94 protein-coding genes, 2 tRNA genes and 2 pseudogenes (1 of these 98 cut by a window edge) are annotated in these 103,137 nt (G+C 75.0%); 41 read left to right on the top strand and 57 right to left on the bottom strand.

Annotated features, from left to right (window positions below; translation table 11 throughout):
- Positions 1-195: 195 nt before the first annotated feature.
- Positions 196-1,671 carry a CCA tRNA nucleotidyltransferase gene (locus HH311_RS10855; protein WP_169183680.1) on the bottom strand — a complete coding sequence of 492 codons (1,476 nt, stop codon included), beginning with the start codon at positions 1,669-1,671 and terminating at the stop codon, positions 196-198.
- Positions 1,672-1,798: 127 nt separating this feature from the next.
- Between HH311_RS10855 and HH311_RS10850 the strand changes: the two genes are divergently transcribed.
- From HH311_RS10850 to HH311_RS10810, 9 genes are all read left to right on the top strand, one after another.
- Entirely contained in the window at positions 1,799-2,284 is a 486-nt protein-coding gene (locus HH311_RS10850) for an NUDIX hydrolase (protein WP_169183634.1), read from the top strand.
- On the top strand, positions 2,281-4,656 hold the full coding sequence (locus tag HH311_RS10845) for a hypothetical protein (RefSeq protein WP_169183633.1): 2,376 nt from the start codon (positions 2,281-2,283) through the stop codon (positions 4,654-4,656). Before HH311_RS10850 ends, HH311_RS10845 begins: the two co-directional genes overlap by 4 nt.
- Before the next feature lie 485 nt (positions 4,657-5,141).
- Positions 5,142-7,064, top strand: coding sequence for a murein biosynthesis integral membrane protein MurJ (gene murJ, locus HH311_RS10840; RefSeq protein ID WP_169183632.1), 1,923 nt, complete (start codon positions 5,142-5,144; stop codon positions 7,062-7,064).
- 167 nt (positions 7,065-7,231) lie between these two features.
- On the top strand, positions 7,232-9,184 hold the full coding sequence (locus HH311_RS10835; RefSeq protein WP_169183631.1) for a protein kinase family protein: 1,953 nt from the start codon (positions 7,232-7,234) through the stop codon (positions 9,182-9,184).
- A 60-nt stretch (positions 9,185-9,244) separates the two neighbouring features.
- Positions 9,245-9,862, top strand: a complete 618-nt coding sequence (sigM, locus tag HH311_RS10830; protein ID WP_169183630.1) for an RNA polymerase sigma factor SigM — start codon at positions 9,245-9,247, stop codon at positions 9,860-9,862.
- Positions 9,859-10,698: a hypothetical protein gene (locus HH311_RS10825; protein WP_169183629.1), complete on the top strand. Its 840-nt coding sequence runs from the start codon at positions 9,859-9,861 to the stop codon at positions 10,696-10,698. Before sigM ends, HH311_RS10825 begins: the two co-directional genes overlap by 4 nt.
- A gap of 58 nt (positions 10,699-10,756) precedes the next feature.
- A complete protein-coding gene (gene trxB, locus HH311_RS10820) occupies positions 10,757-11,779 on the top strand; it encodes a thioredoxin-disulfide reductase (RefSeq protein WP_169183628.1) in 1,023 nt (340 codons plus the stop codon).
- A 95-nt stretch (positions 11,780-11,874) separates the two neighbouring features.
- Positions 11,875-12,201 carry a thioredoxin gene (gene trxA / locus HH311_RS10815; RefSeq protein ID WP_169183627.1) on the top strand — a complete coding sequence of 109 codons (327 nt, stop codon included), beginning with the start codon at positions 11,875-11,877 and terminating at the stop codon, positions 12,199-12,201.
- Positions 12,202-12,461: 260 nt separating this feature from the next.
- The gene (locus HH311_RS10810) at positions 12,462-13,622 is read left to right on the top strand and encodes an N-acetylmuramoyl-L-alanine amidase (RefSeq protein WP_169183626.1); all 1,161 of its coding nucleotides are present in this window, start codon (positions 12,462-12,464) and stop codon (positions 13,620-13,622) included.
- A gap of 147 nt (positions 13,623-13,769) precedes the next feature.
- Here the strand turns inward: HH311_RS10810 and HH311_RS10805 are convergent, their stop codons facing one another.
- Positions 13,770-14,444, bottom strand: a complete 675-nt coding sequence (locus HH311_RS10805) for a GNAT family N-acetyltransferase (RefSeq protein WP_169183625.1) — start codon at positions 14,442-14,444, stop codon at positions 13,770-13,772.
- A 183-nt stretch (positions 14,445-14,627) separates the two neighbouring features.
- On the opposite strand from HH311_RS10805, the gene HH311_RS10800 reads away from it, so the two are divergent.
- Both HH311_RS10800 and HH311_RS10795 read left to right on the top strand, forming a co-directional pair.
- A complete protein-coding gene (locus tag HH311_RS10800; RefSeq protein ID WP_169183624.1) occupies positions 14,628-16,031 on the top strand; it encodes a PLP-dependent aminotransferase family protein in 1,404 nt (467 codons plus the stop codon).
- Between the two features lie 51 nt (positions 16,032-16,082).
- Positions 16,083-17,054, top strand: a complete 972-nt coding sequence (locus HH311_RS10795) for a D-alanine--D-alanine ligase (RefSeq protein ID WP_312030075.1) — start codon at positions 16,083-16,085, stop codon at positions 17,052-17,054.
- Between the two features lie 55 nt (positions 17,055-17,109).
- Here the strand turns inward: HH311_RS10795 and HH311_RS10790 are convergent, their stop codons facing one another.
- From HH311_RS10790 to rpmH, 8 genes are all read right to left on the bottom strand, one after another.
- On the bottom strand, positions 17,110-18,168 hold the full coding sequence (locus tag HH311_RS10790; protein WP_169183623.1) for a ParB/RepB/Spo0J family partition protein: 1,059 nt from the start codon (positions 18,166-18,168) through the stop codon (positions 17,110-17,112).
- On the bottom strand, positions 18,165-19,073 hold the full coding sequence (locus HH311_RS10785) for a ParA family protein (protein ID WP_169183678.1): 909 nt from the start codon (positions 19,071-19,073) through the stop codon (positions 18,165-18,167). The genes HH311_RS10790 and HH311_RS10785 overlap by 4 nt, the downstream gene beginning before the upstream one ends.
- 152 nt (positions 19,074-19,225) lie before the next feature.
- Positions 19,226-19,888 (bottom strand): 16S rRNA (guanine(527)-N(7))-methyltransferase RsmG, encoded by a 663-nt coding sequence (rsmG, locus tag HH311_RS10780; protein ID WP_169183677.1) that lies wholly within the window; start codon positions 19,886-19,888, stop codon positions 19,226-19,228.
- A gap of 249 nt (positions 19,889-20,137) precedes the next feature.
- The gene (locus HH311_RS10775) at positions 20,138-20,674 is read right to left on the bottom strand and encodes a R3H domain-containing nucleic acid-binding protein (protein ID WP_169183622.1); all 537 of its coding nucleotides are present in this window, start codon (positions 20,672-20,674) and stop codon (positions 20,138-20,140) included.
- 156 nt (positions 20,675-20,830) lie between these two features.
- On the bottom strand, positions 20,831-21,994 hold the full coding sequence (gene yidC / locus HH311_RS10770) for a membrane protein insertase YidC (RefSeq protein ID WP_169183621.1): 1,164 nt from the start codon (positions 21,992-21,994) through the stop codon (positions 20,831-20,833).
- On the bottom strand, positions 21,988-22,380 hold the full coding sequence (gene yidD / locus HH311_RS31590; protein WP_169183676.1) for a membrane protein insertion efficiency factor YidD: 393 nt from the start codon (positions 22,378-22,380) through the stop codon (positions 21,988-21,990). The genes yidC and yidD overlap by 7 nt, the downstream gene beginning before the upstream one ends.
- Positions 22,381-22,558: 178 nt before the next feature.
- On the bottom strand, positions 22,559-22,945 hold the full coding sequence (gene rnpA / locus HH311_RS10760; RefSeq protein WP_169183620.1) for a ribonuclease P protein component: 387 nt from the start codon (positions 22,943-22,945) through the stop codon (positions 22,559-22,561).
- A gap of 34 nt (positions 22,946-22,979) precedes the next feature.
- Positions 22,980-23,123: a 50S ribosomal protein L34 gene (gene rpmH / locus HH311_RS10755; protein ID WP_169183619.1), complete on the bottom strand. Its 144-nt coding sequence runs from the start codon at positions 23,121-23,123 to the stop codon at positions 22,980-22,982.
- Between the two features lie 542 nt (positions 23,124-23,665).
- Between rpmH and dnaA the strand changes: the two genes are divergently transcribed.
- From dnaA to HH311_RS10705, 10 genes and pseudogenes are all read left to right on the top strand, one after another.
- A complete protein-coding gene (dnaA, locus tag HH311_RS10750; protein ID WP_169183618.1) occupies positions 23,666-25,387 on the top strand; it encodes a chromosomal replication initiator protein DnaA in 1,722 nt (573 codons plus the stop codon).
- Between the two features lie 771 nt (positions 25,388-26,158).
- Positions 26,159-27,400 (top strand): DNA polymerase III subunit beta, encoded by a 1,242-nt coding sequence (gene dnaN, locus HH311_RS10745; RefSeq protein WP_169183617.1) that lies wholly within the window; start codon positions 26,159-26,161, stop codon positions 27,398-27,400.
- Positions 27,401-27,512: 112 nt separating this feature from the next.
- Positions 27,513-28,424, top strand: a complete 912-nt coding sequence (gene gnd, locus HH311_RS10740) for a phosphogluconate dehydrogenase (NAD(+)-dependent, decarboxylating) (RefSeq protein WP_312030074.1) — start codon at positions 27,513-27,515, stop codon at positions 28,422-28,424.
- Positions 28,425-28,432: 8 nt separating this feature from the next.
- Entirely contained in the window at positions 28,433-29,620 is a 1,188-nt protein-coding gene (gene recF, locus HH311_RS10735; protein WP_169183616.1) for a DNA replication/repair protein RecF, read from the top strand.
- 169 nt (positions 29,621-29,789) lie between these two features.
- Complete coding sequence (locus HH311_RS10730) at positions 29,790-30,509, top strand: DciA family protein (protein ID WP_169183615.1); 720 nt, start codon at positions 29,790-29,792, stop codon at positions 30,507-30,509.
- Positions 30,510-30,726: 217 nt separating this feature from the next.
- On the top strand, positions 30,727-32,733 hold the full coding sequence (gene gyrB, locus HH311_RS10725) for a DNA topoisomerase (ATP-hydrolyzing) subunit B (RefSeq protein WP_169183614.1): 2,007 nt from the start codon (positions 30,727-30,729) through the stop codon (positions 32,731-32,733).
- A 697-nt stretch (positions 32,734-33,430) separates the two neighbouring features.
- On the top strand, positions 33,431-34,177 hold the full coding sequence (locus HH311_RS10720) for an FkbM family methyltransferase (RefSeq protein WP_312030073.1): 747 nt from the start codon (positions 33,431-33,433) through the stop codon (positions 34,175-34,177).
- A 254-nt stretch (positions 34,178-34,431) separates the two neighbouring features.
- Positions 34,432-36,945, top strand: a complete 2,514-nt coding sequence (gene gyrA / locus HH311_RS10715) for a DNA gyrase subunit A (protein ID WP_169183613.1) — start codon at positions 34,432-34,434, stop codon at positions 36,943-36,945.
- A gap of 649 nt (positions 36,946-37,594) precedes the next feature.
- Positions 37,595-37,984 (top strand): annotated as a pseudogene (locus HH311_RS30950) (DUF3566 domain-containing protein); the annotation flags it as partial.
- Between the two features lie 74 nt (positions 37,985-38,058).
- Positions 38,059-38,132: transfer RNA gene (locus tag HH311_RS10705), tRNA-Ile, on the top strand.
- 74 nt (positions 38,133-38,206) lie between these two features.
- On the opposite strand, the gene HH311_RS10700 is transcribed toward HH311_RS10705, so the two are convergent.
- The 3 genes from HH311_RS10700 to HH311_RS10690 form a co-directional block, all read right to left on the bottom strand.
- Positions 38,207-38,614 carry an Lsr2 family protein gene (locus HH311_RS10700; RefSeq protein ID WP_169183611.1) on the bottom strand — a complete coding sequence of 136 codons (408 nt, stop codon included), beginning with the start codon at positions 38,612-38,614 and terminating at the stop codon, positions 38,207-38,209.
- A 168-nt stretch (positions 38,615-38,782) separates the two neighbouring features.
- Positions 38,783-39,649, bottom strand: a complete 867-nt coding sequence (locus HH311_RS10695; protein ID WP_211190069.1) for a phosphoenolpyruvate hydrolase family protein — start codon at positions 39,647-39,649, stop codon at positions 38,783-38,785.
- 27 nt (positions 39,650-39,676) lie between these two features.
- A complete protein-coding gene (locus HH311_RS10690; RefSeq protein ID WP_169183610.1) occupies positions 39,677-40,855 on the bottom strand; it encodes a Tm-1-like ATP-binding domain-containing protein in 1,179 nt (392 codons plus the stop codon).
- Between the two features lie 124 nt (positions 40,856-40,979).
- On the opposite strand from HH311_RS10690, the gene HH311_RS10685 reads away from it, so the two are divergent.
- From HH311_RS10685 to HH311_RS10680, 3 genes are all read left to right on the top strand, one after another.
- Entirely contained in the window at positions 40,980-41,831 is an 852-nt protein-coding gene (locus tag HH311_RS10685) for an alpha/beta fold hydrolase (protein WP_169183609.1), read from the top strand.
- A complete protein-coding gene (locus HH311_RS30945) occupies positions 41,828-41,941 on the top strand; it encodes a DLW-39 family protein (RefSeq protein WP_211190068.1) in 114 nt (37 codons plus the stop codon). Before HH311_RS10685 ends, HH311_RS30945 begins: the two co-directional genes overlap by 4 nt.
- Positions 41,942-41,951: 10 nt before the next feature.
- Positions 41,952-42,027, top strand: a tRNA-Ala gene (locus tag HH311_RS10680).
- 83 nt (positions 42,028-42,110) lie between these two features.
- On the opposite strand, the gene HH311_RS10675 is transcribed toward HH311_RS10680, so the two are convergent.
- The 6 genes and pseudogenes from HH311_RS10675 to HH311_RS10650 all read right to left on the bottom strand — a co-directional run.
- Complete coding sequence (locus tag HH311_RS10675; RefSeq protein ID WP_169183608.1) at positions 42,111-43,337, bottom strand: MFS transporter; 1,227 nt, start codon at positions 43,335-43,337, stop codon at positions 42,111-42,113.
- A gap of 11 nt (positions 43,338-43,348) precedes the next feature.
- Positions 43,349-44,296 carry a M56 family metallopeptidase gene (locus HH311_RS10670; protein WP_169183607.1) on the bottom strand — a complete coding sequence of 316 codons (948 nt, stop codon included), beginning with the start codon at positions 44,294-44,296 and terminating at the stop codon, positions 43,349-43,351.
- Positions 44,297-44,305: 9 nt separating this feature from the next.
- Positions 44,306-44,707, bottom strand: a complete 402-nt coding sequence (locus HH311_RS10665) for a BlaI/MecI/CopY family transcriptional regulator (protein ID WP_169183606.1) — start codon at positions 44,705-44,707, stop codon at positions 44,306-44,308.
- Between the two features lie 36 nt (positions 44,708-44,743).
- Positions 44,744-45,022, bottom strand: coding sequence for a hypothetical protein (locus HH311_RS10660; protein ID WP_169183605.1), 279 nt, complete (start codon positions 45,020-45,022; stop codon positions 44,744-44,746).
- A 52-nt stretch (positions 45,023-45,074) separates the two neighbouring features.
- On the bottom strand, positions 45,075-47,642 hold the full coding sequence (locus HH311_RS10655) for an FtsX-like permease family protein (RefSeq protein ID WP_169183604.1): 2,568 nt from the start codon (positions 47,640-47,642) through the stop codon (positions 45,075-45,077).
- 185 nt (positions 47,643-47,827) lie between these two features.
- Positions 47,828-48,517 (bottom strand): annotated as a pseudogene (locus HH311_RS10650) (ABC transporter ATP-binding protein); the annotation flags it as partial.
- Between the two features lie 210 nt (positions 48,518-48,727).
- Between HH311_RS10650 and HH311_RS10645 the strand changes: the two are divergent.
- Together HH311_RS10645 and HH311_RS10640 are read left to right on the top strand one after the other, a co-directional pair.
- Complete coding sequence (locus tag HH311_RS10645; RefSeq protein ID WP_169183603.1) at positions 48,728-49,405, top strand: DedA family protein; 678 nt, start codon at positions 48,728-48,730, stop codon at positions 49,403-49,405.
- Positions 49,406-50,280: 875 nt separating this feature from the next.
- Entirely contained in the window at positions 50,281-50,775 is a 495-nt protein-coding gene (locus HH311_RS10640) for a DUF305 domain-containing protein (RefSeq protein WP_312030072.1), read from the top strand.
- 121 nt (positions 50,776-50,896) lie between these two features.
- On the opposite strand, the gene HH311_RS10635 is transcribed toward HH311_RS10640, so the two are convergent.
- Complete coding sequence (locus tag HH311_RS10635) at positions 50,897-51,805, bottom strand: ZIP family metal transporter (protein ID WP_248292388.1); 909 nt, start codon at positions 51,803-51,805, stop codon at positions 50,897-50,899.
- Positions 51,806-52,291: 486 nt separating this feature from the next.
- Here HH311_RS10635 and HH311_RS10630 point away from each other — a divergent pair, with 486 nt between their 5' ends.
- Complete coding sequence (locus HH311_RS10630; protein ID WP_169183601.1) at positions 52,292-52,489, top strand: hypothetical protein; 198 nt, start codon at positions 52,292-52,294, stop codon at positions 52,487-52,489.
- 68 nt (positions 52,490-52,557) lie between these two features.
- Here the strand turns inward: HH311_RS10630 and HH311_RS10625 are convergent, their stop codons facing one another.
- The 4 genes from HH311_RS10625 to HH311_RS10610 all read right to left on the bottom strand — a co-directional run bounded on the left by HH311_RS10625 (position 52,558) and on the right by HH311_RS10610 (position 55,250).
- Positions 52,558-53,190, bottom strand: coding sequence for a maleylpyruvate isomerase family mycothiol-dependent enzyme (locus HH311_RS10625; protein ID WP_312030071.1), 633 nt, complete (start codon positions 53,188-53,190; stop codon positions 52,558-52,560).
- Positions 53,187-53,672 carry an SRPBCC family protein gene (locus HH311_RS10620; RefSeq protein ID WP_169183600.1) on the bottom strand — a complete coding sequence of 162 codons (486 nt, stop codon included), beginning with the start codon at positions 53,670-53,672 and terminating at the stop codon, positions 53,187-53,189. Before HH311_RS10620 ends, HH311_RS10625 begins: the two co-directional genes overlap by 4 nt.
- Positions 53,669-54,016: a helix-turn-helix transcriptional regulator gene (locus HH311_RS10615; RefSeq protein WP_169183599.1), complete on the bottom strand. Its 348-nt coding sequence runs from the start codon at positions 54,014-54,016 to the stop codon at positions 53,669-53,671. Before HH311_RS10615 ends, HH311_RS10620 begins: the two co-directional genes overlap by 4 nt.
- 70 nt (positions 54,017-54,086) lie before the next feature.
- Positions 54,087-55,250, bottom strand: a complete 1,164-nt coding sequence (locus tag HH311_RS10610; protein WP_169183598.1) for an MFS transporter — start codon at positions 55,248-55,250, stop codon at positions 54,087-54,089.
- Between the two features lie 137 nt (positions 55,251-55,387).
- Here HH311_RS10610 and HH311_RS33210 point away from each other — a divergent pair, with 137 nt between their 5' ends.
- Entirely contained in the window at positions 55,388-56,383 is a 996-nt protein-coding gene (locus tag HH311_RS33210; protein WP_312030070.1) for a helix-turn-helix domain-containing protein, read from the top strand.
- A 3-nt stretch (positions 56,384-56,386) separates the two neighbouring features.
- Here HH311_RS33210 and paaI read toward each other — a convergent pair whose 3' ends face one another.
- Genes paaI through paaA form a run of 7 tightly spaced genes read right to left on the bottom strand, consistent with a single transcriptional unit; the run spans position 56,387 to position 62,667 of the window.
- Positions 56,387-56,764, bottom strand: a complete 378-nt coding sequence (gene paaI / locus HH311_RS10600) for a hydroxyphenylacetyl-CoA thioesterase PaaI (protein WP_169183669.1) — start codon at positions 56,762-56,764, stop codon at positions 56,387-56,389.
- Between the two features lie 29 nt (positions 56,765-56,793).
- Entirely contained in the window at positions 56,794-58,824 is a 2,031-nt protein-coding gene (gene paaZ / locus HH311_RS10595) for a phenylacetic acid degradation bifunctional protein PaaZ (RefSeq protein ID WP_169183668.1), read from the bottom strand.
- Between the two features lie 10 nt (positions 58,825-58,834).
- Positions 58,835-59,938, bottom strand: a complete 1,104-nt coding sequence (gene paaE, locus HH311_RS10590) for a 1,2-phenylacetyl-CoA epoxidase subunit PaaE (protein ID WP_169183597.1) — start codon at positions 59,936-59,938, stop codon at positions 58,835-58,837.
- Positions 59,938-60,447: a 1,2-phenylacetyl-CoA epoxidase subunit PaaD gene (gene paaD / locus HH311_RS10585; protein ID WP_169183596.1), complete on the bottom strand. Its 510-nt coding sequence runs from the start codon at positions 60,445-60,447 to the stop codon at positions 59,938-59,940. The genes paaE and paaD overlap by 1 nt, the downstream gene beginning before the upstream one ends.
- The gene (gene paaC, locus HH311_RS10580) at positions 60,444-61,373 is read right to left on the bottom strand and encodes a 1,2-phenylacetyl-CoA epoxidase subunit PaaC (protein WP_396027433.1); all 930 of its coding nucleotides are present in this window, start codon (positions 61,371-61,373) and stop codon (positions 60,444-60,446) included. Before paaC ends, paaD begins: the two co-directional genes overlap by 4 nt.
- Positions 61,370-61,723, bottom strand: a complete 354-nt coding sequence (gene paaB, locus HH311_RS10575; RefSeq protein WP_211190067.1) for a 1,2-phenylacetyl-CoA epoxidase subunit PaaB — start codon at positions 61,721-61,723, stop codon at positions 61,370-61,372. Before paaB ends, paaC begins: the two co-directional genes overlap by 4 nt.
- Positions 61,720-62,667 carry a 1,2-phenylacetyl-CoA epoxidase subunit PaaA gene (gene paaA / locus HH311_RS10570; protein ID WP_169183666.1) on the bottom strand — a complete coding sequence of 316 codons (948 nt, stop codon included), beginning with the start codon at positions 62,665-62,667 and terminating at the stop codon, positions 61,720-61,722. Before paaA ends, paaB begins: the two co-directional genes overlap by 4 nt.
- Before the next feature lie 822 nt (positions 62,668-63,489).
- Between paaA and HH311_RS10565 the strand changes: the two genes are divergently transcribed.
- A complete protein-coding gene (locus HH311_RS10565) occupies positions 63,490-64,344 on the top strand; it encodes a 3-hydroxyacyl-CoA dehydrogenase family protein (RefSeq protein ID WP_169183595.1) in 855 nt (284 codons plus the stop codon).
- A 6-nt stretch (positions 64,345-64,350) separates the two neighbouring features.
- Here HH311_RS10565 and HH311_RS10560 read toward each other — a convergent pair whose 3' ends face one another.
- The 3 genes from HH311_RS10560 to HH311_RS10550 form a co-directional block, all read right to left on the bottom strand.
- Positions 64,351-64,761, bottom strand: coding sequence for a VOC family protein (locus HH311_RS10560; protein ID WP_169183594.1), 411 nt, complete (start codon positions 64,759-64,761; stop codon positions 64,351-64,353).
- A gap of 111 nt (positions 64,762-64,872) precedes the next feature.
- The gene (locus HH311_RS10555) at positions 64,873-65,229 is read right to left on the bottom strand and encodes a VOC family protein (RefSeq protein ID WP_211190066.1); all 357 of its coding nucleotides are present in this window, start codon (positions 65,227-65,229) and stop codon (positions 64,873-64,875) included.
- Positions 65,230-65,279: 50 nt separating this feature from the next.
- Positions 65,280-66,113: an AraC family transcriptional regulator gene (locus HH311_RS10550; RefSeq protein WP_169183592.1), complete on the bottom strand. Its 834-nt coding sequence runs from the start codon at positions 66,111-66,113 to the stop codon at positions 65,280-65,282.
- A gap of 31 nt (positions 66,114-66,144) precedes the next feature.
- Between HH311_RS10550 and HH311_RS10545 the strand changes: the two genes are divergently transcribed.
- Positions 66,145-67,461, top strand: a complete 1,317-nt coding sequence (locus tag HH311_RS10545) for an amidase (RefSeq protein WP_169183591.1) — start codon at positions 66,145-66,147, stop codon at positions 67,459-67,461.
- A gap of 35 nt (positions 67,462-67,496) precedes the next feature.
- Here HH311_RS10545 and HH311_RS10540 read toward each other — a convergent pair whose 3' ends face one another.
- Positions 67,497-67,877, bottom strand: coding sequence for a thiol-disulfide oxidoreductase DCC family protein (locus HH311_RS10540; RefSeq protein ID WP_169183590.1), 381 nt, complete (start codon positions 67,875-67,877; stop codon positions 67,497-67,499).
- Positions 67,878-67,934: 57 nt separating this feature from the next.
- On the opposite strand from HH311_RS10540, the gene HH311_RS10535 reads away from it, so the two are divergent.
- Positions 67,935-69,389: an NAD(P)/FAD-dependent oxidoreductase gene (locus tag HH311_RS10535; protein ID WP_312030069.1), complete on the top strand. Its 1,455-nt coding sequence runs from the start codon at positions 67,935-67,937 to the stop codon at positions 69,387-69,389.
- Positions 69,390-69,460: 71 nt separating this feature from the next.
- On the opposite strand, the gene HH311_RS10530 is transcribed toward HH311_RS10535, so the two are convergent.
- The gene (locus HH311_RS10530) at positions 69,461-70,231 is read right to left on the bottom strand and encodes an SDR family NAD(P)-dependent oxidoreductase (RefSeq protein WP_169183588.1); all 771 of its coding nucleotides are present in this window, start codon (positions 70,229-70,231) and stop codon (positions 69,461-69,463) included.
- A gap of 213 nt (positions 70,232-70,444) precedes the next feature.
- Here HH311_RS10530 and map point away from each other — a divergent pair, with 213 nt between their 5' ends.
- From map to HH311_RS10515, 3 genes are read left to right on the top strand one after another with little or no spacing between them, the layout of a single operon-like run.
- Positions 70,445-71,227 carry a type I methionyl aminopeptidase gene (map, locus tag HH311_RS10525; protein WP_312030068.1) on the top strand — a complete coding sequence of 261 codons (783 nt, stop codon included), beginning with the start codon at positions 70,445-70,447 and terminating at the stop codon, positions 71,225-71,227.
- Complete coding sequence (locus HH311_RS10520) at positions 71,228-72,124, top strand: MBL fold metallo-hydrolase (protein ID WP_169183587.1); 897 nt, start codon at positions 71,228-71,230, stop codon at positions 72,122-72,124.
- A 43-nt stretch (positions 72,125-72,167) separates the two neighbouring features.
- On the top strand, positions 72,168-72,689 hold the full coding sequence (locus HH311_RS10515; protein WP_169183586.1) for an ester cyclase: 522 nt from the start codon (positions 72,168-72,170) through the stop codon (positions 72,687-72,689).
- Between the two features lie 18 nt (positions 72,690-72,707).
- Here the strand turns inward: HH311_RS10515 and HH311_RS10510 are convergent, their stop codons facing one another.
- The 3 genes from HH311_RS10510 to HH311_RS10500 all read right to left on the bottom strand — a co-directional run bounded on the left by HH311_RS10510 (position 72,708) and on the right by HH311_RS10500 (position 74,654).
- The gene (locus tag HH311_RS10510; protein ID WP_169183585.1) at positions 72,708-72,935 is read right to left on the bottom strand and encodes a helix-turn-helix domain-containing protein; all 228 of its coding nucleotides are present in this window, start codon (positions 72,933-72,935) and stop codon (positions 72,708-72,710) included.
- A 121-nt stretch (positions 72,936-73,056) separates the two neighbouring features.
- Complete coding sequence (locus HH311_RS10505; RefSeq protein ID WP_169183584.1) at positions 73,057-73,776, bottom strand: MT-A70 family methyltransferase; 720 nt, start codon at positions 73,774-73,776, stop codon at positions 73,057-73,059.
- A gap of 83 nt (positions 73,777-73,859) precedes the next feature.
- Positions 73,860-74,654 (bottom strand): BglII/BstYI family type II restriction endonuclease, encoded by a 795-nt coding sequence (locus HH311_RS10500; RefSeq protein ID WP_169183583.1) that lies wholly within the window; start codon positions 74,652-74,654, stop codon positions 73,860-73,862.
- Positions 74,655-74,766: 112 nt separating this feature from the next.
- Between HH311_RS10500 and HH311_RS10495 the strand changes: the two genes are divergently transcribed.
- Positions 74,767-76,320, top strand: a complete 1,554-nt coding sequence (locus HH311_RS10495) for a glycosyltransferase family 39 protein (protein WP_169183582.1) — start codon at positions 74,767-74,769, stop codon at positions 76,318-76,320.
- A 47-nt stretch (positions 76,321-76,367) separates the two neighbouring features.
- Positions 76,368-77,879: an alpha/beta hydrolase gene (locus HH311_RS10490; protein WP_312030067.1), complete on the top strand. Its 1,512-nt coding sequence runs from the start codon at positions 76,368-76,370 to the stop codon at positions 77,877-77,879.
- A 32-nt stretch (positions 77,880-77,911) separates the two neighbouring features.
- Here the strand turns inward: HH311_RS10490 and HH311_RS10485 are convergent, their stop codons facing one another.
- Positions 77,912-79,333 (bottom strand): FAD-dependent oxidoreductase, encoded by a 1,422-nt coding sequence (locus HH311_RS10485; protein ID WP_169183581.1) that lies wholly within the window; start codon positions 79,331-79,333, stop codon positions 77,912-77,914.
- A gap of 65 nt (positions 79,334-79,398) precedes the next feature.
- Between HH311_RS10485 and HH311_RS10480 the strand changes: the two genes are divergently transcribed.
- Complete coding sequence (locus HH311_RS10480; protein WP_169183580.1) at positions 79,399-80,004, top strand: TetR family transcriptional regulator; 606 nt, start codon at positions 79,399-79,401, stop codon at positions 80,002-80,004.
- On the opposite strand, the gene HH311_RS10475 is transcribed toward HH311_RS10480, so the two are convergent.
- The 7 genes from HH311_RS10475 to HH311_RS10445 form a co-directional block, all read right to left on the bottom strand.
- Complete coding sequence (locus tag HH311_RS10475; protein ID WP_169183579.1) at positions 79,992-80,315, bottom strand: DUF5313 family protein; 324 nt, start codon at positions 80,313-80,315, stop codon at positions 79,992-79,994. The genes HH311_RS10480 and HH311_RS10475 overlap by 13 nt on opposite strands.
- Positions 80,312-83,287, bottom strand: coding sequence for an FAD-binding and (Fe-S)-binding domain-containing protein (locus HH311_RS10470; protein WP_169183578.1), 2,976 nt, complete (start codon positions 83,285-83,287; stop codon positions 80,312-80,314). The genes HH311_RS10475 and HH311_RS10470 overlap by 4 nt, the downstream gene beginning before the upstream one ends.
- A 20-nt stretch (positions 83,288-83,307) precedes the next feature.
- Positions 83,308-84,543: an amidohydrolase family protein gene (locus HH311_RS10465; protein WP_211190065.1), complete on the bottom strand. Its 1,236-nt coding sequence runs from the start codon at positions 84,541-84,543 to the stop codon at positions 83,308-83,310.
- Positions 84,519-85,220 (bottom strand): dipeptidase PepE, encoded by a 702-nt coding sequence (pepE, locus tag HH311_RS10460; protein ID WP_169183577.1) that lies wholly within the window; start codon positions 85,218-85,220, stop codon positions 84,519-84,521. The genes HH311_RS10465 and pepE overlap by 25 nt, the downstream gene beginning before the upstream one ends.
- Before the next feature lie 331 nt (positions 85,221-85,551).
- Entirely contained in the window at positions 85,552-87,300 is a 1,749-nt protein-coding gene (locus tag HH311_RS10455; protein ID WP_169183576.1) for a GMC oxidoreductase, read from the bottom strand.
- Between the two features lie 53 nt (positions 87,301-87,353).
- Positions 87,354-87,896 (bottom strand): hypothetical protein, encoded by a 543-nt coding sequence (locus HH311_RS10450; RefSeq protein ID WP_169183575.1) that lies wholly within the window; start codon positions 87,894-87,896, stop codon positions 87,354-87,356.
- A 34-nt stretch (positions 87,897-87,930) separates the two neighbouring features.
- Positions 87,931-89,787 carry a YhjD/YihY/BrkB family envelope integrity protein gene (locus HH311_RS10445; protein ID WP_169183574.1) on the bottom strand — a complete coding sequence of 619 codons (1,857 nt, stop codon included), beginning with the start codon at positions 89,785-89,787 and terminating at the stop codon, positions 87,931-87,933.
- Positions 89,788-89,838: 51 nt separating this feature from the next.
- Between HH311_RS10445 and HH311_RS10440 the strand changes: the two genes are divergently transcribed.
- Entirely contained in the window at positions 89,839-90,540 is a 702-nt protein-coding gene (locus HH311_RS10440; protein ID WP_169183573.1) for a CDP-alcohol phosphatidyltransferase family protein, read from the top strand.
- Here HH311_RS10440 and HH311_RS10435 read toward each other — a convergent pair.
- The gene (locus tag HH311_RS10435; RefSeq protein WP_169183572.1) at positions 90,425-91,993 is read right to left on the bottom strand and encodes an NAD(P)/FAD-dependent oxidoreductase; all 1,569 of its coding nucleotides are present in this window, start codon (positions 91,991-91,993) and stop codon (positions 90,425-90,427) included. The genes HH311_RS10440 and HH311_RS10435 overlap by 116 nt on opposite strands.
- The gene (locus tag HH311_RS10430) at positions 91,990-93,120 is read right to left on the bottom strand and encodes a glycosyltransferase family A protein (protein ID WP_312030066.1); all 1,131 of its coding nucleotides are present in this window, start codon (positions 93,118-93,120) and stop codon (positions 91,990-91,992) included. The genes HH311_RS10435 and HH311_RS10430 overlap by 4 nt, the downstream gene beginning before the upstream one ends.
- Before the next feature lie 91 nt (positions 93,121-93,211).
- Here HH311_RS10430 and HH311_RS10425 point away from each other — a divergent pair, with 91 nt between their 5' ends.
- Positions 93,212-93,979: a carotenoid biosynthesis protein gene (locus HH311_RS10425; RefSeq protein WP_169183570.1), complete on the top strand. Its 768-nt coding sequence runs from the start codon at positions 93,212-93,214 to the stop codon at positions 93,977-93,979.
- 53 nt (positions 93,980-94,032) lie between these two features.
- Here the strand turns inward: HH311_RS10425 and HH311_RS10420 are convergent, their stop codons facing one another.
- The 7 genes from HH311_RS10420 to mug form a co-directional block, all read right to left on the bottom strand.
- Positions 94,033-94,881 carry an SCO6745 family protein gene (locus HH311_RS10420; RefSeq protein ID WP_169183569.1) on the bottom strand — a complete coding sequence of 283 codons (849 nt, stop codon included), beginning with the start codon at positions 94,879-94,881 and terminating at the stop codon, positions 94,033-94,035.
- Between the two features lie 29 nt (positions 94,882-94,910).
- The gene (locus HH311_RS10415; RefSeq protein WP_169183568.1) at positions 94,911-95,822 is read right to left on the bottom strand and encodes an SCO6745 family protein; all 912 of its coding nucleotides are present in this window, start codon (positions 95,820-95,822) and stop codon (positions 94,911-94,913) included.
- Positions 95,823-95,828: 6 nt separating this feature from the next.
- Positions 95,829-97,301 (bottom strand): aldehyde dehydrogenase, encoded by a 1,473-nt coding sequence (locus tag HH311_RS10410; protein ID WP_312030065.1) that lies wholly within the window; start codon positions 97,299-97,301, stop codon positions 95,829-95,831.
- On the bottom strand, positions 97,298-97,747 hold the full coding sequence (locus HH311_RS10405) for an FmdB family zinc ribbon protein (RefSeq protein ID WP_169183567.1): 450 nt from the start codon (positions 97,745-97,747) through the stop codon (positions 97,298-97,300). Before HH311_RS10405 ends, HH311_RS10410 begins: the two co-directional genes overlap by 4 nt.
- Positions 97,748-97,816: 69 nt before the next feature.
- Complete coding sequence (locus HH311_RS10400; RefSeq protein ID WP_169183566.1) at positions 97,817-99,109, bottom strand: hydroxyacid-oxoacid transhydrogenase; 1,293 nt, start codon at positions 99,107-99,109, stop codon at positions 97,817-97,819.
- Positions 99,106-99,924, bottom strand: coding sequence for an N-acyl homoserine lactonase family protein (locus HH311_RS10395; protein ID WP_312030064.1), 819 nt, complete (start codon positions 99,922-99,924; stop codon positions 99,106-99,108). The genes HH311_RS10400 and HH311_RS10395 overlap by 4 nt, the downstream gene beginning before the upstream one ends.
- A 79-nt stretch (positions 99,925-100,003) precedes the next feature.
- The gene (gene mug / locus HH311_RS10390; protein ID WP_312030063.1) at positions 100,004-100,636 is read right to left on the bottom strand and encodes a G/U mismatch-specific DNA glycosylase; all 633 of its coding nucleotides are present in this window, start codon (positions 100,634-100,636) and stop codon (positions 100,004-100,006) included.
- A 360-nt stretch (positions 100,637-100,996) separates the two neighbouring features.
- On the opposite strand from mug, the gene HH311_RS10385 reads away from it, so the two are divergent.
- A complete protein-coding gene (locus HH311_RS10385) occupies positions 100,997-101,296 on the top strand; it encodes a hypothetical protein (protein WP_169183565.1) in 300 nt (99 codons plus the stop codon).
- Positions 101,293-102,672, top strand: a complete 1,380-nt coding sequence (locus tag HH311_RS10380) for an alpha/beta hydrolase (protein ID WP_169183564.1) — start codon at positions 101,293-101,295, stop codon at positions 102,670-102,672. The genes HH311_RS10385 and HH311_RS10380 overlap by 4 nt, the downstream gene beginning before the upstream one ends.
- 86 nt (positions 102,673-102,758) lie before the next feature.
- Here HH311_RS10380 and HH311_RS10375 read toward each other — a convergent pair whose 3' ends face one another.
- Positions 102,759-103,137: the 3' portion of a hypothetical protein gene (locus HH311_RS10375; RefSeq protein ID WP_169183563.1), read on the bottom strand. The gene runs 602 nt beyond the window's last position; 379 of the gene's 981 nt are visible here — the last part of the coding sequence; the start codon falls outside the window, past its right edge; the stop codon is at positions 102,759-102,761.

The raw sequence follows: 103,137 nt of genomic DNA, 5'->3' as shown, positions 1-103,137 counted from the left end.
GGCCGCCGGACCTGCGCCCCGTGCTCGTGATCACCGCAGGTCGGAGCCGCCCCCGACGAGGGGCACGTCACGCCGACTCCGGGGCCCCGGTGCTCCTGACCAGCCCGTGGGCCCGGGCGCCCCATGTCAGGACGGCTCCATCCTGACGTCAGGTGTCAGCATCCCCTCGACGCCGATCGGGGACCACCGCTGGTCTCACTCCGCCGGCAGGATCCCCTCGGCCCGCGCCCACGCCAGGAGCTCCGCCTCGGCCTCGTCGCGGTCCAGCGGGCCGCGCTCGAGCCGGACGTCCTTGAGGTGGCGCCACGCCCGCCCGACGACGGGTCCGGGCTCGACCCCGAGCAGTTCCATGATCGCGTTGCCGTCGAGGTCGGGGCGCACCCGCGCGAGGTCCTCCTGTTCGGAAATCCTCGCGATCCTGTTCTCGAGGTCGTCGTAGGTCCGCTGCAGCGCCGCCGCCCGGCGCTTGTTGCGGGTCGTGGAGTCCGAGCGGACGAGCTTGTGCAGCCGGTCGAGCAGCGGGCCCGCGTCGGTGACGTAGCGGCGCACGGCCGAGTCGGTCCACTCGCCCTTGCCGTAGCCGTGGAAGCGCAGGTGCAGGAACACCAGCTGCGAGACGTCGTCGACCAGCTGCTTCGGGTAGCGCAGCTCGCGCAGCCGCTTGCGGGCCATCTTCGCCCCGACCACCTCGTGGTGGTGGAAGCTCACGCGGTTGCCGGGCTCCACCTTGCGGGTGGCCGGCTTGCCGATGTCGTGCAGCAGCGCGGCGAGGCGCAGCGTCAGGTCGGGGCCGTCGGTCTCGCGGTCGATGGCCTGCTCCATGACCGTGAGCGAGTGCTCGTAGACGTCCTTGTGCTGGGCGTGCTCGTCGATCTCGAGGCGCATCGCGGGCACCTCGGGCAGCACGACGTCGGCCAGCCCGGTGTCGACCATGAGCTCGATGCCCCGGCGGGGGTGCGCGCCGAGCAGCAGCTTGGTCAGCTCGGCCTGCACGCGCTCGGGGGTGATGCGGGCGAGCTCGCCCGCCATCGCGGTCATGGCGTCGCGGACCCGGGGGGCCACGTCGAAGCCGAGCTGGGAGACGAACCGGGCGGCGCGCAGCAGCCGCAGCGGGTCGTCGCCGAAGGAGCGCTCCGGCTCCACCGGGGTGTCGAGCACCCCGCGGGCCAGCGCGGCCAGCCCGCCGCAGGGGTCGACGAAGGTGCGGTCGGGCAGCGACACCGCCATGGCGTTGGCGGTGAAGTCGCGCCGCACCAGGTCGCCCTCGACGGTGTCGCCGAACGCGACCACCGGGTTGCGGGAGACCCCGTCGTAGGTGTCGGCGCGGAACGTCGTGACCTCGAGGGTCACCCCGTGGCGGGCGAGGCCGACGGTGCCGAACTCGATCCCGGTCTCCCAAATGGCCTCGGCCCAGCCCGACACGATCTTCTTGATCTCCGGCGGACGGGCGTCGGTGGTGAAGTCCAGGTCCGCGGAGAGCCGGCCGAGCAGGGCGTCCCGCACGCTGCCGCCCACGAGGTAGAGCCGGTGCCCGGCCTCGGCGAAGCGGCGCCCGAGCTCGTCGGCGACGGGGGAGTACCGCAGGAGCTCCACGACCGCAGTCTGACCGGCGTCGGGGGTCCCGCGCTGGCCATTCCCGGGCGTGGCGGGCGCCGACGACGACGTCGGCAGGGCGGTCTGGGCGGCTCCGGGCACGGCGGGACAGCCTAACCCGGGCACGGCGGACACCCGCCCCACCGCCCCGCCCACCACCGCGTGACACCCCCCGTGCACCGGGCGTGCGCCGTACGATCGCGGAATGCCCCCGTCGTCCCGTCGCTCCGCCGACCGCCGTCGGCGTGGCCCGCGGCGGCGGATGCGCACGGTCGACGAGTACTCCGCGGGAGGGCTCGTCGTCGACGCCGCGCACGGGTGCGCCGCGCTGATCGGGCGCCTCGACCGGCGCGGGCGGCTCCTGTGGTCGTTGCCCAAGGGCCACATCGAGGAGGGCGAGACCGCGGAGCAGGCGGCGGTGCGGGAGGTCGAGGAGGAGACCGGCATCATCGCGACCGTGCAGGCCCCGCTCGGCAGCATCAACTACTGGTTCGTGGCCGAGGACCGGCGCGTCCACAAGACGGTGCAGCACTTCCTGCTCTCGGCGGTCGGCGGGGAGCTCTCCGACGCCGACGTCGAGGTCACCGAGGTCGCGTGGGTCCCGCTCGCCGAGCTGTCGTCCCGGCTGGCCTACGCCGACGAACGGCGACTGGTGCGGCTGGCCGCGGAGATCCTGGAGGAGTCCGCGTGACCCCGCGGGGACCCGCGGCGTCCGGCCGGGTCCTCGCTCGGAGCCGGGCCACCGCCCTCGCCGCGGTGGCGGTGCTCGTCGGTCTCGCGGCGGCCCTGCTCGGGCTGCCCGGCACGGCGACCGCCCAGACGGCGTCGACCGGCGTGACCCTGTCCCTCGACACCGCGAACCCCCGGGTCGTGACCTCGGACGGTCCGCCGGAGCTGCTGGTCACGGGCCACGTCGCGAACCACGGCACGGTGCCGGTCCGCGACGTCGGGGTGCGGGTCCAGCGGGGCGCCGCGGTCGCCACCGACGGCGACGTCGGCCAGGCGCTCGACGGCTCGGTGTCCCCGGACTCCTCGGGCGGCACGGCCGCGCCCGGCTTCACGCCCGTCGCCGGGACCCTCGACCCCGGCACGGACGTGCCGTTCACCGTCCGGGTGCCGCTGCGCGGACCCGCCGACTCGTCGCTCGCCCTCACGACGCCGGGCGTCTACCCGCTCGTCGTCGACGTGAACGGGACGCCGGGCACCGCGGCCGCGCCGGCCCGCCTCACCGCGAGCCGGCTGCTGCTGCCGGTCACCGGGGTGCCGGGCGGCCCGCCCGGCTCCGCGGCCCCCGTGCCGGCCGCGGGCCGGGTCCCGGCGGTGTCGGTGCTGTGGCCCCTCGCCGACCGCCCGCGGCGCCTCCCGGTCGCGCCCGGCGCCCCGGCCCTGCTGGCCGACGACAGCCTCGCCACGTCCTTCGCCCCCGGCGGTCGCCTCGCCGGGCTCGTCGACGCCCTCGACCGCGCCGCCCCGATCGGCAGCCCGGCCGCCGCGTCGGTGTGCCTGGCGGTCGACGCCGACCTGCTCGAGACGGCCGCCGACATGAGCGGCGGCTACCAGGTGCACACCGCGACCGGTGACCACCCGGGCGCGGGCGCCCAGGCGGCGGGCGCCTGGCTCGCCTCGGTGCGCGACGCGGCCCGCGGGCGCTGCGTGCTCGCCCTGCCCTACGCCGACGCCGACCTGCTCGCCACGTCCCGCGGGAACATGAGCGACCTCACGACGGCGGCCCGGACCCTCGGCGAGCAGCGGACCGCGGCCCTGCTCGGCGTCGCGCCGGTGCCAGGCGCCACCGTGCCCGCCGGCGGGCTGGTCGACGAGCGCAGCCTCGCCGACCTCGCCGGCGGCGGCGCCCGGTCCCTCGTCGTCGACGGCGCCACGCTCGCGGGCGGGGTACCGGCGGGCGCCGTCGGGCGTTTCGCCGGCGAGGGCGGCACGGCCCCGCTCGCGGTGGCCACCGACCCGCTCGCCGGGCAGGCCCTGGCCCCGCGGCCGACGGCCTCGGACGGCTCGACCAGCCCGGCGGGCACCGCCGGCGGGCTCGCGACGCAGGACGCCCTCGGCGTCGTGACCCTGCGGGCCCTGGCCGCCGGCCCCCCGACGACGACCGTGCTGGCCCCGCCGGTCGACTGGGCCGCCTCCCAGCCCGAGGCCGAGGCCCTGCTGGCGGGGATCTCCGACCTCGCCGGGCGGGGCCTGGTCAGCCCGGTGGACGCCGGGACCCTCCTCGCGACGGGGGCGGCCCGCGGCACGACGCTGCCCCAGGTGGCGCTGGGGTCCGGGGACCGGTCGGCCGCCTCGGACCAGAGCCCGGCCCTCCTGGACCAGATCCGCGGGGTCCGGGACGAGCAGCGCGACCTGCTCGCGGCCAGCCGCCAGGACCACACCGGCGCGCCGACCCCGGCCGAGTTCGTCGAGCCGCTCACCGGCGCGCTGCTGCGCAGCCTCTCGGCGGCCGGGCGCGGCGACCCGGCGCTGCAGCGGGCCGCCGCCGACGACGTCGCCGCTCAGATGCGCACTCTCCGGGGGATGGTGCACGTCGTCCAGCCCGCGGGCAGCTACTCGCTGGGCTCGAGCGAGGCGCCGCTCCTGCTCACCGTGGAGAACCAGCTGCCCGTGGCGGTCGACGTCACCGTCGCCCTCGAGCCGACGCCGGGGGTGCGCGTGTCACCCGTCCCGGTGCGCCGCGTGCCCGCGTTCGGCAGCGTGCAGTTCCAGGTCGCCCTCGACGTGGGCCGGTCGGGCCAGTTCACCGTGGACGCCACGGCGCGCACGCCCGGGGGCGACACGCTCGGCCCGACGAGTCGTCTGCTGCTGCGATCGACCGCCTACGGCACCATCACCGTGTGGTTGACCGCGTCCGCAGCCGTCGTGCTGGTGAGCCTGGCGAGCCTGCGGGTGGCGCGCCGGGTTCGCCGGGCACGGCAGGACCGGCGGTCCCGACCCAGGCCGCGCCACGCGACCGGCCCGATCCCGACGGTCGACCGGGACGGCCCGACGACCGGCCGGGAGGACGGGGGCTCGTCGACGGGCGGCCCGGACCGCGAGCTGCAGAACCGATGACGGCGCGCCCCGGTCACGGCGCGCCCCGGGAGGTGCGCCCGGACGAGGCCGACCGTCCCGATCCGCGGTCCCGCGAGCCCGAGGAGCGGGTCGAGCCCGCGCCGCACCCGGTCGTCCCGCCGCCGCCCCCGCCGGCCGACGGCATCGTGCCACCCCCGCCCGCGCCCGAGGCGCCGGTGACCCGCGCGCCCGGCCCCGGCCGCCCGCCCGGTCCCCCCGGACCGCCCGGACCGCCGCCCGCCGGCGCCCGCCCCGGACCCCCGCCGCCCGGGGGCCCGCCCCAGCCAGGACCGGCCCAGCCAGGACCGGCCCAGCCAGGACCGGCCCAGCCGGGCCCGCCCCGGCGGGAGCCGCCGATGGGCGGCGCCGCGCCCGGACCACCTCCGCACCCGCCACCTCTCCCGCCGCCCGGGCCGCACGGCGCCGCGCCCCGCGGTCCCGGTGCGCCGCCCGGACCGGCCGTCGACCCGCGGGCACCCGGGCCGGTGCCCGGGCCGCACCGGGGCGCGCCCCCGGCGGACCCGACGCGTCCCCTGGCCGCCTCGGCCGCCGACGCGCTCACCGCGCCCGCCCGCGCGGTACCCGGCACCCCCGATCCCGGCACCGACGCGACCACCGAGACCGACCTCGTCCCCGCCCGGGTCGAGGAGGCCACCGCCCGGATGACCGCCCTGGCCGGGCGCAGCGGCACCGACCGCTCGGCGCCGCTGGCGTCGTGGACCGTCGGGAACTCCACCGACGAGACCGTCCTGCTCCCGCGGCCCCCGCTCGAGCAGGACGCCCCCGCGGTCCCCGCACCGCGCACCCCGAGCGACGACCGGAACGACTCGTCGCTGGTCAAGGCCTCCAGCGGGATGGCGGTCGCGACGCTCGTCAGCCGCCTGACCGGGTTCCTCCGCACCCTCGCCCTGGCCGCGACGATCGGGCTGGGGCTGGTCGGCAGCTCGTTCAACATCGCGAACACGCTGCCCAACATCATCTTCGAGCTGCTGCTCGGCGGCGTGCTCACCAGCGTCGTGATCCCGGTGCTGGTGCGCGCGGCCAAGGAGGACGGCGACGACGGCGACGGGTTCGCCCAGAAGCTCCTCACCGGCGCCGCGGTGGTGCTCTTCGTCGCCACCGTGCTCGCGGTGGTGGCCTCACCCCTGCTCGTGCAGCCCTACATCGAGAACGAGGCCAACCGGCCCCTGGCCACCGACTTCGCCTACCTGCTGCTGCCCCAGATCTTCTTCTACGGCCTGGGGGCGCTCTTCGGCGCGATCCTCAACGCGCGGGCGGTGTTCGGGCCCGCCGCGTGGGCGCCGGTGCTCAACAACGTCGTCGTGCTCGTCTCGCTCGTCGTCTACTGGCTGCTGCCCGCCCCCACCGACGGCAGCCCGATCAGCACCACGCAGCTCCTGGTGGTGGGCGTCGGCAGCACCCTCGGGATCGTGCTGCAGGCCGCGGTGATGCTGCCGGCGATGCGGCGCACCGGGTTCCGCTGGCGCTGGCGGTGGGGCTGGGACCCGCGGCTCTCGTCGTTCGGCGGGCTCGCCGCCTGGGTCATCGGCTACGTCGTGGTGAGCCAGATCGGCCTCACCGTGATCCTGCGGGTGGCCTTCTCCGCGAGCGACGGCGGCCCGTCGATCTACTCGAACTCCTGGCTGCTCATCCAGGTGCCCTACGGCGTGCTCGGGGTCTCGCTGCTGACCGCGCTCATGCCCCGGATGAGCGCCGCGGCCGCCAATGGCCGGCTCGACCAGGTGGTCGAGGACCTCTCGCTCGGCTCGCGGCTCTCGACGGTCACGCTGCTGCCGGTCAGCGTCATCCTCACCGTGTTCGGCTCGCAGCTCGGCGTCGCGATGTTCTCGGTGGGCCGCGCGGGCGGGGCCTCGGCGGAGGCGCTCGGCGCCGCGCTGGCGTCCTCGGCGTTCGGGCTGCTGCCGATGGCGGTGGTCATGCTGCAGCTGCGGGTCTTCTACGCGATGGCCGACGCCCGCACGCCCACGCTCATCATGGTGATCATGACGGCGGTCAAGGTGCCGCTGGCCTACCTGTGCCCCGTCCTGCTCGCGCCCGACCAGGTGGTGCTCGGCCTGGCGGCCGTGAACGCGTTCGGCTTCGTCGTCGGCCTCGTCGTGGGCGACATCTGGCTGCGCCACCGGATCGGGCGCCTCGATACGAAACGGGTCCTGCGCACCGTGCTGCTCACCGGCATCGCCTCGGTGGCCGCCGTGCTGACGGCCGTCGTCGTCGTGACCCTGCTCGAACGCCTGCTGGGCGGCGCCGGCGCGGTCGCCAAGGCGTGGGTCACGATCGGCGTCGGCGGGATCGTCTCGCTCGTCGTCGTCGCCGTCGCGATGCGGCTGCTCAAGGTCCCGGAGCTCGACCCGGTGGTGTCCCGGCTGCGCCGGCTCGTCGCGCGGTGATCGACACGGCGCGGACGCCGGGGTTGCGCCGCCGTGACGGGTGTCGCCGCCCGCCGCCGGGTCCACGACGGGCGGCGCGGTGTCCCGTAGGCTCGCCCCCGAACGGGGCGCGCGGCCCGAGGGACCGGTCCGCGCGGGGGGTGTGGCGAGCGCGCCGGAGGTGAGGGGTGGACGACGCGATGGCCGGCCGCCGCGCGCCCGGAGCACCGCGAGGCGCCGTCGCCGAGTCGTCCGGCCCCGTCGAGAGCCGCACCGACCACGCGGACGACGACGTCGAGGCCACGGCCGCCGTCGACGCCGAGGACCCCCTCGTGGACCCGGCGGACGGCCCGGAGGAACCCGGCGCCGACCACGACGCCCCGCCCGCCGAGGACGCGCCGACCACCGCGGTGCCGCCCGTCGAGGGCGGCGCCGACACGGGCTCGGGATCCCGCATCGACGGCCCGACCACCTTCCTGCCCGGAGGGACACGCCGCGGCGGCACCGGGTCGCGCTCGCCGCGTCGCGGGGAACGCGACGGGGGCGGACGCCGGCCGGCGGCGCCCTGGGGCCCGCGGGCGCCCGCCTCGGGGCCGATCGCCGTCGGGCGCGACGGCGCGATCGTGCCGGGCACCGTCATCGTCGACCGCTACCGGCTCGTCGCCGAGGTCGGGCGCGACCGGTCCGCCGACGCCGTGCTCTGGAAAGCGCGGGACACCACCCTCGAGCGCGACGTCGCGATCACGCTGCTCGTCGGCGGCTGGCAGGCCGACGTCCGGGCCGCGCAGGCGCTCTCCCGCGCCACCCGCTCGGCACACTTCTCCCACCGCCACGCCGCCCGGGTGCTCGACGTCGTGCAGCCCGGGTCGTCGCGGCTGCCCGCCGGCGTGCTGGGCGCCGCGGTCGCCGAGTGGACCCCCGGCCGCGACCTCGCCGAGCTCGTGGCCGGCGGCCCCCTGAGCCCGAGCGCGGCGCTGCGGGTCGTGGAGCCGCTCGCCCAGGCCGTCGCGGACGCGCACCGCGCGGGCCTCGTGCTCGGCATCGACCACCCGCAGCGGGTCCGGGTGACGGCCCGGGCCAACGCCCGGCTCGCCTTCCCGATGCCGCGCGGGGACGCCGAGGTCGACGACGACGTCCGCGGGCTCGGCGCCACCCTCTACCTGCTGCTGACCGGACGCTGGCCCTCCACCGACGGGACCACCCCCGCCGGGCTCAAGGCGGCCGCCCGGACGGCGTCCGGCGCTCCCGTGCCGATCCGCGACCTGCGGCCCGGCCTCCCGGTCGGGCTCGCGGCTCTCGTCGACCGGACCCTCGACGCCACCGGCGGGATCCGCACCGCCGCAGCGGTGCACGGGCTGGTGCGCCAGCTGCGCGAGGGCGCCGAGGACGACGGCGTGCTGCTCCCGCTCACCGAGGACGGCGTCCAGTTCGAGGACGAGCCCGGCACCGTCTGGCACCCGGACGACGACGAGACCCCCGAGCAGCACGACGCCGCGACCCGCCGCAAGCTGCGGATCGGGGTGACCCTGCTGGTGGTGGCCGTCCTCGCGATCGTCGCGTTCGTGGCGTTCCAGGCGGTGTCGCTGGTCGGGGGCGGCCCCTCGTCGGGGCCGCCGCTGGTCATCCCCACCTCCGCCGCGCCGGCGCCCGCCTCCGGGCAGGCCGCGGCGCCCGCCGCGCCCGCGGTCCCGGCCGCCCCCACCGGTCCCGTGCAGCTCGCGAGCATCGCGGTGTACGACCCGTCGGGCGACCCGGACAACCCCGGTCGGGTGGGGCGGGCCGCGGACAACGACCCGTCGTCGAGCTGGTCCACCTCCGACTACGACCAGCAGTTCCCCGCGCTCAAGCCGGGGATCGGGCTGATGACCACGTTCCGGGCGCCCTCGAAGGTGTCCCAGGTGGTCGTGCGCTCGCCGAGTCCCGGCACGACGATCGAGATCCGGTCGGCCGCGGCCCCCGACGTCCCGCTGGCCCAGACCCAGGTGGTGGGCACCGGGACGGTGTCGGGGGACACCACGACGATCCCGGTCCAGCTCGCCGCCCCGACGAGCAACCTGCTCGTGTGGATCACCGCGCTCGGCCAGTCGGACGACCAGTACCAGAGCCAGATCGCCGAGGTCACGGTGATCGGCGGGAGCTGAGCGGGCGGGTTTCCCCGAACCGCACCCCGCCGCGGGGGGCCGCGTCTAGCGTCCGCTCCCGTGGCCGACCCACGCTCCGACCAGGAGCTCATGGCCGCCCACGTGGCGGGCGACCCCCGCGCGTTCGACGAGATCGTCCGGCGCCACACCGACCGGCTGTGGGCCTTCGCGGTCCGCACGCTCGGGGACTCCCACGAGGCCTCGGACGCCCTCCAGGAGGCGTTGTTGTCCGCCTTCCGCGCCGCGGACCGCTGGCGCGGCGAGGCCTCGGTGTCCACCTGGCTGCACCGGATCGTCTACCACGCCTGCCTCGACCGGGTGCGCCACCGCCGGACCCACCGGGCCGACCCCCTCGACGACGGCACCGACGTGCCGGTGCCCCGCGACGCGATGGCCGACCGGATGACCGTCCTGGCCGTCGACGAGGCCCTGGCCCGGCTGCCCGAGGCCCAGCGCGCGGCGGTCGTGCTCGTGGACATGGAGGGCCTGTCGATCGCGGAGGCCGCGGCCGCCCTGGGGGTGCGGGAGGGCACGGTGAAGAGCCGCGCGGCCCGGGGTCGCTACCGGCTCGCGGTGCTCCTCGGGCACCTGCGCCCCGGCGGGGGGAACGACGGGGGCCTCGCGGGCGTCGAAGCCCCGGGAGGCGACGTGTCGAGCCCCGCGGGAGGTGAGCGATGAGCCGGGACGAGTCGCACGACGACGCCGAGCGGGCGGCGGAGCAGGCCGAGGACGCCGTCCTGCGCCACGCCGAGGGTCAGCCGCCGCGGGCCGGGGAGGAGCAGCTCTTCGCGGCGCTGGACCGCACCCGCGCCGACCTCGCGGCGGCGCCGGTGCCTCCGGTGCCCCCCGGGTTCGCCGCCCGCCTGCAGGAGCGGCTCGCGGCCGAACGGGCCGCCGCGCCGTCCGGAGGGGATCCCGACGACGCCGATCACGTCGACGACGGGCGCGCGTCGGGGCGGCCGCCGGCGCCGTCCCGGCCGCCGTCCCAGCTGCCGTCCAGTCCGCCGTCCCGGTCGTCGTCCCGGCCGCCGTCCAGTCCGCCGTCCCCGGGGCCGGCCGGGCGCGGCCCCCGCGGCCCGCTCCGCCGCCGCACCCTGGCCGCCGCGCTCGGGGCCCTCGCCGTCGTGGCGGCCGTCGTGGTGGGCGTCCTGGCCGGGACCACCCCGGCACCGCCGACGGCACCGACCGCCGCGCCGCCCGTGCCCGGGCCGCCGGCGCCCGGGCCCGCGCCGGTGTCGGCCGCGGACCCCGTGCGGGCGCTGCGGGCCGGGCTGGGCGCCGCCGACCCGGGACCGCTCGGCGATCCGGCCCGCCGGGCCGCCTGCCTCGTCGCGCACGGGCTGCCCGCCGGCACCGTCCCCCTCGGGACCAGGCAGGTCCTGCTCGACGGCCGGCCCGGCACGCTGCTGGTGCTCACCACCGGGAGGGCCGCGCGCTTCCGGCTGCTCGTCGTCGGCCCGGGCTGCACCGCCGACCGCCCGGACACGCTCGCCGACCTGACGGTGGGCGGGTGAGTGAGGCGGGCGACGCCTCGTGGGGAATCCTGGACCCGTGGCGGACGTTGCAGCGGACGTGAGTGAGCAGACCATCCACGACGTGATCATCGTGGGTTCCGGACCTGCCGGGTACACCGCGGCGACCTACTCGGCACGGGCACAGCTCGACGTCGTGGTCTTCGAGGGCAGCCAGTTCGGCGGGGCGCTCATGACCACGACCGAGGTCGAGAACTACCCCGGGTTCGCCGAGGGCATCCAGGGTCCCGAGCTGATGGACCAGATGCGGCGCCAGGCCGAGCGCTTCGGCGCGCAGCTGCGCCCCGAGGACGTCGACTCCCTGGACCTCACCGGCGACGTGAAGAGCGTGACAGTCGGCGGCGAGACCCACCACGCCCGGTCGGTGATCCTGGCCATGGGCGCGGCACCGCGCTACCTGGACGTCCCCGGCGAGGAGCGGCTCCTCGGGCACGGCGTGAGCGCCTGTGCGACCTGTGACGGCTTCTTCTTCCGCGACCACGACATCGTCGTGGTGGGCGGCGGCGACTCCGCCATGGAGGAGGCCACGTTCCTGACGCGCTTCGCCCGATCGGTCACGATCGTGCACCGCCGCGACGAGTTCCGGGCATCCGGGATCATGCTGGAGCGCGCGCGGAACGACGAGAAGATCACGTTCCGGACGAACGCCGTGGTCACCGAGGTCCTCGGGGAGAACGCGGTGTCGGGCGTGCGCGTGCGCGACGTCGTCACCGGCGAGGAGGACACCCTGGAGGTCACCGGGATGTTCGTCGCCATCGGCCACGACCCCCGCTCGACGCTCGTCGCCGGGCAGGTCGACACCGACGACGAGGGCTACGTGCGGGTCGACACGCCGAGCACGTACACGAATCTCCCAGGCGTCTTCGCCTGTGGCGACCTCATCGACAAGACCTACCAGCAGGCGGTCACGGCCGCCGGCAGCGGCTGCACGGCGTCCATCGACGCCGAGCGCTGGCTCGCCGAGCTCCAGGCGCACAGCCCCGGCTCGGCGGCCCCCGAGACGTCACCGAAGCCGACCGTGGACTCCGAGGTCACCCCGGAGCTCGACGCCGTCGCCGGCTGACCGCGCCGGGCCGCCCGTCCGAAGGCCCGAGCCCGACACCGAACCACCCGACCGAGCATCCCGCTCGACAGGAAGATCTACAGGAGGATCCCCCGATGGGCAGCCCCGTCACCGTCACCGACTCCACCTTCTCCGACGAGGTGCTGAGCAGCGACAAGCCCGTCCTGGTGGACTTCTGGGCCACCTGGTGCGGCCCGTGCAAGATGGTCGCCCCGGTCCTCGAGGAGATCGCCCAGGAGCACGGCGACAAGCTCACCGTCGCGAAGCTGGACATCGACCAGAACCAGGCCACCGCCCGTGACTACCAGGTCATGTCGATCCCGACGATGATCGTGTTCCAGGGCGGCAAGCCGGTGAAGCAGATCGTCGGCGCCAAGCCGAAGGCCGCGCTGCTCAACGACCTGTCCGACGTCCTCGGCTGAGCACCCCGCCACCGCGCCACGCCGGGTCCGGACCCCGTCCGGGCCCGGCGTCGTCGTGTCCGGGCCCGGACCTCGCCACGGGCGGTGATCCCGAACCGTGACCGTGCGGCACGGGCCCGATGCGGGGTGCGAGCGGGCCCACAGGGCACAATGAGACCCCGGTGAACCGAGGCGGTCCCGCCGCCCGGCCACGCCCGCGGGGGCACCCGGGCGCGTGGCGGTGCACCGCGTCAGGGTCCGACAGCGACGGGAGCGACGGAATGCAGCTGCTGAGCCGCGGCGACACCGGTCCGGCCGTCGCCGAGGTCCGCGCAGCACTCCAGGCGCTGGGGCTTGTCGAGCCACCGGCTCCGGGCGGTCCCACTCCCGAGCCCGGCCGCTTCGACGGGGCCCTCGAGGACGCCGTCCGCGCGTTCCAGCAGAACCGGGGCCTGATCACCGATGGTGTCGTCGGCCCCTCGACCTACCGCGCCCTGCGGGACGCCCGCTGGTCGCTCGGGGACCGCATGCTCTGCCTGCAGGCCTCGAACACCATGACCGGCGACGACGTCTTCGCCCTCCAGGAGCGCCTCCTCGAGCTGGGGTACGACTCCGGGCGCGCCGACGGCGTGTTCGGCAGGCAGACCGAGCAGGCGCTCCGGAGCTTCCAGCGCGACTACGGCATGGCGCCGGACGGCATCTGCGGGCCGCGCACCCTGCGTCACCTCGGCTACCTCGGCCGGAAGGTGACCGGCGGGCGCCCCGGCCTGCTCCGCGAGCAGGAGCGGCTCCACCGCGCCGGCCCGCGCCTCTCGGGCAAGCGCATCGTGATCGATCCAGGGCACGGCGGGCAGGACCCGGGCGTGGCCGTCGGCGGGGTCACCGAGGCCGGGCTGGTGTCCGACATCGCCCGGCGGCTCGAGGGCCGCATGTCCGCGGCCGGCATGGAGGCGCTGCTCTCCCACGGGCCGCACGACTGCCCCTCCGACGCCGAGCGGGCCGGGTTCGCGAACACGGCGGGCGCCGACGTGGTGCTCTCGCTGCACGTCGACGCCAACCACAGCCCGGCCGCCAACGGGCTCGCCGCGTTCCACTTCGGGACCGGCACCGGGGCGACGTCGACCGTCGGGGAGGCGCTCGCGGGCTACATCCACCGCGAGCTGCTCGCCCGCACCCGGATGCTCGACTGCGGGGTCCACCCGCGCCCCTGGGAGCTGCTGCGGCTCACCCGCATGCCGGCGGTCCGCGTCGAGATCGGCTACCTCACCAACGAGCACGACCGGTCGGCCCTGCTCGACCCCGCCTTCCGCGACGTCGTCGCCGAGGGGATCCTCGTCGCCGTCAAGCGGCTCTACCTGCTCGGGCAGAACGACAAGCCGACCGGGACGTTCACCTTCTCCGACATCCTCCAGCGCGAGGAAGGCAGCCCGATAGGCGCCTAGGCCTCCGGCCATGTGAACGATTTTGGTCGCTGGGAGACCCGAAATCGTTCACACACATGGGGCCTGTCGGTCCGAGCCGTACCGACCGCTGGTATGTGAACGATTTTGGGTCTCCCAGCGACCAAAATCGTTCACATGCGCGCAGCGCTATCGAGGCGCCGGAGCCCCCACCGGGGCGGCCGGCGCCGTCGTCACCGTCACCGAGCCGAGGAGCTGGGCGATCGCCGCCTCGACGTCCTCCTTCCAGGAGAACCCGGTGCGCAGCTCGAGGCGCAGCCGCGGCCAGCGGTGGTGGTGCGCGACGGTCTTGAACCCCACGGCGCGCAGGAAGGCGGCCGGGAGCACGCAGCTCGGCGTGTCCTCGGCGGTGCGGGCGTGCGCCTCGCCCCGGGGCCGGTCGGCGGTGTCGCCGAACGCCTCGAGGGCCTTCACCCCGCGGCGGGAGAGATCGCGGACGACGTCCTGGACGAGCATCCGCCCGACGCCGGCGCCGCTGAAGTCGGGCACGACGTGCAGGCCGCAGAGCAGGACGGCGTCGGCCCCGACCGGGGAGGTCGGGAACGCCGCGGCGCGGGGCACGGCCGCGGGCGGGGCGTAGAACGCGTAGCCCGCCGGGACGCCCTCGACGTGGGCGATCCGCCCGCACGAGCCCCACTCGAGCAGGACGCCGGAGACCCAGGCCTCCTTCTCCAGCTCCAGGGTGCCGAACTCCTCGGCCTGCGAACCCAGGTGCGGGGGGAGCTCCCAGTACACGCACCGACGGCAGCCCTTCGGCAGCTCGTCGATGTTGTCCAGGGTGACCCCGACACACTCTCGCGACACCGACACTCCCGTCCTGGCCCTGGCTCGTCCACCGGGAGGCATGCGTACCCCTCCGCGTCCGTGTCGACAATACGGGCGCCACCGATCGTGGCGTCGGTGACGCCGAGGTCGCGCCGATCGTGGTGACCGACCGCGTAGACTCGCTCGGCGATCCACTGCTGTCCTGTGACGAAAGGGTCGCCGATGACCGCGATGCCTCCCGCCCACCGCACCACCGGGTCCTCCGGGCCGGCCGCGGCGGCGGGGGCGGCGGCAGCACGGGCGGCCACGAGCGACCTCGGCGACGCCGGTGACCCCCACCTGGAGCGCTACGCGGCCCGCACGGCGGGGATGACCGCCTCCGAGATCCGGGCCCTGTTCGCCGTCGCGAGCCGCCCGGAGGTCGTCTCGCTGGCCGGCGGGATGCCGAACCTCGCCGCGCTGCCGCTGGAGTCGCTCTCCGTCGAGGTCGCGGGGCTCGTCGCCGCCGAGGGCCAGAGCGCGCTGCAGTACGGCTCCGCCCAGGGCGTGCCGGTGCTGCGCGAGCAGATCGGCGAGGTCATGGCGTTCGAGGCGGGCAGCCTCGCGGCCACCGGCGGGTTCGCCGCGGACGACGTCGTGGTGACCGTCGGGTCCCAGTCGGCGCTGGACATGCTGACCCGGCTCTTCGTGGACCCGGGCGACGTCGTCCTCGCCGAGTCGCCCTCCTACGTGGGCGCCCTCGGGTCGTTCGCCGCCTACCAGGCGGACGTCCGCCACGTCGCGATGGACGACGACGGGCTCGTCCCGGCCGCGCTCGACGAGGCGCTCCAGCAGCTGGCCCGCGAGGGCAGGCGCGCCAAGTTCCTCTACACGGTGCCGAACTTCCACAACCCGGTCGGCGTGAGCCTCGCGGCAGACCGGCGGCCGGCGATCGTCGAGCTCTGCCGCCGCCACGGCGTGCTGATCGTGGAGGACAACCCCTACGGGCTCCTCGGCTTCGACGGCCAGACCTACCCGTCGCTGCGCTCGATGGACCCGGAGAACGTCGTCTACCTCGGCTCGTTCTCCAAGATCTTCGCGTCGGGCCTGCGCGTGGGCTGGGCGCTCGCGCCCCACGGCATCCGCGACAAGCTCGTCCTCGCCGCCGAGTCGGCCACGCTCTGCCCGCCGGCGTTCACCCAGCTCGTCGTCTCGCGCTACCTCGCGACGCACGACTGGCGCAGCCTGGTGAAGTCGTTCCGGGAGATGTACCGGGAGCGGTGCGAGGCCATGCTCACGGCGCTGGAGACCCACCTGCCCGACGGGTGCCGCTGGACGCGCCCGCAGGGCGGGTTCTTCGTGTGGGCCACCGTGCCCGAGGGCGTGGACACCCGCGCGATGCTGCCGCGGGCGGTCACCGCGCGCGTGGCGTACGCCTCGGGCACCGGCTTCCACGCCGACGGCTCCGGCACCCGGCACATGCGCCTGTCGTTCTGCTACCCGCCGCCGGAGCGGATCACCGAGGGCGTCCGGCGGCTGGCCGGCGTCCTCGACGGCGAGCTCGACCTGCTGCGGACCTTCGGCGTGGCGGGTCCCCGGACCGCGACGTCGGGCGGGCCCCAGGCGCCGTCGGCCGACACCGCCTGAGCCGGGCCCTCGGCCGGGGCGACCCGCGGGCGGCCCACTAGGGTCCCCGAAGTGATCGCCCCGGCCCGGACAGAGTTCAGCGTCGCCGTCCTCGCCGGAGGGCTCTCCCACGAACGGGACGTCTCGCTGCGCTCGGGCCGCCGGATCGCCTCGACCCTCCGCGCCGCCGGCGCGACCGTCGACGAGTGGGACACCGACGCGGCCCTGCTGGGCCGGCTGACCACCTCCCGGCCCGACGCGGTCGTCGTCGCGCTGCACGGCGGGGAGGGCGAGAACGGGGCCGTCCAGAGCGTCCTGGAGCTGCTCGGCGTGCCCTACGTCGGCACCCGGGCGCCGGACTGCCGGCGCGCCCACGACAAGCCGACCGCGAAGGCCGAGCTCGCCCGGGCGGGGCTGGACACCCCGGAGTGGGTCGCCCTGCCGCAGTCGACGTTCCGCGAGCTCGGCGCGGCGGGGGTGCTCGACGCCCTCGTGGCCCGGCTCGGGCTGCCGCTCATGCTCAAGCCCGACCAGGGCGGGTCGGCGCTCGGCGCCCAGGTCGTCCGCGACCCGGCCGAGCTCCCGGCGGCGATGGTCGGGGCGCTGGCCTACGGCGACACCGTGCTGGTCGAGCGGTTCGTGGCGGGCGTCGAGGTGGCCGCCTCGGTGGTCGACACCGGCGACGGACCCGTGGCGCTGCCGGCGGTGGAGGTCGAGCCCGCCCACGGCGTCTACGACTACACCGCCCGCTACACGGCCGGCCTCACCCGCTTCCACTGCCCGGCCCGCCTCCCCGACGACGTCGCGCGCCGCGTGGCCGAGGCAGCGGTCGCCGCGCACCGGGTCCTCGGGCTGCGGGACCTCTCGCGCACCGACGCCGTCGTCGACGCCGAGGGCCAGGTGCAGGTGCTCGAGGTCAACGTGTCGCCCGGGCTGACCGAGAACTCGCTGCTGCCCCGCGCGGTCTCGGCGGCCGGCCGCGACCTCGGGGAGGTCTTCACGTCCCTGGTGGAACGGGCGGTCTCCCGCGGCCCCGTCGCCTGACGAGCGCAGCGGCGATCTCAGGCCGCCCTGAGATCGTCGCTGACGGCCTCGTGGATCATCCCTGGGGTGATGGGCCCGACGTGCCCTCCGGACCCATCAGACGCGCGATGCGCTCCAGATCCTCGACCGAGCCGAACTCGACGACGATCCGGCCCTTGCGCTGGCCCAGCTCGACCTTCACCCGCGTGTCGTAGGCGTCGGACAGCCGCTCCGCGAGGTCCTGGAGGCCGGGTGCGTGCAGCGGCCGACGGGCGGGGGAGCGGCGCTTCGCCGCCGACGGCTCCTTCTCGCCGCGGGCGAGCGTGACGGCCTCTTCCGCGGCGCGCACCGACATGCCCTCGGCGACGATGCGGGCGGCCAGCTCCTCCTGCGCGCCGGTGTCCTCGATCCCGAGGAGCGCGCGGGCGTGCCCGGCGGACAGGACGCCCGCGGCCACGCGACGCTGGACCGCGACGGGCAGGCGCAGCAGCCGGATGGTGTTCGTGATCGCCGGCCGGCTGCGGCCGATGCGGTCGGCGAGCTGCTCGTGCGTCACGTCGAACTCGGTGAGCAGCTGCTGGTAGGCCGCCGCCTCCTCGAGCGGGTTGAGCTGGACCCGGTGGATGTTCTCGAGCAGGGCGTCGCGCAGCAGGTCGTCGTCGGCGGTCCGGCGCACGATCGCGGGGATGTGCGTGAGGCCCGCCCGCTGGGCCGCACGCCAGCGGCGCTCGCCCATGACGAGCTCGTGGGTGGTGTCGGCGGCGCCGTCGCCCGGGATCGGCTCGTCGAGCTCGCGCACCACGATCGGCTGCAGCAGCCCGAACTCGCGCACGGAGTGCTCGAGCTCCGCGAGCGCCTCCTCGTCGAAGACGGTCCGCGGCTGGCGCGGGTTCGCGCGGATCCCGTCCACGCGGACCTCGCGGTAGACCGCGCCCGCCACCGCCCCCGCGTCGGAGGCGTCGGCCCCCGTCGGGGCGGGCCCGGGCACCGTCGGGGGCGTGCGCTGCCCGATGACGACGTCGGCGGCGCGGCTGCCCACGCCCGGGCGGGCGTGGGCGGTCTCCGCGGTCTCGGGCGGGCCGGTCGGGATCAGCGCGGCGAGCCCGCGGCCGAGGCCGCCTCGACGTTCGGTCATCCGTGGTCCCCCGTGGTGCTCGCAGCGGCCGACTCGGTGCGTCGCTCGGCGACGGCGGCCCGCATGGCGAACTCGCGGGCCGCGTCGAGGTAGCTCATCGCGCCGCGCGAGCCCGGGTCGTACGTGAGCACCGTCTGGCCGAAGCCCGGTGCCTCGCTGACCTTCACGCTGCGGGGGATGACGGTGCGCAGCACGAGGTCGCCGAAGTGGTTGCGGACCTCGTGCGTGACCTGGTCCGCGAGCTTGGTGCGACCGTCGTACATCGTGAGCAGGATCGTCGAGACGTGCAGCGACGGGTTGAGGTGGGACTGCACGAGCCCGATGTTGCTGAGCAGCTGGGAGAGCCCCTCCAGCGCGTAGTACTCGCACTGGATCGGGATCAGCACCTCGGGCGCGGCGACCATCGCGTTCAACGTGAGCAGCCCGAGCGAGGGCGGGCAGTCCACGAGGACGTAGTCGACGTCGAGCCGGTCCAGCGCCTCGGTCGAGAGCGCCTGCCGCAGCCGCGACTCCCGGTTCATCATCGACACGAGCTCGATCTCCGCCCCCGCCAGGTCGATCGTGGCGGGGACGCAGAGCAGGTCCTGCGAGCGGTCGCATACCTGGGCGGCCTGGTCGAGGGTGAGCTCGCCGATCAGCACCTCGTAGATGGACGGGACCCCGCTGCGGTGGTCGACGCCGAGCGCGGTGCTCGCGTTGCCCTGCGGGTCCAGGTCGACGACGAGGACCCGGGCGCCGTGCAGCGCGAGGGCCGCGGCGAGGTTGACCGTGCTCGTCGTCTTGCCGACGCCGCCCTTCTGGTTGGCGACCGTGATGACCCGCCGCCGGGCCGGCCGCGGCATGCGGTGGTCCTCGGGGTGGAGCACCCGGGCCGCACGGGCGGCCTCCTCCGCGATGGGCGTCATCCCGCCGCCGTCGCCGTAGATGACCTCGCCGGCCCCCAGCACGCCGGCCCCCACCGTCGACACGGCCTCGCTGACGGCCTCGCGCACCTTCTCCGCGCTCGGTCGGTCGGCGCCGCGCCGCGTTTCACGTGGAACGCCGTCATGTCCTTCGGTCACGAGGATCGATCCTTCCTCCCACGACCACGGCGGCCCGCGCCGGGGCCCGAGCCGGTCGCGCTCCGTCGCTCCGTTCGATGTACCACCACGATGTGCGTCGTGGCGTCTCCCGCGCCGCACTCCACGACCTCGATGTCGGCCGCTCCGGCGGCGTGCAGATCGTCCGCGTCGCGCCGCACCTCGTCGTGCGCGCTCGCGCCCTTGAGCGCGGCGAGTCTCCCACCCGGCCGAACGAGGGGCATCGCCCAGGCCGCCAGCCGCCCGATCGGCGCCACCGCGCGCGCCGTCACCACGTCGGACTCGCCGCAGGCGCGGCGTGTCTCGCGCTCCTCGGCCCGGCCCCGCCGGACGGTGACGTCGAGGTCGAGCGCCGCCACCACCTCCTCGAGCCACGCGACCCGCCGGGCCATCGGCTCCAGGAGCACCACCCGGAGGTCCGGGCGGGACAGGGCCAGGGGGATGCCGGGCAGGCCGGCGCCCGACCCGACGTCCAGCACCGAGGAGCCCGGCGGGACCACCCGGCCCACGTAGGCGGAGTTGACGAGGTGGCGGTCCCAGAGGCGGGGGATCTCGCGCGGCCCGATCACGCCCTGCTCGCGGCCGGGGCCGGCCAGCAGCTCGGCGAAGCGGCGGGCGCGGGGGAGCGCGTCCCCGAACAGCTCCTCCGCCTCGAGGGTGGGCTCGGCGACGGCGACCTCGGCCGTCCCGGTCCCGTCCGGCTCGCCCGGCGCGGCACCCGCCGACGTGGAGCCCGTCGACCCGGACCCGTTGCCGGGCCGGTCGTCGGTGGGGACACGGTCACGCCCACCCACGGTCACGCGTACCGCCCCCGTCGTCGGGCGCCACGGCTGGCGCCGGTCCGTGTTCCACGTGGAACACCGACCGGCGCCGTCGTCGCGGGGCTCATCTCAGTGCCCGGGGAGGACGACCACACGACGGCGCGGCTCCTCGCCCTCGCTCTCGCTGTGCACCCCGTCCACGCCGGCGACCGCGTCGTGGACGATCTTGCGCTCGAACGGGGTCATGGGGCGCAGCTTCTGGCTCTCCCCGCTCTCCTTGACCTCCTCGGCCGCCCGCCGGCCGAGGTCGGTCAGCTCCGAGCGCCGGTTCGAGCGCCAGCCCGCGATGTCGAGCATCAGGCGGTTCCGGGTGCCGGTGGTCTGCTGCACCGCCAGGCGCGTCAGCTCCTGGAGCGCCTCCAGGACGTCGCCGCGCTGCCCGACGAGCTTCTCGAGGTCCTTGCCGCCGTCGATGCTCACCACGGCGCGTCCCGCCTCGACGTCGAGGTCGATGTCGCCGTCGAAGTCGAGGATGTCGAGGAGCCGCTCGAGGTAGTCCCCGGCGATGTCCCCCTCGCGCACCAGGATGTCCTGGCCGGTGCCCTCGGCGTCCTCCGTGGGCGCGGCGTCCTCCGCGCGACCGTCGGACTGCAGGGTCTCGGACACGGCATGTCTCCTCTCGCCGGGCCGCGGGGCGGCCCTCCGGGTCCCGCACCACCGATCCTCGACGGTCGAGGGACGACGGTCCGGGCGGCTGGGGTTGGGGACGCACACGTCCCCGGGCCGGTCACGCCTCCGGGCGAGGCGTGGCCGGCCGCGGTCTCACCGTCGCTTCTTCGACTTCTTGCCGCCGCCGGGCCGACCCGACGAGGCCAGCTGCTGGCCGGAGCGCGCGCCGTTCTTGCCGCCCGAGCCGGACTTCGCCGTCGGCGACCCGACCTTCCCGGGTGCGGCGCGTCCGCTGCTCTTGCCCGACGTCGGGCGCGCCCCCGGCTTCGGCTTCGTCCCGGGCGCCGCGCCGTTCTGGCCGGTCGCGCCGTTCCCCGGCGTCGTGCCGTTGGCCGGCGCCGGCGCGTCCTGCGGCTCCTCGGCGACCGGCTCGGTCTCGCCGGCGCGGAGCTCCTCGGGGCGCTTCGGCTTCTGGCCCGGCTTCGGGGCCAGGTGGTCACGCTGCTCGGCGGCCTGCGCGCGGCGGGTCTCCTCCTCGCGGGCGATCCGGCCGTACACGTACCACTGCTGGGTCAGCGTCCAGGAGTTGTTGGACAGCCAGTAGAGCAGGATCGCGATCGGGAAGAAGGCGCCGAAGACGAGGACACCGAGCGGGAAGAGCCACATCGTCAGCTTCTGCATGATCGCGGCCTGCGGGTTGGCCGCGGACGCCGGCGACTGGTGCTGGGCCGAGATGCGGGCCGTGAAGTGGGTCGCGACGCTGGCGATGATCATGAGCGGCAGCGCGACCGGGACGACCGACGGGTTGAAGCTCGAGAAGTCCAGCGAGAAGTGGCCGAGCTCCTGGGCACCGCCGAAGATCGCCTGGGAGAGCTTGACGCCGAGGATGCTGGCGTTGTTGAACGAGACGACGTCGGCGCGGTCGAAGACGTAGTTGTAGGGGTAGTTCGGCTGGAAGCCCCGCAGCACGTGGAAGAGGCCGATGAAGACCGGCAGCTGCACGAGGACCGGCAGGCAGCCGCCCAGCGGGTTGACGCCGTGCTCCTTCTGGAGCTTCTGCATCTCCTCCGCGAGCTTCTGCTTGTCGTTCTTGTACTTCTCCTGCAGCTTCTTGATCTGCGGCTGGAACTCCTGCATCTTCCGCATGGAGCGGACCTGGCTGACGAACGGCTTGAACAGCAGCGCGCGCAGCGTGAAGACCAGGAAGATGACCGACAGCGCCCAGGCGAACCCGTTGTCGGCGCCCAGCGCGAAGCCGAACACCTTGTGCCAGAACCACAGGATGGCCGACACCGGGTAGTAGATGAAGTTCAGCACGACGCTTGCTCCTCGCTGGTGGGGGCTGCGGCTCCCCGGGGGGCGATGCGGTCTTCTCGGTCGGCGGGCGGGCCACCCGCCGGGTGGGGCTCGGGCCCGGAGGCGGCGACGTCGTCCGGGGCGCGCGGACGGCGAGGTGGCACCGGATCCAGACCGCCAGGGTGCCAGGGGGCGCACTTGAGCAGGCGCACCAGGGCGAGCGCGGTCCCGCGCAGCACGCCGTGCACGCTCACCGCCTCGACCGCGTAGGCGCTGCAGCTCGGGTGGAAGCGGCAGTGCGGCAGGAACATCGGCGAGATCCAGCGCCGGTAGAACCCGAGGAGCGCGAGCACGACCCGCGCCGCGGCACCGGGCCGCGGCCCGGGCGCCACCGCCGATGTCCCCATGCCCACGCTGCCCACTCCCGTCGGTTTCCCGTGAAACCGGCGCGCCGCGTCGGCGCACCGGTGTCCACCGGTGACCGGTTCTCCCGACCATGGTGCCCGTGCCGGGGCGGGAGGGCGAACGTCCGCGGTCGGCGGCGGGGGGCCGGTCGGGGGCGCGGTGGTCGCGTGCACCCCGGGCCTACCCGCTCCGGGCCACGGTGGGGCCGACCGGCTCCCCGGCGTGCGGGCCCGGGAGGACGCCCAGTCGCCGCAGGGCGGCGTCGAGGTCCGCGGCCAGGGCCGCGCTCGTCGCGGTCGCGGCGGCGGGGTGCGCCCGCACCACGAGGGCGGTGCCCTCCGGCAGCGCGTCAAGCCGGGCCGCCACGAGGTGTCGCAGCCGGCGGGTCACCCGGTGCCGCTCGACCGAGCCGCCCACCGACCTGCCCACGACGAAGCCCGCGCGCCGGCCGCCGTCGTCGCCGGCGAGGGCGTGGACCGACAGCAGCCGCCGGCCGGCCTTCCGGCCGCGACGGAGGATGCGTCGGAAGTCGTCGGGACGGCGGACCCGGTGCGGGCGCGGCAGCACGGTCGCGACGCCGGCGGGACGGGCGCGCGGCCCGTCAGGCGCTCAGGGAGGCGCGGCCCTTGCGGCGGCGGTTCGCCAGCACCGCGCGACCGGCGCGCGTGCTCATCCGCAGCCGGAAGCCGTGGGTCTTCGACCGACGACGGTTGTTCGGCTGGAACGTGCGCTTGCCCTTGGCCACGACTGAGAACTCCTGCGTCGGCTCGCCCCGGGATCGTGGGGGAGCGCGGTGTGCCCGGCGCACGCCGAGACGCCCAGGGATGGTCCTGGGCGCCGGGCGGGCCCGGATCCGGTCTCCACCAGCGTAGCCGACCCCTCCGACACCCCCCGACGTCGGCCCGACCCCGGCCCCTCGTGGTGATCGGTGCGGTGGTCGGTCGGACGCCCACCGCGGCACCGGGTCCGGGTCGCGAGAGCTTGTGGCCCGGCGCGCGACCTTGTTAGCGTCCTGCACCCCGTCGACGCGCCGGCGGAACCGCTGGGTGCGTCGGTCGTTCCCGGTACGGGACTCCTGGCCGACACCGGCGTCACGGGGCGCGGATGCAGAGGGGACCGCCGCAACACGGGACAGTCGGTACGGACCTCGGGGGTGGGGGCCGCGCCGAGGTCACTCGTGCGCATCGTGCACAGTTGTGGACAACCCTGTGGATCTGCGCGCCCACGGGCGTCGGGCGCACGGGCCACGTGGTCCGCGCACAGGGGGTCGGACGGAGGGAGGTCGGCATGTCGGACCAGCTCTCCGACCTCGACGAGACCTGGACCCGCGTGGTCTCCGAGCTCACGGCCGGGTCCGACGGCGGCCCGGCCCTCTCCGCGCAGCAGCGGGCCTGGGTCCGCGTCACCCGCCCGCTCGGTCTGCTCGACGACACCGCACTGCTCGCGGCCCCGAGCGAGTTCGCCAAGGAGGCGATCGAGCGGGCGCTGCGCGACCCGATCGTCGACGCGCTCTCGCGACACATCGGCCGCCCGGTCCAGCTCGCCGTCCGGGTGGACCACAGCGCCCGCACCGCGACCGACCCCGGGGCGGTGGTCGGGCCCGAGACCTCCCCGCTGCCGCGGCTGCCCGGCTCGGGGGGCGGGCCGGTGCTGGCCGCCGCGGGCGACGGCTACGCGGCGCCCGCGTTCGACGGCCGGACCTACGACGACGGCGGCCCCGACACCGGCTACCTGACGGGTGCCGTGTCCGACCACCAGCGCTCGCACCGCGCCGACGCGATCGCGGCCGCCGCGGGCGTCGGGCAGGTCACCCGCAACCCGGACCGCGCCCACCCGGAGGAGGAGGTCGACGAGGTCCGCGAGGGCCTCGCCGCCGTCCACGAGATCTGGAGCCCACCCGGCCGCAGCGCCCCGGCCGCCCGCCCCGACGCCGACCAGCCCTCCGGCGGCGACCCGCGGGGCGCCCCCCGCTCCCAGACGCGGCTGAACGAGAAGTACCTCTTCGACACCTTCGTCATCGGCGCCTCCAACCGCTTCGCGCACGCCGCCGCGGTGGCGGTCGCCGAGGCGCCGGCGCGGGCGTACAACCCGTTGTTCGTCTGGGGCGACTCCGGACTGGGCAAGACGCACCTGCTCCACGCCGTCGGGCACTACGCGCAGCGCCTCTTCTCCGGGATGCGCGTGCGCTACGTGTCCACCGAGGAGTTCACGAACGACTTCATCAACTCGCTGCGCGACGACCGGAAGATCGCCTTCCAGCGGCGCTACCGCGACGTCGACGTGCTGCTCGTGGACGACATCCAGTTCCTGGAGGGCAAGGAGGGGACCCAGGAGGAGTTCTTCCACACCTTCAACACCCTCCACAACGCGAACAAGCAGATCGTCGTCTCCTCCGACCGGCCGCCCAAGCGACTCGAGACCCTCGAGGACAGGCTGCGCACCCGGTTCGAGTGGGGCCTGATCACCGACATCCAGCCGCCCGAGCTCGAGACCCGCATCGCGATCCTGCGCAAGAAGGCGGCCGGTGAGCGCATGGCGGCCCCGCCCGAGGTGCTCGAGTTCATCGCGGACCGCATCGAGCGCAACATCCGGGAGCTCGAGGGCGCGCTGATCCGGGTCACGGCGTTCGCCTCGCTCAACCGGCAGCCGATCGACCTGCAGCTCGCCGAGATCGTCCTGCGCGACCTCATCCCCGACTCGCGGCAGTCGGAGATCACCGCCCCGACGATCATGGCGGTCACCGCCGAGTTCTACGGCGTCTCCATCGACGACCTCACCGGTCCGGGCAAGACGAAGGCGCTGGCCCTCGCGCGGCAGATCGCGATGTACCTCTGCCGCGAGCTGACCGACCTCTCCCTGCCGCGGATCGGGCAGACCTTCGGCAACCGCGACCACACCACGGTCATGCACGCGGACAAGAAGATCCGCAAGGAGATGGCCGAGCGGCGCCGGACCTACGAGCAGGTCCAGGAGCTCACCGCCCGGATCAAGCAGCGCGCCCGGGGCTGAGCCCCGGCGGGGGTTCCCGACGGCGAGGCCTCGTCCGGGCCGCGCGGGTGGCACCCCCCGGGAGGTGCCCCGTGGGCTGCCGTGGCGGGCACCGGGCACGTCGACGCCCGTCGCGGCGAGCGAGGAGCACGGTCGCCCGGGCGACGGCACGTCGCACGGCCCGGCGCGCCTCGTGGGCCCCGGGGCGTCGACGTGGCAGCGTTCGTCGCGCTCCGAGCGCCGCCCGGTGACGGTGGGTGCCGATCATCGGCAGAATCTGCACGCACCGTCACGATTGCGGCCTCACGCGCGCCACACGGACGTCGGCACACCCCGATCGGCAGGACCGCCGGCCCGGTCCCCGCCCCGGAGGACCCGCCCACCGCGGCCCCATCGCGCTCCGCAGTCGTTCGACTCCCGATCGACCCACAGCTGGGGACAAGTCTGTGGACACCTGGGCACGGCCTGGTGGACGGAGCCGGGACGGAGGCGGGTTCCCGACCGTTGTCCACCCCACACGCCGATCGGTCCCCGGATCCGGGGACGGCCCGCCCGGTCCGCTCCACACCGCTCCGGGCCCGCCGACCTGCGCGGACGCCACTGCTCCACAGCGCCCACAGGACCTACTGTCACTGCTGTTCTTCTTCTCTTCGGAGAACTACAGAAGACCAGGGTTGGGGACCGCCGGGGCCGCCCGATCTGCACAGGGCCGGAGTGTCGGACCCCCCTGTCACGCTCTACCGTGACCACCTGCTGCGGTGCGCACGGCCCGACATCTCCTGGAGGACAGCGATGAAGTTCCGCGTGGAGCGCGACGCCTTCGCCGACGCGGTGGCCTTCGTCGCGCGCAGCCTGCCCAGCCGGGCCCCGGTGCCGGTGCTCGGCGGCGTCCTGCTCGACGCGGCCGACGAGGGCACGCTGACGGTCTCGGGCTTCGACTACGAGGTGTCCGCCCGGGTCGAGGTCCCGGCGATGATCGGCGACGGCGGGCGGGCGCTGGTCTCGGGCCGCCTGCTCGCGGACATCACCCGGTCCCTGCCGCCGCACCCGGTCGACCTCACCGTCGAGGGCCCGCGCGCCTCCCTCACCTGCGGGAACGCCCGGTTCACCCTGCCCACCATGTCCGCCGAGGACTACCCGCAGCTCCCCGAGATGCCGCCGGTGGTCGGCGAGCTCGCCCCCGAGGTCTTCGCCCGGGCGGTCTCGCAGGTGGCCGTGGCGGCCGGGCGGGACGACACGCTGCCGATGCTGACCGGGATCCGGGTCGAGATCGACGGGCCCTCGCTGACGATGGCCGCGACCGACCGGTTCCGCCTGGCCGTGCGGGAGTTCACCTGGGAGCCCGGCGAGGGCGGCCCCGCGGCAGGCGAGGGCGAGCCCACCGCCATCCTCGCGCCGGCCCGCACCCTCTCCGACGCCGCCAAGACGCTCACCTCGGGCGGATCGAAGATCGAGCTCGCGCTCGGGCGCGGCGACGGCCTGCTCGGGCTCTCCGGCGGCGGGCGCCGGTCCACCACCCGGCTCCTCGACGCCGAGTTCCCGCGCTACCGCCAGCTGCTGCCCAAGGAGCACACCTCGGCGGCGGTCGTGGACATCGCCCCGCTGGTCGAGGCGATCAAGCGTGTCTCCCTCGTGGCCGAGCGCGGCACGCAGGTGCGCCTCGAGTTCGAGGAGGGCTCGCTGCGGCTCACCGCCGGCGGCGACGACGAGGGCAGCGCCGAGGAGCAGCTGCCGTGCTCGTTCGCCGGCGAGCCGCTCACCATCGCCTTCAACCCGGGCTACCTCCTCGACGGCCTCGGCGCGCTCGGCTCCGAGGCCGCCCACCTGTCGTTCACCACCCCGAGCCGCCCGGCGCTGCTGCGCCCGGCCGCGGCGCCCGGGGAGGACGCGACCGGCACGCCCGAGGGCGAGGTCGACGCCGAGGACGCCTCGACCACCGCGGTGGAGCCGGGGCCCGGCGGCGGCGGGGAGGAGCTGCCGGAGCCGCGGCCGGGCTACCTCTACCTGCTCATGCCGGTCCGCCTGCCGGGCTGAGCGCGCCGCGACGGCCACCCGTGACCGCGGGGGCCCGCAGCGGGTACGAACGGAGCAGCCCGGGCCGACCGGCCGGGGAGCAGACACCCCTGGGGACGAGGGAGCGATCGCGGTGCAGCTGGGGATGGTCGGACTCGGTCGGATGGGCGGCAACATGGCCGAGCGGCTCCGCGCCGCGGGCCACGAGGTCGTCGGGTACGCCAACGACGGATCGGGGGACGTGCAGTCGCTCGACGAGCTCGTGAAGGCGCTCGCCGCGCCCCGCACGGTGTGGCTGATGGTGCCCTCGGGCGACCCGACGAGGTCGACGGTCGAGAGCCTCGCCGGGCTCCTCGAGGCGGGTGACCTGGTGGTCGACGGCGGCAACAGCCGCTTCACCGACGACACCGTCAACGCCACGCTCCTCGACGGGCACGGGGTCCGGTACGTCGACTGCGGCGTGTCCGGCGGTGTGTGGGGCCGGACCGAGGGCTACGGCCTGATGGCCGGCGGGGACGAGGCCGACATCGAACGCCTGCTGCCGGTGTTCGACGCGCTGCGGCCCGAGGGCCCGCGCGAGGAGGGCTTCGTGCACGCCGGCCCGGTCGGCGCCGGCCACTACGCCAAGATGGTCCACAACGGTGTCGAGTACGGCCTGATGCAGGCCTACGCCGAGGGCTACGAGCTGCTCAGCGCGGGTGGCCCGGTCACCAACGTCGGTGCGGTCATGAAGGCCTGGAGCCGGGGCACCGTCGTGCGCAGCTGGCTGCTCGACCTGATGGTCCGCGCCCTCGAGGCCGACCCGCACCTCGACCAGATCACGGGCTACGCGGAGGACTCCGGCGAGGGCCGGTGGACCGTCGACGAGGCGATCGTGCACGCGGTGCCGCTGCCGGTGATCTCGGCGGCGCTCTTCGCCCGGTTCGCCTCGCGCCAGGTCGACTCGCCCGCCATGAAGGCGGTCGCCGCGCTGCGGGCCCAGTTCGGCGGGCACGCCACGCACAAGGCCGGCGACGCGGCCAACGAGCCGCCGACGGGCGGCTAGATGATCCCGTGTACGTGAGGGAACTGTCGGTCACCGACTTCCGGTCGTGGCCGCAGGCCGACCTGCGGCTCACCCCGGGCGTGACGGTGCTCGTCGGCGCCAACGGGCAGGGCAAGACCAACCTGGTCGAGGCCGTCGGGTACCTCGCGACGCTCTCGTCGCACCGGGTCTCCTCCGACGCACCGCTGGTGCGGCGGGGGGCCTCGGTCGCCGTCGTGCGGGCCACCGCCGTGAACGAGGGCCGGGAGCTCACCGTCCAGGTCGAGATCCAGCCCGGGAAGGCGAACCGGGCCCGGGTCAACCGCTCGCCGGTGCCCCGCCCGCGGGAGATCCTCGGGATCGTCCGGACCGTGGTGTTCGCGCCCGAGGACCTCGCGCTGGTGCGGGGCGACCCCGGCGAGCGCCGCGGCTTCCTCGACGACCTCCTCGTCGCCCGTGCCCCGCGCTGGTCGGGGGTGCGCAGCGAGTACGACAAGGTGCTCCGGCAGCGCTCGGCGCTGCTGAAGTCGGCGCGGTCCGCCCGGGGAGCGCGGGAGGCCGGGACGCTCGAGGTGTGGGACGCGCACCTCGCCCGCACCGGGGCGTCCCTCGTCGCCGCCCGGATCCTCCTCACCCGGGCCCTCGCCCCGCACGTCACCGCGGCGTACGCCGACGTCGCGCCCGAGTCGGTGCCGGTCGGGGCCCGCTACCGCTCGAAGGTGGAGGCGGTCGAGGCGCTGGCCGGCCCGGACGGTGCCGAGGTCGCCGGGGCCGACGACGTGACCGGGGGCCCCGGCCACGCCGCGCTCGCCGGGCAGGTGGAGGAGGAGCTGCTCGCCGAGATCGGCCGCCGGCGCGACCAGGAGATCGACCGGGGGGTGTGCCTGGTGGGCCCCCACCGCGACGACCTGGAGCTCACCCTCGGCGACGGCCCGGCCAAGGGCTACGCGAGCCACGGGGAGTCCTGGGCGCTGGCCCTCGCCCTGCGCCTCGGTGGCTTCGAGCTGCTGCGCTCCGAGGGCAGCGAGCCGGTCCTGATCCTCGACGACGTCTTCGCCGAGCTCGACGCCCGCCGTCGGGACGCCCTCGCCCGGACGGCCGCGCGGGCCGAGCAGGTCCTCGTGACGGCCGCGGTGGACGACGACGTCCCCGAGATCCTCCAGGGCACACGCTATGTGATCGAGGACGGCACGGTGCGTGACCAGGTGGCCTCGTGACGGATGATCGGGGGGCACGCTGGTGATCCGAAACGGTGAAGAACGCCCAGGATCTGGGGACAAGCCTGTGGATGCTGTGGACAACCATCGCCGCGACGGTGGCCGCGCCCGTCCGACCGGCCCGGATCCGGGGGCTGACCTGCGACGTACCCCCGACGAGGCCGTCCACATGCCGGGCACGGACCGCGACGCGGTGGTCCTGCCGCCCGCGCGCCTCGGCCCGCGGAGTCCCACGGACGGCCGCCGAGCGGCCACCGACCGTCCCGGGCGCGACCCGGTGGAGGCCACCTCGACCGGGTCGGCGGCCGCCGCCGACGGCCCGTCCGAGGCCGCCGACAACCCGTCCGAGGCCGACGACGCCGCGGCCGCGGTCCACGGCGCGGACATCGCCCGGGCCGCGCTCGAGGCGGCCCGGGCCCGCCGGGCCGAGCGGGGGGCCACCACGCCCGGCACCGCGCGCCGCGGCGTCCGCCGGGGGTCGTCCGACGGGGTGCGCCGTCGCCGTCGCAGCTGGTCGGGCGCGGGCGCCGACGACCGCGACCCGCAGACCCTCGGCCGTCTCGCCTCGCGGCTGTCCACCCAGCGGGGCTGGGCGCCGCGGCTGGCGAACGGCTCGGTGTTCGGCCGGTGGGCCGAGCTCGTCGGCCCCGAGGTCGCCGAGCACGCCACCCCGACCACGCTGCGCGACGGAGAGCTGACCGTGCAGGCCGACTCCACCGCGTGGGCCACCCAGCTCCGGCTGCTCCAGCGCCAGCTCCTCGCCCGCATCGCAGCCGGTCTCGGCGACGGCGTCGTCGTGAGGATGCGCATCCACGGCCCGTCGGCGCCGAGCTGGCGTCGGGGCCCGCGACACGTCTCCGGACGCGGTCCGCGCGACACGTACGGCTGAGCGCCCGCTGTCCGGGCCCAGGACGCCGGTGGCACCCATCTCGGGCGGTCGGACCCTCCCGCGGTCGTCCCAGGCGCTCTGCGACGCGCTCAACAGGCGGACCGGCCCATTCTGGCGGAGGTCGACCAGTAGAATGGAGGTGTAGTGCGACACGGTCGGCGCCGAGCGCGCCGGCGGGGGCCGCACCGACCGCTCAGGTAGGGAGACATACACGCCCGTGGCTGCCGCGAAGAACAACAACGACTACAGCGCGTCGTCCATCACCGTCCTCGAGGGCCTCGAGGCGGTCCGCAAGCGGCCCGGGATGTACATCGGGTCCACCGGTGAGCGCGGTCTGCACCACCTGATCTGGGAGGTCGTGGACAACGCCGTCGACGAGGCGATGGCGGGCTACGCCACCTCGGTCACGGTGACGCTGCAGGCCGACGGCGGCATCTCGGTCGTCGACGACGGCCGCGGCATCCCGGTGGACACGCACCCGGTGGAGAAGAAGCCCGCCGTCGAGATGGTCCTGACGATGCTGCACGCGGGCGGCAAGTTCGACGACAAGTCCTACGCGGTCTCCGGCGGTCTGCACGGCGTCGGCGTCTCGGTGGTCAACGCGCTGTCGACGGCGCTGGACGTCGAGGTGCACACCAAGGGCAAGATCTGGACGCAGCACTACGAGCACGCCCGCCCGGGCAAGCTCATCGAGGTCGGCCCGACGAAGAAGACCGGGACGACGATCACCTTCTGGGCCGACCCGGCGATCTTCGAGACCACCACCTACAACCTGGAGACGATCTCGCGCCGTCTTCAGGAGATGGCCTTCCTCAACAAGGGCCTGACGATCACGCTGCGGGACGAGCGCAAGCCCGAGGGCGCCGACGGCGAGGCCGGCGAGGAGGTCGACGACGTCCCGGACGCCGAGGGCTACGTCGCGAAGGTCAAGGAGCGGACCTTCCACTACCCGGGCGGTCTCGAGGACTTCGTCGCGCACATCAACCACGCGAAGGACCCGATCCACAAGAAGCCGGTGGCCTTCGAGGCGGAGGGCACCGGCCACCAGGTCGAGGTCGCGATGCAGTGGAACTCCGGCTACTCGGAGTCGGTCTACACGTTCTGCAACACGATCAACACCACCGAGGGCGGCACCCACGAGGAGGGCTTCCGCTCGGCGCTGACCACCACGGTCAACCGCTACGCCCGCGACAAGAAGCTCATCAAGGACAAGGACCCGGCGCTGACCGGCGACGACATCCGCGAGGGCCTCGCCGCGATCGTCGCGGTCAAGGTCGCCGAGCCGCAGTTCGAGGGCCAGACGAAGACCAAGCTCGGCAACACCGAGGTGAAGTCGTTCGTCCAGCGCGTCTGCAACGAGTGGCTCTCGGACTGGTTCGAGCGCAACCCCAACGAGGCCAAGACGATCATCAACAAGGCCGTGGGCTCGGCGCAGGCGCGGATGGCCGCCCGCAAGGCCCGCGAGCTGGTGCGGCGCAAGACCGCGGGCGACATCGGCGGCCTGCCGGGCAAGCTCGCGGACTGCCGGTCGAACGACCCGTCGCGCAGCGAGGTCTACATCGTCGAGGGCGACTCGGCGGGCGGCTCGGCGAAGTCCGGCCGCGACTCGATGTTCCAGGCGATCCTGCCGATCCGCGGTAAGATCATCAACGTCGAGAAGGCCCGCATCGACCGCGTCCTCAAGAACAACGAGGTCCAGTCGATCATCACGGCGCTCGGCACCGGCATCCACGACGAGTTCGACCTGTCGAAGCTGCGCTACCACAAGATCGTGCTGATGGCCGACGCCGACGTCGACGGCCAGCACATCCGGACCCTGCTCCTGACGCTGCTCTTCCGCTTCATGCGCCCGCTCGTGGAGAACGGGCACGTCTTCCTGGCGATGCCGCCGCTGTACAAGATCAAGTGGAGCGGTCGCAACGCCGAGCCGGAGTTCGCCTACTCGGACCGGGAGCGCGATGCGCTGCTCGAGGCCGGGCGCGCGGCCGGGAAGAAGATCAACAAGGACGACGGCGTCCAGCGCTACAAGGGTCTCGGCGAGATGAACGCCAAGGAGCTGTGGGAGACCACGATGGACCCCGAGACGCGCCTGATGATGCAGGTGACGCTCGACGACGCCGCCACGGCCGACGAGCTGTTCAGCGTGCTCATGGGCGAGGACGTCGAGTCCCGCCGGTCGTTCATCACCCGGAACGCCAAGGACGTCCGCTTCCTCGACGTCTGACGGACGGCCACGCCGAACGGGCCTGCCCCCTCCCCGACACCGGGGGTCCGTGGGGCAGGTCCGGCGGCCGGTCAGGGGGCGTGGCGTGCCCCGGTCAGGGCGAGGGGTGCACGAGGCAGGTCCGCGAGCGTGCTGGCCTGCGTGGTGTGCCCGTCGCGGGCGGGGCTGCGCGCCTGCTCGAGCGCCCGGTCAGCGAGGGGTACGTGGGGCAGGCCAGTGGGCGTGCTGGCCTGCGTGGTGTGCCCGTCGCGAAGTGGGGCTGCGCGCTGGCTTCGCCGGCCGGCCGGCGAGGGGTACGTGGGGCACGTCCGCGGCCCGCGCAGCCTGCGTGGTGTGCCCGTCGTGGGCCGGGCTGATGCAGTGCTTCGTTGGCCGCCGGCGAGGGGTACGTGGGGCAGGCCAGTGGGCGTGCTGGCCTGCGCAATGTGCCCCTCGGAGCTCGGGTCTTCCGGAGGTCGTGCCGAGGAGCACGTGGGGCATGTCCGTGGCCCGCGCAACCTGCCTGATGTGCCCGTCGAGGGTGCCCACGCTGATCGCCCGACGATGAGGCGCACACGGGGCAGCCCCCAGCCCCGGTCCGTTCCACGGGAAACCACGCCCCACGTCGGGCCCACGGCGCAGCCCACTACTCTCCCCGGCGGCACGCCTGGTACCCCTCCGGGCGGCGTGGCGAGGGGCAGCGCCGGTGGATCAGGTGGTGGACGACGCACGGGCCGGCTCACCGGCCGGACCGCTGAGCCGGGTGCTACGGGCGGCGGCGCCCCACGCCTGGTTCCTCGAGGACGAGGTCGCGGGCCTCGCCGAGCACGTCCGGCCCGGGGCGGTGTGCCTCGACGTCGGGGCCGAGTACGGGCTCTACACGTGGACGCTGGCGGGGCTCGTCGGGCCCACCGGACACGTCCACGCCGTCGAGCCGCAGCCCGGGCCGTCGTCGTTCGTGGACGCGACCCGGCGGTTCCTGCGGGCCGGCAACGTCACCGTGCACCGGACCGCCCTCGGCGCCGCCTCCGGGGGCGGGGTGCTCGCCCTGCCCCGCCGTCGGCTGCTGCCGGTGCACGGGCGCGCGTTCCTGACGACGGGTGCCGACGGGCTCGGCTCGAACGCCGAGTTCGCCCACCACGAGGACGTGCCGGTGGCCGTGACCACGCTCGACGAGCTCGTCGTCGGGCTCGGCCTGGAGCGCCTGGACCTCGTCAAGGTCGACATCGAGGGCGCCGAGGCCCGCCTGCTGCAGGGCGCGGGCGCCACCCTGGCCCGGTTCCGCCCGGCCCTGATGCTGGAGCTCGAGGACCGCCACCTGGCCCGGTTCGGCACCACCGTGGCGCGGGTCGTCGGCGAGCTCGAGGCCGCCGGCCACACGGCCCACAGCTGGGACCGCGACCAGGGCTGGGTGCCGCGCCGCCCCGACGACGGACGGCGCAACGTGCTCTTCCTGCCACGCTGACCCCGCCCCGCTCACGGCTCGGCCCCACGACCCGCCCCACCACCCGCCGGACCTGGCCTGACTTGGGCGAACACCCGCGGGGGAGCCACCGTGATCGTCGGTGTCCCCGGTAGAATCGGTGGCTGGACCGGTGCCCGGCGTCGTCGTCGGGGCCCGGCGGGACGGGCACACCCCCGACGTGTTCGACGCGGCGACCGCCGCGGCCCGGGGGCGCCCCAGAAGTGGAGTGGACCCAGAGTGGAGCTGATCCGAGCGTGACCGAGACGACGCTGCCTCCGGGGTCCGGCGACCGCATCGAGCCGGTCGACATCCAGCAGGAGATGCAGCGCTCCTACATCGACTACGCGATGAGCGTGATCGTGGGGCGCGCCCTGCCGCTGGTGGAGGACGGCCTCAAGCCGGTGCACCGCCGGGTCCTCTACTCGATGTACGACTCCGGCTTCCGGCCGGACCGCAGCTACGTCAAGTGCGCCCGCGTCGTCGGCGACGTCATGGGCAACTACCACCCCCACGGCGACTCGGCGATCTACGACGCCCTGGTGCGGCTGGCCCAGCCCTGGTCGATGCGCTACCCGCTGATCGACGGGCAGGGCAACTTCGGCTCCCCGGGCAACGACCCGGCGGCGGCCATGCGCTACACCGAGTGCCGCCTGACCCCGCTCGCGATGTCGATGCTCGCCGACATCGACGAGGAGACCGTCGACTTCGTCGACAACTACGACGGCCGCACCCAGGAGCCGGCCGTCCTGCCCGGCCGGGTGCCGAACCTGCTCATCAACGGCAGCGCCGGCATCGCGGTCGGCATGGCGACCAACATCCCGCCGCACAACCTGCGCGAGGTCGCCGAGGGCGCCACCTGGGCGCTCGACCACCCCGAGGCCTCGGAGGAGGAGACCCTCACCGCGCTCATGGAGCGCATCAAGGGCCCCGACTTCCCGACGTCGGGCCTGGTCGTCGGGAACGACGGCATCGAGTCCGCCTACCGCACCGGCCGCGGGTCGATCCGCATGCGCGCGGTGGTCGAGGTCGAGGAGGACACGAAGGGCCGCACCACCCTCGTCGTCACCGAGCTGCCCTACCAGGTCAACCCGGACCACCTCATCGAGTCGATCGCGACGATGGTCCGCGAGGGCCGGCTGCACGGCATCTCGGAGATCAACGACGAGTCCAGCGACCGGGTCGGCCGCCGCATCGTCATCACCCTGCGCCGCGACGCCGTGGCCAAGGTGGTGCTGAACAACCTCTACAAGCACACGCAGCTGCAGTACGGCTTCGGCGTCAACATGCTGACGATCGTCGACGGCGTGCCGCGGACGCTGCGGCTGGACCAGCTGATCCGGCACTGGATCCGCCACCAGATCGAGGTCATCGTCCGCCGGACCCGGTACCGGCTGCGCAAGGCCGAGGAGCGGGCCCACATCCTGCGCGGTCTGGTCAAGGCGCTCGACGCGCTCGACGAGGTCATCGCCCTGATCCGTGCGTCGGAGACGGTCGACGTGGCTCGGACGGGCCTGCAGGAGCTCCTCGAGATCGACGACATCCAGGCCCAGGCGATCCTGGACATGCAGCTGCGTCGTCTGGCCGCCCTGGAGCGCCAGAAGATCATCGACGAGCTGGCCGAGATCGAGGACACGATCCGCGACCTGCAGGACATCCTCGACCGGCCGGAGCGCCAGCGGCAGATCGTCCGCGACGAGCTGGCCGACATCGTCGAGAAGTACGGGGACGACCGGCGGACCCGCCTCGTCGGCTACGACGGCGAGGTCGCGGACGCCGACCTCATCGCGGTCGAGGACGTCGTCGTCACGATCACCCGCACCGGCTACGCGAAGCGCACCAAGACCGACCTCTACCGCGCCCAGAAGCGCGGCGGGCGCGGGGTGCAGGGCGCGACGCTGAAGCAGGACGACATCGTCGCCCACTTCTTCGTCTGCTCCACGCACGACTGGCTGCTCTTCTTCACGAACAAGGGCCGCGTGTACCGCGCCAAGGCCTACGAACTGCCCGAGGCCACCCGCAACGCCCGCGGGCAGCACGTGGCGAACCTCCTCGCGTTCCAGCCGGACGAGGAGATCGCGCAGGTCATGCAGATCCAGGACTACACGGCGGCGCCGTACCTCGTGCTCGCCACCCGCAGCGGCCTGGTGAAGAAGTCGCGGCTGACCGACTTCGACTCCAACCGCTCCGGCGGCCTCATCGGGATCAACCTGCGCGAGGGCGACGAGCTCGTCGGCGCGGTGCTCTGCTCCGGCGACGACGACCTGCTGCTCGTCTCCGCCGAGGGCCAGTCGATCCGCTTCTCCGCCACCGACGAGGCGCTGCGCCCGATGGGCCGCGCCACCTCCGGCGTGACGGGAATGCGGTTCAACTCCGGTGACCAGCTGCTCTCGCTCGGCGTGGTCCGCGACGGGACGTTCCTGTTGGTGGCGACCAGCGGCGGGTACGCCAAGCGCACACCGATCGAGGACTACCCGGTGCAGGGCCGGGGCGGGAAGGGCGTCCTGACGCTGCAGTACGACCGGCGGCGCGGGGCCCTCGTCGGCGCCCTCATCGTCGAGCTGGAGGACGAGCTGTACGCGATCACGGCCAGCGGCGGGGTCATCCGCACGACGGCGAGGGAGGTCCGCAAGGCCGGTCGGCAGACCAAGGGCGTGCGGCTGATGAACCTCGGCGATGATGGCACCCTGCTCGCGGTGGCCCGCAACGCCGAGAGCTCGGCCGACCCGGACGCCGGCGGTTCGGACCAGGCGCCCGACACGCTCCTGTGACCGGTGCCCCGGGGGAGACCCCGGGGCACCCGTACCCGACGACGAGACGAGCACCGTGAGCACTGCGACACCGGACGAGAACGACGCCCGCGACGGCGGGCCCGGCGCCGACGCCGGGAAGGGCGCGGGCGACACCGCCGCGGACACGGTGGTGACCACGCCCGCGACGTCGGAGGACGGGTCGGCCCGGGGGTCGGACCACGGCGCCCGGGACCAGGGCACCACCCGCGACCAGGGGGCCGCGGGCGGGCCCCCGCCACCCTGGCAGCGGGCCGGTTCCCGCAGCGAGTCCGGTGAGCGTCCGGGGTCCGGTGCCCGGCCGGCCGAGGGTGAGAAGGCCCCGAGCCCGCGGCCGGGCCCCGGTGCCGACCAGCGGCCGCCGACGCCGGCCGCCGGAACGCCCCGTCCGGGGCCGCAGGGTCCGGGACCGTCGGCGCCGCCGGGTCCGCCCAGCGGCCCCGTCCCGGCCGGCGGGCAGCGCCCCGGGTCCCCGCCCAGCGGGCCGATGCCCGCCCAGGGGCAGCAGCGTCGGTCGAACACCGCCCTGATCGACGCGCCGACCAACCAGCTCTCGCCCGAGCAGCTGGGGATGCGCGTGGGTGAGCGGTCGGAGCCCGAGCCCGACCTCGACGACCTCGACGACGACCTCCCGACGGCGCGGCCGTCGCCGCGGGGCAAGGTGCCGCGCCGCGCGAGCCTGCAGGTGAAGCGCTTCGACCCGTGGTCGGTGCTCAAGCTCGCCCTGGTGCTCGGCGTCGCGCTGTTCTTCGTGTGGATGTTCGCCGTCGGGGTGCTCTACGCCGTGCTCGACGGCATGGGTGTGTGGGCGCAGCTGAACGGCACCTACCAGGACCTCACCTCGGACGCCGGCGGCGGTGGGCAGCTCATCACCGCGGGCGGGGTGTTCGGGGTCGCCGCGATCGTCGGGGTGGTCAACACCATCCTGTTCACGGCGCTGGCGAGCGTCTCGGCGTTCATCTACAACATCTCCGCGGACGTCGCCGGTGGCATCGAGGTGACCCTCTCGGAGCGGGACTGAGCCGACGCTGATCACCACCCCGGTGGCGGGGCGGCCGGACACCCTCCGGTAATCTGGACGCCGCCACCGCGCGGGGGCCCATAGCTCAGTTGGTTAGAGCGCGTCGCTGATAACGACGAGGTCGCTGGTTCAAATCCAGCTGGGCCCACCGGTCACGGACCCCACACGACGAACGGCCCCGGAGCTCGACGCTCCGGGGCCGTCGTCGTGAGTGGGGTCGGCTCAGCCCGAGAACGTGGCGGCCGCGGCCCCGTTCTTGCCGCGGGACTCCCAGGCCTCCACGACGTTGTTGGGCACCCGGCCCCGGTCGGAGACCTCGAAGCCCTCGGTGCGGGCCCACTCGCGGATCTGCTTGGAGGTCTCGCGGTCGTACCCGCCGGGCGAGGTCGCCCGCGGCGTGCCCGTGCCGGCACCGCCGGAACGACGGCGGCCGGACGACGCGCGACGCCCCCCGGTGCGCCGGGCCGCCGCCACGTACTGCGCGAGCTGGTCACGCAGTTCTGCGCTGTTCTTCTCGTCGAGGTCGATCTCGTAGGTCACACCGTCGAGCGCGAACTCGACGGTCGTGATGTCCTCGGACTCCTCACCAGTCAGGTCGTCCACCAGCGTGACGACGGTCTTCTGGGCCATCCGGCGTACTCCTCGGTTCGCGGGGGGAATTGCGCCCGGATTCACATCCGGGTGCCTTTCACGTTATCAGTGATTCCGCAGAACGCGAGCACGGGGCCCGACATCACTCGACGGTGGCGCAGGAATGGCTCTCGAGACCAGTCGGTCTCGTGCTGAGGAACATGTACTTCACGTCTCCTTCGCGGCGGCGTTCCACCGGATCTGCGTGAACTGGCGGGTCCGGGCGGTCAGTGCCTCCTCGGTGGGGAGTCGTTCCATGCTGCTGGCGCCGTAGAAGCCGTGACAGGACTGCGCGCGGTCCAGGACGTGGGCGGCGTCGGCCGGGGCGGAGACGGGACCGCCGTGCACGAGCACGAGGACGTCGTCGCGGACCTCGCGCGCCGCGGCGGACCATTCGTCGACCAGCGCGACGCAGTCGTCCAGCGACTTCGCGGTCTCGGCGCCGATCGACCCGCCCGTCGTCAGGCCCATGTGGCACACGACGACGTCGGCGCCCGCCTCGGTCATCGCGCGGGCGTCCTGCGCGGAGAACACGTACGGCGTCGTCAGCAGGTCGGCCTCCCGCGCGGCCGCGACGAGCTCGACCTCGTGGGCGAACCCCATCCCGGTCTCCTCGAGATTCGCCCGGAAGACTCCGTCGATGAGTCCGACGGTCGGGAAGTTCTGGATGCCGGCGAAGCCGAGGTCACGAAGCTCGCGCAGGAATCGGTCGCGCAACAGGAACGGGTCGGTGCCGTTGACCCCCGCGAGCACGGGAGTGTGGCGGACCACCGGGAGGACCTCACGGGCCATCTCGACGACGATGTCGTTGGCGTTGCCGTAGGCGAGCAGTCCCGCCAGCGACCCCCGGCCCGCCATCCGATAGCGCCCCGAGTTGTAGATGACGATGAGATCGATGCCGCCCGCCTCTTCACAGCGGGCCGACAATCCGGTGCCCGCGCCGCCACCCACGATCGGTTCGCCGCGCGCGACCTTCTCGCGGAGTCGGGCCACGATCTCGGCACGATCCGGCGCGGCCGCTCTCTCGGTCCCCATCGACGCTCCTCTCGGGTGGTGCTCGTGTCACTCGCTGACGGCCCGCAGTTCCGCGACGAGGCGCGCCGCGAACTCCGGGTCGTTCACGTGCAGGTCGGTCTCGACGAGCCGCCGCCGATCGGTCTGCCGCAGCTCGGCGCGCAGCGTCTCGACGAGGGCCTCGGTGGCGGCCGGGTCGGCGAACGGGCCACCCTCGACGTCGAGCGCCGAGACGCCGCGCAGCGGCAGCACGAGGCGGACCGGGCCCTCGCAGGCGTTGAGGCCTCGCGCGAGGAACTCCGCGGCCGCCCGGCACTCGTCGGGGGTGGTCCGCATCAGCGTCACCTGGGGGTTGTGCTCGTAGAAGAGCCGGTCGCGGTAGCGCTCCGGCACGGTGTCGGGCGCTCCGAAGTTGACCATGTCGAGCGCGCCGACGCTGCCGACCCACGGCACCCGTCGTCGGGCGATCGCCCCGAGCCGGTCCTCGGTGGCCGCCATGACACCGCCGGCGACGAGGTCGGCGATCTCGGTGGTGGACACGTCGCACACCGCCGAGACCAGGCCGTCGTCGACGAGCTTCTCCATCGCGCGCCCGCCGGTGCCGGTGGCGTGGAAGACGAGGCAGTCGAACTCGTCGTCGAGCGCCTCGGTGACCGCGGTGACGCACGGCGTCGTCACCCCGAACATCGTCAGCCCGAGCGCGGGCCTGTCCTGGCCCGGGTCGACCGGGGGACCACTGAGCGCCCCGGCGAGGGCGCGGGCGGCGTTGGCGAGCACCACCCGGCTGATGCGGTTGAGCCCGGCGACGTCGGTGACCGAGTACATGAGCGCGATGTCGCTGGACCCGACGTAGGGCGCGACGTCGCCCGAGGCCACCGTCGAGACGACGACCTTCGGGATCCCGACGGGGAGGCGCTGCAGCGCGGGGGTGACGAGCGCGGTGCCGCCCGAGCCGCCGAGCGCGATCACGCCGTCGAGGTCGTCGCGGGCGGGCAGCCACCGCTCCAGTGCCGCGGCCATGGCGGCGACCGAGGTGCCGCGGTCCCCGGTGAACGCCTCGGGGCCGGCGACGTCGGCCGCGGCGACGTCCGCGCGGCGCTCCCCGGCGTCGGAGGTCCCGACGTCGACCGTGGTCACCTCGTGGCCCGCGTCCCGGATCAGTCCGGCGACGTAGCGCAGCTCGTCGCCCTTCGTGTCGAACGTGCCCACCACGTAGGCGTGCGCCATGGGTTCTCCCCCCGCCGGACGTCGTCGTCGATCCCGAGTCCTATCGCAAGCGGAGCGTCGTTGCTTGCATCCAGTGGCAGAAAAGCCCCGTCGTCGATCGGTCACCCGGCCCTACGGTGGAGCCGTGACGAGCGTCGAGGACGTCGCGGTGCCCGGGGCGCGGCTGCACACCGAGGTCCGGGGCTCCGGGCCGCTGCTGGTGTGCGTGGTGGGCGGGAACGGCGACCCGACGGTGTTCGGCCCGCTCGCCGACCTGCTCGCGCCGCGCTGGACGGTGCTCACCTACGTCCGCCGTGGATTCGTGCGCAGCCCGGTTGACGGCGAGGTGGGCCCCGACAAACTGGGTGACGACGTCGAGGACCTGGCCCGGCTCATCGAGCGCCACGGCGGGCCGGCGGTGGTCCTCGGCAGCAGCTCCGGTGCGATCGTGACGCTCGAGCTGCTGGTGCGCCGGCCGGACCTCGTCCGCGTGGCGGTCGCGCACGAACCCCCGCTGGTGGGGCTGCTCGAGGACGGGGACGCGCTCGTCGCGCGGTTCGACGCGGTGCTCGCCACCTACCGCCGCGAGGGCGCCCAGGCCGCGATGGCCGAGTTCGGCGAGCTCACCGGCGTCGTCGGTGCGCGCCGCCCGCCGGCGGGCGAGGAGCCCGCGGCGGTCCCACCGGAGTTCGTCGCCATGCGGGAGCGGTGGCCGGCCAACAACGCCTTCTGGTTCTCCCACGAGTACGGGCCCTACCCGGTGCACCCGCTCGACGTGGCGGCGCTGCGCGAGCACGCCGACCGGCTCGTCCTCGCGGTCGGCGCGCAGTCCCGGGCGGAGGCCCAGCTGGCGAGCCGCCCGAACCTCGTCCTCGCCGACGAGCTCGGCCTCACGCCGCTGGAGGTTCCCGGCGGTCACCTCGGGTACCTCGAGGACCCGGCGGGCTTCGCGGCCGCGCTCGACGGTGCGGTGCGGCTGCTAGCGTGGGAGTCGTGACGAAGCTGGTCGTGCTGGTGGCGGCGGCGTTCGGGGTGGCCCACCTCGTGCGGCGGCGGCAGGAACGCCCGACCGCGGAGGTCTGGCGCGAGGCGACCCGCCCCGCCTAGACCCCCAAGCGGGGACGTAGCTCAATTGGCAGAGCACCGCCTTTGCAAGGCGGGGGTTGAGGGTTCGATTCCCTTCGTCTCCACCACGTCTGACCTGCGACAACGCGTTCCACGTGGAACATCGATCGGCTGGACGACCGTGACGACAGCCGCGGTGTGCCGCCGCTGATCACGCGGGCGGGGTCGGCCCCAGAGGGGTGTCCGAGTCCTCGGACGGGCTCGCGGTGCTCGCGGGGGTACGGACGGCGGCGGCGCTGCCGGCGGTGACGGTGACGGCGGCGGCCACGGCGAGGAAACCGGTGCCGAGTCCGGCGAGGGCGGCCACGGCGCCGACGAGCAGGGGTCCCCCCGCCTCACCCGCTTCGCGCCCGAGTTCGGCGCTGCCCATGGTCTGTCCGAGTCGTGCGGGTGGGCTGCCGGCGGCGAGCAGGGCGAACCCCACGGGAGTGATCAGGCCGGTGCCGAGCCCGACGAGCAGGGCGGCAGCGAGCAGTCCGGCGAGGTCGGGCAGGACGGCGGGCGCGGCGAGTCCGGCGGCGGTGACGAGCGTCCCGGCGGTCAGGGCGGTGCGGTCGCCCAGGCGGCCACGGTCACGGAGGCGGCCGACGATCGGTTGGACGACCGCGGTACTCACTGCGAGGACGGAGATCACGGCGCCGGTGACGATCGGGCTCAGCCCCGCGCGCAGGCCCACGACGGGGAGGAACCCGACCGCGCACGACAGTGCGGCGGCGCTGGAGGCCAGGGCGATGGTGGGCGGCAGGAACTCGCGGTCGGTCAGCCGGCGGGCGAGGTCGGCGAGGGTCTGACGCTTCCTCGGCAGCGGGGCAGGGCCGGGCACGGTGACCGCCGCCCAGGCCAGCACGAGCACGGCGAGCGCCGCGAGGACGCCGAACAGCCAGGGGTAGCCGCCGAGGGCGACGAGGGCGCCGCCGAGGAGCGGTCCCGCGGTGTAGCCGAGGCTCTTCCAGGCGCCGTAGGTGCCGAAGGCGCGCCCGCTGCGTCGGGGTCCGACGCGGGCGATGAGCGCCCCGGCCGACGGGGAGAACGCCGACGCGGCGGCGCCCTGGGCGAAGCGGGCCATTCCAAGGAGGGCGGGGTCGTCGACGAGGACGAACACGGTCGAGGCGATGGCGAACGCGGCGAGTCCGCCGAGGAGCACCGGGCGGAGCCCGACGCGGTCGGCGAGCGCGCCGAAGACCGGTTTGAGCAGGACTTCGGCGCCGTCGTAGAGCGCGAGCAGCACCCCGAGGGTGAGGAGCCGGTCCTCCAGGTCGCCCGGTCCGGCGCCCAGGTTGGCCGCGACACCGTGGGAGCCGAAGGCGGTGACGAACCCGGCCGCGAACAGTGGCCACAGCACCCGGGAGCTCGGGGTGGGCGGGGTGGGCTCGGCCATCGGGTCGGCGCTCAGCGGGTCACGGCGTGGCGGGCGAGTTCGAGGAGCGCCTCGAAGTCCTGCTGGGCCTCGAGCGTGCCGAGCGCGGCGAGCAGGACGACACCGACCGCGACGAGCAGCCACCCGCGACGCACGGTGAGGAGGGGGGTGGTCAGCAGCGCGGCGACCCGGCGGGGCACGTCGCCGGCGTGGCGAGGCAGCGCCGGGGTGATGCCCAGACCCAGGGCGGGCCGGGCGCTCGGCGCCGCGGTGGCGCGGCCGGCCAGGGCGGCCCGTCCGACGGCGTGCGCGACGACCGGTCGATCGCCCACGGCGAGGGCGGCGTCCTCGTCGGCCCAGCGCTCCACGGTGTAGCCGACCGTCCGGGCGACCGGGATCAGCACGGGGTTGAGCGCGGCGGCGAGGTGGACCGCGGCGAGGAAGCGGTAGTGGTGGTGGGCCAGGTGGGAGCGTTCGTGCGCGATCAGCGCGTCCTGCTCGGCGGGGGACAGCGCGTCCAGCATGGCGGTGGAGACGACGATGCGGCCCGGGCGGCCAGGCGCGGCGTAGGCCTCCGGCGCGGGGTCGGGCACGACGACGAGCTCGTCGCTGCCGGGGAGGGCCCGGGTGTGGCGATGCGTGGCGAACACGGCGCGGGCGCGGCGGGTCGCGACCCGGCCGACGGCGAGGGTTGCGGCGGTGAGCAGGGTTCCGGCGGCGAGGGCGACCCAGATCGAGGCGGGGTCGTCGCGGGCGACGACGGACAGCGAGTAGCGCTCGAGGTCGGCCAGCAGCGGGATGCGCAGCGCCGCGGTCCCGGCCAGGAGGGCCAGGGCCACGGTGCTGCACCCGGCGAGCACCGCGGCGGCGGCGGTGAGCAGCCAGGTCGCCAGTCGCGGCGGCACCCGGTGCGCCAGGGGGGTGGCACCCCAGGCGGCCAGCAGGGGCAGCAGCAGGGGCAGGAAGACCGCGATGCGCATGCTCGCCGTTCAGCCGTTCCCGCCGAGCAGGCGGCGCAGCAGTGCCTCGTCGGTGTCGGAGAGGTCGGAGACGAAGCTCGCGAGCACCGCCGCGTGGTCCCCCTCGCCGGCCAGGGCCTGGTGCATCCGCGACGCGGCCATCCCCTCGGGGGTGCTGGCGGGGGCGTAGCGGTGGGCGCGCCCGTCGAGGGTGCGGGTCAGCAGACCCTTCGCGTAGAGCCGCCCGAGGATGGTGACCACGGTGGTGTAGGCCAACGGCGGACCCTGCGCGTTGAGCTGGTCACGGACCTCGCCGGTGGTCAGGGGTCGCTCGGCGGCCAGGAGCACGCTCCAGACTTGCTTCTCGAGGGCACCCGGGGCGCGGCGGTCGCCACGGTCGGGAGTCGAGGGTTCCTCGGGGGGTGAGCTCATGACCGGCCGCCGCCTCCTGCTGTCTCGTCCGCGACTCTACAGCCCTGTAGAACATCCAGGGTCCCTCGGGGGACGGCGGGCCCGCAGCCGCCGTCCGAGCAGCAGGCTGGACCCGGCGAGGAGCCCCAGCAGGCCGAGCCCGACCAGGGCCCCGACGGCCGGTCCCCGGATCAGCTCGGAGACCCCGAGCGCCCCCGCGCCGAGGCCGATCGCGGTGTCGATCAGTGCCTCGGTGAACTCGGCCTGCGGGCGCAGCGCCCTCACGACCCCGGTGATCAGGAACAGCGCCGCCATCAGCAGTGCGACCCAGGTCATGGTGGCTCCTCAGGCGGCGCGACGTCGCCCGGACCGCGCGCCAGGTGCGGTCTCAGGTGGCGGCCAGGCCGGCGAGAATGTCCGCGCGGGCGGCGCGGCGAGCCGGCGCGATAGCGGCGACGAGCCCGACCAGCACGCCCCCGACTGCGAGGGCGGCGACGGTGGCCCACGGCACGGAGAGCGTGGTGACGCCGTAGCCGGTGAGGAGTCGCTGCCCGGCGGCCCCCCAGGCGAACCCGAGCGCGACCCCGAGGACGGTGCCGTACAGCGACACCGCGAGCGCTTCGAGCCGAATCAGTGAGCGAATCTGGGCGCGTGTGGCTCCGACCGCGCGCAGCAGCCCGATCTCGCGGCGGCGCTCGATGACCGAGAGCGCCAGAGTGTTGACCACCCCCAGCACGGCCACCACGACGGCGAGCGCGAGCAGCCCGTACAGCAGCTCGAGTACAAGGTCGACCTGGCCGCGCAGGGCGTTCTGCTGGTCGGCCCGGTTCTGGATGCTGACCTGGGGATCGCTCGCGAGGGCCTGGTGCAGAGCGGGTCCCAGAGCGGCGGCGGCGCCGGGTGCAGCGATCACCGAGAGGCTGAAGTCCCGGGCGAGTGGCTGGTAGCGGCTCAGGGTGTCCAGCGAGACCTGGAAGGTCGAGCCGTCCTTGCCGCCGCCGGGTGGGGGCTTGCTGATCGCCCCTACGGTCAGGTCGGCCGGGGTGCCGTCGACGAAGGTCAGGTGCACCGGCGAGCCGATCGCCAGCCCGTCGGCGGCGGCGCTCGCTTGGTCGACGTCGAGCTGGCCGCGCGCCACTGCGCCGGTGTCGCCGGCGACGTACTGCGGTGCGGTCGCGGCGTCCAGGGTGGCGGTGTCGACCCCGGAGAGCGAGACCTGCGCCCCACGGAAGCCGGCGGGGGCATAGCGCTGCCGGGTGATCGACGCGACCCCCGGCACGGCGCGCACCGCGTCGGTGACCTGCGGGGCAAGGGGTTGCCCTCCGCGCCCGGAGAGCACGTAGTCCGCGCCGAGGCTGCTCGAGGTCTCCGCGATGATCGAGGTGTCCAAGGACGAGGCGAGGATGCCCAGCCCGGTGACCAGCGCGACCCCGACAGTCAGCGCGGCGGCGGTTGTCGCGGTCCGCCGCGGCGCCCGGGCGGCATTGTCCCGGGCGAGCCGCCCCACCGCGCCGAACAGGCGGGGATAGGCGGCGGCGAGACCGGAGACCACCCGCCGCGCGAGCGCCGGCCCGATCAGCACCAGGCCGGCCAGGCTCGCGGCTGCGCCGAGGGCGAACAGCCCGCCGCCGAGGGTCAGGTCCCCGGTGCGCGGGGTGAGCAGCGCGGCGCCCAGCAACGACGCGGCGGCGAGGAGCAGCACCGCGGTACCGGCGAGGACCCGGCCGCGGCCGGTGCCGGTCTCGGTGGGCGCGGCGGACTCGCGCAGGACCTCGGTCGGTGCGGCGCGCCCGGCCCGGCGCGCAGGCAGGTACGCCGCGGCGACGGTCACCCCGATCCCGAGCACATAGGCGGCGGGGACGGTGACGCCGGGGACGACCAGCCCCACCGAGGAGAGGTCGATCCCGAACCCGCGCAGCGCGGCCTCCAGGCCGGCGCAGAGCCCGATGCCGGCGCCGAGCCCGACGGTGGCCCCGACCAGCCCGACGAGCACGGCCTCGCCGAGCACCATCGCGGTGACCTGGCCGCGGCGGGCGCCGACCGCGCGCAGCAGCCCCAGCTCCCGCATCCGCCCGGCGACGAGCATCGTGAACGTGTTGACGATCAGGAAGCTGCCCACCAGCAGCGCGACCGCCGCGATGCCGAGGAGCGCGTAGGTCACGGTGGACAGGAAGGCGCCGACGCGCGCCGCCGCAGAGGAGGCCTGCTGCTCGCGGGTGGCCACGCTGACCGTCGCACCGAGGGCGTGCTGGACCGCGGGGGCGAGCGCGGCGTCGGTGGTGCCGGGGGCGGCGTCGGCGGTGACCGCGGTGAACCGGCCGGGCTGGCCGAGCAGCGCCGACTGCGCGGTCGGGGTGTCGAGGAAGACCAGCCCGACCCCCGGGTTCGCGCTCCCGGGGTCAGCGAGCCCGACCAGCGTGGCCGGCGTGGTCGCCGCGGGGCTGATCAGGCGGACCGGGGCGCCGAGCGTGAGGTGCGCGGCGGCCGCGCTGGGGGCGTCGAGCACGACCTGCCCGGCCCCGTCCGGAGCGTGCCCGGCGGTGAGCGAGGCGATCGGGTGGGCGCGGGGGTACCAGTTGTAGCCCAGCGTCGGCGCGCCGCTGGCCGGCCCGACCGGGTGCCCGGCGGCGTCGACCACGGTCACGTCCTGGGTCGCGACTTCGCCGTGGGCCGCGGCCACCCCGGGGGTTCGGGCGACGGCGTCGACCGCGGCGGCGGGCAAGGTCGGGACCGACCCGGAGATGGCCTGGTCCTCGACCTCCACGGCGAACGCCGCCCGCGGGCTCGCGGTGACATCGGCGGCGCCGGAGGTGAACAGGCCGGTGAACGCGGCGTTGATCGTCGCGGAGAGCACCAGGGTGGCGACCACGAACCCGACCCCGAGCGCCACCACCACGACCGAGAGCGCCATCCGGGCCTTCGACGCGGCCACCGAGCGGGCCGCGACCCGCAGCATCGTCCTCACTGCCCGGCCCCCGACCGACCGGACGCGTGGTCGCCGGTCAGCGCCTCGACCTCGGCGATGAACACGCCGAGCTGATCGTGGAGCCGTCGGGCCGTCCGGGCCACCTCGTCCGCCCCGGCCGGGGACGTCCGGTCGGGACGGCCCGCCGCCGGGCCCGGGGCGGCGGCACCCGACTCCAGTCCGGCCATCGTCTCGAGCACCTCCGCGGCGCTCGGGGAGCGCAGCTCGGTGACCACGCGGCCATCGAGCAGGAACAGCACCCGGTCGGCGTGCGCGGCGGCGGTCGGGTCGTGGGTGATCAGGGCGATCGTCTGGCCGAGGTCGTCGACGCTGCGGCGCAGGAGGCCGAGCACCTCGCCTGCAGACCGCGAGTCGAGGTTCCCGGTCGGCTCGTCGGCCAGGATCAGCTCCGGTCGGCCCACCAGGGCACGGGCGCACGCGACCCGCTGCTGCTGGCCGCCGGAGAGCTCGCCGGGCCGGTGGGCCAGGCGGGGGCGGAGCCCGAGGGTGTCGACGACCTGCTCGACCCACTCGGCGTCCAGCTGCCGGCCGGCGAGGTCGGCGGGCAGCGTGATGTTCTCCCGCGCGTTCAGCGTGGGCAGCAGGTTGAACGCCTGGAACACGAACCCGACCCGGTCGCGGCGCAGCTCGGTGAGCGCCCGTTCCGAGAGCCCGGTCAGCTCCTGCTCGCCGATCCACACCCGGCCGGCCGACACGCGGTCGAGCCCGGCCACGCACTGCATGAGGGTCGACTTGCCGGAGCCCGAGGGACCCATGACGGCGGTCAGCTCGCCGCGCACGAACCCGGCGTCGACCCCGTCGAGCGCCGTCACGCGCGTCTCTCCCGAGCCGTAGACCTTGCTCACCGCCTCGGCCCGCGCCGCCCAGCTCGGCGCCGAGCGCGCCGTCCGCGGGGCGGCGTCGGGACGCCGTCGGGTCTCGATGCTCACGTGTGGTCCTCCTCCGTCGCCGGGCACACTGGCTTCTACAGACTCGTAGACATCCAGGTAGGTTCTACACGTGAGTAGAAGTCACGGCGACGGCGGGGTCGCCCGCACCACCCCCGCCGCGCCGCGGTGACGCCCCCGCTGCCCGGGGTGTTCGCGGCGTTCGCTCCGGTGCTGGACCACTACGGCTACCTCGCGCTCGCCGTCCTGCTCTTCCTCGAGGACTTCGGGGTCCCGGCGCCCGGGGAGACCGTGCTGATCGCGGCCGCCGTGTACGCGGGCGCGGGTCGGCTGTCCCTGCCGGTGGTGGTCATCGTCGGCGTGCTCGCCGCGATCGCCGGGGACAACGTGGGCTTCGCCATCGGTCGCTTCGGGGGGCGCCGCCTCGTCGCGCGTTACGGCCGTTACGTCGGCCTGACCGCGGCCCGCGTCGAGGCCGCCGAGCACTTCTTCGCCCGGCACGGCGGCAAGGTCATCGTCGTCGCACGGTTCGTCGAGGGGCTCCGGCAGGCCAACGGGATCATCGCCGGGCTCTCCGGGATGCGCTGGAGCCGGTTCCTGGGCTTCAACACTCTGGGCGCGGTCCTCTGGGTCGGGCTCTGGACCGCCCTCGGTGACCTGGCCGGGTCCCACATCGACGCGATCTACACCACCGTGCGGCGCTACGAACCGTGGTTCCTCGGTGCGCTGGCGGCCCTGGCGCTCGCCGCCATCTTCCGTCGGGTCTACCGAAGGCGGGGTCGGGGGTCCGCGCCGCACTCCGCGGTGGGCGATAGTGGGTCGTCGACGACCGACGACGAGGCCTAGGCCGATCGCTCGTGACGGATGAGACGAGCACGGCCGGTCATCCGACGGCCGCGCTTGTGCGGAGTCGGGCGGTTCGTAGGGTGTTGGGCGTGAGTCCCGCGAGTCTGTGCGCTGGTATCAGGCGCAACAGCAGGGCTCGAACCGCGTTGCCTCGCGGTCGGAGGCAGCGCGATGAGGTCGGCGTAGTAGCGCGCCTAGCTCTACTCGGGGCGTTGATCGTCGGGCTCGTCGCGATGCATCAGTTGCCGACCGGCGACGCCTGTTGCGGTACCGCCCCAACGCCGAGCACGACCTTGTCGGCGGCTGCTGCGACAGGCCATGGCGACGTTCACGTTGTCGCCGCGCCGTCGGCGGCGTCCCAACGCGAACCCGAGCTCGGCCAGCCGCTCCAGCTGATGGGTGCGACGAGCCACGGTGGCGTGGGGGAGCACGGGCTAGCCACCGACATGCTCGGGATGTGCTTGGCGATGCTGGTCGCCGCGGTGGCGCTTCTGATGGTCTCGCTGCGCAAGCTGGCCCGAGGGCGGTCTGGTCACGAGGGGCTGAGCCCCTCCGACCTGTTGTCCTCCGCGCCACCGCGTGGTCCTCCAGTGCCACGTCGTCTGGCTCAACTGCAGGTCTTGCGGCTCTAGACCGGCCCACCGCCCGGCTCCATCAGGTTCCGGGCGGCGCCCGCTCTCACGAGTCGTCTCCTCCGCGCGCCACGGTGCTCGCGCGCGGTTCCACCTTCGTCGAAGGAGACCTGCACCATGTCTTGTCGTGTCCTCGGCGGCCTCGTGGTCGCCGTCCTCGCCGGCGCTCTGACCCTCGCCGGCTGTTCGAGCACTTCTCCCGCGCCCGTCCCGGCGAGCCCCTCGAGTCCCACGGCCGCGCCGGTGGCGGCGGAGCACAACGCCGCCGACGTCACGTTCGCGCAGTCGATGATCCCGCACCACGCCCAGGCCATCGCAATGGCGAGCCAAGCCACCACTCGGGCTGCCTCGGCACAGGTCAATGACCTGGCCAGCCGCATCGAGGGGGCTCAGGGGCCCGAGATCGAACAGATGAACACCATGCTCGCCGCGTGGGGGGCGCCGACCGTGTCGCCGAGCGCCACCGCCATGCCGGGGATACCCGGGATGGCGGCCGGGGCCGGCATGCCCGGGATGATGGACGACGCGCAGATGTCCGGGCTGGCCGGCACGACCGGCCCGGCGTTCGACCAGGCGTTCCTGCAGATGATGATCCAGCACCACTCGGGCGCGATCACCATGGCGCGCACCGAGCTCGCCCAGGGGCTCAACCCCCAGGCCAAGGCCCTGGCCAACTCGATCATCGCTGACCAGCAGCGCGAGATCGGCGAGATGCAGTCCCTGCTCAAGCAGGGCTGAGCCGGCGTCGGTAGCACCGGCCGGGTAGCGGGGGACCGCGCCCGGCCGGTGGCGGCGACAAGGGCTCATAGCTTGGCCGGGCGAAGCGCACCGTCGGCAGGTGTGCAGGTCGCGACGTTGGTCAGGCGCCGCCTGCGGTCACGATCATGTCGGTGACGAATCCGATCGCCAGGCCGGCGAACACCCCCAGATAGAGGGCGTTGCGGTGGCCGCCGCGGCTGGTCAACCCGATCAGCTGCAGCACCACGTAGAGGATCGACCCGGCGGCGAGGGTCAGGAAGAGGACGCTCAGGGTGTCGCTGGTGAACTGGTGCCCCACGATGGTGCCCAGCACCGTGGGGCCGCCCCCGATGAGGCCCATGAGCAGGAGGAACCCCCACCCGGGTCGATCTTCGGCGGCTGCCAGTGGGGCAACGATGCCGAAGCCTTCGGTGCCGTTGTGCAGCGCGAAGCCGATGACCAGCAGCACGGCCAGCCCGATCTCGCCGGTGGCGGCGCTGCCGCCGATCGCGAGGCCTTCTCCGAAGTTATGCAGCCCGATCCCGACTGCGATCAGCAGCGCGAGCCGTCGCGCCGGGGACCATGGCGTGGCCCGGGTCGGCGTGTCGGTGGCGGCCATCGCCCCCGGGCCGCCCCCGCGTCTCGCCGGACGGGCTGCACCATGATCGCCTTCTCCGGACACACCGCTGTCGGCGCGGCCCAGCCAGTGTTCGTAGGCGATCAGCGACCCGAACCCCACCGCCAGACCCAGCAGGAACAGCACCCCGTACCCGAAGACCGGACCGAGCCCACCTGAACCGTCGTGCACAGCGCCGAGGGCAGTGTCTACCGGCTCGAACGCGTGGCTCAGCACGTCCCAGAGCAGGAAGATCAAGATCCCTACCGCGACAGCGTTGAGGCCGACGCGGGTGCCTGGAGCCGGCGAGCGGAGCCTCCCGAGTGGCAGGCCCAGCAGGATCGTCGCCCCCGCGATGATGCCCGGCAGCACCGTTTGTCCCTCGCCCATACGCCCTTTCTCTCCCAACGCCATGGGCATCCTCGCCCGAGTATGGGCAGGCTCACCTAATCAACGGTGAGTGTCAACGGCGCATGAGGGAGACGAGAGTCCCTTCAGGGCGCTTAGCGTCGAAGGGGCGTCGGCCGGCCTCGTGCGCGAGCCTGCGACAGGTGCACGGTCTCGCTGCGCTGCTGCTCCTGTTCGGAGCGGTCGTGCTCTCGGTGTTCAAGCCCCGCGGGCTGACCAAGTACAGCGCCAGGAGGCGAGGCATCCGCCGCCAACGGCCCCCAAGGAGAGCACCTGTCAAGGTCCTGAGGGCGCTGACCCCGGAGTACTGCCCGACGCGGGTCCTCGGCAATGAACTCGGCATCCTGTCCCGAGGAGCTGCTACTCGCACCCACGGGATGCCGCGGCTGTCTAGCCACGCGGTTGCACCATCGGGCCCCTCGACCTCCGCGACCCGCAACAGCTCACAGGCCCGCTCCGAGCACGCCAACCAGTCCCACGAGGCGGCAGGAAGTGCCACCCCACATCGACGCGATCTACACGACCGTGCGCCGCTACGAGCCGTGGTTCCTCGGTGCGCTGGCGGCCCTGGTGGTCGCAGCCATCCTCCGTCGGGTCCACCGCACGCGGGTCCGGAAGCCCGCGCCGCACTCCGCGGAAGGCGATGGCGGGTCGACGACCGACGACGAGGCCGAGTCCGACCGCCCGTGACCGTCCAGCAGCGCGCGATCGGCGAGATGCCGTCCCTGCTCCGGCGGGGCCGACTCAGCCCGCCGCGGTCATCCGATCAGACGCTCGGTCAGCGTGGCCCTGCCCGGACCCGAGAGCTCGTCGAGCGCGTGCGCCCGACCGGCCATGGCCATCAGCAGGGGTTCGGCCGGGCCCTCGACGGTCGGGCCGCTCCCGGAGCTCCAGTCGAGGTCGGTGGCGACGAGCCGCAGCCCGCGGACCCGGGAGAAGGCGCGGATCGGCGGCGCGACGCGCGCGAACGGCAGCGTCGCGGCGAGGCGGTCGGCGGGCACCGTCCGGGGGAGGCCGAGGGCCCGGCGGATGTCCTGGTGGTGGATGAGGCCGTCGACCAGCCCGATGCGTCCGCCGAAGCCGGCCGTGAGCCCGGCGGGCCGCACGCGGGCCCTGAACGTCGCGAGCAGCTCGTCGGTGGAGAGCGTCGCGCAGTCCCGCACGCCGACCTCGTTGACCTGGTCGGGGACGAACCAGCCCCGGGCGAACCGGCCGACCAGTCCGACCGGTCCGAGGTGGTCGAAGCTGACGATGTGGGCGACCACGTCGCGGACCCGCCACTTCGTGCAGAGGGTGGGCGCGTGCCACTGCTCGGGGGTGAGCCCGGCGAGCAGGTCGGCCAGGTCGGTGCGCTCGTCCTGGGCGAGACGGATCGCGTCGGTGTCGCTCACGGCCGGCTCTGCCCGGCTACGAGCTGGGCGTAGGCCGCCAGCAGGGCGACCCAGCCACCGCCGCCGTGCTCGATGGCGCCGTACACGTCCTCGCCGGCGACGAGGCGCTCGAAGTGGCGCTGCTCGACCTCGATGGTGGTCTGCTCGGGACCGTCGGCGTGGAACCGGACCTCGATCTCGGCGGCGTGCGCGGGGTCCGGGTCGAACTGCCAGTCGCCGCCGATCTGCCAGGTGAACAGCACCCGCTCGGGCGGTTCCCAGCTCAGGACGCGGCCCCAGTCGCACTCGGTGCCGTCGACGCCGCGCTCGAACCAGCGCCCGCCCTCGTGGGGTTCGAGGACGATGTCGGCGACCTCGGCGGCACCGATGTGGTACTGCCGCGGCCACCAGGAGCCGATCGACGCGGTGAACAGCTCGAAGGCGCGGTCACGGCTGACGTCGACGGTGGTCTTGCCCTCGATCGGCGGGATCGGCGTGGTCATGGCGGCTCCTCGTCCGGGTCGGTGCCGATCTCGTCGGCGACGGTCTGCTCGGCGAACTTGTGGAAGCTCGTCAGCGCGTGCTCCCACACGCCGTCGAGCCAGGCCCGCAGCGCCGAGACCCCCTGCGGGTCCAGGCGGTACACGCGGCGGTTGCCCTCGGCCCGCGACACCACCAGCCCGCCGTCCTTGAGGACCTTGAGGTGCTGGGACACCGCGGGCCGGCTGATCGGGAGCTGCGCGGCGATCTCGCCCACCGCGCTCGGGCGCCGGGCGAGCAGCTCGAAGATGGCGCGCCGGTTCGGGTCGCCCAGCAACCCGATCGCGCCATCTATGTTCGCTCGCACGAACGGTAAGCCTAGATGGACATAGCTCGGCCGACCAGAGCCGTCGATAGTCGGTCGCTCGGCGCCTCGGTCACGGTCGCCCCGTCGACCCGCCGGACCTCCCGTACGCGACGACGCCGCCCCACGCGAGCGCCGCCACGACGAGGAAGGCCCGGTACGCCCCGTCGAGGCCGATCCCGACGGCGAGGGCCGCGGCACCGACCGGCGCGACCAGTCCCGCGAGCCCCCAGCCGGTGAACACGAGCCCGTAGGTGGTGCCGAAGCGCTCCCCGGGGACCACGTCCGCCGTCGCGGCCGGGACGAGGGTCGAGAGCGCCCCGTACTGGAGGCCGAGCACCAGCAGCGCGACGAGGGCGGCCGGCCCGGCCGCGCCGAGGGCGAACGGGACGCAGGCGGCGACGAGCAGGGCTGCGTCGGCGTGCAGCGCGGCGGGCCGTCCGAGCCGGTCGGACAGCGGGCCGACGACGAGCCGCCCGGCGAAGTTGCCGACGTTGAGCAGCGCCACCGCGAGCGCGACGGCGCCCGGGGTGGCGGCGAGGGCTCCGGCCTGCGCGAACGCCGCGAGGGCCGGCGCACTGCCCAGCCCGAAGGCCGCCCACAGCGCGACGACGGCGCCGCTCGGGCGAGCCCGGGTGCTCCGCGTGGTCCTCGGCGCCGCGGTCGGTCGGGTCCCGGGGACGAGGACGGCGGCGAGCAGGAGGATCCCGCCGAGCGCCCCGGCCAGGACCACGAACGTCCCGCCGCGACCCAGCAGCGCGAGCAGCGCCGAGGCGGTGGGCGCCAGCGCCGCGGTGCCGACGGCGTAGGCGCTGACGACGACGCCGAGCGCGAGACCGCGCCGGGCGGCCACGGTCCCGGCGACCCGCACCGCGGTGGCGTAGCCGAGCCCGGTGGACCCGCCCACGAGGACGCCGAAGGCCACCACCAGCACGCCGGCCGAGGGCGCAGCACCGGTGCCGAGGAGCCCGAGGACGGTGCCGGCCAGCGCGACCAGCGCGAGCCGCCGCGGCGGGGCCGCGTCGGCGGCCCGCCCGCCGAGCAGCACCCCCGCCATGAAGGCGACCAGGCCGACCGAGAAGACCCCCGCGAGCAGGGCGTCGGAGACGCCGAGGTCCCGGCGCAACGAGTCGGTGAAGACGTCCCAGGCGAACAACGGGCTGACGGCGAGGTCCAGCAGGACGGCCCCGGCCAGCGCGCGCGTCCGGCCGACCGGCGCGACACCCGGGACGCTCACCCCCCGGATGGTGACCGCGGTGGTGGTTCCCGCCCAGGGTCCTCGGACCGGTTCGGCGGGGGACACGGGCCCGGTCGTCCGGGAGACTCACCGCATGGTGACGAACCGGCACCCGGTCGGCGGCGGGACCCGCTGACGTGGCGGCGACGGTCGAGCCGGAGCGCGGCACGTTCCGCAGCGGGTTCTCCACCACCGATCCGGAGGAGGCCGCCCAGGTCGTCCGGGACGGCTACCGGCTGACCGGCGACGTCCGGATCTCCGGGGACACGGACGGCTTCGTCTTCCACCACCAGGCGTTCGTCATGGACGGGCTCGCCGTCACGCGCTGGCGGTCCAGCGCGACGATCAGCTGGGACGGTCCGCTCGGGGACCTGCTGTGCGTCGAGCACGTCCACGCGGGTCGTCGGACGTTCGAGACCGCCCGCGGCGAGCTGCGCGCCCGGACCGGCGACCTCTGTCTCGTGCCGCCCCACGACCTCCGGCGCGCCACCGGCGAGGACGTCGACCTCGGCCTGCTCGTCCTCGACCGGGACCGCGTGGTGGCGCACGCGGCCGCGATGAGCGGGATCGCGCCGGAGGCCCTGGTCTTCACCGGGCTGCGGCCCGTCTCCGACGCGGCCGTCCGCTACTGGAACGCGGCCGTCGCCCACGTCCGTGACGACGTCCTGGCCGACCCCGAGGTCGCCGCGGCGTCGCTGGTCCGCGCGGAGGCGTTCCGCCTGCTGGCGACCGGTCTGCTGGCGATGTTCCCCAACACCGCGCTGGACGCGTCGACCGATCCGAGGCCGGTGGTGGCCGCGGGCGCGGAACCGGCCGCGGTGCGGCGGGCGGCGGAGTTCGTCGACGCCCACGCCCACGAACCCATCGGGCTCGCCGACATCGCGGGCGCGGCCCGCATCGGGGCCCGCGCCCTCCAGCACTCCTTCCGCACCCACCGGGGCGTCAGCCCGCTCGGCTACCTCAAGCAGGTGCGGATGGACCGGGCTCACCGCGACCTGCGCGCGGCCGACCCCACGCGGGGGGACACGGTGTCCGCCGTGGCCGCCCGCTGGGACTTCGCCCACGCCGGCCGGTTCTCGGTGGACTACCGGGCCGCCTTCGGCTGCTCGCCCAGCCGGACCCTGCGGTCGTGAGCCTCACGAGCGCTGGATCGTGCGGCTCCTCCCGCGGAACTCGGCGATGACCTGGTCGTCGACGGGGCGGCGGACGGTGACGTCGTACACGCCGCTGCGGCCGTGGCGGCTGCGCTCGGTCGCCACGGCCTCGAGCCGGTCGCCCTCCCGCGCCGAGGTCACGAAGACGACGTCGGCGCCGGCGGCCACCGTCACCGGGCCCGGGCTGTTGCAGGCGCACGCGAACGCCGAGTCGGCGAGCAGGAACAGGTAGCCGCCGTGGCATATGCCGTGCCCGTTGACCATGTCCGAGGTGACGGTCATGGTCAGCCGCGCGGCGCCGTCGGACGCCGCGTGGAGCTCCATCCCGAGCTTGCGGGAGGCCGCGTCGTCGTCCCACATCCGGCGCACGGACGTGGCGATCGCCTCGGTCACGGGGCCTCCTTGGCGACGAGCGTGAGGACGTCGTAGCGGGCGACGGAGTCACCGGACTGGTTCGTGACGTCGGCGTCCCACCGGACCTCGCCGTAGGCGGCGGTGTCGCGGGGGGTGATCTGCTTGGCGGTCAGCGTGATCGTCAGCTCGTCGCCGAACTTCACGGGGGTGAGGAACCGAAGCGAGTCGACGCCGAAGTTGGCGAGCACCGGGCCCGGCGCCGGGTCGACGAACAGGCCCGCTGCGAAGGACACCACCAGGTAGCCGTGGGCGACGCGCTCGCCGAAGAACGGGTTCTGCGCCGCGGCGGCACCGTCCATGTGCGCGTAGAAGGTGTCGCCGGTGAACTCCGCGAAGTGCTCGACGTCGTCCTGGGTCACCGTGCGGGGCCCGCCGACGACGGTGTCGCCGACCCGCAGCGCCTCGAGGTGCTTGCGGAACGGGTGCTCCTCGGTCGTCGTGCGCGCCGAGCCCGGCGTCCACCGCCCGGTGATCGCGGTGAGCATGTCGGGGGAGCCCTGGACCGCGGTGCGCTGCATGTGGTGGGTGATCCCGCGCACGCCGCCCATCTCCTCGCCGCCGCCGGCCCGGCCGGGGCCGCCGTGGACGAGCTGGGGCATCGGCGAGCCGTGCCCGGTGGAGCTCTTCGCGTCGGCCTGGTCGAGCACCAGCAGCCGGCCGTGCCACGGCGCGACGCCCAGGACGACCTCGCGCGCGAACTCCGGGTCCCCGGTGACGACGGACCCGACGAGCGAGCCCTGGCCGCGGGCGGCGAGGTCGACCACCTGCGCCGTGGACGAGTAGGGCACCAGGGTGGACACCGGCCCGAACGCCTCGACCTCGTGCACCGCGGCGGTGTTGGGGTCGGCGCGCAGCAGGACCGGGGAGAGGAACGCGCCCCGCTCGGCGTCGGCGTCGACCACCTCGACGGTGTCGGGGGAGCCGAACAGCACCTGGGCGGAGTCGGTGAGCGCCTTGAGCGAGCGCCGGACCTCCTCGCGCTGCTCGAGCCCGGCCAGGGCGCCCATGCGGACGTCCGGGTTCGACGGGTTCCCGACGGTGACGCGGCCGAGGCCCTCGATCACGGCCTCCGCCACCGCGTCGAGGTGCTCGCCCGGCACGAACGCGCGGCGGATGGCGGTGCACTTCTGCCCGGCCTTCACGGTCATCTCGGTGACCAGCTGGCGGACGTAGAGGTCGAACTCGGGCGTGCCCGGCCCGGCGTCGGGACCGAGGACCGAGCAGTTCAGCGAGTCGGCCTCGGCGGTGAAGCGGACCGCGCGGGCGGTGAGCACCGGGTGGGTGCGCAGCTGCTGGGCCGTCGACGCGGAGCCGGTGAACGAGACGAGGTCCTGCTCGGTGAGGTGGTCGAACAGGTCGCCCACCGAGCCCGCCAGGAACTGCACCGAGCCCTCCGGCAGCAGGCCCGACCCGACGACGAGCTCCACGAGCTCCGCCGTCAGGAACGCCGTCGGGGTGGCGGGCTTGATGATCGAGGGGACGCCCGCGAGGAAGGCCGGCGCGAGTTTCTCCAGCGGGCCCCACACCGGGAAGTTGTAGGCGTTGACCTGCACCGCGACGCCCCGCAGCGGCGTCATGACGTGCTGGGCGAGGAAGGAGCCGTCCTTCGAGAGCGGCTCGACGTCACCGTCGAGCAGCACCGACCCGGCGGGCAGCTCGCGCTTGCCCTTCGAGGCGTAGGCAGCCAGGACCCCGACGCCGCCGTCGACGTCGAACTTCGAGTCACCGAGGGTCGCGCCGGTGCGCGCGGAGACCGCGTACAGCTCGTCGCGGTGCTCGCGCAGGTGTCCGGCGAGCGCCTTGAGCAGCGAGGCCCGCTGGTGGAACGACAGGTCGCGCAGCGCCGGCCCGCCGACGGTCCGGGCGTACGACGCGGCCCCGGCGAGGTCGAGCCCGCTGGTCGACAGGCGGCCGACCTCCTCGCCGGTGACGGCGTCGAACATCGCCCGGCCGTCGCCCGATCCTTCCTGCCACGCGCCGGCCAGGTAGCTGGGAACCACCACGATGGGCTCTCCTCTAGACGTCGTAGTCGATGACGAGCTCGTCGGAGACGGGCACCGACTGGCAGGTCAGCACGAACCCGGCCTCGATCTCCTCGGGCTCGAGGGCGAAGTTGCGCTGCAGGTCGACCCGGCCGGAGACGACCTTCGCCCGGCAGGTGCCGCACACCCCGCCCTTGCAGGCGAACGGCAGGTCGGAGCGCACCTTCTGGGCGGCGTCGAGCACGAACCGGTCGCGCGGCAGGGTCGCGGTGACCGACCGGCCGTGCAGCACGATCGTCGCCTCCGCCCCCTCGGCGTCCGCGTCGACGTCCTCGTGGCGCACCGGCCGCGGCGGCGGGGTGTCGACGTAGAACAGTTCGGCGTGGACGCGCTCGCGCCCGATCCCGAGCTCGGCGAGCAGGTCCCGGGCGCCGGTCACCATCTCCAGCGGGCCGCAGAGCCACCAGTGGTCGACCTGCGGGGTCGGGACCAGGGACGTCAGGAGGGTGTGCAGCTTCTCGCGGTCGAGCCGCCCGGCGAAGATCTCCGCTTCGACCGGCTCGCGGGAGAGCACGTGCCCGAGCTGCAGCCGGGCGGGGTAGCGGTCCTTGAGGTCGGCCAGCTCCTCGGCGAACATCACGGTGTCCGTGCGGCGGTTGCCGTAGAGCAGGGTCACGTGGGTGTCCGGGTGCGCGGCGAGCACGGTCGCGGCGATCGAGAGGACCGGGGTGATCCCGGACCCGGCCGCGACGAGGGTGTGGTGCTCGCCAGGCCGCGGGTCGGGGGTGAAGCGGCCCTCGGGCGGTCCGACCTCGAGCTCGTCGCCGGCGGTGAGCCGGTCGACGAGCCACTCGGAGAACAGCCCGGTCTCCACCCGCCGGACCCCGATCCGCGGGGCGGCCCCCTCCGGAGCGCAGATCGAGTACGAGCGGCGCTCCTCGCCGTCGGGCGTCGGCAGGCGCAGCGTGAGGTACTGCCCGGCGCGGAACGCGAAGGTCTCCGCGAGCTCGCCGGGGACGTCGAACGTGACCGCGACGGCGTCGTCGGTGAGCCGGTCGACGTCGGCGACCCGCAGCCGGTGGAAGCCTGCGGGCGCGTCGTCGGCACCGGTCGACGGCTCGGTGGTCGGCGCGCTCATCAGATGTCCTTCATGTGCTCGAAGGGCTCCCGGCAGGCCCGGCAGCGGCGCAGCGCCGTGCAGGCCGTGGGCCCGAACCGGGAGAGCACCTCGGTGTCGGCGCTCCCGCACCGCGGGCAGGCGACGCGCGCGGCCGGCGGGGCCAGGGTCAACGGGACCGGCCCGATCGACCGCGGCCCGACGTGCGCCGGCGGCGCCACGCCCGCCTCGGCCAGCTTCCGTCGCCCCTCGTCGGTGAGGAAGTCGGTGGTCCACGGCGGGCTCAGCGTGGTCCGCACCTCGACGTCGTGGTGGCCGGCCTCGGCGAGCCGCGCCCGGAGGTCGTCGCGCATCGCCTCGAGCGCCGGGCACCCCGCGTAGGTGGGGGTGATCGTGACGACCACGGACCCGTCGTCGTGCGCCTCGACGCCGCGCAGCACCCCGAGGTCGGCCAGCGTGAGCATCGGCATCTCGGGGTCGGTGACCTCGGCGGCGACGTCCCACACCGAGCCCCGGGCGACCGCGCTCACCACGTCGCGTCCGGGTGCGCGCGGGCGAGCGACTGCATGACGGCGAGCACCCGTCCCAGCGCCTCGGTGTGCACCCCGTCGCGGCCGCCCCGGCCACCGACGAGCCCCACCGCGGGGCGCTCGGGGCGGGTCAGCGTCGCCGCGGGCAGGACCTGCGCGAGGTCGGAGTCGACGTCGGCACGCAACGCCGCCGGGTCCACGGCGACCCCGGCCGCGACGAGCCGCGCCTCGACCGGGTGGGTCAGGAACAGCTCCTCGACGAACGGCCAGACGTCCTCGAGGCCGGCCTGCGCCCGCGCGTGGGAGAGCTCGGTGCCGTCGCCGAGGCGCAGCAGCCAGCCGGCCGCGTACTCGCGCTGGTAGGACAGCTCGGGGACGGCCTTCGCCGCCACCGCCGCGAGCACCGGGTCGGCCGAGCCGCGCAGCCGCGTCATGAGCGCGAGGCGCCACGACGAGTACACGAGCATCCACGCGGTCGTGCGACCGAAGTCCCCGAGGTCGGTCTCGGCCAGGGTGACGTTGCGGAAGAACCGGTCGTCGCGGAAGTAGGCGAGCACGTCCTCGTCGGCCAGCTGCGTGGCCGTGGTGGGAGTCCGGAACCGCGCCGCCGCCCCGAGGTGCCCCGCACGGGAGAGCAGGACCCGGGCCTGCCCGAGCAGGTCGAGCGCGATGTTCGCGAGCGCGACCTCCTCTTCGAGCTCGGGGGCGTGCGTCGCCCACTCGGAGAGACGGTGGGAGGCGACCAGGGCGTCGTCGGCGAGCATCAGGCAGTAGGTCGCCAGGTCCCCGACGTCGACCCCTTCCGGGGCCGGGGCGGTGACCTCGACGACGGTCTCGTCGAAGCCCGCGCCGTGGGCCCAGCGGCCGTCGTGGTCGGCGGCGGCCAGGGCGTCGTAGACGTTGTCCTCGGTGTCCACGGCGTTCACAGGTGCGGGACGTCGTCGGGTATGGAGTAGAAGGTCGGGTGCCGGTAGACCTTGTCGCCCGAGGGCGCGAAGAACGGGTCCTTCTCCTCGGGGCTCGACGCGGTGATCGCGTCCGCCCGGACCACCCAGATGCTCACGCCCTCGTTGCGCCGCGTGTAGAGGTTGCGGGCGTTGTGCAGGGCCATGCGGTCGTCGGGAGCGTGCAGCGACCCGACGTGGACGTGGTTGAGCCCGCGCTTGCCGCGCACGAAGACCTCGTAGAGCGGCCAGGTGGCCTGCGGGGTGCCGGTGCCGAGGTCCGTCGCCGGGTCGCCCTCGACGTGCGCGGTGGTGTCGTCGGACATGCTCATGCGACCTGCTCCCCGGCCTCGCGGCGGGCCTGCTTGGCGGCGTACGCGCTCGCCGCGTCCCGGACCCACTGCCCGCCCTCGTGCGCCGCCCGGCGGTGGGCCAGCCGCTGGGCGTTGCACGGGCCCGCTCCCTTGACCACGGCCGTGAACTCGGTCCAGTCGATGTCGCCGAAGTCGTGCGCCTGCCGCTCGTCGTTCCAGCGCAGCTCGGGGTCGGGCAGCGTCACGCCGAGCGCCGCGGCCTGCGGCACCGTCATGTCGACGAAGCGCTGGCGCAGCTCGTCGTTGGTGTGGCGCTTGATCCGCCAGGCCATCGACTGCCGGGTGTTGGGGGAGTCGCCGTCGGCCGGACCGAACATCATCAGCGAAGGCCACCACCAGCGGTCCACCGCGTCCTGGACCATCTCGCGCTGCGCCTCGGTGCCGGCCATGAGTGTCATCAGCAGCTCGAAGCCCTGCCGCTGGTGGAAGGACTCCTCCTTGCAGATGCGCACCATCGCCCGGGCGTACGGCCCGTAGCTCGACCGGCACAGCGGGACCTGATTGCAGATCGCGGCGCCGTCGACCAGCCAGCCGATGACGCCGATGTCGGCGAACGTCAGCGTCGGGTAGTTGAAGATCGACGAGTACTTCTGCTTCGAGTCGATCAGCTTCTCGGTCAGCTCGGCCCGGTCGACGCCGAGAGTCTCGGTGGCCGAGTACAGGTAGAGCCCGTGGCCGGCCTCGTCCTGCACCTTGGCCAGCAGGATCGCCTTTCGACGCAGGCTGGGCGCCCGGAGGATCCAGTTGCCCTCCGGCTGCATCCCGATGATCTCGGAGTGGGCGTGCTGGGCGATCTGGCGGATCAGCGTCTTCCGGTAGCCCTCGGGCATCCAGTCCCGGGGCTCGACGCGGCCCTCACCGGCCACCGTGGCCTCGAAGGCGTCCTCCAGTTCGCGCTCCAGCCCTGCCGGCGCATCGGAGGCGCCGTCCGGCGTCGAGGCCGTCGCGAGCCTCGTCGTCTCGTCGGACACGGACACCGTGACCACCTTCCGCCCGAATGTTCGTTCGGTAGACGATGGTGCCGCACCGCGCGGGGTGGCGCAACCGCCCCGTGCGGAGTTGCTGTCGGGGGCGAGCGGGGACCTGCGCGTGGCGCACACACTCGAGCGACGATGCGGGTCGTTCCTGCGGGGACCTGCGCGGGGCGCACACTCTCGAGCGGTCCCGTCGACCGGGTACGAGCTCGGCCACCGCCATCGAGTGGGCCCTCACGGCTGCCGCGGCGACCACCGGGGTCCACTCGACCGGCCCGTGTTCGGCCACCGTCGCCGAGTGGGCCCTCACGGCTGCCGCGGCGACCACCGGGGTCCACTCGACCGGCCCGTGTTCGGCCACCGTCGCCGAGTGGGCCCTCACGGCTGGCGCGGCGACCACCGGGGTCCACTCGGCCAGCACCGCAATGGGCCACCGTCGCCGAGTGGGCCCTCACGGCTGCTGCGCCGACCACCGGGGTCCACTCGGCCGGCACCGCGATCGGCCACCGACGCCGAGTGGGCCACCACGGCTGCCCGGCCAGCCGCCACGGTCCACTCGGCGGGCCGGCCGGCCGAGTTCACGAGGCGCTCCCACGTGCTCCGCGCCGCCGGCAGCGGACGCTCGACCGACGTGGCGCGCGCAGGTGTGGCCGGGACGTTGGTCGTGGCGGCCCGGAGTGTGTGCGCCGCGCGCAGGGCAGCCGCCAGGCGGGTACTCGTGGCGAAACACACGACCGAGGAGGAGCGCCGATGGGGAGTCTGCCCAGCCGCGTGGGAGTGATCGGCGGCGGGACGATGGGCGCCGGCATCGCCCACGTGTTCCTGACGGCGGGTGCGGCGGTGACCGTCGTCGAGAGCGACGACGACCGGGCCGCAGCCGCGCGCCGCGCCCTCCAGCAGTCGCTGCAGGGCGCCGCGGACCGCGGGAAGCTCCCGGAGGGCACCGACGTCGAGGGCCTCGTCGACGCCACCACGATCGTCGTCGGGGTCGATCACCTCCCGCCCGACACCGGCCTGGTCGTCGAGGCCGTCCCCGAGCGCGTCGACCTCAAGCAGGAGATCCTCGGGGCCGCGGCGCGGCGCTGCCCGGACGCCGTGCTCGCGACCAACACCTCCTCGCTCTCGGTCGGCGGCATCGGTCGGGAACTGCCACATGGCCGGCTCGTCGGGATGCACTTCTTCAACCCCGTGCCGGCGCAGAAGCTCGTGGAGCTGATCCGCCCGTCCGGGCTGGACGACGACGTCGTCGAGCAGGCCCGCGGGTGGGTCGAGGCCCTCGGCAAGACCGCGATCGTGGTCGACGACGCCCCGGGCTTCGCCACCTCACGGCTCGGCGTGGCCGTCGGGCTCGAGGCGATCCGGATGCTCGAGGAGGGCGTGGCGAGCGCGGCGGACATCGACACCGGGATGCGGCTGGGCTACCGGTGGCCCGTCGGGCCGCTGGAGCTGACCGACATCGTCGGGCTCGACGTCCGCCTGGCGATCGCCGAGCACCTCGCCGAGGAGCTCGGCGACCGCTTCGCGCCGCCGCAGCTGCTGCGGGACAAGGTCGCGCGGGGAGAGCTCGGCCGGAAGTCCGGCCAGGGCTTCCACCGCTGGGACTGAGACGCGTCAGGCGGCCGAGCCCGCGATGTTGACCAGCCAGTCGACACCGAAGCGGTCGGTACAGGCGCCGAACTCGTCGCCCCACATCTGCTTCTCGAGCGCCATGGTCACCGTGCCGCTCTCCGACAGGCCCTTCCAGTAGCCGCGCAGCTCCTCGGCCTGGTCGCCCGACAGACTCACCGAGATGCCGGCGCCGGTGGGCCGGCTCATGCCCTCCGGCGTGTCGGAGGCCATGAGGACGAAGCCGCTGGGGGTCTCGAGCTGGGCGTGCATGACCTTGGCGGCCTCCGGGCCCTGCGTGCCCATGTCGCCGAAGGTCATGACGTTCAGCGTGCCGCCGAAGACGTCGCGGTAGAACTCCATCGCGGCCCGGGCGGTGTCGGTGAAGTGCAGGTACGGGTTGAGGTTGGTGCCCACGGGGTGCCCCTCGGTGTGCGTCGGCGTCGGATCGGAGCGGCCATGGTGGGGCAGGTCGGCGCGCCGGGGAAGCCTCCGTACGCCGCGTGCCCGCACGGTGACGCCGGGCGCTCAGCGACCCGGGGGCACCGGTCGGTAGGTGCCGAACGACCACCGGTTGCCCTCGCCGTCGACGACGGCGAACTCGCGGGACCCGTACGACTGGTCGGTGAGCCCCATGACGACCTCGCCGCCGGCGGCGGCGACGCGGTCGTGGTGGGCGTCGGGGTCCTCGAGGACGAGGTAGGTCACCGCCCGCCCGGTGTCCCAGGGGTCGTCCGGGCGCCGGGGGCCGAGCAGGACCGCGCCGTCGCCCCAGAAGAGCTCGGCGTGGCCCTCGGAGAGGTGGCCGGGGACGAGCCCCAGGACGTCGGTGAGGAAGCGGGCGTGGGCGAGGACGTCGTCGCTGCGCAGGGTGGTCACGATCACGACGCCCATCGTCCGGACCGCGGGTGCGGGTGTCTTGGACGTCGGGGACCTCAGCCGTGCACGACCTCGCGCGGGTCGACGCCCGCCGTCGCCCACCCCGCCACGTAGTCCTGCGGGGTGCAGCCCGCGAGGGCGCGGAACTCGCGGTCGAGGTGGGCGTGGTCGGCGTAACCGGCGGTCTGCGCGACGTCGGCGATGCGGCGGGCGGGTCCGGCGGGCTCGCCCGGACGGGGCACGAGCAGGTCCGCGGCGCACCGGAACCGCAGCACGCGGGCCGTCGTCGTCGGGGCGAGCCCGACCTGGGCGGCGAAGCGGCGGGAGAGGTGACGGCGGCTCCAGCCGACCTCGGCGGCGAGTGCGGGCAGGGGGACCCGTCCGCCGGCGTGCTCGAGCCGACGCCAGGCGTGGGCGACCTCGGGGTCGGGCGCCGCGACGGAGTCGGCGAGGAGGTCGGTGAGCGTGGCGGTGACGAGCGCGAGGCGGGCGCCCGGGTCGGGGAGCTCGCCGAGCCGCGCGGGGAGGGCGGCGAGCGCGGCGCCGGCGGGCGAGAGGGCGGCGAGGTCGTCGGCGACGACGGGGGCGCCGGTCACCTCGCGGCCGGGCGCGCCGAGCAGGCGGAGCAGGCCGAGCGGCGCGAGGTCGACCTGCACCCCGGCCTGGTGGCCGCGGAACTCGGTGACCGCGGCCGCGTCGGACAGGCCGTCGAGGAAGGAGCCCAGCGCGCGGCCGTCGACCCGCAGCGGCTCGCCGAGCCCGAGGACGAGCGTGCACGTCGGGGTCGGTGCCTGGCGTCGGCGCAGCGGTTCCGTACTCGTCTCGTCGTAGGCCACGAGCCGGCGCACCACGCCCCGCAGCGGCGGTGGGACGGTGGCGAGCAGGAACACCCCGCCGATGATGCCGCTAGGTTGCGCCGCTGTGGAGCAGCTGACCTCGGTGGAGGCGACCCGGGAGGTGCAGCCAGCACTCCGGGCCTTCGTCGAGATCGACGACGGCGAGGACTCCGCGGCGCTCGCCGCCGCCCGGGACGCCGACCGCCGTCGCGCCGCGGGCGAGGAGTCACCGCTGCTCGGGCTGCCGATCGCCGTGAAGGACGACGTCGACTCCGCCGGGCACGTCACCGGGTGGGGCGGCCGGGCCTTCGACCGGCCGGCGCCCGCGGACGGGGAGCTGGTCGCGGCGCTGCACCGGGCGGGGCTGGTGCCGATCGGGCGCACCGCGCTGCCCGAGCTCGCGGCGTTCGGGGTCACCGACTCGGCGCGGTACGGCGTCACCCGCAACCCGCTGGCGCTCGGCCGGACCCCCGGCGGGTCGTCGGGCGGGTCGGCGGCCGCGGTGGCGGCGGGGGTGGTGCCGATCGCGACCGCGAGCGACGGGGCCGGGTCGATCCGCATCCCGGCGGCGTGCTGCGGGCTGCCCGGGTTCAAGCCGACGCACGGGACGATGCCGTCGAGCGGCGGCTGGTGGGGCCTGTCCACTCAGGGCTGCCTGACGCGGGACCTCGGGCTGGCCGCGGACTACCTCGACGCGATCGGCGACTTCCCGTCCTCGTTACGGGGCGCGCTCCGGTCCGGACCGGGCCTGCTGCGCGTCGGGGTGGCGGTCGACCCGCTGCCGCTCGCCCCGCCGCTGCCGCTCGAGGAGCACGTGGCGGGCGCGGTGCGCCTGGTCGCGGACGCGCTGGCCGCGGCCGGGCACCGGGTGCGGCCGGTCCGGATCCGTCCCGACCGCGCCCAGGCCGCCGCGCTCGGCGTCACCACCCGGATCCTTCGCGGGCTGCACGACGCCGCGGCCACCGCCGACCACCCCGAGCTGCTCGAGGACCGGCTGCGCGACCTCGCGCGCGCCGGCTCGCTCGTGCCGCCGGCGGCGGCGCGGGCGGCGGTGCGCCACGGCCGGCGGTGGGGGGCACGGCTGCTCGACGAGCTCGGCGTCGACGTCCTGCTGACCCCGACGATGCGGGGCCCGGCGCCGCGGGTGGACCGCTGGGGCGGGCCGGCGCACGGCACCCGCCGGAACGGGGTGGCGACGCTGACCTCGATGGGCCGCTTCTACGCGCACACGCCGCTGTTCAACCACACCGGGCAGCCCGCGGTGACGCTGCCGGTCGACACCGGCGCGGGGCTCCCGCGGGCCGTGCAGCTCGTGGCGGCGCGGGAGCAGGACGCGCTGCTGATGTCGTTGGCGGGGCAGGTGACGGCGGCGCTGGGGACGTCAGCGGTGTCGCATCGCTGACATCCAGTGTCTGCGATGGTTCACCGCTGACGTGATCACCGGGCGCAGGACCCCGGGTGCGACTGGCAGTACGGCGTCATCCCGGGGAAGCGTGACCGGTGGTCGGCGACCCACCGGTAGACCCGCTCCTGCAGCCCGGCGGTGGCGCGGTAGACCGTCGAGGGGACGCGCGTGCCGGTCACGGTGTCGAGCACGGCGTTGACCGCGGCCGCCCCGGCGAGGCGGTGCCCGTCGGGCCCCCGCCACTGGACGGCCTCGGCGCACGTGGCGGTGTCCGTCCCGACCGCCTCCGGCGCGCCCGGCTCCTGGTAGGGCCGGACCTCGATCCGGCCGTGCCGGTCCAGGGCGCGGACCCAGCCGACGCTGCGGGTGCAGAACCCGCAGTCACCGTCGAACACCAGTACTCGTTCAGCCACGAGATCAGGATGCCCTTAGGTTCCGGGTCACGACACGGGGAGACGGAGGCTCGACCAGTGGCTAGACGCGTGGTGATCATCGGTGCGGGGTTCGGTGGCATCGGGGCCGCCATCGAGCTCCGAGCTCACGGCTACACCGACGTCGTGATCCTCGACGCCGCCTCGGGCATCGGCGGGACGTGGTTGGCGAACTCCTACCCGGGCGCGGCGTGCGACGTGCCCAGCCACCTGTACTCGTACTCGTACGCCCAGCGCCGGAACTGGTCGCGGCTGTGCTCCCCGCAGTCGGAGATCCTCGACTACCTGCGCACCGTCGCGGCCGAGCACGGCGTCGCCGAGCTCGTCGTGCCGAACACCCGGGTGAGCGAGTGCCGGTGGGACGACGAGGCGCGGCACTGGCGGATCGAGGCCGAGACCGACGGCGAGGCGCGGACCTGGACCGCGGACGCCGTCGTCGTCGCCACCGGGCAGCTCGCGCAGCCCTCGATCCCGAACATCGCGGGCCGCGAGGACTTCGCCGGGCACACCTTCCACTCCGCGGAGTGGGACCACGACCACGACCTCACCGGCCGCCGCGTCGCCGTCATCGGCACCGGGGCGAGCGCGGTGCAGTTCGTGCCGGAGATCGCCCCGGAGGTCGGCCGGCTCTCGGTGTTCCAGCGCAGCGGCAACTGGTTCCTGCCGCGGCGCAACGTGCCCTACCCCCGCCCGGTGCGGGCGCTGCTCACGCTCCCCTACCTGCAGCGCATCCGGCGGTGGGGGCTGAAGAACATCTACCTCGAGTCGCTCACGGCGGCGATCCGCACGCCGCGGTCGTTCGGGTGGCTGATCTCGTTCCGTTCGAAGTGGTTCATGCGCCGGCAGCTGCGCGACCCCGAGGTGCGCCGCAAGGTGTGGCCGGACTACACGTTCGGGTGCAAGCGGGTGCTGTTCAGCTCGTACTGGCTGCCGGCCCTGCAGCGCGACAACGTCGAGGTGATCACCGACTCGGTCGAGCGGATCGAGGCCGACGGCGTGCGGACCGCCGACGGCGCGCTGCACCGCGTCGACACGATCATCTGGGGGACCGGGTTCCGGACGACCCAGTTCATGTTCCCGATGGAGATCCACGGGCGGGGTGGGACGTCGCTGCGGGACGCCTGGTCCGACGGGCCGCACGCCCACCTGGGCATGACGGTGCCCGGGTTCCCGTCGCTGTTCGTGCTGTACGGCCCGAACACCAACACGTCGGGCGGCTCGATCATCGTCTACCTCGAGGCGCAGGCCCGGTACGTGCGGACGGCGCTCGAGGAGGCCGACGAGCGCGGGGCCGCGGCCGTGGACGTGCGGGCGGACGTCGAGGCGGAGTACGACCGCGACGTCCAGCAGCGCTTCCGCGGCACGGCCTGGCTCGCGTGCGACTCCTGGTACCGCGACGAGTCCGGCCGCATCGTCACCAACTGGCCCGGCTACATGGTCGAGTACGAGAAGGCGACGCAGCGGTTGGACCCGTCGGAGTACGAGTTCCTGTAGGTGCGCTGGCGCGCTTGTGAGCACTTTCTGTCGCTATAGCACCAGAAAGTGCTCACAAGGCCGGAGGCCACCTACATCCTGGGCTGGCCGTTCGAGGCGCCCAGGCCGCCGTCGACCGGCACGTGCGCGCCGTTGACGAACCGGGCGTCGTCGCTGGCCAGGAAGGCGATGACGTCGCCGACCTCGGCGGGCTCCGCGGGCCGGCCCATCGGGATCCGGTCGCGGAACTTCGCGACGGTGTCCTCGTCCTCGCGGATGCCCGCGCTCATGTCGGTCACCGTGAGGCTGGGGTGCACGGCGTTGACGCGGACGCCGTCGCCGCCGTGGTCGAGGGCCATCGCGTTGGTCAGATTGACCACGGCCCCCTTGGCGGCGTTGTAGGCGGCCATCCCCCAGTCGCCGCCGAGGCCGGACACCGACCCGACGTTGACGATGCTGCCCTTCGTCGCGGTGAGGTGCGGCAGCGCGGCCTTGGAGGCGAAGAAGACGCCGTTCACGTCGATCGCCATGACCCGGGCCCAGCTGTCGGCATCGAGATCGGTGACGGTGCCCGGCTCGGCGACGGCGGCGTTGTTGACCAGCGTGTCGAGCCGGCCGTGCTCGCGGGCGACCTCGTCGACGAGGTGCGTGATCGCCTGCTCGTCGGAGGTGTCGGCCGGCTTCGCGACGACGGTGGAGCCGGCGGGCGCGTCGGCGACGGTCTTCTCGAGCTTGTCGGCCGACCGGCCGGTGATGACGACCGTGGCGCCGTCGGCGGCGAAGCGGTGCGCCGTCGCGGCGCCGATGCCGGAGCCGCCGCCGCTGACGACGACGACCTTTCCGCTGAAGCGGCCTGCGGTCACGGGGGTACTCCTCGGGGGTGCGGGGGTGGCGGTCCCCGGCGGATACCCCCGGCCCGGGACGCCCACGGGACGATCCGGCTCACAGGTCCGTCGCGAGTTGTCCACAGGGACTGTCCACAGTGGGGATGAACTACAGCGGTGTCATTCACGGCCCGGACGCCGTGCGTCCGCACCCTCGACACCCGCCCCCGTCGTCGGGCTAGTGTCGCGGCGGTGAGGCGCCACGTGACCATCGAGCTCAAGTCCCCCGGCGAGATCGACGCGATGCGCGAGGCGGGGCGGGTCGTCGCCCGCTGCCTCGACGCGGTCCGCGCCGCCAGCGCCCCCGGCGTGACGCTCAAGGAGCTCGACACCGCAGCACACGACGTGATGCGCGCGCACGGCGCCACGCCGGCCTTCCTCGACTATCACCCGCACTTCGCACCGTCCCCCTACCCGGGCGTGATCTGCTCGAGCGTGAACGACGCCGTCGTCCACGCCATCCCCGGCGACGTCGCCCTCGCCGAGGGCGACCTGGTGAGCATCGACATCGGCGCCTTCCTCGACGGCTGGTGCGGCGACGCCGCGATCAGCTACGTGGTCGGGGACGCCGACCCGGCCGACCTCGCGCTGATCGAGACCACCGAGCGCGCCCTGTACGCGGGCATCGCCGCGGCCCGGCCGGGCAACACGCTCGGCGACATCGGGGCCGCCGTCGCCGGGGTCGCCCGGCCCGCCGGCTACGGGATGCTCGCCGACCACGGCGGCCACGGCGTCGGGCGCGCGATGCACGAGCAGCCGCACGTCCCCAACGAGGGCCGCCCCGGCAAGGGCCTCAAGCTCCGGCCCGGCCTCGTCATCGCGATCGAGCCGATGCTGCACGCGGGGGGCGGCGACGACTACCGCCACGACCCCGACGGCTGGACGCTGCGCACCGCCGACGGCAGCCGCGCCGCCCACGCCGAGCACACCATCGCGATCACCCCCGACGGGCCCCGCATCCTCACCGAGGCCTGAGTGGCGCGGCCGTGGCTCCACGTCCGGCCGGTCTCGCCCGGGGTGTGGCTGGTCGCGGAGCCGACCCACGTCAACGGCTGGCTCGTCGCCGGGCGGGACCGCGCGGTGCTGCTCGACACCGGACTCGGGATCGCGCCGGTCCGGCCGGTGGTCGAGGCGGCCGCGGGCCTGCCGGTCGAGGCGGTCAACACCCACCACCACTTCGACCACACCGGCGGGAACGCCGAGTTCGACACCGTCGCGATCCACGCCCTCGGTGTGCCGCTGCTCGAGGCCGGGACCACGCCGGCCGAGCGGGCGTCCTACCTCGCGTACACCCGCGCCCTGCTCGACGCCGCCGGACCCTACCGCGACCTCGACCGGCGCTTCTTCCACCTGCTCGGCGACGACTCCGACCCCCGCGAGCTGCCGGAGGGGTTCGACGCCGAGGCCTGGGTGCGTCCCGGTCCGCCCCGCGGCCCGGCCCCGGTCGCGCTGCACGACGGCGACGTCGTCGACCTCGGCGGCCGCACCCTGACCGTGCTGCACACCCCGGGCCACAGCCCGGACTCGATCTGCCTGCTCGACGACCGCGACGGGCTGCTCTTCGGCGGTGACACGATCAACACCGGCCCGATCTACGCCCAGGCCGACGAGTCTGACCTGGCGGCCTTCGCCCGCTCCACGGCCCGCCTGGCCGCGCTCGAGCCCGACGTCTCGCTGGTCTGCATGGGCCACTTCGGGCGCGGGATCGCCGAACCGCGCCACCTGCGCGAGGTCGCCGACGCGTTCGACCGGCTCGTCTCCGGCGACCCCGACGTCGAGCTCCGGGTCCAGTACGACTGCGACGACGACGAGGTCCGCGAGGCGGTGTTCGGGCAGTGCTCGATCCTGCTGCCCGCCGACCCCCGCGGCTGAGCGTGGCCCTGCCTTCCCACGATCACGCCACTACGCTCGCCCCATGCCGACCCGCACGTCCGCCGGCCCGCCCGCGCCCACGCCGCCCGGGACGGACGCGTCGCCCACCGAGGTCGTCCGCTGGGTCTTCGACATCGTCAACACCCACCGGTCGGCGCCGCTGCGCGACGTCCTCACGGCGGACGTGCGCCTGCGCCTGCCGGACGCCACGTACCGGGGCGTCGACGCGGTCCTCGGCTTCTGGGAGGGGCTGTTCGCCGCGGTCCCCGACCTCACGGTGACGATGCAGGCCGTGGCCGAGCAGGACGGGACGGTCTTCGTCCGCTGGACGCTCACCGGCACGCACTCGGGCGCCGAGTGGGCCGGCATCGGCCCGACCGGCGCCCACCTCGACCTCGACGGGATCGACCACGTCACGGTCTCCGGGGGCCGGATCCACGCGGACTTCGTGGTGTTCGACCAGTTGCAGGTCGCGCGGCAGCTCGGTCTGGCGCCCGCCGAGGGCTCGCGCCTCGACGTCGCCCTGCGCCGTGGCCGGGGGATCCTCGCCCGCCTGCGGCACTGACCCCGGAGGGCCCGCGGGTCACTCGACCTTCTTGCGGGCTCTCCCGTGTGTGCCGCCGCGCCCGCGGAACTCGACTCCCGCGTCGACGAGGAGTCGCCGGACGCGGCCGATGCTGTAACCGGTCTCCGCGCAGATCTCACGGATGCTCTGGCCCCGCTGGTAGCGCTTGAGGAGCTCGCCGGAGAGCTTCTCGCGCTCGGGGCCCGTCACCCGCTGGTTGCGCGCCAGGTCGGGGGTCTTCGCCATAGTGCACAGTCTCACAGCGAGTGGTCGGCGAACGCCACCACCAGGGGTTACCGGGCAGTCAAACGGTCAGGATCTCGCGTCGAAACGACGCTGCGTGGTCATCCACCCCGCGTCGGAGTGACTATCCGTGCGCGCCGGGTGCGGTGTCGCCGCCGCGGTAGGCCGGGTACTGCCGGCCGCGCGGGGTGACCTCGGCGTCGGACTCCGCGCCCCACACCGTCCAGCCCTCGCGCGGGTAGCGCGCGAACATCTCGAGGTAGGGCCCGGGCGAGCACGCCTCGATGAGCTCGTACGCCTCGTCCGGTTTGCGTGAGTGCTCGCGCTTCACCGTCTCGATCATGTTGACCTGCCGGCGCGCCGGGTCGAGCGTGCGCATCGAGCCGCGCACCCCGAACAGGATCAGCTCGGTGACGTTGCGGAAGTAGAACCCGACGCCCCGCCCGTCTGGGCCGCCGTCCTTGCGGCGCTTGGCCCACACCAGGTTGGAGACGTAGCGGAAGCCCCAGCCGGACATCACCGCCAGGCCCTCCGGGAGCAGCGCGTTCGGCACCCACAGGTAGAGGTGGGCGTTGTCGGCGACGACGTCGGCCACCGGCAGCGCGGCGATCTCGGCGGCGGTCATCGTGTCGTACCGGTCGAGCCGGCGGTGCTCGGGCGCGACCTTGCCGGTGCGGTTGGTGAAGCGCCACGGCGGGTCGGCGTACACGCACGACCAGCCGCCGTCGGTCCGCGGCAGCGGCGCGGCCTCGAGCGGCGAGACGTCGACCCGCAGCGGGTCGGCACGGGGCGCGCGGACCCTCGCGGGGCGCGGCGGGGCGGCGTCGGGAGCGGGAGCGGACACGGGCGGGACCGTAGCCCGGGGGTCCGACAGTCCCCGGGGCCCGACACGGCGCAGCCCGCCCGTGACGTCGCCCTCGGCGGCGCTCACCCGGACCACCCGTCGAGGACCGGCTGCTCGACGGCCGACCGCGCGCCCGCCCACGACCGGGTCCCGGCCTCGTCGTCGGGACCCCAGCAGCGCGCGCTGATCGCGACGGCGAGCAGCGGGCAGCCCCCGGGGTCGCCGCGGGTCATGCGCGACTCCAGCTTGCCCAGGTGCGTCGTCGTCGACGTCGAGAACCGGCTCCGGACCTGCTCGTCGGAGTGGCCCGCGCCGCGGGAGAGGCGGCGGGCGAGCTCGCGGACGTCGTCGTGGGTGCGGGTGAGGAGCACCGCGCCGTCGATCAGCCCGGCGTCGTGGAGGCTGCGGTACGCCCCGATGTCCCGGTCGAGGTTGCCGTCCTTCGCGTTCCACTCGACGTCCAGCGCGACCCGACCCTTCACGTTGTCGACCTTGTAGCCCTCGTTGCGGACCTCGTCCATGCGCTCGACGACGTCCCGCTCACCCGCCGGGGCCCACGGCTGGACCTGGAGCACCGACCGCACGACGGTGTCGACCCGGCCCTCCCGCCAGCCCCGCACCCGGAACTCCGCGTTGAGGCGCTGCGCGAGCCGGGACTCGTTGCCGCCTGCCTCGATGAGGTCGGCGGTGTGCAGGACGAAGGTGTCCAGCACCGCGCAGAGCTCCCCGAACTCCTCGGGCGCGGTGGCCGCGAGGACGGCGGCCGCGTTGCGGGTCTCCCGCAGCTCGAACCGCTCGGTGAGCGCCGCGAGCCGCGCCAGCGGCACCGTCGCGGGATCCGCGCCGCACCCCCGGGACCAGCTGTCGGTGAGCTCCATCGACGAGCAGTCTCGCAGGCTCCCGGGCCACCCCCGCGCACCTCCGGGCCCGTGCGGTGCGGTTTGCTGGTCGGGCGGCCGGGAGGGACGGCACGGACGGGAGGCGGGGCGGATGACGACGACGACGCCCGCGCGAGGCCTCCCCGCGCTCCCCGCCACGGCCCTCCCCCCGGAGCGGCCCCCGCTCGCGTGGCGCCCGGTGCTCACCGTCGCGGCCGCCCTCGCCGTCGTGCTCGGGTTCTTCTCCGCCCGCTACGGCTACTTCGGCGACGAGTACTACTTCCTCTCCGCGGGCGCCCGGCCCGCGGCCGGGTACGCCGACCAGCCGCCGATGCTGCCGCTGCTGGCGGCGGCGCTGCAGCACCTGGCGCCGGGGAACCTCGTCGTGCTCCGGCTGCCGGCGACGCTGCTCACCGCGGCCGGGCTGGTCGTCGCGGCGCTGATCGCCGCCGAGCTCGGCGGCCGGCGGCGCGCCCAGGTCCTCGCCGCCGTCGCCACCGCGGCCAGCCCCTACCTGCTCGCGACCGGCCACCTGCTCGCCACCTCGACGGTCGACCCCTTCTGCTGGGCCGTCGCGCTGCTGCTGCTCGCGCGCTGGTTGCGCCTCGAGGCACACCCCGAGGCGCGGGGCGCCGCGACGCGGGACCGGTTGCTGCTCGGGCTCGGCGTCGTCGTCGGGGTCGCCCTGTTCGACAAGGTCCTCATCCCGGTGCTGCTCGCCGCCGTGGCCGTCGGGATCTGGGTCGCCGGCCCCCGGCGGCTGCTCGGGCGCCCGATGCTCTGGGCGGGGCTGGCGCTGGCCGCGGCCTCGACAGTCCCGACGCTCGTCTGGCAGGCCCACCACGGCTGGCCGCAGCTGCGGATGGGCTCGGTGGTCGCGGGGGAGTCCTCGTTGTTCGGCAACCGCTGGGAGTTCCTGCCGCGGGCGCTGTACTACGCGGGGGTGCTGCCCGGGGCGGTGCTCGTCGTGGTCGGGCTGTGGGCGCTGCTGCGCAGCGAGCGGATGCGGCCGTGGCGCCCGCTCGGGCTCGCCGTGGTGCTGGTGACCCTGGTGCTGCTCGCCGCCGGGGGCCGGCCGTACTACCTCTCCGGCCTGTACGCGCTGGTCCTCGCGGCCGGCGCGGTCGGGGTCGACGTCGTCCCGGCGCGGCCGTGGGACCGGTGGTGGCGCTGGACGCTGCGCCCGGCCGCGGTCGCGCTCGGCGCGGTGCTCGCCATGGCCTGGGTGCTGCCGGTGGGGCCGTCGTCGTGGCGGGCCCCGACCGAGTTCGAGACGATGGGCCAGGTCGGCTGGTCGGACTTCACGGCCGGGGTGGCGCGCGCCTGGCAGGGGCTGCCGCCCGAGCAGCGGGCGCACACGGTCGTCATGGCCTACTCGTACTGGTACGCCGCCGCGCTCGAGCACGAGGGCCCGGCCCACGGCCTGCCGACGCCGGTCTACTCGACCCACCGGGGCTTCGGGTACTTCGACGTGCCCCCCGGTTCCGACGACGCCCTGCTGGTCGGCGACGTGACGTGGGCGTCCCGGTTCTGCGCCCGACTGACGCCGCTGCCGAAGACCCCGGCGTCGCCGGTCGAGCCGGTCAACAGCGGCGTGCCGCTCGCGCTGTGCACGCCGCGCGCGCCCTGGGCGCAGGCGTGGCCGTCGCTGCGGAACCTCGCATAGGTGCGCTGCGCGCTCGTGAGCACAAAGTGCCGCTATACCGACAATTAGTGCTCACGAGGCCGAAGGCCACCTATGTGGTCCTGCTCCTGCTGCTCGCGGCCTGTGGCGGGCCCGCGTCGCCCGCGCCGGGCACGTCCGGCTCCGCCCCCGCCGTCCTCGGCACGAACGGCGCGGCGGTACCCCGCATCGACTGGCGTGCCTGCGGCGGCGGCTTCCAGTGCGCGACGGTGCCCGTGCCCCTCGACTACCGGCGCCCCACCGGACCGGCGATCGCGCTCGGCATGGTCCGGCTGCCCGCCCTCGACCCGGCCGCGCGGATCGGAACGGTGGCGGTGAACTACGGCGGGCCGGGGACGCCGGGCACCACGAGCCTGCGCCGGCTCGCGTCCCGGTTCGCCGGGCTGCGGGCCCGGATGGACGTCCTCGCCGTCGACCCCCGCGGGGTCGGCCAGAGCACCCCGGTCCGCTGCGGCCCGTTCGACGGGCAGCCGGTGCTGCCCGCGGGCTCCCCGCTCACCGACCCGGCCGGGTTCTGGACGTCGGCCCGCGCGGCCGGGCAGGCGTGCGCGGCCGCGTCCGGCGAGCTGCTGAGCCACCTGTCCACCGCGAACGCCGCCCGCGACCTCGACCTGGTCCGCCAGGCACTCGGCGAGCCCGAGATCAGCGTCTACGGCTACTCCTACGGCACCGTGCTGGGCGCGACCTACGCCAACCTCTTCCCCGCCCACCTGCGCGCGCTCGTGGTCGACGGTGCCCTCGACCTCGCCGCGAACGCCGGCACCGCCGACCCCGGCCGGCCGGTCGACGTCCGCGCCGGGGTGGCGGGCGACCGGGACGCCTCGGTACGGGCTTTCACGACGGCGTGTGCGGCCGCCGGTCCCGCGGGATGCGCGCTGGCGGCGCCGCCCGGGGCCGACCCGGCCGCCAGGGTCGCCACGGCGACGGCCGCCGCCACGCGCTCCGGGACCTCCGCCGCGCTCGCCGACCGGGTCGCGACGGCGCTGGAGTCCGGGGGCCGGCTGGGCTCGCTCGCCCGCACCCTCGCGGCCCTCGCGCCGGCCGGCGTGCCCCCCGGGCCGGTGGTGCCCGACCGGGCCGCCGGGGCGCCCGCCCACTCCACGGCCTTCCTCGCGGTGCAGTGCACCGACGTGGTCACCCCGGGCGCCGCGCAGGTCGACGCGCTGCTGCCCGCCGAGCAGGCGGCCCACCCGCTGTTCGGCGTCCCCGCGGCGCTGAACACCGCGGCGTGCGTGGACTGGCCCGCGATCGACCCCGACCGCTACCTCGGTCCGTGGAACGCCCCGCTGCACGCGCCGGCCCTCGTCGTCAACGCCCGGGAGGACCCGGACACCCCGCTGGCGAACGCCCGCGCCACCGCCGGCGAGCTGTCCTCGGCCCGGGTCCTCGTCGTCGACGGGTACGGCCACACCACGCTCGACCTGCCCAGTCGCTGCGCCGAGGACGCGGCGGCCGCCTACCTGCTCGACCCCGCGCACCCGCCCGCCGAGGGCACCGTCTGCCCGCCGGATCCCGGCGCGAGGTGGCCTGCGGCCCCGTGAGCAGAAAGTGTCGCTATAGCGACACTTTGTGCTCACGAGCGCGGAGCGCACCGGGACCAGACGTAGCCGTCCGGGCGGATCACCACGACCTCGCCGTCGACCGCCCCGTACGCCTCGCGGAGCACCCCGTCGGCGGCCAGCGCGTCGGCGTCGAGCACCTGCACCGTGCCGGGCAGCTCCGGGGCCACGCGGGCCGCGCCGCCGAAGGCCAGCACCGTGAAGTCCGCGGCGCGACGCACCGCGAACAGATCGGTGGGCGTGCCGTCGACGACCAGCGGCGCGTTCGGAGCCCGGTCACCGGGCCGCGGGCCGTCGCCCTCGTCGAGCGCCGCCAGCGGCCCGCCGCGGTAGGTCGTGCCGAACCCGGCGGTGTCGCGGACCTGTTGCGGGGTGCGCTGCCAGAACTGCCGGCCGATCAGCTCGCTGGACAGGCCCAGCACCCCCGCGGCCACCGGGAGCCGCTCGCCGGTGTAGGTATCGAGCAGCGTCTCGTCGGCCCGGCCGCCGACGACGGCCGCGAGCTTCCAGCCGAGGTTCACCGCGTCGCTGATCCCGGTGTTCATGCCCTGCCCGCCCGCGGGCGAGTGGACGTGCGCCGCGTCGCCCGCGAGGAACACCCGACCGACGCGGTAGTCGTCGACCATGCGGACGTTGAGCCGCCAGGTGCCCGAGGTCACCACCCGGCGGACCCGGATCCGGGGGCCGAGCGCGTCGACGAGCTCCCGCAGCACCGGCTCGTCCGCGACGACGGCCGGGTCGGAGTGCGCGATCTGCACCTGCCAGGTGGGCGTCGCCGGCAGCGGGCAGAGCGCGAAGTACAGCGCGCCCGTCCCGACCAACGGGCCGGGAGCCGACCACATGTGCCAGTGGTCGCGGTCCAGCCCGTCCAGCTCGACGTCGCCGAGCAGCAGCCGGACCTCGTCGTGGGTCTCGCCGAGGAAACCGATCCCGAGCTCGTGGCGCACCGTGCTGGTCCCGCCGTCGGCGCCCACCACCCACGACGCGCGCAGCGTCCCGTCGTCCTCCGGCGTCACCGTCACGCCGTCGTCGTCCTGGGTCAGCCCGGCGACGCGGCGCCCGTACTCGACCTCGACGCCCTCCTCCGCGAGCCGCTCGCGGAGCACCTGCTCGGTGCGCCACTGCGGGATGATCAGCGAGCGGGCCCACGGCGTGGTCGGGTCGGGCTCGGCGCGGTTGAGGACGACGTCCTCGACCGCCCCGTCCGGCCCGTGGCGTCGGATCGGCAGCTCGAACTCCCCGAGCGAGACCAGCCGGTCGGCCACCCCCATCGCGTCGAGCAGCTCCAGCGTCCGCGGCTGCAGGCCCTTGCCCCGCGACCCGCGGTGCGGCCCGGCCGCGCCGTCCAGGACCCGGACCCGCACCCCGCGCCGCGCCAGCTCGGTCGCCGCCGTGAGCCCGGTCGGTCCCGCTCCCACCACCACCACGTCGTCCATGGTTCTGACACTACGCTCCAAGTGAGATGGAGTCTCAAAAGACTTGCCGTGCCACAATCAGCGCTATGGGACTGCGGGAGCGCAAGAAGGAGCGCACGCGCGCCGAGCTGCAGCGCCACGCCCTGCGGCTCTTCCGCGACCACGGGTACGCGGAGACGACGGTGGACGACATCGCGGCGGCCGCGGAGGTCAGCCGCAGCACGTTCTTCCGGTACTTCGGGACGAAGGAGGACGTCGTCCTGTTCGACGACGTCGACCCGGTGATGGAGCGCGTGATGGCGGCGGTCCCGGCGGGGACGCCGCTGCTGGAGGCGGTGCGGACCGTGCTGCGGGAGTCGTTCGGGTCGCTCGACGACGAGGCCCGCGCGCTCGAGGAGGTCCGCATGGAGCTGGCGCGGACGGTGCCGGCGATCGCGACGATCCTGCGCGAGCGCAACGCGTTCGGCGTCGAGCAGGTCGCCGCGATGGTCGGACCGGCGACGGGCCGCGAGCCCGAGGACCCCGAGGTCCTGCTGTTCAGCGCCGTCGTGCTCGGTGCCCGGCAGGCCGCCCGCGCCCGCATGGACGCCGGACGGGCCACCAGCTACGTCGACGAGCTCGACGCGATGCTCGGGCGCCTCGAGGGCGGCGTCCCGCTGGCCGGCGAACCGGTCCGGGGTCACTCCTCCTGACGGCCCAGCACCAGCTCCGGCAGGAACCCGTGCTGGTAGAGGCGCTTCTCCCGGATCATGGGCGAGAAGATCGCCGACATGAACAGGGCCGAGACCAGCACGAAGCACGGCAGCGCCACGCGTAGCCAGGCCGGCCCGGGCAGGAGCGCGAGGAGGGCGGTCGGCACGCACTGCACCGTCGTGCGGGCCATCTGGCGCAGGAACCAGGTGCGCGCGGTGAGGTCGTGCAGGACCCAGTCGCCGTAGGTCGCGGGGAGCCGGGCGCCGAACGCGTAGGCGAGCCAGCGCAGGACGCCCGGCCGGGTCCTCATGTCGTCGCGCGGGCGCCCACGCGGCTCCGCAGACCCAGGGCCCGCGCCGCGATGCTCGCGAGGTGGGTGGGCTCGTGCCCCCCGTTGTCGAGCTGGCGGATCTGGGTGCGGCACGAGTAGCCGTCGGCGAGCACGGCGGTGTCCGGCGACGCCGCCCGGACCGCGGGCATCAGGCCCCGCTCCGCGCACGCCGTCGAGACCTCGTAGTGCCCGTCCTCGAACCCGAAGTTGCCGGCCAGCCCGCAGCAGCCCTCGTCGAGGACCTCGGCGGTCACCCCGAGCGCCGCGAGCACCGCGCGGTCGGCCTCGGTGCCCAGCTCGGCGTACTGGTGGCAGTGGATCTGGACGAGGGCCGTCCGGGCGGTGCCGTCCGAGAGCGCCGACAGCTCGGCGGTGTGCTCGGCGAGGATCTCGGCGAACGTGCGGATCGACGCCGACGCGATCTTCGCCAGTTCGTGGTCGCGCCCGAGCACCTTGAGCGAGTCGCCGCGCAGCGCCGCGGTGCACGACGGCTCCAGCCCGACGACGGGCACCCCGTCCTCGAGCCAGGGCCGGATGCGCTCCAGGCTGCGCCCGACGACCTGCTTCGCCGTCCCGACCTGCCCCGTCGTGATCCACGTCAGCCCGCAGCACACCCCCGAGCTCGGCAGCTCGACGCGGTACCCCAGGGCCTCGAGCACCGCGATGGCGTCGAGAGCGAGCTGGGGGTCGAACGCCTCGGTGAAGGTGTCCGGCCAGAGCAGGACGCGCTTCTCGACGTCGGCCCGGGCGGAGTGGTCCTCACCGGTCCGGGCGAGCAGGCGGCGCAGCGGCTTCGGTGCCAGCTCCGGGATGTCGCGCTGCGGGGCGATGCCGCCGGCCTTCTTCGCGAACCCGGCCAGCGCCGGCCGGCGCGCCAGCGCGTTCGCCAGCCGCGGGGCGCCGGGGATCGAGCCCGCGATCCGCAGCCAGGCGGGCAGCCAGCCCATCGACCAGTGCGAGCGGGGCCGGTCCTTCGCCCGCCCCGCGTAGTGCTGGGCGAGGAACTCGGTCTTGTAGGTCGCCATGTCCACGCCGACCGGGCAGTCCCGCGCGCAGCCCTTGCAGCTCAGGCACAGGTCGAGCGCGTCGCGGACCTCGGTGGAGCGCCAGCCGTCCGACACGGTCTGCCCGGACGCCATCTCGAAGAGCAGCCGCGCACGCCCGCGGGTGGAGTGCTTCTCCTCGCCGGTCACCCGGTAGCTCGGGCACATCACGCCGCCCTCGGCGGTGATGCACTTGGCGACGCCGATGCAGCGGCGGGTCGCGGAGGCGAACCCGCCCCGGACGCCGTCGGGAACGCCGTCGTCGACGAAGTCGAGCTGCGTGCGGGTGCTGATCGTCGGCTGCCCGAGGAAGACGCGGACGTCGTCGTCGATCTTCGGCGGGTCGACCACGCGGTGCGGGTTCATCCGCCCGTCGGGGTCCCACGCCGCCTTGAAGTCGGCGAACGCCTCGAGCATCCGCGGCGTGTACATCCGGGAGAGCAGCTCGGCGCGGGCCTGGCCGTCGCCGTGCTCGCCGGAGAGCGACCCGCCGTGGGCGACGGCGAGGTCGGCCGCGTCCTCGAGGAAGCTGCGGAAGTTGCGCATGCCCGGCGGCGTGAGCAGGTCGAAGTCGATGCGCACGTGCAGGCAGCCGTCACCGAAGTGGCCGTAGTAGGCGCCGCTGCGGCCGTGCTTGGCCAGCAGCGCGTCGAACTCGCGCAGGTAGCTCCCGAACTGGGCGGGCTGGACCGCGGCGTCCTCCCAGCCCGGCCAGGCCTCGACGCCGCCCGGCCCGCGGGTGACGATGCCCGACCCGTCCTCGCGGATCTTCCACAGCCCGCGCATGGCCTTCGGCTCGCTGACGACCTTGCTGTCCACCGTCGCCCAGGCCATCTCCGCCGCGATCGCCTCGGCCCTGGCGTGGGCCTCGTCGCGGGTCGCGCCCCCGGTCTCGACGTAGAGCCAGCCCTTCCCGGCGGGCAGCTGCTCGTGGGTCCGGTCGTCGGGGCGGGCGTTGCGCAGCGCGCCGATGACCCCGACGTCCATGCCCTCGATGGTCAGCGGCGCGTGGTCGCGGATGGGCACGACGTGGTCGGCGGCGGTGTAGGCGTCGGCGAACCCGAGGACGGCGAGCGCGCGCACCGGCGGCGACTCGACGAGGTCCACGGTCGCCTCGAGCAGCGTCACGCACGTGCCCTCGGTCCCGACGAGGGCCTTCGCGAGGTCGAACCCGTGCTCGGGCAGCAGCTGGTCGACGTTGTAGCCCGAGACCCGGCGGGTGAGGTCGGGGGTGTCGGTGCGGACGATGTCCGCGGCCCGGTCCCGCAGCGCCTTGAGGTCGCGGTACACCCGCCCCTCGGCGCCGGCCCGCGCCGCCGCGGCGTCGATGGCCGCGTCGTCCATCGCGCCCCCGACGTGCATGCGGGTGCCGTCGGCGAGCAGGACGTCGAGCGCGCGGACGTTGTCGACGGTCTTGCCCCAGGCCACCGAGTGCGACCCGCAGGCGTTGTTGCCGATCATCCCGCCGAGCGTGCAGCGGTTGTGGGTCGACGGGTCGGGCCCGAAGGTCAGGCCGTGGGGGCGCCCGGCGTCGCGCAGGTCGTCGAGGACCGTGCCCGGCTGGACCCGCGCGGTGCGGGCGTCCGGGTCGATCTCCAGCACGCGGTTCATGTGCCGGTGGAAGTCGATGACGACGGCCTCGTTCACCGACTGCCCGCAGATGCTGGTGCGGGCGCCCAGGGGCAGCAGCGGGACACCGTGGCGGCGGGTGACCTCGACGGCGCGCTCGACGTCGTCGGCGTCGACCGGCTGCACGACGCCGAGCGGGACGTGGCGGTAGTTCGACGAGTCCGCCGACCACATCGCCCGCGTCGCGGTGTCGAACCGGACCGTCCCGCGCATCGCTCCCGCGAGCTCCTCGGCGAGGAGGGAGTTCGCGGTGCTCGGGCGGGACGGGGCGCTCGTCATGCCCCCATCCTGCTTGTCGATCAGGGGACGTGCAGCTCCGTGTCCGTCCGGGTGCTCGCCGCCACGTGCCCGCCGCTGATCACCCAGCGCCGCGGGGCGCGGTCGAGCAGGGCGGTGTGGTGGTCGCGGCCCGGCGCGTCGAGGACGACGAGGTCGGCGCGCGAGCCGGGCGCGAGGTCGTGGCCCCCGACGCCGAGCATCGCGGCGGCCCCGGAGGTGGCCCGGTCGAGGAGACGGTCGATGCCCTCGCGGGTGCCGAACGACTGGGTGTGGGCCGCGAGGAGCGTGACGTCGAGCACGTCGGCGGTGCCGAACGGGGTGAAGGCGTTGCGGACGTTGTTGCTCGACAGCGCCGTCGCGACCCCGCCGTCGAGCAGCTCGGCGACGGGGGCCGCGATGCCCTGCAGGTAGAGGTCGGTGGGCGGGAGGACGACGAGGCCCACGCCGGCGTCCGCGAGGTCGTCGACCAGCCGGCGGCGCCGGTCGTCGTCGTACCCGGAGAGCGTGGTCACGTGGCCGATCGTGGTGCGCCCGCCCCAGCCGCGGGCCGCCGTCATCGCGGCGATCTCGCCGGCGAGGAGGTGGCGCGGGTCCGCGGTGGCGGCGGGGGCGAAGTCGGCGTGCACGTCGACCGGGACGTCGAAGCGCTCGGCGAGGTCGAACACCCGTCGCAGGTGGTCGCGGCAGCCCTCGACGTCGTCCTCGGCGTAGCTGCAGGCCCCGACGACATCGGCCCCCCGGCGCAGCGCCTCGACCAGCAGCGCGTCGGTGCCGGGGCGGGCGGCGATGCCCTCCTGCGGGAACGCCACGACCTGCAGGTCGACGACGCCGGCCCAGCGCCGCTTCACGTCGAGGAGCGCGTCGATGCTCGTCAGGCCCACGGTCGGGTCGACGTCGACCGGGGTGCGCACGAGCGTGGTGCCGTGGGTCACGGCGCGGCGCAGCACGTCCTCGGCGCGGGCGACGACATCGTCGTGGGTGAAGCCCGCCTTCAGCCGGGCCGTCGTCGCGACGGCGCCCTGAAGCGTTCCTTCGCCGGGCTCCCGGGCGTCGAGCATCGCCTTGTCGAGGTGCAGGTGGGGTTCGACGAGGCCGGGGAGGACCGGGCGGGCGCCGGCGTCGAGCGTCGTCGTGCCCGGGGGTGCGTCCAGGCCGGGCCCGACCTCCGCGATCCGCCCGCCCTCGCAGCGGACGTCGACGAGCTCGTCGCGCCCGCGGAGACGGACGCCGGTCAGGAGGAGGTCGTCAGCAGCCACGACAGGTCGGTACCCGCGGCGAGCTCGTCCGGCCCGTGATCGCGGCGGAAGAGGCGCGCGGGGTTGCCGTCCAGGGTGAGGGTGTCGCCGGCGCGGTGCAGCCAGGCGCCTTCCCGGAGCCCGACCACCGGCGTGTGGTCGACCTCGTGGAACTCGGCGATGCGCTCCTCGCGGGTCTCGCCCTGGTGGGTGCTGGCCGGGTCCGGGTCGAGGTAGTGCGGGTTGACCTGGAACGGGACGCGCGCGAGGGCGTCGAGGCCGCCGGGGTCGACGATCGGCATGTCGTTGGTGGTCCGGATCGTGGGGCAGCCGAGGTTCGTGCCCGCGGAGCTGCCGGTGTAGCGGCACTCGGGGTTCGCGCGCAGGGCGTCGAGGACGCCGAGACGGCGCACGTCGTGGAGCAGCCGGAACGTGTTGCCGCCGCCGACGAACACCGCCGCGGCCGCGCCCGCCGTCGCCGCCGGATCCTTCTCGGCGTGCAGGGGCCGCAGGTCGATCGCTCCGCCGAGCGCGCGGCGGACCCAGGCGAAGTAGTCGTCGTGGTCGGCGCGCGCGTAGGGCACGAACCACACGGGGCGGTCCCCGAGGTGGCTCGCCAGGACCGCGCGGGCGTGCCCGAACGGCTCGTCGCCGCCGGGGGGTCGGGAGTTCGAGAGCAGCAGGACGTCACCGGGCACGGGGGGAGGGTCGCAGGTGGAGCCGGACTGCCGTGCCGGACGTACGCGTCGCGCATGCGCCGGCCGGGACGTGTGGCGGAGTCGGCGTGGGACCTGCGCGTCGCGGACACGTTCTCGGTGCGGACTCGTCGAGGTTCCGCATGACCTGCGCGGCGCGCGCAGGTCCAGCCGCGGACTCGTGCCGGGGAGGGCGGAATGTGTGCGGCGCGCGCAGGTCCGGCCGGGACCGATCGCCGACGACGGCGAAGCGTGTGCGTGCGCGTAGGTCTGGCCGCGGACTCGTGCCGGGGACGGTGGAGTGTGTGCGTCGCGCGGTCGTCGGCAGGCCCGCTCAGGAACCGGCGACCGGCTCCGTCGGGTGGGACGGCACCGTCGGGACCGGCAGCGTCACCCGCAGCGCGCCGGGCGCCGAGGCCGGCACCACGGGAGCCTGCGGGGCGACCGGCGCGATCCGCTGGTAGGCCGAGCCGAGCGGGGGCCGCGGGTCGGGCTCACCCTTGTTCGGCCAGAACGCCATCGCCCGCTCGGCCTGGGCGGTGATCGTCAGCGACGGGTTCACCCCCAGGTTCGCCGAGAGCGCCGACCCGTCCACCACGTGCAGCCCGGGGTGGCCGTAGAGCCGCTGGTAGGGGTCGATCACCCCGTCCGAGTCCGACGCGCCGATCGCGCAGCCGCCGATGAAGTGCGCGGTCATCGGCATGTTCACCGCCTCGCCCCAGGTACCGCCGGGGTCGCCGTCGATGAGCTCGGCCATGCGCCGCGTCGTCGCGTTGGCCGCCGGGATCCAGGTCGGGTTGGGCGTGCCGTGTCCCTGCCGGGAGACGAGCCGGCCGAAGCGGCGCCGGACCGTGATCGAGTTGTCGAGCGACTGCATCACCAGCGCGATCACGGTGCGCTCCGACCAGCGCCGCTTGTCCAGCGACCGGACCAGCGTGCGGGGGTGGCGGGCCATCGCGCCGAGCAGCTTCGCGAGCCGCGGCACCCGGCCGCCGCCGTCGGTCATCAGCGTGGTGAGCAGGCCCATCGCGTTCGACCCGTGGCCGTAGCGGCACGGCTCGATGTGCGTGTCGGCGTCCGGGTGCCACGACGAGGTGATCGCGACGCCCCGGGAGAAGTCGCGCGGACCGCCGCGCTCGGGGGCCCGCCGGGCCATCGCGCCGACCAGCGCCTCGGAGTTCGTCCGCGTGAGGTGCCCGAGCCGGGCGGAGACGCGGGGCAGCGTCCCGGCGTCGCGCAGCCGGTGCAGCAGCGACTGGGTGCCCCAGGTGCCGGCGGAGAAGACGACCTGGTCGGCGGTGAACACCACCCGGCGCGTCCGGCCGCGCCGCGTCGGGCGCGTCACCACCTCGTAGTCCCCGGCGGCACCTGGCCGCACCGTGAGCACCGTCGTCTCCGGGTGCACCACCGCGCCCGCCCGCTCGGCGAGCCCGAGGTAGTTGCGGTCGAGGGTGTTCTTCGCGCCGTGGCGGCAGCCGGTCATGCACTCGCCGCACTCGAGGCACCCGACGCGGTCGGGGCCCGCGCCGCCGAAGAACGGGTCGGGCACCGTCACCCCCGGCTCCTTGGCCCCGTCGCGGCCGAAGAACACCCCGACCTGGGTCGGGGTCACGGTGTCCTCGCGGTCCCACTCGCGGGCGACCCGGCGCATGACCTCGTCCGACGGCGTCACGCTGGGCTGGGTGACGACGCCGAGCATCCGGCGCGCCTGGTCGTAGAACGGGTCGAGCTCGGCGCGCCAGTCGGTGATCGACGCCCACTGCGGATCGCCGTAGAAGGCCGGCGACGAGGGCTGGTAGAGCGTGTTCGCGTAGTTCAGGGAGCCGCCGCCCACGCCGGCGCCCGCGAGCACGACGACGTCGCGCAGCACGTGGATCCGCTGAATGCCGTAGCAGCCCAGACGCGGTGCCCAGAGGAAGTTCCGGACGTCCCACGACGTCGAGGGCAGCGTCTGCGGGGTGAAGCGCCGGCCGGCCTCGAGCACGCCGACGCGGTAGCCCTTCTCGGTCAGGCGCAGCGCCGAGACGCTGCCGCCGAACCCCGACCCGATGACCAGCACGTCGTAGTGCGCACCCTGCTCCACCGGATCACGTTAACCCGCCGGTAGCTGTGACGGAAGGTCACAGGTACACGGTGTCAGCTCGATCGCGCGAGACCCGACGCGTCGAGGCCGAGCCACCGCGCGGTCTCGGGGTCGAGGAGCTCGCGCAGCACCGCGGCGTTGCCCGGCGCGACCGGTGCCCCGTCCTTGAACTGCCGCCCCTTCGCGCCCATGTACGGCGCGCTCGGCTTCCAGCCCGGGTGGGCCATGATCGTCTCCGCGGTCACCCGGTCCTCGGGCGGGATCACGCCGACGATGCCGTCGGCGAACCAGCTGACCTCCGTGGCCGACTCGGTGCGGCTGTACGGGTTACTGTCGAACACGACGAGGCCCGCGAGCCGGCCGCGCCCGCCGTCCCACTCGTGGATCCACCCGACGGTGCCCGGGCCCACGCGCTTCTCGCGCGAGTGCGAGACGGCGAGGCGCCAGGCGGTCCGCGGGCCCGAGCGGTCCCCGTCGGCGTCGAAGCGGGCGACGGCGGAGCGGACCCAGCCGACCTCGTCCTCGGGGTCGGACGCCGGGGTCCACGCCAGCATCACGTCGGGGAGGATCTCGAAACGGCCGGATCGGTTGGTCACAGGGGCACTCCCGGTGGTCGTGGGTCGACGACTGTCAGGGCACCAGCATGACCTTCCCGACGGCGCCGTTCTCCACCGCCTCCTGTGCGGCGACGACGTCGTCCAGCGCGAAGGTCGAGACGGGCAGCGGCGAGAGGGCCCCGGCGTCGACCGCGTCGCGCACCCAGGCGAGGTCCGCGGCCAGGTCGTCGGGCAGCACCCCGTAGAGGAGGACGAACCGGAGGGTGGCGTTCGCGGTCATGAAACGGCGCACCGGCAGCACCGGGTCGTTCGGCTCGTTGGCGTAGACCGAGATGACGGTGCCCGCCCCGGCGACCGCGAGGTCCAGGTCGAGGTTCGCGCCCAGGGCGACCTCCACGATGCGGTCCACCTGCTCGGCGTAGCCGCGCACCCGCTCGATCGCGCCGCTCTCCCGGTAGTTCACGACGACGTCGGCGCCGGCCGCGCGCGCCAGCTCGCCCTTGTCCTCGGAGCTGACCGTGGTCACCACGCGGGCACCGGCGTGCTTCGCCAGCTCGATCGCGTAGTGCCCGACCGCCCCGGCGCCGCCGGCCACGAGCACCGTCTTCCCCTCGAGCGCCGCCGGGTCGCTCCCCAGGCACTGCGCGGCGGTGACGGCCGGGACGCCGAGGCAGGCCCCGAGCTCGTCGTGGTCGTTGTCGGGGAGCGGGACCGTCCGCTCGGCCGGGAGCACGGAGTACTCGGCGGCGGTGCCGTACCGGTTGCCGAACGCCGCGAAGAAGATCCACACGTGCTGGCCGGGCTCGCGGTCGGTGACGTCGGGGCCCACCGCGTCGACCACGCCCGCGCCGTCCTGGTGGGGCACCTGGAAGTCGTCGGGGTCGCGGCCGGTGAGCCCGGCGCGGGTCTTCCAGTCGGTCGGGTTGATCGCCGAGCGGGTGATGCGGACACGGACCTGGCCGGGTCCCGGGTCGGGGACGTCGATGTCCTCGACGGCGAGGACCTCCGCGGCGGGACCGGTCTTGCGGTAGACGGCTGCCTTCATGGTCCGGGGGTTCCCGCCCGCGGCCCGGGCTGCACCGGGTGCGAGACGGCGTCGGCGTCGGCGGCGGGGCAGCGTCTCGTCGAGGACCACGGTCACCCGGTAGCCGCCGAGCACGAGCAGGTGCAGCAGGTAGAGCCACAGCGCGAGCGCGGAGACGGCGCCCACGATCGGCAGCCCGCCGAACGGCGCGGACCACTCGACCGGGATGGCCAGGAACAGCACGAAGCCCTGCAGGAAGCCCGCCAGCACCGACCCCGTCCCGAAGCCGCCGAGGAGCAGGGCCCGCCCGCCGAGTCGGCCGGGCGCCACGAACCGGAAGAGCGCGACGAGCGCCGACGACACCGTCACCCACACCACGTGGAAGGCGATGACGATGCCGAGGACGAGCGACCACCCGCCGCGGGCGTAGAGCGGGCCCACGAGCGGCGCGGCCACGAGCACCACGAGCACGAGGAACGGGGCGACGACGGCGACCCCGAGCAGCCCGGCGCGGCCGCGCCAGCCGGTGAGGCGGTCGGGCACGCCGGACAGCTGCAGGAACGCCCGCCGCAGGCCCTCGCCGTAGAGGCTGGCCGGGAAGAGGACGACGAGCGCCCGCACCCACGACATCGACAGCGCCACGCGGGTGAGGGTGCGCAGCGCCTCCGGGGTGCCGTGCCCGGCGGGCAGCCCGCCGATGGCCGCCTCCATCGCGCGCTCGACGGTGTCCCCGCCGACCAGCAGGCCGACCGCCCAGAGCGACACCAGCGCGAGCGGGACCATCCCGATGAGGCCGAAGTAGGTCGCGCCGCCGGCCCAGAGGGCGACGTCGCTGCCGGGGAAGGTGCGGCGGACCTCGCCGGCGGCGCGCCGCACCCGGGTCCGACCCGTGTCCGCCCGGGTCACGACGATCCCCGTCGCGCGGCGGCGGGCGGCGACGCTTGGCAGGCTGGCCCGATGGCGCCGGAGGACACCGGGGACACCGGCTGGTCCGCGCTCCACGGCGGCATCCGGCCCTCGCCGCTGGTGCGGGGCTGGCTGCGGGTGGTGCGCGCGCTCGCCGCGGGCCCGGTCGCCCGCGTCCCGCCGGACGTGCTCTCGGCGTCCGGGGTGGTGGTCCTCGTCGGGGCCGGGGCGCTCGCCGTCGTCGGCCCGCCGTGGACGGTGGGTACGGCGCTGCTCGTCGTCCTGGCCGGGGTCCTCGACGGGCTCGACGGTGCCGTCGCGCTGCGGACCGGGCGGGCCCGGCCGCTCGGGGCGGTCGTCGACGCGGTCTGCGACCGGCTCGGTGACCTCGTGCTCGCGGGCGTGCTGGTGGTGCTCGGCGCGCCCGTGGGGTGGGCGGTGGCGACGGCGGCGCTGACCTTCCTGCACGAGTACGCGCGCGCCCGGGCGCAGGCGGTCGGCATGCCCGGGGTCGGGGCGGTCACGGTGGCCGAGCGGCCGACGCGGCTGATCGTCGTCGCGCTGGCCGCCGCGGGCTCCGCGGCCTTCCCGGCGGGTGTCCCGGGGCCGGGCTGGGCGTGGGGCACCACGTTCGCGGTCACGGGGGTGGCGCTGGGGATCGTCGGGCTGGGGCAGCTGGCGTCCGGCCTCGGGCGCTCGGTGCCGGCGTCGTTCCCCCCGGAGCCGGGGCCGCAGACGGGGCCGGACCGATGAGCCCGGCGACGATCTCGGCCGACATCAGCACCAGGGGGATCCCGCCGCCGGGGTGGGCGGAGCCGCCGACGAGGTAGAGCCCGTCGACGGGGCCGGTGTTGGCCGGACGGCGCAGGGCGGCGCGGGGGCCGTGGGAGGCGGTCCCGTAGATCGCCCCGCCCGGGGCGCCGGTGCGGCGCTCGAGGTCCGCGGGCGTGAGGACCTCGGTGAAGCGCAGCCGCGGCCGGACGTCGGTGCCGCGCGCGGCGAGGACGTCGAGGACGTGCTCGGCGTAGGACTCCCGCAGCCCCGGGGTGTCCCAGTCGACGCCGTGGGCCGGGTCGTGCACGGGGGCGTTGACCAGCACGAACCAGCCCTCGGACCCGTCGTCGGGACGCAGCGCGGGGTCGTCGGGGGCGTGGACGTAGACGGTCGGGTCCGCGACCGGGCGGGGGTGGCGGCCGTGGACGGCGTCGAACTCGGCGTCGTAGTCGGCGGGGAACCACACCCGGTGCGCCGGCCCCGGCTCGCGCCCGGAGAGCCCGAGCAGCAGGACGAAGCCCGCGCTCGACGGCGGGCGGCGCCGCAGCCGGCGGCGGGCGCGCGGCGCCGCGCCCCGGGGCAGCAGGTGCTCGTGCAGGACCGCGGCGTCGGCGTTGCTCACGACCACGTCGGCCGCCCTATCCCGGCCCGCCACGCGCACCCCGGCCACGCGGTCGCCGTCGAGCAGCACCGCCTCGACGGGGGAGCCGAGGTGCACCGCCACGCCGAGGTCGCGGCACCGGGCGAGGAGGGTGTCGACGATCCGGCGCATTCCCCCGGGCACCCACCACGCCCCGAACTCCTGCTCGACGAATGCGGACACCGCGAGCACCGCCGGCGTGCGCCGGGGGTCGGAGCCCGAGTAGGTGGCGTAGCGCTCCAGCCACTGCCGCAGCCGCGGGTCGGGCAGCAGCCGCCGGCCCAGCCCGCGCACGGTGCGCCACGGGGCGACGGCGCGCAGGCCGGACGGGCTCGAGCTCATCCGGGCGAGCGCCGCGGTCGTCAGCGGCCGGCGCAGCACGTCCCGCCCGACGAGCGACCACACGTGCCGGGACCGGGCGTGCAGCCGCTCCCAGGCCGCGCCGGCGCCGGCGCCCAGGGCGGCGTCGAGGGCGGCGGGGACCCGCGCGGGGTCGTGGGGCAGGACCAGCTCGGTGCCGTCGGCGAAGTGGTACGCGCACACCGGGTCGACCGGTGCCACGGGCAGCCCGGCCGGTCCGCCGGTCGCGGCGAAGAGCTCGTCGAGCAGCCCGGGCATGGTGAGCAGCGAGGGCCCGGTGTCGAAGGTGAACCCGTCGCGCTCGAGGACCCCGAGCTTGCCGCCGGCCTGCTCGGCGGCCTCGTGGACCTCGACGTCGTGACCCGCCGCGGCGAGGCGGGCGGCCGCGGCCAGCCCGCCGAGCCCGGCCCCGATGACGACGACGCGGCTCACACGGCCCGTCCCTTCCAGCGCAGCGTGCCCCGGACCCGACCGGCCCAGGAGGAGGCGAGCAGACCGAGGACGGCGACGATCGAGAGCGGATGGGCCACCGCATCCGCTCCGCGCGGCCCACCGAACCGTGCCGCCAGCACCCGTCCGGCCACCGCCGCGGCATACCCCGCGGCTCCGGTGCGGGAACCCGCGAGGGCGGCGGCCGGCGGCAGGACGTAGACCACGGCCAGGGCCGCCGCGACGGCGACCGCCCCCGCCGGCGAGCCGAACGCCGCCCACAGCGACTTGCGGTAGCCCGCGCGCAGCTCGCGGCCGGAGTCGTACATGCGGCAGGTCGCGAGCCCGGAACCGTCGGCGACCCCCGTCCGTTCGCCGGCGCGGCGCAGCGCCCGGGCGAGCGCGAGGTCGTCGAGCACCGCGTCCCGCACGGCCGCGAAACCGCCGGCCCGGGCGAGCGCGGCGGCCCCGAGGACCAGGAACTGGCCGTTGGCCAGCGCCATCGAGGGACGGCCGCTGCGCTCGGCCAGGCGCAGCGGCACCGTCGTGAGCCAGGACCACGCGAGCAGCGGCTGCACCAGCCGCGCCAGCGGGCCGATGACGACCTGCCGCGGCCACGGGCACAGGAGCGCGAGCGGCCGGGGACCGCGCAGGGCGGCGACGGCGGCCGCGACGGCGTGCGGGGCGAGGACGACGTCGGCGTCGACGAAGACGAGCACCTCGCCCCGGGCGGCCGCCGCGAGCTGGGCGCAGGCGTGGGGCTTGCCGAGCCAGCCCGGCGGCGGGGGTGTGCCGGCGAGCACCCGCAGCCGGGGATCGCCGGCGGCGGCGTCGGTGACGACGTCGGCGGTGCCGTCGGTGGACCCGTCGTCGAGCACGAGGAACTCGGCGTCGCCGAGCCCCTGCTGGGCCAGCAGCGAGCGCACGGTCGGCGCGACGCGCCGGGCCTCGTCGCGGGCGGGCACCAGCACCGACACCCGGGTGGTGACCGGCGGGGGCGCGGCCGGCGGGCGGCGCAGCGCCGCGCGGTCGGTCAGGTTCGCGAGCTGGAGCAGCGTGCCGGCCGCGGCGAGCAGTGAGCCGGAGGTCACGAGGAGGCGGAGGGGTGTCGGGAGACGCGCGGCGGGCACCCCCGCGAATCTAGGCACGCCCGATCGGCACCGCAGAGCGGTCGGTGAGGACGTGGATCCCGCTCCGCCGACGGTCCCGGGGGTTCCTCTCATGGCGGTGGCCACGCACCGCGCGGTGCTGCGCTCGACCCGTCCGTCCTGGGTGCTGGTGGGCGCCGCGGTGCTGGTCCAGATCGTCTACCCGCTCGTGCCCGACGCCCTCACCACCGCCGTCACGGTGTGCAGCGTCGTGGTGTTCTTCCTCGCCTCGCTGGTCGACGTGGTGCGGGTGCACGGCGTGCGGGGCGGCGTGGGGCTGGTCGGCGTCGCGGGCGGCGGCGGGCTGGTGGCCGAGGCGGTCGGCCTCGCGACGGGGCTGCCCTTCGGACCGTACGTGTACACCGGGACGCTCGGCCCGGAGATCCTCGGCGTGCCGGTCATCGTGCCGCTGGCCTGGGCGATGATGGCGTGGCCGGCGCTGGTGGTGGGGCGGGCGCTGGCGCGGCGCACCGGTGGGGTCGTGGCGATCGGGACGATCGCGCTCGCGGCCTGGGACGTCTTCCTCGACCCGCAGATGGTGGCCGCCGGGCACTGGGTCTGGCTCGCGCCCGCGCCGGGCCTCCCGCTGGTGCCCGGCGTGCCGCTCACCAACTACGTGGGCTGGCTCGTGGTCGGTGCGCTGGTGATCGGGGGGCTGGCCCGGGTGCTGGGGCCCGGACCGGTGTCGGCGCCCGCCTCGGGGCTCTACCTGTGGGTCTACGCGTCCTCGGTGCTGGCCCACCTGGTGTTCTTCGGCCTGCCCGGGTCGGCGCTCGTCGGCGGGGTGCTGATGGGCGCGGTGGCGATCCCGTTCGCCTATGTGCGACTTCGTCGCACGTGAGCACAAAGTGTCGCTATATAGCGACATTTTCTGCTCACGAGCGCGCAGCGCACCTACCCGGCCCGCAGCTTGCCGTCGTCGTCGGGGAAGGCGCCCTCGGCGCGGAGGTCCCGCGACCACGTCGTGCACCGCTCCACCACGCGGTCGAGCGCGTGCTCCATGCCCTCCAGGACGGGGTCGAGCGCGGCGTCGGTCGCGTCCTCGACGTCGTGGCGCAGCGCGGCCCCGCGCTCGGTCAACGTCCCCTCGGGGGTGAGCAGCACCCGGTCGACGAGGTCGTCGCGGGCGGCCGCGATCGCCTCCTCGGACCACGAGCGGGTGCGGGTGTAGCGCGGCACCGGGATCCCGACGTGGGCCTCGGTGAGCAGGTTCGACTCCAGCGCCCCGATCCCGTGGGCGAGCAGCGCGGCGAGGTGGACGTCGCCGCGGAACTCGCGGAGCAGGTTCGCGGCGTGCCAGAGCCGGCCCCACGCGTCGCCCGGCCAGTCGAGCGCCGACAGCCCCGCGAACAGCGGCTTGCCGAGCAGCGGCGCGCGCTCCAGCCCGGCGCGCAGGGCGGTGACGACCTCCTCGACGTCGCGGGCCGGCTCGCCGAGCACGCGGTGCAGGCAGCGGACCGCGCCGGCCTGCTTGGCGGCGAGCACGTCGGGCACGGTCGCCGTCGTCAGGGCGCTCTCGTAGACCGCGCCGAGCGTGTCGGGCTCGAACACGCCGAAGGCCGCGACGACGAGCGTGGTCGGCGGGAGACCCAGCGTGCCGGCCCGGCCGAGGACGTAGCCGGCGAAGCGCTCGAGGCCGAGGGCCTCGTACTGCTCGCGGGCCTCCGCCGAGTGGACGTGGACCATCGCGACCGGTTCGAGCGCGTCGCGCAGCCGGCGGGCCGGGGTGGGTTCGGGGCTCACCGGCGCCCGGTACCCCGTCGGCGGCCCGCTCACCCCGCCGCGCGCTTGTACGGGTCCGGCGGGAACCACCCGGCGGCGACCACGTGGTCGGCCCACCGGCCGACGGTGGCCAGGAGCTCGTCCAGGTCGTCGCCGAGGGCGTCGAGGACCCGCTGCTGGGCGAGGTCGGTGGCCACCTCGATGGCCTCGCGGGCCGCGCGCCCGGCCGGGGTCAGGGCGCCGTCCTCGACCCACCCCCGCGCGGCGAGCCGCGCGACCGCCGCGTCCATCGCCTCGGCCGACCAGCCGCGGGTGCCGGTGTACTCGTAGAGGTCGAACCCGATGCGCAGCTCGGTGAGCACGTTGGCCTCGAGCCCGTCGACCCCGGCCGCGGTGCAGGCGCCGAGGTGCGCGTCGCCGCGGTGCTCCCGGTAGAGGCTCGCGACGTGCCACAGCGCCGCGTGCGGGTCGGTGGGCCAGGGCAGGTCGCGCAGCCCGGCGTAGAGCGGCCGGCCCGCGAGGTCGCCCGGTCCGGCGGCCTCGAGCGCCTCCCGCAGCGTCCGGGTCACGCGCCCGATGTCCGAGACGTCGGTGCCCTCGAGGGCGGCCCGCAGGCCCTCGCCGCCGCCGAGCACGCGGACGGCGAGCAGCTCCTCGACGGTGCACGCGGCCCGGGCCTGCCGCCACAGCTCGCCGGCGAGCCCGGGCTCGAACACCGCGAAGGTCGCGGCGACGACGCCGGGCGACGGGTCGCCGAGCACGCAGGCGCGGCCGCCGACGTAGCCGGTGAGGAAGTCGAGCCCCGCCTTCGCCAGGTGCGCGTGCGCGGGCGCGCTCCACACGTTGACCATGGCGAGCGGCTCGAGCACGTGCCGCAGCCGCCGGGCGGGCGTCTCGGGTCGCGGCGCGACGGCCCCGTCGCGCGGCTGCAGGAAGGTCTCGCGGGCCTCGGCGAAGTCCATGGGGGCTCAGCCGAGGGTGAAGGGGTCGCGGGTGCCGCCGGTGAGCTCGACCCACACCGCCTTGGTCTCCAGGTAGGCGTCCACCGCGGCGACCCCGTTCTCCCGGCCGAGCCCGGAGTCCTTGTAGCCGCCGAACGGCACGCTCGGCGCCACGACCCGGTAGGCGTTGATCCACACCGTGCCGGCCTTGATGCGGGCGGCGACGCGGTGCGCCCGGTGCACGTCCTTGGTCCACACCGCGCCCGCGAGGCCGTAGGGGGTGTCGTTGGCGAGCTTCACCGCCTCGTCCTCGTCGGTGAAGGTCGTGGCCGCGAGCACCGGCCCGAAGACCTCCTCGCGGAAGACGGTGTCGGTCGGCTTGACCGAGAGCACGGTGGGCTGGACGAAGTAGCCGCCGAGCTCCTCGTCCGGGTCGCCGCCGTAGGCGATCGTCGCGCCCTCCTCGCGGGCGGTGCGCAGGTAGCCGACGACCTTCTCGTACTGCATCCCGTTCGCGACCGGACCCATCTCGGTGTCCTCGCCGAAGGGGTCGCCGAGCTTGATCTGGGCGGCGCGCTCGGCGACCAGCCGCACCAGCTCGTCGTGGACGTCGGCGTGCACGATCAGCCGCGATCCCGCCATGCAGGTCTGCCCGGTGGCCGCGAACACGCCGGCGACGAGGCCGTTGGCGGCGGCCTGCAGGTCGGCGTCGGGGAAGACCACCTGGGGGGACTTCCCGCCGAGCTCCAGCGTGGCCGGGTGGAGGTTCTCCGCGGCGGCCACCGCGACCTTGCGCCCGGTGGCGGTGGAGCCGGTGAAGGCGACCTTGTCGACGCCGGGGTGCCCGGCGAGGTGCGCGCCCGGACCGCCGGTGGAGGAGGTCACGATGTTGACGACGCCGTCGGGGATCCCGGCCTGCGCGATCAGTTCGCCGAACCCGAGCGTCGAGCCGGGCGCGTGCTCGGAGGGCTTGATGACGACGGTGCACCCGGCGGCCAGGGCCGGAGCGACCTTCCAGCTCATCAGCAGCAGCGGCGAGTTCCACGGCGTGATCGCGGCGACCACGCCGACCGGTTCGCGGCGGGTGTAGACGAGGTAGTTCGGGTTCGGCGAGGGGATCTGGCGGCCCTCGAGGGTCGCGGCGATCCCGGCGTAGTAGTGGTACCAGCCGCCCAGCCCGGTGAGCTGGCCGAGCATCTCGCGGTAGAGCTTGCCCGAGTCGTTGACCTCGAGGCGGGCCAGGCGCTCGGCGTTCTCGCTGATCAGGTCGGCCAGCCGGCGCAGGCACGCCGCCCGGGCGAACCCGGTCATCTGGCCCCACTCGCCGTCGAGGGCGGCGCGGGCCGCGGCGACGGCGTGGTCGACGTCCTCGTCGCCGCCGTCGGGGATCAGCGCCCACGACTGCCCGGTGTAGGGGTTCTGCGACTCGAACGTCTTCCCTGACACCGCGTCGACGGCCTCGCCGCCGACGAGCATCCGGAGGGACTCCAGCTCGCTCACGTCGTCTCCTTCGACCCACCGCCGTGCGAGTGCCCGTGGCCGTGCCCGTGGCCGTGTGACGACCCGGACGACCCGGACGGCTCGGCCGCGGGCGTGATCATCGGCTCCCCGGCCCGCAGCGGGACCTGCTCGTAGCGGCCCTCGTGCGCGGCCACCGGGCGGGTGTCGCCCGCGAGCTCGGGGTGCTTGTCCTCGAGACGCTGGCGCTGCTCCCACTTGCGCTGCATCGCGGTCACGTACTCGCGGTCGCCGTGGTAGGTGCCCCGCCAGGTCTGGGGCATCTGCTCGCGGGAGAGCCCGACGTCGGCCGTCCCGTGCAGCGCGGGCCGCGACGGCACCTTCCGGGTGGCCCCGCCGCACTCCGGGCAGGCGGGAGCCGCCGCGTCCCGGCCCATGAGGCGCTCGAAGCGCAGGCCGCAGTCGCAGCGGTAGTCGTAGATCGGCATCAGGGAGGCCCTCCGGGCCATGTGAACGGATGTGGTCGCCAGGACGACCACATCCGTTCACATGCGTAGCTACCAGTTGGAGATCGACTTCGCGAAGATGTCCGCGATGTCGTCCTCGGTCGGCGTGCGCGGGCACGTCGCGAGGAGGCGCTGCTGCTTCATCGTCCCGTCGACGAGGTCGGGGATGTCCGACTCGCCGAACCCGACGGCGCCGATGCCGTTCGGGATGTCGATGTCGCGCATCAGCTCGGTGACGACGTGCGGCAGCTGCTCCGACGCGTTGTTCTGCGTGTCGGCGTTCGGCCCGAGCAGCTTCGCCGCGGTCATGTGCCGGTCGGGCGCGGAGTCGAAGGAGAACCGGAACGCCTCCGGCGCCGTCAGCGACACCGACATGCCGTGCGGCACCATCGCCTCGTCCTGCGGGTAGCCCTGCGGACGGAAGTCGCGCACCTGGCCCGCGATCGGGTAGGCGTTGGCGTGGGGGATGTGCACGCCGGAGTTGCCGAAGCCCATCCCCGCGAACGTCGCCGCCATCATCATGTCCATGCGGGCGTCGACGTCCTCGTCGCCGCGCTCCACCGCCGTCCGGAACGAGCGGGCCAGCAGCGTCATCGACTTCTCGCACCACAGGTCCGAGACGGGGTTCGACCCGCAGTAGGTCACCCGCTCCTCGGGCTTCTTGCGGTCGAAGGTCGTGTACCAGCGCGCGGTGTAGCTCTCGAGCGCGTGGCAGACGATGTCCATCCCGGCCGCCGCGGTGACCTGCGGCGGCAGCGTCAACGTCAGCAGCGGGTCGACGACGGCGAGCGTCGGGCGCAGCCGCCAGTGGCTGATCCCGGTCTTCACCCGCAGCGAGAGCACGTCGAGGATGCACATCGCGGTCGACTCGGAACCCGTGCCCGCCGTCGTCGGGACCGCGATGAGCGGCTTGAGCGCGCCCGGGGGGACCTGCGCGTTGCCGACCGGCTTGTTGATGTAGTCCATCAGCTCGCCGGGGTAGGTCGTCAGCAGGTTGACGGCCTTCGCGGTGTCGATCGAGGAGCCGCCGCCGACGGCGACGAACCCGTCCCACGGCCCCTGCTGGGTCGCGTAGCCGATGGCCTTGTTCATCGAGTCGTCGGTCGGCTCGACGTGGACGCCGTCGAAGATCTCGACGGTCATGTCGAAGCGGCGGATCGAGTCGGCGATGCGGTCGGGCAGCCCGGTCTGCTGCATCCCGGGGTCGGTGATGAGCAGGATGCGCTTCGCGCCGTACTGCGAGAGGTCGAACCCGATCTCGTCGGCCGCCCCCGCGCCGAACTTGAGCGGTGGAGCCCCCCAGGTGAAGACGGACTCCTCGGTGGGGATGCCTGGGACGGTCACGTGTAGGAGCCTCCGTTCGAGACGGTCCTGAGCTGGTGGATCTGGTCCGCGTCGTGGCCGAAGACGACGGTGGCGTCCTTCTCCTCGGCGATGTTCCGGATCTTCTCCACCGACGAGTAGAACTGGCCCATGTCGTTGACGATCGCGGCCGGCGTGGTCGGCGGCCCGTAGGACTCGCCCATGTACACGGCGTCGGACGTGAAGATCATCGTGCCGGTGTCGGGCAGGTCGACCTGCATCGACATCGTGCCGGGGGTGTGGCCGGGGGTCTGGAGCAGCGTGACGCCGGGCAGGAACTCGGTGTCGCCCGAGACCGTCTCCCAGTTCAGCTCCTCGTAGTCGGTCTTCAGGTGCGCCCCGGTGAACAGCCCGTCGAAGCCGAAGGCGAACTCCTTCTCCTTGTCGCTGCAGATCAGCTTGGCCGAGGAGTCCTTGAAGAGGTCGGCGTTGCCGCAGTGGTCGAAGTGGAGGTGGCTGAGCACCACGTAGTCGATCTGGTTGACGCCGACGCCGATCTGCTTGAGCCGCGAGTCGAGGTACTCCTCCTCGCTGACCTTCTCGTACGGGAAGAAGTCCTGCAGCCCCGTCGGCCCCCAGCGCTCCTCCCAGTCACGGGGGCAGCTGGTGTCCCAGAGGATCGTGCCGTCGGGCGTCTCGACCAGCACGCAGTGCGTCGGCACCGTCGCCCACTCGGTCGGCTGGTCCCGCTGCTGGCGGGGGCGGATCGACCGCCCCGGCTTGAGGAGCAACCACGTCAGGTCCGCGGTCATCGCCCCGCAGTCCAGGATGCTCACCTTGATGTCGCCACTGGCCACCGCTGACCTCCACGTCGAGTCCGGGCTGCGCCGAGTTCGGGTCCCCGAGGATGGACCTTGCCTGTGACCGGGGCCACGGTCAATCCCGAAGATCGTCGGGTGCGCATCGATGCACGTCAGTGGTGTCCATGACGCGCACGGCCCGGCGCAGGGCGGCGAACGCCTCCCCCAGCGAGGCCGGCGTGTAGTGCGCGTTGAGGCCGCTGGGGTTGGGCAGGACCCAGACCCGGGTGGCGCCCAGACGGCGGTCCTGCGGGCCGACGACGGCGGTGCGGTCCGCGAACGCGACGCGGTAGGCGACGATCCCGACGACGGCGAGCCAGGCCGGTTCCCGGGCGGCGACGAGGGCCCGCAGCCGCTCGCCCCCGGCGACCAGTTCGGCGTCCGACAGCTCGTCGGCCCGGGCGGTGGCGCGCGGCGCGACGTTGGTGATGCCGAGGCCCAGCGCGGGGAGGAGGTCCTGCTCGGCCGGGGTGAACACGCGCGGGGTGAAGCCGCCGGCGTGGAGGGCGGGCCAGAACCGGTTGCCGGGGCGGGCGAAGTGGTGGCCGGTGTACGCGGAGACGAGCCCGGGGTTGATGCCGCTGAAGAGCACCTGCAGCGGGGGATCGCCGGGGCCGGGGAGCACGTCGGGGAGGAGCCGGTCGCGGGCGGCCTCGAGCTCGGCGCGGGTGGGACGGGCGGGTCGGTCTCCTGCGGGTGCGCCGGCCACGGGCGGCAGTGAACCAGGTCCGGCGGTGGGTCTCGATCCGAGCGAGGGGCACCTTCGTTCGGGTAGATCGGCGGTGGGCGCCCTTCGTCGGAACGTCGGGCCCGGCCGGTTGTGAGCGAGGGGCACCCTTGCTCGGGTAGATCGGCGGTGGGCGCCCTTCGTCGGAACGTCGGGCCCGGTCGGGTTCTGAGCGAGGGGCACCCTTGCTCGGGTAGATGGGCGGTGGGCGCCCTTCGTCGGAAACAGCCGCGCGCCGCCGTTCGGCCCAGCCGCCCGTCCCCAGCGGCACGGCCGACCCTCCCGGTCCCCAGGCGCCACCTGGCCGGGTTTCGACGGCGGCCCGGGGCGCGTCCCTCCGACATGACCGACACGACGGGGTTCGCCCTCGACCCCGAGGACCTGCGGAGCACGGCCGTGGAGCTCGCGGCGGCCGCGCGGCAGGGACAGGAGGCGGTGCGCGAGCTCGTCGCCGGACTGCGGGCGCTCGCCGCGGCGCTGCCCGCCTCCCGCGCCGCTCCGGTCGCCGAGGCGCTGGCCGCGGCGTGGGAGGCCGACGGTGCCCGCTGGGTGGCCGGTGTCCTGGCCCTGGGCGAGGCGCTCGCCGCCACCGCGACGAGTGCGACCGACGCGGACGCCACGCTCGCGCGGGGCGTGCGGTGACGGCGGCGTTCGGCGAGGCGTCCCGGTCGCTGGCGTCGGCGGCCGCGACGTGGGAGCGGGCGGTGTTCGGGCCCGCCCTCCCACCGGGCTGGTCCGGCCCGGCGTCGGAGGCGGCCCGGGCGCAGTGGGCGCGGCTCGTCGACCGGGGCGGCGCCGTCGTCGACCGCGCGCGCCGTCTCGCGGCCGTCGTGGCCGACGTCGCGACCTCGGCGCGGACCGGCCCGGCCGACGACGTCCGGCTCACCGCGGCGCTCCTCGCGGCGGCCCGGCCCGCCCCGGACCCGGCCGGGGCCCCGCGCGAGGGCCCGGAGCCCACCGCCGTGGCGCACTGGTGGTCGGGGCTCGACCCCACGGAACGGGCCCGGCTGACGGCCGGGCGCCCCGAGCTCGTCGGCGGGCTCGACGGCATCCCCGCCCTCGACCGCGATCGTGCCAACCGGCGCCGGCTCGCGGCGGCGCGCGCCGAGGTGGCCGCCCAGGAGGTGGCCCTCGACGCCGCCCGCGACCACGCGACCGGCTTCGGCGACCTGCAGGACGTCGAGACCCGCCTGGCCGGGGTGCACGCCCGGCTCCGGCGGCTGGACGCGATCGCGGCGGCGACGACGGCCTCCGGCCACGCCCTGCTCGACCTCGACCCGGTGGCCGGCCGCGCGGCGGTCGAGAGCGGCGACGTCGACCACGCCCGCCACGTGGGCGTCGTCGTCCCCGGCTTCACCGCCTGCGCCGAGGATCTCCCCGGGCGGGTCGCCGAGCTCGACGCGCTGGCGGCCCGCGCGGGGCCGGACACCGCGGTCGTCGCCTGGTACGACTACGCCGCGCCCCAGTGGTCGGAGGTCACCGACCCGGCGCGGACGGTGCTGGGCACCGGGCCCGCCGCCGGCGCCGCCGACCGGCTCGCGTCCTTCCTCACCGGCCTCGACGCCGCCCGCCCGGACGGCCCGGCGCACGTCACCGCGATCGGCCACTCCTACGGCACCCTGACCGTGGCGCAGGCCCTGCCCGCGGCGGGCGGCGTCGACGACGTGGTGCTGCTCGGCTCGCCCGGGGTCACCCCGTGGCCGGCGCGCCGGGGTCACGTCTGGGTCGGCGAGGCCCGGGGCGACCCGGTCGCCGACACCGGCTGGTTCGGGCCGGACCCGAGCGCCGAACCGGGGGTCCGCCTGCTCCCGACGGGTCCGCGCCCCGCGGCGTCAGGACCCGCGACGGCGGGGATCCGGGGGCACACCGGGTACCTGCGCCCGGGGAGCACGAGCGCGGACGGGGTCGCGGCGGTGGTCGCGGGACGGGGCACGGACGTCGTCGAGGACCCGGCCGTCGGCGCGGGCGACCGGCTGCGGGGCCTGTTCGGCCCGCGGCCGCTGCGGCCCGGTGCCTGAGCCGACCCCCGGACACACCCGCGGCCGGCCCCGGCGCCGCGTGGGCGTCCGGGACCGGCCGCGAAGGGGAACGGGGTGCGGCGGCGTCAGCTCTGCGAGCCGCCCGCCGGCTTGTTCGTGCCCGTGGTCCCGTTGGTGCTGGGGCTCGGGGACACCTTGTCGGTCGGCGACGACGGCGGGACGACGCCGCCCGGCTCCTCCGGGTCCGGCACCGCACCGGCCGCGGCGGCCGGCGTGTTCGTCGACGGACCCGCCGCGGTGGTCGGCGCCGGCTTGGGCCGCGGCGCCGGCGGGGGCGGCGGCGGGAGCTCGGGCGCCTTGCGCGTGGCGACCACGGCGATGCCCGCGCCGAGGATGCCGAGCACGATCCACAGGCCCCAGCGGCGGCGCTTCTTGGTCTCCTCGGGCTCGATGCGCGCCGCGAGGTCCTTGCGCACCCCGGTCAGCCCGCCCTCCAGCGTCCCG

Source organism: Actinomycetospora sp. TBRC 11914, from assembly GCF_012933465.1.
Lineage (GTDB): Bacteria > Actinomycetota > Actinomycetes > Mycobacteriales > Pseudonocardiaceae > Actinomycetospora.
This window is presented reverse-complemented; position numbering and strand designations above follow the sequence as displayed.

Excerpts from the sequence above, each read along its gene's own strand:
- HH311_RS10850 (WP_169183634.1), top strand. The coding sequence starts at position 1,799 with ATGCCCCCGTCGTCCCGTCGCTCCGCCGACCGCCGTCGGCGTGGCCCG.
- HH311_RS10825 (WP_169183629.1), top strand. The coding sequence starts at position 9,859 with ATGAGCCGGGACGAGTCGCACGACGACGCCGAGCGGGCGGCGGAGCAG.
- trxA (WP_169183627.1), top strand. The coding sequence starts at position 11,875 with ATGGGCAGCCCCGTCACCGTCACCGACTCCACCTTCTCCGACGAGGTG.
- HH311_RS10810 (WP_169183626.1), top strand. The coding sequence starts at position 12,462 with ATGCAGCTGCTGAGCCGCGGCGACACCGGTCCGGCCGTCGCCGAGGTC.
- HH311_RS10800 (WP_169183624.1), top strand. The coding sequence starts at position 14,628 with ATGACCGCGATGCCTCCCGCCCACCGCACCACCGGGTCCTCCGGGCCG.
- HH311_RS10790 (WP_169183623.1), bottom strand. The coding sequence starts at position 18,168 with ATGACCGAACGTCGAGGCGGCCTCGGCCGCGGGCTCGCCGCGCTGATC.
- HH311_RS10785 (WP_169183678.1), bottom strand. The coding sequence starts at position 19,073 with ATGACGCCCATCGCGGAGGAGGCCGCCCGTGCGGCCCGGGTGCTCCAC.
- yidD (WP_169183676.1), bottom strand. The coding sequence starts at position 22,380 with ATGGGGACATCGGCGGTGGCGCCCGGGCCGCGGCCCGGTGCCGCGGCG.
- dnaA (WP_169183618.1), top strand. The coding sequence starts at position 23,666 with ATGTCGGACCAGCTCTCCGACCTCGACGAGACCTGGACCCGCGTGGTC.
- dnaN (WP_169183617.1), top strand. The coding sequence starts at position 26,159 with ATGAAGTTCCGCGTGGAGCGCGACGCCTTCGCCGACGCGGTGGCCTTC.
- HH311_RS10730 (WP_169183615.1), top strand. The coding sequence starts at position 29,790 with ATGCCGGGCACGGACCGCGACGCGGTGGTCCTGCCGCCCGCGCGCCTC.
- HH311_RS10700 (WP_169183611.1), bottom strand. The coding sequence starts at position 38,614 with ATGGCCCAGAAGACCGTCGTCACGCTGGTGGACGACCTGACTGGTGAG.
- HH311_RS10695 (WP_211190069.1), bottom strand. The coding sequence starts at position 39,649 with ATGGGGACCGAGAGAGCGGCCGCGCCGGATCGTGCCGAGATCGTGGCC.
- HH311_RS10690 (WP_169183610.1), bottom strand. The coding sequence starts at position 40,855 with ATGGCGCACGCCTACGTGGTGGGCACGTTCGACACGAAGGGCGACGAG.
- HH311_RS10675 (WP_169183608.1), bottom strand. The coding sequence starts at position 43,337 with ATGGCCGAGCCCACCCCGCCCACCCCGAGCTCCCGGGTGCTGTGGCCA.
- HH311_RS10670 (WP_169183607.1), bottom strand. The coding sequence starts at position 44,296 with ATGCGCATCGCGGTCTTCCTGCCCCTGCTGCTGCCCCTGCTGGCCGCC.
- HH311_RS10665 (WP_169183606.1), bottom strand. The coding sequence starts at position 44,707 with ATGAGCTCACCCCCCGAGGAACCCTCGACTCCCGACCGTGGCGACCGC.
- HH311_RS10660 (WP_169183605.1), bottom strand. The coding sequence starts at position 45,022 with ATGACCTGGGTCGCACTGCTGATGGCGGCGCTGTTCCTGATCACCGGG.
- HH311_RS10655 (WP_169183604.1), bottom strand. The coding sequence starts at position 47,642 with ATGCTGCGGGTCGCGGCCCGCTCGGTGGCCGCGTCGAAGGCCCGGATG.
- HH311_RS10635 (WP_248292388.1), bottom strand. The coding sequence starts at position 51,805 with ATGGCGTTGGGAGAGAAAGGGCGTATGGGCGAGGGACAAACGGTGCTG.
- HH311_RS10620 (WP_169183600.1), bottom strand. The coding sequence starts at position 53,672 with ATGACCACGCCGATCCCGCCGATCGAGGGCAAGACCACCGTCGACGTC.
- paaI (WP_169183669.1), bottom strand. The coding sequence starts at position 56,764 with ATGTGGGACGACGACGCGGCCTCCCGCAAGCTCGGGATGGAGCTCCAC.
- paaE (WP_169183597.1), bottom strand. The coding sequence starts at position 59,938 with ATGAGCGCGCCGACCACCGAGCCGTCGACCGGTGCCGACGACGCGCCC.
- paaB (WP_211190067.1), bottom strand. The coding sequence starts at position 61,723 with ATGAGCATGTCCGACGACACCACCGCGCACGTCGAGGGCGACCCGGCG.
- HH311_RS10565 (WP_169183595.1), top strand. The coding sequence starts at position 63,490 with ATGGGGAGTCTGCCCAGCCGCGTGGGAGTGATCGGCGGCGGGACGATG.
- HH311_RS10515 (WP_169183586.1), top strand. The coding sequence starts at position 72,168 with ATGCCGACCCGCACGTCCGCCGGCCCGCCCGCGCCCACGCCGCCCGGG.
- HH311_RS10510 (WP_169183585.1), bottom strand. The coding sequence starts at position 72,935 with ATGGCGAAGACCCCCGACCTGGCGCGCAACCAGCGGGTGACGGGCCCC.
- HH311_RS10500 (WP_169183583.1), bottom strand. The coding sequence starts at position 74,654 with ATGGAGCTCACCGACAGCTGGTCCCGGGGGTGCGGCGCGGATCCCGCG.
- HH311_RS10495 (WP_169183582.1), top strand. The coding sequence starts at position 74,767 with ATGACGACGACGACGCCCGCGCGAGGCCTCCCCGCGCTCCCCGCCACG.
- HH311_RS10485 (WP_169183581.1), bottom strand. The coding sequence starts at position 79,333 with ATGGACGACGTGGTGGTGGTGGGAGCGGGACCGACCGGGCTCACGGCG.
- HH311_RS10480 (WP_169183580.1), top strand. The coding sequence starts at position 79,399 with ATGGGACTGCGGGAGCGCAAGAAGGAGCGCACGCGCGCCGAGCTGCAG.
- HH311_RS10475 (WP_169183579.1), bottom strand. The coding sequence starts at position 80,315 with ATGAGGACCCGGCCGGGCGTCCTGCGCTGGCTCGCCTACGCGTTCGGC.
- HH311_RS10470 (WP_169183578.1), bottom strand. The coding sequence starts at position 83,287 with ATGACGAGCGCCCCGTCCCGCCCGAGCACCGCGAACTCCCTCCTCGCC.
- HH311_RS10440 (WP_169183573.1), top strand. The coding sequence starts at position 89,839 with ATGGCGCCGGAGGACACCGGGGACACCGGCTGGTCCGCGCTCCACGGC.
- HH311_RS10425 (WP_169183570.1), top strand. The coding sequence starts at position 93,212 with ATGGCGGTGGCCACGCACCGCGCGGTGCTGCGCTCGACCCGTCCGTCC.
- HH311_RS10415 (WP_169183568.1), bottom strand. The coding sequence starts at position 95,822 with ATGGACTTCGCCGAGGCCCGCGAGACCTTCCTGCAGCCGCGCGACGGG.
- HH311_RS10405 (WP_169183567.1), bottom strand. The coding sequence starts at position 97,747 with ATGCCGATCTACGACTACCGCTGCGACTGCGGCCTGCGCTTCGAGCGC.
- HH311_RS10385 (WP_169183565.1), top strand. The coding sequence starts at position 100,997 with ATGACCGACACGACGGGGTTCGCCCTCGACCCCGAGGACCTGCGGAGC.